Source organism: Rhodococcoides fascians A25f, from assembly GCF_000760935.2.
Classification (GTDB): domain Bacteria; phylum Actinomycetota; class Actinomycetes; order Mycobacteriales; family Mycobacteriaceae; genus Rhodococcoides.
This window is the reverse complement of the sequence record NZ_CP049744.1, coordinates 3,043,529-3,158,871: the sequence shown is the minus strand read 5'-3', so window position 1 is coordinate 3,158,871 and position 115,343 is coordinate 3,043,529. Positions and strand designations below refer to the sequence as shown.

Sequence of the window (115,343 nt, the reverse complement as noted above, 5' to 3'; positions counted from 1 at the left end):
CGCCGGCCGCACGGTCAAAGCCGTCATCTGCACGCACGGACACAACGACCACGTGACCGTCGCCCCCGAGCTGGCCGACTCCCTGGATGCGCCGATTCTGCTGCATCCCGCCGACGACATGCTGTGGGAGCAGACGCATCCGGGCGTCGGTCACTCGCTTCTCGAGGACGGCCAGCGCGTCACCGTTGCGGGAACCGACATCGTGGCGCTGCACACGCCCGGTCATTCACCCGGATCCACCTGTTTGTACCTGCCCGAAGCGGGGGAGTTGTTCAGCGGCGACACCTTGTTCTCCGGCGGCCCGGGAGCCACCGGACGGTCGTTCTCGGATTTCCCGACCATCATCGGGTCGATCCGCGACCGCTTGTTCGCGCTGCCCGCCGACACCCGAGTCAACACCGGACACGGTGACGGAACCCGCATCGGCGACGAGGCACCACACCTCGAGGAATGGATCGCCCGCGGCAGCTGAATTCCGACACCGCGGTAGGTCGCCTGCCGCATTCGAGGTGGTCGGAATGAGACAGTGGTGGGACGCCGGAGCGTGTGCTGCGGCGTCCCACCGACCCGAAGAGGACGTCTTGTGAGCCCCGCCGCACGCAGAACCCGCCTGTCCATCGCCGCGACCTCGGCAGCGATCGCAGCTCTTGCGCTGGCCGGTTGCAGCTCCACCGTCACGGGAACCCCCGAACCCAGCGCCGGCGGTACCACGTCGTCGCAGCCGGGAACGGATCTGAACACGCTGCTGATCGACCCGTCGAGTTTTCCGGCACCGTACGACGCCCTGGTGCTGCCTCAGCAGGCCATCTCGCAGGCGGCCCCCGACCTCAGCGGAATACCGGCCGGTGCCGAGGTCAGCCCGGCCGGGTGCAAGCCGGCCGATCAGGATTTCGGCCCCACCGGCACGGCCATGATCGTCGGCACCGACAACGACAGCCGGTCGACCATCTCCATCGAATTGACCGCAGTCGACGAGCCGCTCTCGACCCGAATGGAGCAGCTCGAACAGTGCGGCGAGGTGACGGCCACCAAATCGGGCGCAACCTCGACGGTGACGTCCACGTTGACCCCTGCACCTCCGATCGATGCGGACGACACCTTGGCCGTCCGGCAGACGGTGGCGTCGGGAGCCGGTGGCGACGCGGTCACTCAGTCGATGCTGACGCTGATGGCACAGATCGACAACGTGCGGGTGTCGGCCACCTTCATGTCGTTCGGTTCCGAGACGCCCGACGCGATGACGCTGGACGAGCTCTTCACCGCGGCGGTGCAGAAGGTCAAGCAGGGGTGACGCGCGCCTAGCAGGAGGGGCCGACAGAATCGGTCCACAACTGCGCGTGCGGCACGGTTCGTCCACAGAAGGCTCGTTCTCCACAGGGCAGTACGGAAGCCCAGCTCACGCTGCGTTCCCCGACGAGAGTGCCGCGAGAATTTCGGGTCATGTACACACCGACGAATTCTCACGACAACTTTCACTCTCGCCGCCGAGTGCGACTCGGCGATGCCAGCGATCTGATGGCAGCGGTACCGGCCATGCTCGGCTTCCATCCCCACCGTTCCATCGTGCTCATCGCGGTCAAGGACGGCGGCGCGACCGTCGGTCCTACGATGCGTCACGACCTGGTGCTGGCAGGTGAGCACATCGATCGACGCGCCGGCAGCGGCACCCGGGCGACACCGGAGATGCTCGACGTCATCGGCTACCTTGCCGGCTACTGCGCGTCGGAGAACGTCCCCGCCGTCATTGCGGTGTTCGTCGACGACCGCCTCGACCGGACCGTCAGAGGTGCCCACCTGCTCGACGTCGAGGCGGTGGTGGGGGAGCTGGTCACCACTCTTGCATCGTTCGGGATAGAGCTCAGTGCGGCCCTCGCGACGGCGGAGATCGCCGATTCCGCCGTGTGGTGGTCGGTGTCCGGGCCGCAGCGGCACGGCCGAATATCCGATCCGTCGACGTCGCCGCTGACCGTCGCCCGTGTGCTCGACGGCTACTCGGTGCGACGGTCGAGGCACGAGTTGGCCGAGACGATCGCGCCGGGCCCCGAGGGCACGGTACGGGCCGTGGCCGCCGAAATCGCGCGCCTCGGTCGCCGCGGACGTTCGTGCACCGACGAGTTGACGGCCGTCCTGTCGTACGTCGCGCGGGCCCCGTACGACACAGAACTGGACCCGGTCGACATTGCTCGGATCGCGGTCGCGATTCGCGCGGTTCAGGTTCGCGACGCGTTGCTCGCCTTGACGCTCGGCGACGATGCGGGGTTTGTCGAGGAATTCTGGGCGATGATCTCCCGTGTACTTCCACGGCGCGAGAGAGCCATCGCGGCAACGCTTCTGGCGTTCGGTGCGTACGTTCGCGGCGACGGACCGATGGCCCGAATCGCGATCGATGCGGCCCTGGAGGCGGACGAGAAATACAGCCTGGCGCGATTGCTGGACAGATCGCTCAGTGCCGGTGCCGGCCCGGAACTGGTTCGCGAAGTCGCCGAGAGTGGATTCGCGTGCGCGCGTGCATGCGGCGTTCGGCTACCCGGCGATCCGTTCGGTCGACGCTGACGGCGCTGTGAGCGCGTCAGTGTGCGGCGTGGGAACGATCGCCGAGTTGTTGCAGAAAGGCCCAGGCGTCGGCCACGATTTGATCGAGATCGGTCAGCTCCGGCGACCACTTCAGCTCCTCCATCGCTCGTGCACTGGAGGCGATGAGAACGGCAGGATCGCCCGCGCGTCGGGGAGCGTGTTCGACGGTGATGGGCAGGCCGGTGACCCTCTCGCAGGACGAGATGACCTCGTGTACGGAGAATCCGGTACCGCTACCGAGGTTGTAGATGGTGTGCTCACCCGGCTGCGCCGCGTCGACCGCAAGGATGTGCGCCTCGGCGAGGTCCGCGACGTGGATGTAGTCCCGGACTGCTGTGCCGTCGGGAGTGGGCCAGTCGGTGCCGAACACCGAGATCTTCTCGCGTTGCCCGAGCGCAACCTGCAGCACGAGCGGGATCAGATGGGTCTCGACAACGCGATTCTCGCCGAAGCCGTTGTAGGCACCGGCGACGTTGAAGTAACGGAGGCTGGTGGCGGCGAGACCGTACGCCGACGCATAGGACGTGATCGCGTGGTCGATCGCGAGTTTGGTGGCACCGTAGGGATTGGTCGGCCGGGTAGGGGCATCCTCGGTGATCGGCGTCTTCTCGGGTTCGCCGTAGGTGGCCGCGGTCGAGGAGAACACCAGTTTCGGAGTTCCGGAAGCCCGCATCGCGTCGAGCAGGGCCAGCGTGGTGACCACGTTGCCGCTCCAGTATTTGTCGGGTGCGACCACCGACTCGCCCACGAGCGACTGCGCGGCGAAGTGCAGTACGGCGTCGAACCCGCCGCCGTTCAGCACCTCCGCGGCGACGTCTTCGACGTCACCCTCTACGAACGTGGCACCACCGGGCACAGCGTCCCGGTTCCCGGTGGACAGGTTGTCCACGACGACGACGTCGTGGCCGCGCTCGAGGAGCACGGCTGCACAGACACTGCCGACGTATCCCGCACCACCGGTAACCAGAAGCTTCACTGTTGCTCTCCCTCACACGCTTGCGGCACCGCCGGCAGTGTGAGGTCAGACCCTCTTCACCTGGACGGCGTGTGCCATTTCATCGGATATGTCGACACCGCTGTGCCCTGGCACGGTGATCGTGACGGACCCGGGCTTGGCTTCGACTGTAACCCGAGCGTCGGGAACAACGCCCGCTTCACGAAGCTGCGCGATCACCTCGGGGTCGGACTGAACGTGCTCGGCCAGGCGGCGTACGACCACTGCGGTCGGCTGGCCGACCGGCACATCGGTGAGACGGATGAGAGCCTCGGGAGCAAGGGTCGACTGACCGAGACCGAGCTCGGCCAATCCCGGGATTGGGTTTCCGTACGGCGATGTGGTCGGGTTGTTCAGCACGGCGACCAGACGACGTTCGACTTCCTCGCTCATCACGTGCTCCCAACGGCACGCCTCGGCGTGTACGTCTTCCCAGCGCAGACCGATGATGTCCACCAGCAGTCGCTCCGCCAAGCGGTGCTTGCGCATGACGGCAACCGCCAGACTGCGACCCTTCTCGGTCAGCTCCAGGTGCCGGTCTCCCGCGACGGACAACAAGCCGTCGCGCTCCATCCGCGCGACAGTTTGGCTGACGGTGGGACCGCTTTGTTCGAGCCGCTCGGCGATTCGCGCGCGGAGCGGAATCACACCCTCTTCTTCCAAATCGTAGATCGTCCGGAGGTACATCTCCGTGGTGTCGACCAGATCCTTCACACTCAACCCCTTCGTCGGGCTCGATCCTACCGTCAGCGCCCCGAAATCGGCGCTGCACCCAACCGGCACGGGCGCGGCGCACCACAACGGCGCTCGTCGATTCCCGTGGCTTCTCACAGGGGGACATACGGCACAACACCGGAACCGTGCCACACCATTCCACCCGACAACGTAGTTTTGTCCGTATGTCTGACAAGGCGACACGCGCCGCCGAGTACATCCCGAACCGCCCCGAGGACATCGTCGTGTGGAGCGAGGACTACCTCGGCTACCGGTGGAGCGACGACCACCCGATGAACCCCACTCGACTCGATCTGACCATGGCACTGGCCACCGACATCGGAGTGCTCGCGGGAGTCGAACTCGTCGAGCCCGCTGCCGCCCCGGATTCCGAGCTGCTGCGATTTCACACCAGCGCCTACATCGAGGCGGTCAAACAGGCACCGTCGCAGGGTCCGGCTCTGCGTGACCCCGACGACGTCGTCCACGGGCTCGGTTCCGACGACAACCCGGTGTTTCCGCAGATGCACGAGGCGAGCGCCATGCTGGCCGGCGGTTCGTTGGCCGCAGCCCGAGAGATCGCGTCGGGTCGTGCCCGCCGCGCGGTGAGTATCGGTGGAGGCATGCACCATGCCATGGCCGACTGGGCCTCGGGCTTCTGCGTCTACAACGATGCCGCGATTGCCATCTCGTGGTTGCTGGACAACGGATTCGACAGAATCGCCTACATCGACGTCGACGCCCATCACGGTGACGGCGTCCAGGCAGCATTTCTCGGTGACCCCCGCGTACTCACCGTCTCCCTGCACCAACATCCAGCCACGTTGTGGCCGAACACCGGTTGGTCGACCGAGGTGGGAACCGAACGCGGCGAAGGAACCTCGATCAACGTCCCGTTGCTGCCGGGCACCGCGGATCGGTTGTGGTTGCGCGCGTTCCATGCGATCGTGCCCGGTGCCGTCGGGGCGTTCCGGCCCCAGATCATCGTCAGCCAATGCGGTGTGGACAGCCACCGTGAGGATCCCCTCGCGGATCTCGCCCTGACAGTCGACGGTCAGAATGCTGCGTTCCTGGCCATGCGCGATCTCGCCGACAAGCACTGCGAGGGCAGATGGTTGGCCGTCGGCGGCGGCGGATACGGCCTCGTGCGTGTGGTCCCGCGGGCGTGGACGTACCTCATCGCCGCCGCGCTCGGCCGCGAGATCGATCCGACATCAGCGCTGCCGGACACCTGGCGTGACCGAGTGCGGACGATGGCACCGAGTGTCGATCTCCCGCAGACCATGGGTGACGGGGGAGACGTGGACTATCCCGCCTGGGACGGGCCCGGTGGGTCTCTCGCCGGAACCGACGGCACCGACCGGGCGCTCGAACGCGTCGACTCGGCGATCACAGCCACCCGCCGGGCAGTGTTTCCGCTGCTCGGCCTCGATCCGGAGGACCCGCGTGACTGATCGGACCGGCACTTCGTCGTCGAACTCCTCGTCCGACGAACCTGCCGCTGAGCCCAGCGCACAGGACCTGGCACGAGAGCGCGCGGAAACGTCGTTCCCGCGCCACTGGGTTGCCGACGTACTGACCTCCGACGGTGGCGTCGTGCATCTTCGTCCCATCGTCCCGTCGGACTCCGAGCGCATCGTCGCCTTCCACGGGCGACTCTCCGAACGGACGAGGTACCTCCGATATTTCGGTCCGTACCCCACCATGCCCCAGCGGGACGTGCTCAACTTCACCACCGTCGATCACCACGACCGCGTTGCGTTCGTGGCCGTACTCGGCGACGACATCATCGCGGTCGGCCGATACGAACGGCTGCCCGAGGGCGACGGCAACTCGGCCGAAGTGGCCTTCGTCGTTGCCGACGCACACCAGGGCCGCGGACTCGGACCGATCCTGCTCGAGCATCTCGCCGGAGCCGCCGCCGAGAACGGCGTCAGCATGTTCGTCGCCGAGGTGCTCGCCGAGAACCGGAACATGGTCACGGTCTTCCGGGAAGCGGGCTACCAGGTCAGCAGGTCCTTCGAGGGTGGGGTACTGCGGCTGGAATTTGCCATCGATCCGAGCGAGGCACTGCTGTCGGTGCGCAATTCACGTGAGCGCGCCGCCGAGGCCCGCAGCGTACGCAACGTGCTCAGCCCCCGGTCGGTGGCCGTCATCGGAGCGTCGACGGACAGCTCGAAGGTGGGCAACGCGGTGCTCGCCAATCTGCTGGCGGGCAACTTCACCGGACCGGTCTATCCGGTCAATGCAGACCACCGGTCGGTCCGCGGCGTTCGTGCGTACGCCACGGTGCACGACATTCCCGACCCGGTCGACCTCGCGATCGCAGCGGTTCCGGCCGACGCCATCGACGCGGTACTCGACGACTGTCTGGACAAAGGTGTGAAAGCACTGCTGGTGGTGTCGGGTGGATTCGGCGAGACGGGGCCTGCGGGGCAGGAGAGCGAGCGCAGATTGGTACTCGCAGCGAGGGCGCACGGGATGCGATTGATCGGGCCCAATGCGCTGGGAGTGGCGAACACCGACCCCGAGTTCGGGTTGAACGCCACTCTCGCTCCGCATCTGCCGACGCCCGGCAACGTCGGTTTCTTCTGCCAGTCCGGCGCTCTCGGCATCGCGATCCTGGACGAGGCCGCCAACCGCAGGCTCGGACTCTCGACATTCGTCTCGGCAGGCAACCGAGCCGACGTGTCCGGCAACGATCTGCTGCAGTACTGGGACTCGGACCCGGCAACCGAGGTGATCCTGCTGTACCTCGAGAGCTTCGGTAACCCGAGAAAGTTCACCAGAATCGCCCGCCGGGTGGCGCGCAGCAAACCGATCATCGCCGTCAAGAGTGGACGCGGAGCCGTTCCGCCCGCACATGCGATCGGCGCCGATATCGACGATTCGATCGTGCGCGCTCTGTTCGCACAGGCAGGTGTCATCCAGGTCGACACCATCTCGGAATTGTTCGACTGCGCAGTCCTGTTCGGTAATCAGCCCTTGCCGGTCGGACCGAGGGTCGCAGTCGTCGGCAACTCGACGGCGCTCGGTGTGCTGGCGGTCGATGCTGCGCGGGCCAAGGGGTTGCATGCGAGCACCCCGATCGACGTCGGCCCGCAAGCCGGTCCCGAGAATTTCGCCGAGGCCGTCTCGGCGGCACTGGCTACGTCGGACATCGATGCCGTCATCGTCGTGTTCGTACCTCCGGTTGCCGTCGAGGTCGAACCGTTCGCGACAGCTCTGGGAAACGCCGTCCGTGGATCCGACAAGCCCGTGCTGTCGACGTTTCTCGCCACCGAGGGGATTCCCGACGTACTGGCCGTGCGGGGACCGAGCGGTCATCCGATTCGTGGTTCGGTTCCCTCGTATTCGAGCCCGGAACGGGCGGTTGCGGCTCTTGCCGCGGCCTGGCGCTACTCCGCGTGGCGTTCGCGACCGGTGTCGAACCTGGTTCGGCCCAAGAGCATCGATTCCGAGGGTGCCAAGAACCTGGTCGAGCGATGGCGTTCGGCCGGCAACCGGGGACGCTGGCTGTCGGATTTCGAGACCGCAGAACTGCTCGCCTGTTACGGGCTCGAGGTCGTGCCGTTCCGCGTCGTGACCGACGAGGACGAGGCCGTGGCGGCAGCCGACGAACTGGGCTACCCGGTGGCGGTCAAGGCGACGGGGGAGCGGTGGCGGCATCGACCCGATCTCGGGGGAGTTCGTCTGGACATGGCCGACGCGTCCGCAGTGCGGGTGGCGTACCGCAATCTGGCGGCCGATTCGGGGGAGCCACTGCTGCACGTGCAGCGGATGGCGGTCAAAGGAATCGGCTGTGTCGTACGGGTCCAGGACGACCCCTCGTTCGGCTCGCTCATCTCGTTCGGTCTGGCCGGAGTCATCTCGGACCTGTTGGGCGACCGGGCGTTTCGGGTACTTCCACTGACCGAGGACGAAGCTGCCCAATTGATCGACGCGCCGAAGGCGGCACCGCTACTGTCCGGTTACCGCAATGCGGTGCCTGTCGACAAGAAGGCCCTGATCGATCTGGTTCAGCGCATATCCGCACTCGCAGAGGACATCCCGGATATTCGGGAGATTTCGTGCGAGCCGGTGTTGGCCTCCGCAGACGGCGCGCAGATCACCGATGCGCGCGTGCGTATCGGGCCCGAACCGACCAAGGCAGATCTCGGCCCGCGTCGGCTGCGCTGAACGAGACGGGCTTCGAAAAGGCGGAAGCCGAGTCGACGTCCCCGGGGGGAGGGAATGTCGGCTCGGCTACCGCGTCAGGTGGCGCGAACGGGGATGGTCACCGCTGCTCCACCGGTCGGTGGCTGCGATCAGCTGGCGTAGGACCGCAACTTCTCGGCGCGGTCGCCCTGCCGGAGCTTGACCATCACCTCGCGCTCGATCTGACGAACACGCTCGCGGGAGAGACCGAACAGCTTGCCGATCTGATCGAGAGTGCGGGGCTGCCCGTCGTCCAGGCCGTAGCGGAGTCGAATGACCTGTTGCTCACGCTCGTCGAGTGTGCCGAGCACTACTCGAACGTCGCTGTGCAGCAAACCGGCGATGACGGCATTCTCGGCCGACGTCGCCTCCGAATCCTCGATGAAGTCTCCCAGGGGTGCTTCCTCGTCGCTGCCGACCGGCATGTCCAGGCTGACCGGGTCGCGGCTGTGATCGAGCAGATCGGCGATCTTCTCCACCGCGATGCCGGATTCGCTCGACAACTCCTCGTCGGTCGCCTCACGGCCGAGCTGCTGATGGAGCTCACGCTTGATTCTGGCCAGCTTGTTCACCTGTTCCACCAAGTGGACGGGCAGCCGGATCGTGCGGCTCTGATCTGCCATGCCGCGGGTGATGGCCTGCCGGATCCACCAGGTCGCGTACGTGGAGAACTTGAAGCCCTTGGCGTAGTCGAACTTCTCCATCGCGCGAATCAGACCCAGGTTGCCTTCCTGGATCAGGTCGAGCAGGGGCATGCCGCGACCGGTGTAGCGCTTGGCAAGAGAGACGACCAGGCGAAGATTCGCTTCGAGCAGGTGGCTCCGCGCGGCGCTACCGTCGCGAACGATGATGGCGAGGTTGCGCTTTTTGACCGCGCTCAGGCGCTTGGTGTTCTCGAGAACCTGCTTGGCATACAGACCAGCCTCGATCCTCTTTGCGAGATCGACTTCTTCGGCAGCCGTCAGCAGTGCCGTGCGGCCGATCCCGTTGAGGTATACGCGAACGAGGTCGGCTGCCGGGCTCTGGGCGTCCAGATCGGCATCGGTGGGCCGTGGACGAATCGTGGTGCTGGGGCTGGTCATGACTTGCCTCCTGGTCGGTGGTGTCTCACAAGGTTCAACGCTCGGGAGACTCCGATAAGTTCCCACGCCGATCCTTCTGATACCCGTGTGACCAGGGATTACGTCATGGTCGTCCTGAGAAGTTGCTGAGAACTGAGACCGGTGGGAACGCCACCTCGAGCGAGGCACTCCGCGGCGGTCTCATCGGGCCGGCCGAACCAGGCCGTGCCGGACGAGCCCCTGCATCATCGTCACGGCGTGCGCAGCCAGATCCTCGGGGTCTTCGTCGTGCGCGGCAGCGAGCAACTCGACCAGTTCACCGACCGGCAGACCATCGGGTCGGAGCCCGGCGAGCAATGCTGCACCGAGTTCGTCGACGTCGTGCTGCCATTGCGGGCCGTTGCCGCGATGAACTCGCACCGCCACCGGAGCCCAACCCTCGTCGCCGGGTAGATAGACGCGTTCGAGTGCAGTGTTCGGGTCCAGAGTGAGTACCGAATCGAGAATGTCGTGCTCGCGCAGCCACTCCAACCGCGCGAAGTACTCGATCGATTCGTTGCCGAGTGGGTCCGAGAAGCCATGCGTGAGTTCCTCGGCGAGAAGATCGGTCGGTGTATCGGTACGGCGGAGATAGACGAAGCCGAAACCGATTCCCTCCACGTCGGCGGCAGCGAAATGGTCGAGCCAGGACTGCGCAACCGCGGCCGCGTCGGGATCGCGGGGGTCGAGGCCACCGTCGCGCATCCAGGTACCGACGTAGAGGGCCGGATCGGCGACGTCGCGTTCGACCACCCAGGCGTCGACCCCGTGCGCAGGCAGCCACGACGCCACCCGCGTGCGCCAGTCCTCACCTCGGACATGGACCCAGGAGGCCAGGATGGCAGCCGTGCCGCCCGGGGCCAGGTGCTCCGGGGCCTGCCCGATCATCAGTGCGCTTGCGCCGTCGAGATCGAGGCCGGAATCACGATAGGAATGCTGCACTTCGGCGCGTCCGACGACGAACGGTGGGTTGGCCACGATGCGATCGAACCGCCGTCCTGCTACCGGCTCGAACCACGATCCGTGCAACAACTCGACGTCGAGGCCGTTGAGCGCCATCGTCGATGCCGCGAGATCCATGGATCTCGGGCTGATGTCGGTTGCGGTCACCTGCTCGGCGTAGCCACACGCATGGACGGCCTGGACGCCGCAGCCGGTGCCGACGTCCAGAACGGTCGAGACCGGGGACGTGGGCGTCCCCCGGAGAAGTGACAGCGATGCCTGGCCGACGCCCAACACGTGGTCGGCCGCGGTCTCGGCTACCCGCATGCTGCCGTCCGGATCCGAGACGATCCACCGAGTGCCGTGTCCGGCATCGAGCGGTCGAATGTCGAGCAACGTCCGCACTGTTGATCCGGTGCGGTGGAGAATGCCGGCCGCCACGGCGTCGGCGACGCTCAAGGGTGCGATGGCGTCGGCGACGTCGGACTCGGGGCAGTCGTCGACGAGAAGGAAGAGGCGCACCAGAACGCCCAACGGGCCGGAATCTCGGCTGGCGTTGCGGACCGGAACCGGCTCACTGCGTCCGAGTGCCGCGTGAGCGTCGTCGCCGAGCATCGTCAGAACGCCGTCCGCGTCGTACCCGGTTCGCTCGAAGGCCTCCCGGAGTTGCGAGCATGCGGCGATCAGCGGGGGCGTGGAAGTCGGTGCAGTCACAACGCAAGTGTCGCATCGGCACTCCGGGCAGGCGTCAGTCGTCGCCCGGTTCGATCACGCGGTGGTTGCTCGATTCCAACTGTGGCTTGTCCACGGTTCGATAGTCGTACCGGCTCATTTCGTCCTTCGTGCGCGGCGGTCGATCGTTGGCGATCAACACCGCCATCCACGGCAGCGGAATGGACACGCCGACGATCGCCATGGAGATCCACGGATTCATCCACATTCCGTAGGCGAGGGCAGCCAACACCAACGCCGGGATTCGAAAGGACATGATGAACATGTACTTGCGTACACGCTTCTTGTGCTGCTCTTCGACCGACTGCTGTGCCTCGGTGATCAGTACAGGCCCATCCGGCGAGTCGCTGTACGCGCTGCCGTCGAACCCTGGGGTTCTCGTCATACCTCCACTGTGGCACTACCGCTCACAGAATGCATACGACGAGCTGTGGAACCGGTTACCCCTCGCTGTGGATCCACGGATTAATCTGTGTTCATGAGCACTCAGACGAAGGACCGTCCCCACATTGCGCCGGACGAGACCACCGAGGACGACCGGCCGAAGTTCTTCCACTACGTGAAGAAGAACAAGATCGCCGAGAGCGCCGTGATGGGTACACACGTGGTCGCGCTGTGCGGTGAGGTGTTTCCTGTCACCAAGTCCGCGAAGCCCGGATCTCCCGTGTGCCCCGACTGCAAGAAGATCTACGAGGGCCTGAAGAAAGGCGAGTGACGACCTACTCGGCGGTGGGCTCGCGGCGATCCGGCCGGCCACGATCTCCGGCCAGCTTGATCGGTCCCGTGGCGAGCCGTCGAGCAACGGCCGTCATCGGTCCCGACGGCTTCTCGTCGGTCGCTGCCTGCGCCGCGATCCACTCGCGCATCTGGTCCATTCGAGTTGCCCGGGCCGGCCAGAACTCCTGAATCGTGGCGTTGAACTCGGCTCCGAGAACGACGGCGAAGCCGAGGAAGAACGTGAACAGCAGGAATGCGATCGGCGTGGCCAGCGCACCGTAGGTGTACCCCGTGCTCGTCACCCAGGTGAGGTATCGGCGGAGCACCGCGCTGGCGATCATGAAGAACACGCCTGCGAGCAGAGCCCCACCGAGCAGTCGGTGCCACGGCAGCGAGGTGTGCAGGGCGAGCTTGTACAGCGTGGTCAGGCCGATGATCAGCAGCAGACCGACGGCCGGGTAGTAGAAGAAGTCGATCAGTTCGCTGCCGAACGTGATCCACGAATCGGGCAGAATCTGCTGGACGTACACCGGTCCGAGCGCGACGAGTGGGAGCACGAAGACCGCGATCACGAGAAAGCCGACGTAGAGAAGCAAGGCGAAGAACCTTTGCCAGACGGGATTTCGCGCGTCGGCCTGTCCGTGCGCTTCGACGATGGAGTCCACGAATGTCGAGATCGCCGACGAGCCGGCCCACAACGAGAGCAGGAATCCCACCGAGACGATCTCGCCGCTTCCCTGCGCGAGGACGTCTCGGACGGTAGGAGCGATGATCTGATCGACAACGCTGCTGCTGAAGAGCGTGTTGCTGAAGGTGATGATCTTGGACTCGATGATGTCGACGGTGTTGGGGCCGAACCATCCGCCGACGAATCCCAGGCTGCCCAGCACACCGAGAAGGAGCGGCGGCAGCGAGAGGGTCTGCCAGAACGCTGCCGTGGCGGCCTTGCTGAAGATCGAGTCGTCCCACGCTTTGCTCAGGGTGCGCAGAGTCACTTTCCACACCGCACGTATCGGCTTTCTCGCCGACAACCGCTCCGGTGTCGGCGTTGTGCCTGTTGACTCACTCATGGTCTCTCCAGCATTCCTGACGAAAGGCGTCTTCGCCTAACGACCGACCCGCCGTGTCGCGTCCGGTTCACCCCAGCGATGCGGGATCGGTCGGTGTGGAGCGATAGGCTCCACGGCGGACACTGCAGGGCTACCGAGAGCGCGAGGAAGTACATCGATGCCAGGAACCGGCGGCCAGTGAGCGCTGACATGTTCGATCCCACACCACAATCCGAGCAGGCAGCTGCCCCCGTGAGCGGGGGAGCGCCGCTGCGCGCGTGGCAGAGGCGTGCGCTGACGAAGTACCTGGTGGCCTCACCGAAGGACTTCCTGGCCGTCGCGACACCGGGCGCGGGTAAGACGACGTTCGCTCTGCGCGTGGCTGCGGAGTTGCTGGCCCATCGCACGGTCGACCAGGTGACCGTCGTGGCACCCACCGAGCACCTCAAGCATCAGTGGGCGGAGTCGGCGGCGAGGGTGGGGATCGCTCTGGACTCACGCTTCTCGAACTCGACCGGTCAGACGTCGAGCGATTATCACGGCGTGGTCGTGACGTACGCACAGATCGCCTCGCATCCGTTCAAGCATCGGGTGCGCACCGAAGCGCGCAAGACCCTCGTGATCCTCGACGAGATTCACCACGGCGGCGATGCCAAGAGTTGGGGAGAAGGCATTCGCGAGGCCTTCGGCGACGCCACTCGACGCCTCGCACTGACCGGTACGCCGTTCCGTAGCGACGACAGTCCCATTCCGTTCGTCAACTACGAACCGGACCAGGACGGGTTGATGCGGTCCAAGGCGGACCACGCGTACGGGTATTCCGACGCGTTGGCCGACGGTGTCGTTCGACCGGTGGTGTTTCTGGCGTATTCCGGCGAGGCGCGTTGGCGCGACAGTGCGGGCGAGGAATACACCGCCCGACTGGGCGAGCCGCTCAGTGCCGAGCAGACCGCGCGGGCATGGCGGACGGCACTCGACCCGCAGGGCGACTGGATGCCCGCAGTGTTGTTGGCCGCCAACACACGGCTGGCTCAGCTGCGTGCGGGCGGAATGCCCGACGCGGGCGGGCTGGTGATCGCCACCGATCAGACGGTAGCGCGGGCATACGCCAAGCTCATCGAGGTGATCACGGGGGAGACGCCGGCCATCGTCCTCTCGGACGATCCCACGTCCTCGGCTCGGATCGCCGAGTTCGGCAAGAGCGACCAGCGGTGGATGGTTGCCGTTCGCATGGTGTCCGAGGGCGTCGACGTTCCGCGTCTGGCCGTCGGCGTGTACGCGACCAGTGCGTCGACTCCGCTGTACTTCGCGCAGGCGATCGGTCGATTCGTGCGTTCGCGGCGTAAGGGGGAGACGGCGAGTGTCTTCCTGCCGTCGGTACCGGTGCTGTTGGATCTGGCATCTCAGCTCGAGGCGCAGCGTGACCACATTCTCGGCAAGCCGCACCGCGAGAAGGACGGATTCGACGACGAGCTCCTTGCCGATGCGAACAAGCAGAAGGACGAACTCGGCGAGGAGGAGAAGGCGTACACCTCCCTGGGTGCGGACGCCGAACTCGACCAGGTCATCTACGACGGTTCCTCGTTCGGAACCGCGACGTTCTCGGGCAGCGACGAGGAAGCGGATTACCTCGGTCTGCCCGGTCTGCTCGACGCCACGCAGATGCGGGACCTGCTGCGTCAGCGTCAGCAGGAACAGATCGACAAGCCCGCGGCGGGCCCGGCCGTTCCGGCCCCGCCTGTCGTCAACGACAGGGCCGCCAGTGCGGGCCAGCTGGCCGGCCTGAGGCGTGAACTGAACAGTTTGGTTGCGGTGTACCACCATCGCACCGGAAAGCCGCACGGCGTGATTCACGGCGATCTGCGACGCATCTGCGGCGGCCCGCCTACGGCGATGGCGTCGGCCGATCAGTTGGGCGAGCGGATCGCTCAGTTGCGAAAGATGTAGAGCGCGCACGAAAAAGCGGACGGTCCGAAGACCGTCCGCTTTTCCGTGAGATTCGATCGTGGCGAACCTGTTTCCCCCGACGTCTCGGTGGATTACACCGTGGAGTCCGATTCGGTCATCACCGTTGCGTTCACTTCACGCAGACGGGCTTCGTGCTCGGCGGCGTGGTGACCGCAGAAGAGAAGTTCTCCACCGGTCGAGAGCACGACACGCGCGCGAGCCCCTGCACCGCACCGGTCGCACCGGTCCGCTGCTGTCAATTGTGGGCTGGTCAATGTTCCGGGCATGACTCCTCCGTACTGGCTTGCGGGTTGTCCCGTTCGCCTGGGGCCGGTCCGCCGCGTCGGTATGGCGCGGTTCGTTCACTCTGTCAGACGTATGGCGGTCATGCGTTGTTCCCGAGCGCGTTTCTTTGTGTTGTCACTAACACGAAACATGCCTCACGAGCTGGAACGCCGTGAAATCTGTTCGCTGAGAGCAGACACGGCTCGCAGCGAGCCGCGGCAGTAGGGTCTCCGTTGTGGCTTCGACTTCTCAATCGCTGTCCGGCGCATCGAAGCTGGGTATTCCGTCGCTGTTCGTGATCGGCGCGGTGTGCATGTACGTCGGTGCGGCGATCGGTGTGTTCTTGTTCGACACCGTCGATCCGGCCGCGGTGGCGTGGCTGCGTGGTTTCGGTGCGGCGCTGGTGTTGGTGATCTGGCGGCGGCCCTGGCGGCACCGCGCCGGTGCGGGCGGCACGTGGTCCGTGCGGCGACTGTGTACGGCAGCTGCATTCGGCGGTGCGACGATCGGCATGAACGCGATGTTCTACGAGGCCATCGCCCGGCTACCGCTGGGCGCGGCCGTAGCCATCGAGTTTCTCGGGCCCATCGCGGTTGCAGCAGCCGGGTCGAGGAAGCCGGCCGACGTGTGTGCGCTGCTCCTGGTCGTCGCCGGTGTCGGTGCCATCGCCTCCGCGCAGTTCGAGGGCGGCGAAGTGGGCCTCGTGGGAATCGCATTCGCGCTGGGCTCGGCGGCCTTGTGGGCCGCCTACATCGTCCTGGGTAAGTCCGTTGCCGATGCAGGTCAGGGTCTCGACGACATGGCGGCCGGGTTCGGCATCGCGTCGGTGATTCTGGCCGTGCCGTTGTTCGGGCCGTTTGCGCTCGCTCATGCCGATGCCCTGGGGGACTGGCGGATCTGGGTTCTGGGATTGGGCGTGGGTCTGCTGTCGAGTGTGGTTCCGTACGTTCTCGATCAGTACGTCCTGGTGCGAGTCGGAAGGGCCCGATTCGCTCTGCTGCTGGCGCTTCTCCCGGCTACGGCCACGGTGGTCGGCGCCGTGGTGCTGACTCAGATTCCCACCACCCTGGAGGCTGTCGGAATCGTGGCCGTCATTGCGGCGGTGGTCGTCGGTGGGCTCCCATCCGGCAGAGATCGCGGTCTTGTCGACGTTCCGCCGCCCTGACGGTGGCTCCACCCGGCAGAATGAAACGGTGACCAGTAAGCAGCACGACCTCGTCCACATCTGCACCGCGGGGGAGTGGTTGTCGATGCGGGGGCAGGCCGAATACGTACCGGACTCGTACGGCGAGGTGGGCTTCGTTCACCTGTCGACGCCGCAGCAAGTGCATCTACCTGCAAATCGGCTGTTCCCGGGGCGTGAGGATCTGGTTCTGCTCCGTCTGGATCCGGCTCGACTGAACGCACCCGTTCGATGGGAACCCGGCGTGCCGTCCGATCCGGAGTCGATGCGCTTTCCACATCTGTACGGACCGCTACCGATCGCGGCCGTCACGGCAGTGCTCGACTATCGACCCGGGCCGGACGGAACCTTCGCAGCACCGCCTCTGTGACGACACCACCTCTGTGACGACACCGCCGCTGGGCGACCACCGTGCCCTGACGACGACCACGACCGCCGATCGCGAGGATCGACGGTCGTCGTTCGGTGAATCGGGTCACTCAGTCCAGGTAGTCGCGCAAGACCTGTGAACGGGACGGGTGACGCAGCTTGGACATCGTCTTGGATTCGATCTGGCGGATTCGCTCACGGGTGACCCCGTACACCTGTCCGATCTCGTCGAGGGTACGCGGCTGGCCGTCGGTGAGGCCGAAGCGCAGGCGAACCACGCCTGCCTCGCGCTCGGACAGCGTCTCGAGTACCGACTGAAGCTGATCCTGCAGCAGTGTGAACGACACCGCGTCCACAGCGACGACGGCCTCGGAATCCTCGATGAAATCACCGAGCTGGCTGTCGCCCTCGTCACCGATGGTCTGGTCGAGGGAGATCGGCTCACGCGCGTACTGCTGGATCTCCAGCACCTTCTCGGGCGTGATGTCCATTTCCTTGGCGAGCTCTTCGGGAGTGGGCTCGCGGCCCAGGTCCTGAAGCAATTCGCGTTGGATGCGGCCGAGCTTGTTGATGACCTCGACCATGTGAACCGGGATACGGATCGTGCGGGCCTGATCGGCCATGGCCCGAGTGATGGCCTGTCGGATCCACCAGGTGGCGTACGTGGAGAACTTGTAGCCCTTGGTGTAGTCGAACTTCTCGACCGCGCGAATGAGACCGAGGTTGCCCTCCTGAATCAGGTCGAGGAAGGCCATGCCGCGACCGGTGTAGCGCTTGGCCAGCGAGACGACGAGTCGAAGGTTGGCTTCGAGCAGATGGTTCTTGGCGCGATTGCCGTCACGGCAGATCCACGTCATGTCTCGACGCTGCGCGACGGGGAGCTTCTCGCCCTTCTCCGCGGACTCGCGCATCTTCTCGACTGCGAACAGGCCTGCCTCGATGCGCTTGGCCAGTTCGACTTCTTCCTCCGCGTTGAGGAGGGCGACCTTGCCGATCTGCTTGAGGTATGCGCGGACGGAGTCTGCCGATGCGGTGAGCTCGGCATCCTTACGTGCCTGACGCAGCGCCTCGGATTCCTCCTCGTCCCACACGAAGTCGCCCGACGCCTTGTCCTCGGCGGTCGGCTCGCTGGTGGCGTCCTCTTCGGTGTCGTCACCGGCAGCGACGACCTCTACGACATCGTTGGCGGCAGCAGCCAGGTCGCCTTCGGAGATGTCGATGTCCTCGATTCCGGGTGCGCTCTCATCGGCGTCGTCCCCGGTCGCGGGAGTTGCTGTCTTCTTCGCTGCGGCTTTCTTCGCCGGTGCCTTCTTGGCTGCGGCGCGCTTTGCCGGAGCCTTCTTTGCCGGTGCCTTCGCAGCGGGTGCCTTGACAGCAGGTGCAGGTGCCGCAGACTCGGTCTCGGAATCTACGGTCTGACGGATATCGGTGGCTGCCACGTACGCCCTTTCGTGACGAAGTCGTGCGGCGTCACGCCAGAGTTGTTTCCGGCGGAGAGGTCTTCGGATTCTGGCCGGCTGCGTACCGGCACACACCATTGTAACGACCTCTCAGGAGTTTGTTACCGACCCTCGTCCTACGCGGGTGGCGACGACGCGTGTCAGTGGGCCGATCCAGCGGATGTGCCGGTTTCTGCGGACGGAACTGCGCTGTCCGCAGCGAGTGCGGCACCGACGATCCCGGCAGTGTTCAGCAGGGTTGCCGGCACCACGGGAGTGCGGTTCGTCAGGTGCGGAATCCACTTCTCGCTCTTACGACTGATCCCGCCACCGGCAATGAACAGATCCGGCCACAGCAGCGCCTCGAACGTCTGCAGAACCTTCGAGACCTCCTTGGCCCACTCCTTGTACGACAACCCCTGATTCTCCTTCACCGACGACGCTGCACGGTGCTCGGCTTCCTTGCCGCCGATCTCCATGTGGCCGAACTCGGTGTTGGGCAGCAGCACCCCGTTGTGCAGCACTGCCGAGCCGATCCCGGTGCCGAACGTCAGTAGCACGACGACACCGTCCTTGCCTTTGCCACCGCCGTACTTGTCCTCGGCGATTCCGGCCGCGTCGGCGTCGTTGAGGACGGTGATGTCCTCGGTTCCGATGGCCTTGGCGAACAGCGCTCGGGCGTCGGTGTCGATCCAGGACTTGTCGATGTTGGCGGCCGAACGAGCCACGCCGTTGGTCACCACGGCGGGAAGTGTGACGCCTACCGGACCGGTCCACTCGAAGTGCGCGACGATCTCCGCGACGGTTCGCGCGACGGCATCCGGGGTGGACGGCTGAGGAGTCTCGATCTTGTAGCGGTCGCCTACGAGGTCCCCGGTGCCGAGGTCGACGATTCCGCCCTTGATGCCGCTGCCGCCGACGTCGACGCCGAATCCGTGGCGCGCTGCCCCGCCGGGGGTGTTGTCCGAACCTGCCTGTGTCATGTGGATGCCGCTCCTGGCCTGATCGAATCCGTGTGGTGCCGTCGCTTCCGAACAATAGTGCCGATTCGCTGTTCGTGGAACGCCGAGTCGGCCCCGACTGTGTTGGGTGAGTCGCTGCGGTGGTGCTCGGCCGTCGGTGTGTGTTGCGATGTACGAGTGCCGAAATCAGACGGATCGCAGAACGACACCGCCAGTACGCAATTGCCCGGAACGCCGGTGCCGGCGGGAGGGTCGGACACCGAACCGAACACACGAGACGTGGACGTGCTGCGCGAGGTTGCCGAACGCGTCGCGACGCGTGCCGCCGAGCACGTGCGACTGCGGCGACCGCAGGTGTTCGGTGGCGGTTCGAGTGTCGATGACGACGCGGTGCAGTCCAAGAGCACGCCGACCGATCCGGTGACCGTCGTGGACACCGAAACCGAGCGCGTTCTGCGCGAGATGTTGGCGCAGCTGCGGCCGGCGGATTCCATTCTCGGGGAAGAGGAAGGGAGCGAGGACGAGTCGCTCGACGGTGTGCGGTGGGTACTTGACCCGATCGACGGGACCGTGAATTTCATGTACGGAATCCCGGCCTACGCGGTGTCGGTCGCCGTTCAGATCGACGGTGTCAGTGTGGCGGGGGCCGTGGTCGACGTTGCTCGCGATCTCGTCTACTCCGCTGCGAAGGGCCGCGGTGCCACCGTACGAGGGGCCGACGGCACCGAGGAGCAACTGCGGTGCTCGGACGTCACCGAATTGTCGATGACGTTGCTGGCCACCGGATTCGGCTACGGGTCGGGTCGTCGAGCGGTACAGGGCGCGATCATCTCCGAACTGCTGCCTCAGGTACGAGACATCCGCCGGATCGGATCGGCAGCGCTGGACCTGTGCATGGTCGCGTCCGGAGCGGTCGACGCCCACTTCGAGCACGGGCTCAGTCCGTGGGACTGGGCCGCGGGTGCGCTCATCGCGACCGAGGCCGGAGCGGTGGTGCGACTGCCGGCTGCGAACTCGACGAGTGCGCACGGCTCCGCCACCGTGGCTATGGCCCCCGGAATCTCGAACGCCTTCCTGGCCGCGTTGCGCAGCGCAGGCGCTCTCGATCCGATTCCTGGCTGACGAGTCGAATCGACGTCAGCAACGCGATTCGCGCGCTGCGGCGAGTAGATCGGCATCGAGCGGCTGCGGCGCGGCATCCGGCGCCGTACCGGCGAGTGTGCGGAGCACTTCTTCTGCGTCGTCGTTCGGCTGGATCGCGCTGAAGTAGGTACCGAGAGCGAGATCGACCGAGTCGTCGGTGCGGGAATCTTCGATGAGCTCGGCGCAGGGCGCGACGAGCCATACCGCGCTCGCCGCAGCGACCCCGGCTGCACCGAACCGAATCTGGCCCTGGCACTGCATGTTCTGATCGACGTAGACCGGATCGTTGCCGACCTGGACGTCCGGTGCGCTTGCGAAACCGTAATCGATGAGCTGAGCCGCCACCAGAGCCGCCTGGCCGCGCTCACCGTTGGCGTTGAAGACACGCACCTTCGATGCGGACAGTGCCGCAGGCTCGACATCGAGCAGCGTGTCGGGGTCGACCTCGTCACCCAGCGGTACGGGCTGCGTGCCGTCGGTGGCGGCCGTGGTGGTCGGCGTGTTGCATTCGGCGGTTGCGGAGGTGGCCTCGGATGTGGTGAACACCTTGACCCAGACGACCACGCCGAGCAGCGCCAGCACCGTGAACACGGCGAGGATGGGAAATGCCCGGCGGCGACGGAACGGACGACCTCGATCGTCGGCCGAACGGCCTTCGGTGATCAGAGAAACCACAGTTGATCTTCGCCTTTCCTTCGGCTGGCGCCGAGACCGGTCACAGGGTCGGTTCACACCGACGCGGTGCCTACTGTAGATGCCCGCGGTGCCCGGCGGCGGCACACTCGGGCCCGACCCTTCTCGGATGGGGGCGCACCTCCCGTTTCGGAGCCGAAAACCCGCGCCGTGACGCCTTCGGTGGATCGTGGAATGAAGACGGCCGCCTCGGTGTTGTTGCGGCGTGCATGCAGGTAATGGACTCACCGGCGATTCGGTTTCGAGTTTGTGACCGGGTTCGGCTATTGTCTGGCGGCCGCGGTGCTTCGAGAATCGGACGCCGGTGCACCATCGATCAGGTGAGCGAGGTCTCGATCGGGTTTCAACCGGCGAGTTTTGGGAACTACCCGGTGTAGTTTCGGGCACCGCGCGACGACGAACGATTCGAACAGGTACGAACAATCGGTGGGAGTGAGCAAGCGCCCTCTTCACAGCCGACGGCCACAAGCCGACCACAACGGCAGCTCCCACCACACACACGCACGAAGATGAGGGGTACGAGAACAATGGCAACCGACTACGACGCACCGAGAAGAACAGAATCCGACGACGTATCCGAGGATTCGCTCGAAGAACTGAAAGCTCGGCGCAACGAGGCCCAGTCCGCAGTGGTGGACGTGGACGAATCCGACACCGCGGAGTCGTTCGAGCTCCCGGGTGCAGACCTGTCCGGTGAGGAGCTCTCGGTTCGAGTGGTTCCCAAGCAGGCGGACGAGTTCACCTGCTCGAGCTGCTTCCTGGTTCATCACCGGAGCCGACTGGCCAGCGACGCCAACGGCGTACTTATGTGCCGCGACTGCGCGGCGTGATCTTCTCCGCACAGACCTGATCATCGGCTCGGGTCTGTGCGTCGGTTCCCCGACCGTCGGTCGGGTGCGAGGTCAGCGTGCCTCGACGCCGTGAGCGGACAGTACCGCCAGTAACGCGTCGGGACGTTTGGTGCTGATCAGCCAATACGGTGTCGGATCGTCCGGATCGTCGAGAACCACGATCACCATCTGCTTCACCCAGGTGCGGTGCTGTACGAAAGCCAGCGGATCGAGCTGTCTGCCCAGCGCCGCACTTTTTGCTGTTCCGGGGACGATTGCTGCCTTGGCTGCCACAGCGAGCGGCAGGTGTGCTTTCCCCACACGCAATTCGACGTCGGTCGAGCCGGTTTCGGCCACCACCTCGACGCGCAGCCTGCTGAAGGCGAACAGCGCCCAGGCGACGAGCGGCAGCAACACGACGTACGGCAACCATGCCCGGATGCCCGGTGCGCCCATGTGAATCTCCGCCGCCAGCAACACCGCCACGGCGGCTCCCGCTGCCCACCACCAGAGCGGCACCCAGAGTCGCTCGGAATAGAGCATCGAGTCGGTGGACCCGGTGCTGGGAGTGGAGTTGCCGGACTCCGAGTTCGCGGGTTCGGTCTGTCGATCTGCAGTCACGAGCACCAGGGTAGTCGCCACACCGAGGCTGGAGCAGGCCAGCGTAGTCTCGTTCGACGTGAGCGACGAAGCCCCCGAGACCGGCATGGATCCGTCTGCCGAGCGAACCCCGAACTCTGTGTGGCCTGCATCTCCGCTGACCGAGGTGCGAGTCCGCCGACTCGACCCCGAGCTACCGATCCCCACCCGCGCGCACGAGGGTGACGCAGGAGTAGATCTGCGGATCACTGCTCCGGTCACGATCGCCCCGGGTGAACGTGTGCTGGTGGGAACCGGTATCGCGGTCGCTCTTCCGCTGGGAACAGTCGGGCTGATTCATCCGCGCTCGGGCCTGGCGGCGAAATCGGGGCTGTCGGTCGTCAACACCCCGGGCACGATCGATGCCGGATACCGCGGAGAGATCAAGGTGTGTCTGATCAACCACGACCTGCACACCCCGATCGCGCTGGACCGGGGCGACCGTATCGCGCAGCTGGTCGTACAGCGGGTCGAGCTGGTGACGTTCGTCGAGGTCGACGAGCTGGACGACACCGTTCGAGGGGCCGGTGGTCACGGGTCGACCGGCGGCCATGCGAGTCTGAAGCAGTGAGTTCCGCCACGGCGTCGGTCGGTGGCAGGCAACGTGGAAGCAACCGAGAAGAAGAGAGCTGAACATGTTCGGACGGCGTAAGAAGAACGACGCCGGCAGTGCATCCGCACCCGATGCGGAGGCATTCGTCGATGGAGTCGAGGACGAGGAGCCCGCCGACACCGGCGCCGACGGACCCCACGATCTGGAGGACCTGGACGATGATCGCGAGACCGTAGCCAAGACGCGGCTCGACCTGGGCTCGGTGTTGATTCCACTTCCGGAAGGCGGCCAGCTGCAGGTCGAGATGTCCCAGGCAGGCAGCCCGCAGGCAGTGCACATCGTCACCCAGTTCGGGCGCATCACCATAGCGGCGTACGCGGCACCCAAATCGCCCGGTCAGTGGCGCGAGGTGGCGGTAGACCTGGCGACATCGCTTCGCAACGACAAGGCCGAGACCACTGTGGAGACGGGTCCGTGGGGGCGTGAGCTGCACGGCGTCACAGCCAACGCCGATCTCCGTTTCATCGGAGTCGACGGCTATCGGTGGATGGTCCGATGCGTGCTGGCCGGGCCGTCTGGTGCCGTGGGCGAGGGGCAGCCGCTCGTCCAACTCGCACATACGATTCTTCGGCAGACCGTGGTCGACCGGGGGACCGATCCGCATCCCGTTCGAACGCCGCTGCCGGTGGTGTTGCCGCAGGTGCTGGCCGAGCAACTTGCTGCTGCCTCGCAGCAGCAGGCGGCGGCGCAGCAATCGCCACCACCGCCGGCTCCGGAGACTGAACCTGTTGCGCCGCAACAGAATTCGGCACCGGAGCAGAATACGGTACCGCAGTCGACTGCGGCCGAGCGCGATCGAGCGCCGCGACGCGGGGCATCGGGATCGGCAATTCAGCAACTGGGCGGTTGAGGCGACCCCAGGTCGAGACCGTCGACAACCGCACGGCCAAGACATCCTGCGTCGTTGCCGATCATGTCGAGCGTCACCGTTCTGAGTACGCAGTTCGGTAGCGCGCGCGCCCAGTTCCGCGCCACCTCGATCGGATGCACCGCGTCGTTCACCGCGCCGACGACGACGGTCGGCAACTCGATCCGTGCGAGCTCGTCGAGCCCGAGGCTCCGGTGTCGCGCTGCCTCGTCCAAGGCATCGGGAAGAGCCGGCCACTGGGAGGCCCAGGATCGCCGCAAGGTGCGAGCGAGCCATTCGGGGCTCGACGACGACATGGCCGTGGTGACGGCATCGAGCCCCACCTCACGCAGCGATCGAGCGGTGAACTGGGCGCTGAGGGCCGCGGGAGTGCCCGCCGGGTCGCCGGTCCATGCCGGTAGAGCGAGCGCCAGCGCTGCAGTGCTCGACGCGTTGTCGGCAGCCCACCGTGCTGCGACCGCGGCACCGAGGGAGATTCCTGCCACGACGATTCGGCCGTGCCTGCGCGTTGCGGCGTTCAGCGCGCCGACGTAGCTCTCGACCACGCCGGTCGGATCGGGTTCGACGGCGATGGTGGTCAATCCCACACCGGCGAACGCTGCCGAGAATGCGTCTTCGGCAAACCGGGCGTCCGATCCCGTACCAGGTAGAACGACCGCGGCGAGGGTGTCGAATCGGCTGTGCACGACACGATTGTGCACGGCTTCGGTTCCGAGCGTGGCGATGGTTGGTCAGTGTGACACTTCGGGTCTACAGTGGCGAAGTACCCGCCCTGACGAGGCAAACCCCCACGTCGCCGCAGTTGCTTCCAGGAGTGGAGCTTGCGGAACGACCCTTACCGCTGGCTCGTGGAGCCTGCGGAACGACTCACACCGCTGGAGCGCACAATGGCACCCGCTGCCGCAGGATACTTTCGCCGGTTGACGCGAAAGTTGACCGAGGACATCGATCAGCTCGACGCCGAGGAGATGGCCGAATCTTCCGAAGCCTCCGGTGCCCGACGCGCATGCGATTGCTCGCGCGGCGAGGAAGTCACGATGTTGGGTCGATTGCGCAGCGTGGAAGCGTGTTCCAAGGCCGCCAACGCAAACATCGAGGCCGAGTTCTTCGACGGTACCGACACGGTGACGCTCGTGTGGATCGGTCGGCGGAAGATCGCCGGTATCGAGCCGGGCAAGACCGTCCTCGTTCGTGGGCGCGTCGGTGAACGCGACGGCCGCAAGATCGTCTACAACCCCTACTACGAACTGCGCGACGACAGCTGACCGTCGCAGGTATGGCACTCTCGTTGTCGTGACCAACAGCGACGATGCCGTGCCGCCTCCCACGACGCCGGAACCTGCGCCCGATGCGCCGACGCCGGACAGTGTAGAGAAGGTGGCCCCCACCGTTCTCGAACAGCTCGGTGGTCTGAGCGGGCTCGTCTATTCCACGTTGCCGGTCATCGTCTTCGTTCCGGCCAACAGCTTCTTCGGCCTGGCCGTCGCCCTGTGGTCAGCACTCGGCGTGGCCGCTGCAGTTCTGGTGTGGCGTCTGGTTCAGCGCAGTCCCATTCAGCCTGCAATTTCAGGATTTTTCGGTGTCGGCATCTGCGCGTTCATCGCGTACCGCACCGGGGATGCCAAGGGCTATTTCCTGTTCGGCATCTACACCTCGCTGGTCTACGGCGGAGCGTTCGTGTTGTCGGTACTCGCGCGCTGGCCGCTGGTCGGAGTCATCTGGGGTTACCTCAACGGCAAGGGAACGGCGTGGCGTCACAACCGAGCGGCCGTGCGCTTCTACGACGTGGCGACGATCGCGTGGGCGGCAGTGTTCGCCGCCCGGTACGTCGTCCAGTCGCAGCTCTACGACTCGGATCAGACCGGCTGGCTGGCCGTTGCACGGATCGGCATGGGCTGGCCGCTCACCGGAGTGGCGCTACTGGTCACGCTCTGGGCCGTCCGCCGGGCCGATCACACGCTGGAGGCTGCGTCGAGTGCGGATCGGACCGACGGAACACTGCCGTCAGATCAGGCCGACCGCAGCTCGTAGTTCGTTCTCTACTTCTTTCGCGGCGACGAACAGTAGTTCGTCGCCGCCCTCGAGTGGATCGTCGTGCTGTGGCACGATCACCCGGCCGCCGCGCAGAATCGTCACCAGGGCAGCGTCCCTGGGCAATTGAAGCTTTCGGACCGGCTTTCCCGCGAGTGGAGTGTTCTCGGGCAGCGTGATCTCGACGAGGTTGGCCTGGCCTTTGCGGAACGTCATCAGATGGACGAGGTCCCCGACCGAAACCGCCTCTTCGACCAACGACGCGAGCATGCGCGGCGTCGATACCGCGACGTCGACACCCCACGCGGAGTCGAACAGCCACTCGTTACGCGGATCGTTGACTCGGGCCACCACACGATCGACGCCGAATTCGGTCTTGGCCAGCAGACTTAGCACCAGGTTGGCCTTGTCGTCGCCGGTGGCGGCGATCACCACGTCGTAGTTTTCGAGATGAGCAGCTTCGAGCAAGCTGAGCTCGCACGCGTCGGCCAGCACCCATTCGGCTTCCGGCACCGCGGCCTGATCGACGTGGTCGAGCTTGCGTTCGAGGAGCATCACGTCGTGTTCGCTGCGGATCAGCTCACGTGCGATGGATCTGCCGACTGCGCCGGCACCGGCGATGGCGACTTTCATGGCTTCCCGTTCGGGTCGATGGGGGAGGTGGGGAACGTGCGGTCGTGCATCAGTCGTCCGACGGCGGGGGGTTGCCCGCCAGCGCGATTGCTTCGGCGACGGTGCCCGAGACGGCGGCGACGTACACCTCGTCGCCGGCCTGGATCACGGTGCGCTTGTCCGGTAGCAACCCGACGCCGAATCGGATGACGAAGGCCGCCCGCGAACGTGTCGCCTCTTCGAGGACCGAAAGCTTCTTGCCGATCCAGGCATCGTTGAAGTCGAGCAGGACGACGGCCACGCTGCCGGACGGATCGCGCCATTTGGTCGTCGGATCGTCACGTAGCAGGTTGTGCAGAAAGCGGTCGGTGGCCCAGGGGACCGTGGCCACGGTCGGTATACCGAGCCGTTCGTAGACGGCGGCGCGTTTGGCGTCGTAGATTCTCGCCACCACTTTGTCGACTCCGAAGGTCTCGCGTGCGACGCGGGCAGAGATGATGTTGGAGTTGTCGCCGGAGGAGACGGCGGCGAATGCCTCGGCCTTCTCGATTCCCGCAGTCACCAACACATCTCGGTCGAATCCCATGCCGACGACACGGTGTCCGCCGAAGTCGGGATCGAGGCGCAGAAAGGCTGCCTCGTCGCGATCGATGATCGCTACCTCGTGGCCGATGCGTTCGAGCGCACCGGCCAGCGATGCGCCGACGCGGCCACATCCCATCACAACTACGTACAACGCCCAGCTCCGTCCCGATCTCGATTGTCGACCACTGCCGACCGACACTGCCACTACGGGCAGGCGTGCACCAACGTATCGGGGATTCGTCTCCGGGATCGACCGAGGGTGGGCTCCGACGCAGTTTCAGGCGCGTGGTTGAGACGTCCGCAGGCGGACGGCCTACGCTTCTGTCCGTGTCCAAGGTCTCGACTGCCGCCAAGCGGCTAGTGCTCGGTAAGCCGTTCCGTAGCGACAAGCTCGGTCATACGTTGCTTCCCAAGCGAATCGCGTTGCCGGTGTTCGCCTCGGACGCCATGTCGTCGGTGGCCTATGCCCCCGAGGAGATCTTCCTGGTGCTGTCGGTGGCGGGTATCTCGGCGCTCACGTTCACTCCGTGGATCGGTCTCGCCGTGTGCGTGGTGATGGCCGTGGTGGTGGCCAGCTACCGGCAGAACGTGCACGCCTACCCGTCCGGCGGCGGTGACTACGAGGTGGCGACCACCAATCTCGGGCCGGCCGCAGGTCTGACGGTCGGCAGCGCGCTGCTGGTCGACTACGTCCTGACCGTGGCGGTGTCGATCTCGGCGGCCGCGTCCAACATCGGGTCTGCAGTGCCCTTCGTGGCCCAACACAAAGTGCTCTTCGCCGTGGTGGCCATCGTCTTCATCACCTCGATCAACCTGCGGGGCATCCGGGAGTCCGGGGCCGCGTTCGCGATCCCGACATATGCCTTCATGGGTGGCATGTTCCTGATGTTGGCGTACGGCCTGTTCCGGGTCTACGTGCTCGGCGACGACATTCATGCAGAGTCGGCAACCTTCGATCTGAAGGCAGAGGATTCGCACCTGTACGGAATTGCCTTCGCGTTCCTCATCGCACGCGCCTTCTCGTCCGGTTGTGCGGCGCTGACCGGGGTGGAGGCCATCAGCAACGGTGTGCCCGCATTCGAGAAGCCGAAGTCGCGTAACGCCGCGACCACACTGTTGCTGCTCGGTGCCATCGGCATCACGTTGCTGATGGGCATCATCGTTCTTGCACAGAAGATCGGCATCAAGTACGCCATGGATCCCGATATTCAGTTGATCGGCGCGCCGGAGGGGTACCAGCAGAAGACGTTGATCGCGCAGCTCGCGGAGGCGGTGTTCAGTGGGTTCCCCGTCGGCTTCTTCTTCATCACGACCGTCACGGCCCTCATCCTGGTACTCGCGGCAAACACTGCGTTCAACGGTTTCCCCGTTCTCGGTTCGGTTCTGGCCCAGGATCGGTATCTACCAAGGCAGCTGCACACTCGCGGTGACCGTCTTGCTTTCAGCAACGGCATCCTCTTTCTGTCCGGTGCTGCGATCGTCTTCGTCGTCGTGTTCGGTGCTGAGGTCACCAAGCTCATTCAGCTCTACATCGTCGGGGTGTTCGTCTCCTTCACGCTGAGCCAGACCGGCATGATCCGACACTGGACCCGGTTGCTCCGATCCGAGACCGACAGTGAGCAGCGCCGCAAGATGCTGCGTTCGCGAGTGGTCAACAGTGTCGGTCTTGCGATGACGGCCACGGTGCTCGTGATCGTGTTGATCACCAAGTTCGCCGCAGGCGCTTGGATCGCGATCGTCGCCATGGTGGCGATCTTCATCCTGATGCGGATGATCAGGAAGCACTACGACACCGTGGCGCGCGAGCTCGAGAACGAGGAATGGGACGGAGTGCTGCCCAGCCGAACACACTCCATCGTGTTGGTGTCGAAACTGCACATGCCGACGCTGCGCGCGTTGGCGTATGCGCGGGCCACCAGGCCCGACACCCTCGAAGCAGTGACCGTCAACGTCGACGAGGCCGACACCCGCGCGCTGGTGCGCGAGTGGGAAGCCAGCGACGTATCGGTACCGCTCAAGGTCGTTGAGTCGCCCTATCGAGAGGTGACCAAACCGGTTCTGGACTACGTCAAGCGTGTTCGACGCGACTCACCGCGTGACGTCGTCACCGTCTTCATCCCCGAATACGTCGTGGGTCACTGGTGGGAGCAGGTTCTGCACAACCAGAGCGCGTTGCGACTGAAGTCCCGACTGCTGTTTCAACCGGGAGTGATGGTCACCAGCGTGCCCTGGCAGTTGCGTTCGTCCGAGAAGGCCAAGCGCGAGGTGCTCGGCAACGCACCGGGTGCGTCGCGTCGCGGCTACGAGCCCCCGGCGGGCAAGTGACCGAGAGCTGGTTCGGCCTTCTGCTCGAGGTCGAACTCGGCGCGCCGGGACACGGTGGGTTCTGTGTGGCGCGCCACGAAGGACGAGTCGTGTTCGTGCGTCATGGGCTGCCCGGCGAGCGGGTGGTGGCCCGGGTGACCGAGGACCGAGGCGGATCGTTCTGCCGAGCCGATGCCGTGGAGATCCTGTCGGCGTCCGTGGACCGGGTGGACACGCGTTGTCCCATCGCCGGGCCGGGTGGCTCCGGATGCTGCGATTACTCCCACACGACCGCTGATGCAGGTCGTCGATTGAAGTCGTTCGTCGTCGCCGAGCAACTTCGACGCGTCGCTGGAGTCGAGCGTGAGGTGCGCGTCGAGGAATTACCGGGGACCGGCGACGGCACCGGGTGGCGAACCCGCGTTCGACTTGCCGTCGATTCCAGCGGGCGTCCCGGCTACCACCGCTATCGCAGTAGCTCGATCGTCAACGAATTACTTTGTCCGCAAATGGATTCCGTAGCGTTCGAGGGATTGTCGGACCAGCAGTGGCGGCCGGGTGCAGAACTGCAAGTGGTGCTCGACGGAGCCGGTACGCGGCACGTCGTGGAGATCGCTCCGGCTCAGCTGTCGACGACCGGGCGCAGATCTCCGGGGCGACGCGGGGCATCGGCGCGTCGGGCAGCGTCGTCTCGGGCGCGAGCGGAGAAGGCCGTGATCGGGTCGGGTCGAGTGACGGAATATGTCTCGGACAGGGCCTGGACCCTCGACGCCACCGGCTTCTGGCAAGCCCATCGAGGTGCTGCACAGGTCTACACCGATGTGGTGACGGAATGGGCGGACGCGTCCCCGGGTGACGGCGCGTGGGATCTGTACGGCGGTGTCGGGGTGTTCGCGGCATCTCTCGCCGCCGGGGTAGGGCCGGAAGGGCACGTGACCAGCGTCGAGTTCTCCCGCCGCGCGGCCGAGGACGGGCGTTCGGCGCTGGCCGACCTCACTCAGGTCTCGTTCGTGCCGGGACGAGTCGAGCGGTCGATGGATGCATTGGCCGAGCCGGTGGCGGTAGTTGTGCTCGATCCACCTCGCGCGGGAGCTGGACGCGACGTGATCGACGCCCTCGCCGCCCGAGGTCCTCGTTCGGTGGTGCACGTCGGCTGTGATCCCGCGTCGTTCGCGCGAGATGTGAGCCTCTACCGGGCCGCGGGTTACGAGCTCACCGACATGCGCGCCTTCGACGCGTTTCCTCTGACCAGTCACGTGGAGTGCATCGGACGCCTGATCAGAAAGTAGGGTTGGCTTACCAAAGCAAACGCGGGTGTCGTACCGTCTCCGTTGTGAGAATTCGCAGCTCGATCGTCGCAGGCCTCGTCCTGGTCTTGTCCGTGACGGCCGTCGTGTCGTGTAGCTCGGGCTCGAGCGAGGCACCCGAGCCGTCCGCCGAGTCGGGTGGGTCCGGGGCGGCGTTCCCCGCCACGGTCGAGACGAATTTCGGCGCGGTGACCATCGACAGTGCACCGCAGCGGGTCGTGGCGCTCGGGTGGGGCGACGCCGAAACTGCGTTGGCGCTCGGCGTCTCACCGGTCGGTGCGAGCGATTGGTTGGCGTTCGGCGGTGACGGCGTCGGCCCGTGGGCCACTGGTCTCTACGACGCACCGCCGCAGATCATCGGAACCCAGGAGCCGTCCTACGAACAGGTCGCGGCACTGGCACCGGATCTGATTCTGGATACGAAGAGCTCGGGTGACCCCGAACGATATGCGACGTTGTCGGCCATCGCGCCTACCGTCGGTGTGCCCGAAGGGTCGGACAACTATCTGACCTCGCTCGAACAGCAGATCACCATGGTGGCGGCCGCTCTCGGTCGGCGTGCGGAGGGCGAGGCTCTGCTGGTCGGGATCTCCGATCGTTTTCGAGCCGCTGCTGCTGCCCATCCCGAGTTCGCCGACAAGACAGTCGTCGTGGGTGCCTACAGCGGTACCGGGTTCGGGGCGTACATCTCGTCCAACAGTCGTCTCGAGTTCATGAAGAAGCTCGGGTTCGTGACCAGCCCGACGATCGATGCGCTGGTGCCGAAGGGGTTTTCGGTCCCGGTGTCGGGGGAGGAGCTCGACCTCCTCGATGCCGATCTGCTCGTGGTGTTTCCGATCGAGAAGTCGCCGTCGGAGGTGACCGACAATCCCTTGTTCCAACGGATTCCGGCGGTGGCGGATGGACGGTCCATCGTGTTCGACGACCCGGTTGTCGCGAAGTCCTACTCGACCAACTCGGCACTGTCGATCGGTTATGCACTCGACACCGTGGTACCCGAGGTGGCTCGCACCCTGCAGTGATCGGTCAGGCGCGACGAGCAACCTCGGCGAGTGGGGCGAAGGTCTCGGTGGGTACCGACACGATGCGTTGGGCTCCGCAGGGGCAGCCCTGGTATCCGACGAGCCCCTCGCTCGTGTGGTGGGTGGAATGAGTTGTCCAGGTGTGCTCGGTGTGCATGCACCCACTGTGATGTAATGGTCCTGTGCACATCAACCCTTACGGCGAATACGCGGTGAAACTCGGCATCGATCTGCTCAATACGCCGCCCACCTCGGCGACCGAACTGAGCGAGCGCTGCGTCGATGCGGGCCTGGTTCCCGATTGGACGGCCACCGATGCCGATCTGACCGACACACTCGACTTCCTGGGTCAGTGGGCACGTGTCGTGGACGCCGGCACCGAGAACGAGCGGGCACAGGCGCTCAACGTCCTGCTGGCTCGAGCGGCGGCGTACCCGAGGTTGACCGACCACGCTGGGGACGGGTGGCACATGCACTATCGCGATCCCGATATCGCCCTGGGTGGCGTCATCCGGGCTCTGGTGAGCGTCGGCACCGCGTTGCATCTGACGGGACGCGGCATGTCCCGCCTCGCGCGCTGCGCTGCGGCCGACTGCTCGCTCGCTTTTGCGGACACGTCGCGAACGGGCACACAGCGATACTGCGGCACGGTGTGTTCCAATCGCGACGCGGTGCGCCGACATCGAGCACGCGCAGCGTCCTGATGAGCAGAGATATCGAACTGCCGTGGTATCGAACTGCAGCGCTAGGACTTTCGGTTGTACAGCCGCATCGTGATCGGTCCGAACACCGCCAGTAGAACAGCACACAGCACCAGCGTCACTCCCAACTGGCCGGTGTCGACATCGCCCTGCATGAGGCCGCGCAGAGACGTTACCAAGAAGCTGACCGGGTTGACGTCGACGAAGGCACGCAGCCAACCGGGCATGGTGTTGGGATCGACGAAGATGTTGCTCGCGAATGTCAGCGGGAACAGGATGAACATCGACACACCCATCACTGCGGCCTCGGTACGCACGATCATGGCGATCATCGTCCAGATCCAGGACAGGCAGAACGAGAACACCAGCAGCAGAGCTATCGAAGCCACGACGCCGACGAGGCCACCCTGCGGTCTGAACCCGAGGACCAAGCCCAGAATCAGCACGATCACCGAGGCGAGCGTGTAGCGGACCACGTCTCCGAGCAGTGCGCCGACCAACGGCGACGGACGCCAGATGGGCAGTGAACGGAAACGATCGAATACGCCCTTCTCGATGTCCTTGTTCATCGTCACACCCGTGTACATCGTGATCATCACCACGGTCTGCACCAGAATGCCCGGAAGCAGAAACTGGATGTACGCGTCGGTCGACCCGGCCAACGCGCCGCCGAACAGGTACGTGAACAGCAGCGTGAACATGATCGGGAAGGCCGTCACGTCGAACAGTTGCTCGGGCACGTGCTTGATCTTGAGCAGCGCCCGCCACCCGAAACTCAACGACGTGGACAGCGACGAGGGCCGCGGGGGACGGGGTCCGGCAGCGCCCAGCACATCGATGATGGTCGAGGCCTGCGGCGTCGACTGTTGGGCTTCGGCAGTCATGACGCCACCTCTCGGTCGGATGCGGACAAGTCGGTCGTTCCTGCGGGCTCCACTCCCGTCCGATGGGTCGTTTCGGCAGGCTCCACTCCCGCCTCATGTCCTGTCAGCGCCAGGAACACCTCGTCCAAGCTCGGTTGGCCGAGCGTGAAGGACGCGATCGAGATTCCCGCTGTCTCGAGTGCGGGCAGCACGGGCGCGGCCTGTGCCGGGTTGTCGAGACGCGCCGTGACGGTCGACGGATCCGGATCCTCCGTGACGGTGCCGCCGAGCAGATCTTGCAGGATCCGCGCTGCCGCAGTTCGTCGCGCCGCGTCGAGAACCCGGAGGTGCAGCGAGTTCGATCCCACTGATGCTTTCAACTCGCCGGTCGTACCTTCCGCGATGACTTTGCCGTGGTCGATGACCGCGACACGCCCGGCCAATTGATCGGCCTCGTCGAGATACTGGGTTGTCAGAAGCACTGTCGTCCCGCCCGCCACCAAGGCACGGATGATCTCCCACACATGGTTTCGGCTGCGCGGATCGAGTCCGGTGGTGGGTTCGTCCAGAAAGATCAGCTCGGGAGTGACGATGATGCTGGCGGCGATGTCGATACGTCGGCGCATTCCGCCGGAGTAAGTCTTGACCTGCCTCGGCCCGGCGTCGGCGATGTCGAACGCGGCCAGCAACTGCTCGGACCGCGACCGGGCAGCGGGCCGTGAGTAGCCGAGCAATCGTGCAAGCAGAACCAGATTTTCCGTACCGGTCAGATCCTCGTCCAACGAGGCGAATTGGCCTGTCAGAGCGACCTTCTGCCGGACGGCCTCGGGTTCGCTCGCCACATCGTGGCCCAACACGCGTGCGCTACCCCCGTCGATCGGGAGCAGGGTGGCCAGCATTCGGATGGTCGTGGTCTTGCCTGCACCGTTGGGCCCGAGGACGCCGTAGACCCCACCGGACGGGATGGACAGATCGACGCCGTCGACAGCGACGTTCGCCCCGAATCGCTTGATCAGACCGCGTGTCTCGATGGCCGCCATGTCTCTCGATTCCTCCTGTGGGCCGATCGCCCGATTACCCACGATTGTCCGATTCTCCACCAAGGATGAATCGCGGTCCAGCTCGGTGCAAACGAATTTACGAACCCGAACCATCCTCCGGCCGGTTTGTTCCGAATATGTACCGCGGCGGGAAAACGCGGAGGTTTCGATATGAGAGCACTATGACCACTAGTGTCGTGTTCGATGAACTCGATCATGAACCCGTCTGTTGGGACGACCTTTCGATGAACGCGCCGTTGTCCGGATCGTCGGATGCCGGCCGTGACCGGGTGTCCGACGCTGCCGAGGGCTACACGGACGACAGCGCGGTCTGCGCGGTCCCCAGTCCACAGTTGAAGAATTTGCGAGCCGAAGAGACGGACCGTCTTCGGCGGCTCATGGCATCTGTTGCACAGGGCGATCGAACCGCATTCGCAGAGCTGTACGACGCCACGTCCGCTCGCGTCTACGGCATGGTGCTGCGGGTGCTTCGCGACCCGGGATACAGCGAGGAGACCGCGCAGGAGGTGTTCCTCCAGATCTGGCGCGCGGCACCGAATTACGACCCGAATCAGGGGAGTCCGCTCGCCTGGATCATGACGCTGGCTCACCGCCGGGCGGTCGATCGTGTTCGCAGCGAGCAGTCGGGTACCGACCGTGAGGCGGCGTACGGCGCAGTGAGCCACACGCCCGAGCACGACGAAGTACTCGAGACGGTGACTCAGAGGCTCGAATCGGAGGCCGTCGTGGCCTGTCTGGAAACCTTGACCGATACGCAGAGCGAGTCGGTACGAATGGCTTACTACAGCGGTTACACCTATCGCGAAGTTGCGGAGCGGCTCGGGGTCGCCGTTCCTACCATCAAATCGCGCATACGAGACGGATTGATCAAATTGAAGACATGCCTGGGGGTGATCCCGCAATGAGCGAATCGTCACGGCAACGCCTGCTCGACGACGCCGAGGTCTACGCCCTTCACGCGACGACCGAATCCGAGCGACGCGACATAGAGACCGAACGGTTACGCGTGGACGACACCGCGCGTGCTCAGTTCGACGTCCTCGTGACCGAGATCCACGAGACCCTGGCGTTGGCCGCAGCAGTCGACGCGACTACCGCCCCAGACCGACTGCGCCGGGCGGTGCTCGATCGGGTCGCCTCGAGCGACCAGGAGCCAACGGTTCGGAAGCTACCTCCGAATGTGACTCCGCTGCACCGGCATCGGCGCGAGCGCTCGAAGTCCTGGCGCTACTCGATAATGTCGGCCGCTGCCGCAGTGATCGTCGCCGTCGGCGGCGTGGTGGTCGTCACGCAGACGATGGGCAACGATCCCCAGCCGTCGCAGGCGGACCAGATCGTAGCGGCACCCGATGCACGTCAGGCGACGGCGGAGTTCCCCGGTGGCGGATCGGCAACCGTGGCGTATTCGCTCTCGCAGGACGCGGTCGTCGTCGATCTCGACGGGGTTCCGCAACCGCCGCCCGGCCGCGTCTATCAGATGTGGTTCGTCGACGGTTCGCCTCGATCGGCCGGCGTCGTGACCGAGGATCAGCTCACGTCGGAATCGGGCACGGTGGTCGACGGCCTCGGCACATCGACGAACTTCGCGTTCTCCCTCGAGCCCGCGGGTGGGTCGCCGCAGCCCACCGAGGTGCTCACGATGCTGACGTTGGGTGCCTGACCGATCCACGTTCGCCTCGGGCGGTTCGGCCGTCGGTGTCAGATACCGATGTCGAACCGCCCGAGCGTTCTGATCACCGCTGCCATTTGGCTGTAGGCGCCGGTCGCCAGATTCTCCAAGAGGGCAAGCTTGACCTCGGGTGCGTCCCGAGTCAGCGCCTCGAAGTGCGGTACCGACACCACCACGAGGTCGACCGGTGTGTCCGCCACCATGTCGAGCAGAAACGGCACTGCCATCAACAGCGGCATCTCGCCGAAGCTCATCCCGGGCGACAGCGTCGTGATCCGATGCGTACCGCCGTCGGCCGACACGGTCGTCGACGTCACCTCGCCGCGCAGCATGAGAAACAGGCCTGCGGCCGCGTCGCCGTGATGCACGATGATGTCTCCGCGCGCGTAATGTCGCTTCTCGAGATAGGGGCTCACCGCCTCGTACTGGGCGGCCGACAGTCCTGCGAGCAACGGGTGCTCGGCTGCTGTGATCTCGGTGGGCTGTCGCAGACCTGCACAATGTCGATCGAGCAGAAGGTTCTCGGCCCACTGGATGGCCGACCCCAGGCTCGAGTAGACACGACCCGCCGGATCGGCCGGGTCGAGACTCGAGGTGGTGTGTCCCATGATCGCCCGGGGGTCCACCAGGCACACCACACAGCCGTGTTCGGCCAGATCCCGGCGAAGATCCTCGAACATGCTGCGAGCGATGGCACTGACCTCGTCGACGCCGCGGACGTCGATGACGAGTGCGTCCAGCTCTCGATCCAGATTTCCGATCTCACGGACTGCGGTCTCGGCACCGGAGAACAGCAGGTCACCGTGCAATTCGTACACTCGGGCGCGATCTCCCACCGCGGCCAGGGTGGCCTGTTCGACGTCGGAGCGCCTTTTGCGCGACGGCGCCTCGGTGAGCACGTATCGACGCCGGATGGAGGACTTCGCCGCTCGTGTGACGTGTAGGAAGTGCAGTTCGAGCCGGCTCGACAGTTCTCGGCAGGCGGCGACCCCGCGCACGCTGTTTCCATGGGAATCGAGCCGCGGCGAGTAGACGGCGATCCCCATCTGGCCGGGCAGTACCGCGAGAATCCCGCCTCCGACTCCGCTCTTGGCCGGCATTCCCACCTGTGCCACCCAATCGCCTGCGCCGTCGTACATCCCGCACGTGGTCATCACCGACAACACTCGTTCGACCAGAGCAGGTGCCAGCGCGCGTTCTCTGGTGCGCGGATTGACACCGTTGTTGGCCATGGTTGCCGCCATCATCGCGAGGTCCGCCGCGGTGACATCTATCGAGCACTGACGAAAGTACAGATCGACGGCGGCGTCCGGGTCCTGTTCGATGATGTCGAACGAACGGAGCATGTATCCGATGGCGCGGTTCCGGTTACCGGTGCGCGCCTCCGAACGGTAGACGGCATCGTTGAAGGTCAGAGACCTCCCTGCATAGCGTGAGTAGGAGGCCCGTATTCGCTCGAATCGATCCTGCGGAGTACGGCCGGCGATGAGAGATGCCGACGTGATCGCACCGGCGTTGATCATCGGGTTGCGTGGCCGCTCGGTGACCGGGTCGAGGCTGATCTCGTTGAACGGCTCACCGGACGGCTCGATATCGATCTTGTTCGCGACGGCATCGAGTCCGCGATCGGCCAGAGCCAGCGCGTAGGTGAAGGGCTTGGAGATCGATTGGATCGTGAAGGGTAGTCGGGTGTCGCCGACCTCGTAGACGTAACCGTCGGTGGTGGTGAGTGCTATTCCGAAGCCGTCCGGTGTGACAGCGGCAAGCTCTGGAATGTAGTCGGCCACCTGCCCGGACGTGTCGTCTCGGCACAGTTCGTGAACGCGGCACAGGATGGCATCGACGACGTTGCTCATGGGCGTCACTGTATGTGTGGTGTCCGATTCGCCCACCGTCGAGGTTAGGGGCGGCTGATCCAGGGCACATCGATGGGCGACGGTAGTGTCACCGACACCACGCTGGGCGGAGCAGCGCGAGCACAGCGACTCCGTAGACTGAATTGTCCAGTGTTTTTCCGGCCGGAGGGAGCGATCTCGTTGGGTGTCCTAGCGCGAATTCAGACGCCCGAGGACTTGCGCGACCTCGGTAGCGCGGAGCTGGCCGAATTGGCTCGCGAGATCCGTGCGTTTCTCGTCGAGAAGGTATCGGCCACCGGGGGCCACCTCGGTCCCAACCTCGGCGTGGTGGAGCTGACACTGGCGATCCACCGCATCTTCGATTCACCACGTGATCCCGTCATCTTCGACACGGGCCACCAGGCTTACGTGCACAAGATGCTGACCGGTCGTACCGGCTTGTTCGACACGCTGCGCAAACAGGGCGGCCTCTCGGGCTATCCGTCCCGGGTCGAGAGCGAACACGATTGGGTTGAGTCCTCGCACGCGTCGGCCTCGCTGTCCTATGCCGACGGCTTGGCGAAGGCGTTCGCGCTCAAGGGCGAGACCGATCGGCACGTCGTAGCCGTCGTCGGCGATGGTGCGCTCACCGGCGGCATGTGCTGGGAAGCACTCAACAACATTGCGGCCGGCCGCGACCGATCCTTGATCATCGTGGTCAACGACAACGGACGCTCGTACGCCCCGACCATCGGCGGCCTGGCCGATCATCTGGCGGCGCTGCGGCTCCAGCCCGAGTACGAGAAGATTCTGGACAACGGGCGCCGCATCGTGCGCAAGATCCCTGTCGTCGGGCCCACCGCCTACCGGATGCTCCACGGCATGAAGGCCGGTGTGAAGGACGCCATCAGTCCGCAGGTGATGTTCACCGATCTCGGCATCAAATATCTGGGACCGGTGGACGGCCACGATCAGCATGCGATGGAATCCGCACTGCGCCGGGCCAAGGCTTACGGCGGACCGGTCATCGTGCACGCGGTGACGCGCAAGGGAATGGGCTACGTCCATGCCGAGAACGACGTAGCAGACCAGATGCATGCCACCGGTGTCATCGATCCGGCGACCGGACTCGCTCGGTCGAAGTCGGCACCGGACTGGACCTCGGTGTTCTCGGCGGCATTGATCGAGCAGGGCGAACAGAACGACGACGTCGTCGCGATCACCGCTGCGATGGCCGCGCCCACTGGTCTCGCTGCGTTCGGGGTTCGGTTTCCCGATCGGCTTTTCGACGTCGGTATCGCCGAGCAGCATGCAATGACGTCGGCGGCCGGTTTGGCTCTCGGGGGCATGCATCCGGTGGTCGCCATCTACTCGACCTTCCTCAACCGCGCGTTCGATCAGTTGCTGATGGACGTGGCGTTGCTCGGGCTGCCGGTCACGGTGGTTCTGGATCGCGCGGGCGTCACCGGCGCGGACGGTGCCAGCCACAACGGCATGTGGGACATGTCGCTGCTCGGCATCGTACCGGGGATGAAGGTGGCGGCACCTCGCGATGCCGACACTCTGCGAGAGGAGTTGGCCGAGGCAATTGCAACGTCCGACGGGCCTACTGCGCTGCGCTTCCCGAAGGGAGCGGTGACCGAGACCGTATCGGCCGTGCGTCGACTGGACGGAATCGTCGACGTGCTCGCCGAGCCGACCGATGCAACCGGCGATGTGCTGATCGTCGCGGTCGGTGTGTTCGGTTCACTTGCCCTCGACGCAGCGAAGAAACTTCGACACGACGGCATCTCGGTGGCCGTGGTGGATCCGCGATGGGTACTCCCGATTCCCGAGTCCTTGCTGAAGTTGGCCGAGGACTACCGCTTGGTGGTGACCATCGAGGACAGCGGTGTGCACGGCGGAATCGGCTCGACTCTGTCGGCCGCGTTGCGCGCGGCAGGCGTCGATACACCGTGTCGCGATCTCGGTGTGCCACAACGATTCCTGGATCACGCGTCGCGTGAGCAGCTGCACCACGAACTCGGCCTCACGTGCGAGGACGTCGTGCAGCGGGTCTCGGGCTGGGCCAAGAGCCTCTGATCGTCGGCGACGGGCTATGCGCCCGTCGCCCACTCGCTCACCCGAACTCGGTCGATCAGATGGGCCGTTGCGAACGGGTCATGTGCGAACATGCGTTCCACACTTTCCTTGTCCACACCTTCGACGATCATCGTTGCGCCGCTGTGATCGGCGAGCGGGCTCGACGACCTGAGGATCTTGCGACGCTCCAGTTCACGCAACCACGCGCGGTGATCGGTCCGGTGATCGTCACGGCCGGAAGATGTTTCGGGTGAGTACGCGTACTCGACGACGAACATCGGCATGTCAGATCACCATGTCCTCGAGCTCCATACCCTTGGTCTCCCTGATCTTGTACTTGACGAAGAAGAACGACAGGATTGCGAAGAACGCGAAGAACGAATAGATGAATCCCAGTCCGATGGTGTCGGACAGTGGCGGGAATGCAAGGGTGATGGCGAAATTCGCGACCCAGTTCGCCGCGGTACTGATGCCGAGTGCGACCGCACGCATTCGGTTGGGGAACATTTCTCCGAGCATCACCCACATGATCGGTCCCCAGGTAGCGGCAAAGAAGACGACGAACAGGTTGGCACCCACCAGCGCGACGGGACCCCAGGGCGACGGCAACTCCAGTTGGTCGCCGCTGCCCACTGCCTGAGTGAACGAGACGGCCGCGAGTACCAGGCCGACGAACATTCCGATCGAGCCGATCATGAGCAGATTTCGACGTCCGAATCGATCGACGAACAAGATGGCGACGAATGTCATCGAGACGTTGATGACGGAGGTGATGACCGACGTGACGAACGACTGGTTCTCGCTGAACCCGACGGACTTCCACAGTGTCGTCGAATAATAGAAGATGGCATTGATTCCGACGAACTGTTGCAGGATCGCCATCGTGATGCCGACCCAGACGATGGGTTGCAAACCGAATTTCGGGCCACGAATGTCGCCGAACGAGGACGTGGACTCTCGGCGCAAGGTTAGACGGATTTCCTTGACTCGCTCGTTCGGGTTCACTTCTCCGGAGATCTCACCGAGAATGCGAGCCGCCTCCTCGTCGAGGTGTTTGCCGACGAGGTATCTCGGTGACTCAGGAATCAGTGTGGCGAGAAAGCCGTAGACGAGAGCGGGTGCCACGCCGACGAGGAACATCCATCGCCAGGCTTCGAGACCGAACCACAGATCGTTCGACGGCCCGCCTGCCGCATTCTGCAGCACCGCGTCCGAGAGGAGCGCGGCGAAAATGCCGATCGTGATCGCCAGCTGTTGCAGCGATGCCAATCCACCGCGGTAGCGAGCCGGTGCGATTTCCGAGATGTAGGCGGGTGCGATCACCGACGCGATGCCGATGCCCAGTCCGCCGAGCACTCGCCACAGCATCAGATCCGGGACGCTGAAGGCGAACCCGGAGCCCACGGACGAGATGGTGAACAGTGCGGAACCGAGCAACATCACCTTCTTGCGGCCCCAGCTGTCGGCGAGCCGGCCGGCGAACCAGGCACCGACCGCACAGCCGAGAAGCGCGATCGCTACCGCGAAGCCGGTGACGAACGACGACAGTGCGAAGTTTTCCTGGATGGAATCGACCGCGCCGTTGACCACGGACGAGTCGAATCCGAACAGGAAGCCGCCGACGGCAGCGGCAATGGTGACTCCGATAACTTTGGCGGTGTACCGATCGGTTGATTGCGTCATCGCGTGACCCAGCTTTCGAGGTGAACCAGCGTCCATGGTGGTCGTTCGCCATCATCGTCCTCGGCACTGCGACATGGGTGTGAAATGGACTCGATTTTCGACACGTCGCCGTTTGCATTGTTCGGAAGGGTGAATTGTCCGAAATTGCACTGTCGAACTCGAAGTTGTGGACGGAAAATCGATGAAAGTCGTCCATAACTTCGAGTTCGACAAAGGCGACTCAGCCCGTCCGGGCGGCCAACCATTCATCGAAGGTCTGTCGACCGTGATCCGAATCGGTTGTGGTGACCAGCGTTCCGTCTCGCATTGCGCGACCGTACGCGCCGGGAATTGGAATCTCGAGCACCAGGCCTCGGGAACCGATGGCCCGTGCGTCGCGCCGCACCATCTCTGCCATACGTTCTTCACGTGGTCCACCGAGGTCTGCGACTCGGCCGGCCGGGGACTGCTCTGCCAGGTCGATCAATCGTTCGGCTACTTCTCGTGCGGCGATCGGTTGCGAGACCATCTTCGGGATGATGCTCACCGGACCGAACGACATCTGTGCGCGAATCTGGCCGGCGAATTCGTGGAACTGGGTGGCTCGAAGAATCGTCCACGGCACGGTTCCGGCGCGAACAATCCTTTCCTGGTCCACCTTTCCGGCGTAGTACGCGTGCGGGGCTCGGTCGATTCCCACGATGGACAGCGCAGGTGATGATCGACACCGGCCTCGGTCTCGGCCGTCAGTAGGTTGCTGGTGACGGCGGCGAAGAACGCCGTCGATTCTTTTGCCGAGATCGTCTGTGTCGACGCGACGTCGATCACCGCATCGATGCCGGACAATGCGTCGGACAGTCCTGACCCGCTCACGAGATCTATGCCCGCCGATCGCGACAGCACGACCACGTCGTGTCCGCGTTCACGAGCGGCCTCGACGACATGCACTCCGACGGTTCCTGTTCCACCCGCTACGGCTAGCTTCATCGCATATCCCCGATCGAAGTCCAGCTCTCCTGCGTTGTTCTCAACTGCTCGGCGAACAGTCGAGCGCGCCGCAGATCGACATCGTCCGGATGGCCCTTTCGAATTCCACCGAAGGGAGCGAAGGGAAAAAAGGTGTCTTTGGCTCGGCACGAGAAGCTATCCGAAATCTCGAAGCCCTTGCTGTTCAACGGGACTGTGAGAGAGCGGGAGAATCGATTCAGCGGAGAATCGGCAAATCCGCTGGTTGCGAATACGAATGCCCTATGGCAGTTCACGTTCGGCAAGCACGCCACGAACGAGAGGAGTTGGTGGTGATGTTTGCCCATGTAGATACCCGATCCGAATCCGACCAGGTCGTACTCCGTGATGAGAGCGGGGTCTATCAGATCCGGTGTCGTGACCTCCGCGTCGAGCGCAGTGGCGATGGTCTCGGCGATCTTCCGGGTGTTTCTGTGCGGACCCGATGCGCACACGATCAGGCTCTTGGGTTTCGGCTTCATGATCTACTGACGACACAGCGCACGGAAATGTCTGCGTGTTCAATCCCAGTGTCTGAGCTTGTCCGGATTGAGGACGATCCATACATTCGCCACGACGCCGCCCGCGATACGGAAACCGACAACGGCGAAAACGGTATCGTCGCGCCGAAAGACGATGCCGGACGCTCCGTTCACCGGTTCGATGGACCCGTCGAGTTCGGTGGACTTCGCGGTGATTCCGCGGATGAATCGCGCCACACGGTCGGAGCCGAGAACCTGATTGCGTGCGGCGCTGATCTTTCCGCCGCCGTCGCTGACCAGCGAAACCTCGGGGGCGAGAACGGCGGTGAGCGCTGCGATAGACCCGCTACCCGACGCTGCGGCGAACGCGCGAACGAGTCGGTCGTGCTCTACCGGGTCGCTCTCGCCGGCATGCCGCTTCCGAACGTGTTTACGCGCGGTGGATGCAAGTTGACGGCAGGCGGCAGGGGAACGGTCCAGGGTGAGTGCGATCTGGTCGAACGGCAACGCGAACACGTCGTGCAGCACGAACGCGACCCGTTCTGCCGGACCGAGAGCGTCCATCACTATCAGCAACGCCAGGCTCACCGAATCGTCCTGAGCGACTCGGTCGGCGGGGTCGGGAGTCGGCAGCGATGAGTCGCGGCCGGGAACGGGTTCCGGCAGCCATTGACCGACATAGTGCTCACGACGTGCTCGCGCAGATCCCAGCACATCGAGGCAGATGCGACTGACGACACGGGTCATCCACGCCAGGGGGACGTCGATCGCGGCGCGCTCGCGTTCGCTGAGCCGGTACCACCGAACGAATGCTTCCTGGACCGCGTCCTCGGCCTCGCTGTACGAGCCCAACATGCGATATCCGACCCGAATCAGGTGGTCTCGGTCGGCGGCTGCATCATGTTCTGTCTGCGTGGTCATCGAGTTCGAAACTAGACGAACTCGACTGCGTCGGTGGCCTGTCGAGTTCGAGGTCATGGACGAAAATCCGGAGAAATTCGTCCACAACCTCGAACTCGGCGGGCGGTTCTAGACGCTGGCTACACCCGGGGCGAGGAAGCGCTGACCGGTTGCGGCCTCGGATGCGCCGCTACGGTCCAGGTACGGGGTGATGCCGCCGTTCCAGAATCCGAAGCCGCCGCCCAGGAGCAGGCAGAGGTCGATGTCCTCGGCAGCCGCTACTACGCCCTCGTCGAGCATGATCCGGATCTCGTCGGCGAAGGCGTTGCGGGTGCGTTCGAGCACCTGCTCGGCAGTGGACGGCGAATCTCCCTGTGGCCACAGTGCAGCCACCTCGGGATCGACGACCTGGCCGTCGGGGCCGTAGGTCCACACGCCCGGCTTCTTCGCCTCGACGAGTGCACGGAATCCGGGGGAGTCCTTGAACCGCTCCGGGTATGCCTCGGCCAGCGTTTCGGCCGTGTGCAGTGCGACCGCAGGGCCGACGAGAGCCAGCAGGGTCAGCGGGCTCATCGGCATGCCGAGTTCGCCCACTGCGCCGTCGGCGACGTCGAACGGGGTGCCCTCGTCGATGGCACTGATGATCTCGTTGGACGCGCGGGTGACGAGACGGTTGAAGACGAATCCGGGGAGATCGGCCGACAACACGGCCGACTTCTTCAGTGTCTTGGCCGTCGCGAATGCCGTTGCGAGAGTGGCGTCGTCGGTCTTCTCGCCCTTGACGACCTCGAGCAGCGGAAGCACGGCCACGGGGTTGAAGAAGTGGAAGCCGACGACCCGCTCGGGGTGCTTCAGATCGGCCGCCATCTTGGTGATCGACAACGAGGAGGTGTTGGTCGCGAGAATCGTTTCGGCAGAGACGAATTCCTCGACCTCGGCGAACACCTTCTTCTTGACGTCGAGGTTCTCGAACACGGCCTCGATGACGAAGTCGGTGTTCGCGAACGCGGACTTGTCGATCGAGCCGGAAACCAACGCCTTCAATCGATTTGCGGCGTCGGGGGACAGGCGCTTCTTGCCGAGCAGCTTGTCGATCTCGCCGTGCACGTAGCCGACGCCCTTGTCGATGCGCTCCTGATCGATGTCGGTGAGGATCACCGGCACTTTGAGCTGCCGCACGAACAGCAGCGCGAGCTGGCTGGCCATCAAACCGGCACCGACGATGCCGACGCCGGAGATCTTGCGCGCCAACGACTTGTCGGGTGCACCGGCAGGCCGCTTTGCGCGCTTCTGCACCAGATCGAAGGCGTACAGCCCGGCGCGGAGCTCGTCCTTGACCAGCAACGTGGACAGGGCCTCGTCCTCGGCGGCGAAGGCCGTGTCGAGCGAGGCGGAGTCGGTGATGTCGGTGTTCTTGGCGAGCTCGAGCAGTTCGACAGCGGCGACGGGGCCGGGGGCGAAGTTGTTGGTCTTGCCTGCGACGATGCCCTTGGCGCGGGCGATGGCGTCGTCCCACGCCTGTCCGCGGTCGATCTCGGGCCGAGCCGGGGTGATCTCGCCCTTGATCACCTGAGCGGCCCACGCGAGGGACTGCTCGAGGAAATCGGCTCCGCCGAAGAGGGCGTCGGCGATGCCGAGGTCGAGTGCCTGCTGCGGCTTGAGGACGCGGTTCTGGTTCAGTGCGTTCTCGATGACGACGGTGACGGCGTTCGAGGCTCCGATGATGTTGGGCAGCAACTGGGTTCCGCCCCATCCCGGCACCAGGCCGAGGAAGGCCTCGGGCAAACCGAGTGCGGCCGCGTTCTCCGCGACGGTCCGGTAGTGCGAGTGCAGTCCCACTTCGAGGCCACCGCCGAGCGCGGCACCGTTGATGAAGGCGAACGTCGGAATCGTGGATTCGCGCAGGCGACGGAAGACCTTGTGCCCGAGCTGCCCGATCTGCAGCGCCTCGTCCTTGGTCTTGATGTTCGGCACACCGTTGAGGTCGGCACCGACGGCGAAGATGAACGGCTTGCCGGTGACGGCGATGGCCACCGGGTTGGCCGCGAAGGCCTCGTCCAGTGCGGCGTCGAACTTGGCCAGTCCGCCGGGACCGAAGGTCGACGGCTTGGTGTGATCGAAGCCGTTGTCGAGTGTCACGAGGGCGATGGAGCCGTCGAGCCCCGGTACGGAGACGATCTTGGTGAACGCGTTCGTGACGACCTCGTCTTCGAACGCGGTGGTGATGTCACTCATTTGGCTGCTCCCGAGTAGTCAGCGTGGTTGGGGTTCTCCCAGATGACGGTGCCGCCCATGCCGAGACCGATGCACATGGTCGTCAGGCCGTAGCGGACGTCGGGCTGCTGGGCGAACTGGCGGCTCAGTTGCGTCATCAGGCGAACGCCGGAGGAGGCGAGGGGGTGGCCGCACGCGATGGCTCCGCCCCACTGGTTGACGCGGGGATCGTCGTCGGCGATGCCGTAGTGCTCGAGGAAGGCGAGTACCTGGATGGCGAAGGCCTCGTTGATCTCGAAAAGGCCGATGTCTTCGATGCTCAATCCCGTTCGGCTGAGCAGTTTTTCGGTCGCGGGGACCGGTCCGATGCCCATGACGGCCGGGTCGACGCCTGCGAAGCTGAAGCCGACCATGCGCATGCCGATGTTCAGGCCGAGTTCGTGCGCGGTGTCCTCGCCGGCGAGGATCGCGGCGGTGGCACCGTCGTTGAGTCCCGCGGCGTTGCCTGCGGTGACGCGGCCGGCAGGGCGGAACGGCGTCTTGAGCTTGGCGAGGTCTTCGACGGTGGTGCCGGGACGAGGCGGCTCGTCCTCGGTGGCCAGGCCCCACCCTGCGGCGGACTTGGTGGCGACGGGAACGAGGGTGTCGGCGATGTAGCCGGCCTTCTTCGCTGCGTCGTACTTGTTCTGGCTCGAGACGGCGTAGGCGTCGGTGCGGTCCTTGGTGATGCTCGGGAACCGGTCGTGCAGGTTCTCGGCGGTGTTGCCCATCACCAGGGCGCTGGGATCGACCAGCTTGTCGGCGAGGAAGCGCGGGTTGGGGTCGACGCCCTCACCCATCGGGTGGCGGCCCATGTGCTCGACGCCACCGGCGATCACGACGTCGTACTGGCCGAAGCCGATGCCGGATCCGGTGGTGGTCACCGAGGTCATTGCGCCCGCGCACATGCGGTCGATGGCGAAGCCGGGGACGCTGCGGGGGAGTCCGGCGAGCAGGGCGGATGTGCGGCCGATGGTCAGCCCCTGGTCACCGGTCTGCGTGGTCGCGGCGATGGCGACCTCGTCGATACGTTCGGGCGGGAGGTTGGGGTTCTTGCGAAGAAGTTCGCGGATTGCCTTGACGACCAGGTCGTCTGCGCGAGTGTCGGCGTACATGCCCTTGGGGCCTGCTTTGCCGAACGGGGTACGGATGCCGTCGACGAAGACAACATTCCTCTGTGAGCTGGTGGACGCGGGTACAGACACGCTTTTCGATCCTCCCGACAGATGCGGACGACTCGCCCGGGTGCCCGGACGCGCCACCTACTGTAGCGGGTATTACCCGTCGGTAACTTGGGAAGGGTCGAGTGCCTTTGCCAGAACCGGTACCACCAGCGAGCGTTGCCAGGGCCGCGCCCCTCCCTCGGTCAGCCGACTGTCGATCAGCTCTCCAGGATCGAGGCCTTCGTCGTCGGGAGTGCGCCAATCCCACACCAATCGACGGAGCAGATCCGGCATCAGGAGGTTCTCGACCGGAACCGACACCGACTCGCTGAGCTCGGTCATCGCCGCTCGCACGTCGGCGAGCCTGGCCGCCGCGTCGGGATCGCGACGCGCCCATCGATTGACCGGGGGCGGGCCGTCGAAAGACGCTGCCATGGATGGCAACTCGGAGGTCGGCAGGGCCCGCGCACGCGTGAGCGCCGAGGCCCACAGGCGGGAAGATCGACGCTGGCGAGGACCGCCGAAGACCGGTAGTTGCTCGAGCTCGCGCGAGGTCTTCGGATCGGCCGTCGCCGCGGCGACGATCGCCGAGTCGGGCAGGACCCGGCTGGGCGCGACATCGCGTTTGGCCGCCAATTCGTCTCGGGTGGTCCATAGTTCGCGGACGGCCGCGAGCGTGCGGGGAGACTTGATCGCGTGAATCCCGGATGTCCGACGCCACCTGTCGGTCTTGGGTTTGGGTGGTCCGAGAGAGAGGATGTGGGCGAATTCCTGTGCCGCCCAGTCTGTTTTGCCTTGTCGTTCGAGCTCCGCGGCCATTTCGTCGCGAAGCTCGAGAAGGACTTCGACGTCGAGCGCGGCGTAGTTGAGCCAGGTGTCGGGCAGGGGACGAGTGGACCAGTCGGCAGCGCCGTGACCCTTCTGCAGCGCCAGTCCGAGGGTGCGTTCGACGATGGCACCGAGGCCGACGCGTTCGAATCCGGCGAGACGGCCGGCGAGCTCGGTGTCGTAGAGCGTGGCGGGGACCAGGCCGAGTTCGGCCAGCCCCGGGAGGTCTTGATCGGCGGAGTGCAGCACCCATTCGAGCGGGTTGATCACCTCGGCGAGAGGCGCGAGGTCGCCGGTGACCGGGATCGGATCGAGCAGAACGGTGCCCGCTCCGCGGCGACGAAACTGCAGCAGGTAGGCGCGCTGGGAGTACCGAAAGCCCGACGCGCGTTCGGCATCGACCGCGAGAGGCCCGTGACCTGCGGCGAGGAGCTTCGCGGCCGCGAGAACGGCGTCCGGTGTGTCCACGACATCGGGCACACCGTCAGCCGGCGCAAGCAACGGAACGGCGACCGGCTCGTTGACCTGCTCGTCCGACGTGGCGTCGTCCGACTTGGCGTCGGGGGAACTCTCGGCTGACATGGACAGTGACTCTAAGCCCTACGGTCGGTGGGTCCGGAGACTATGTCCGGCTGGAACTGCGTTGACCGAGGGTCGTGATGCCCGCGGGCGGCAGCCCTGCCGCGTACGCGAGAACCTCGCAGAAGGCCTCGACGTGGGTCGAGAGGTCCTCGGACGTCGCGGTCCAGGACGCGCGAAGTTCGAGCTGATGGGCCTTGGGGGGACCGGCGATGTCGCCGTAACGCACCGAGCTGGTCGAGGTGACGGTGCCGCCGAGTGCGTTGAGCGGCTCCGACCGTGACTCCAGTGCGTCGACCAGCCAACTCCACCCGACCTCGGGAAGCAGCGGATCGTCGGCCAGCGATTCGTCGACGTCCGCTTGAATGTAGGCAACCAGTCGAAGCGTGCCGTTCCAGGCTTCTGCACCGTCGGGGTCGTACAGCAGAATCAAGCGGCCGAACGCGTCGCCGTCGCTCTGTTCGTCGACCTGCTCGGAATCGGGGTGCTTGACCTCGGCCCCGATGGCGTAGCTGTACGGCGCGAGTCGTTGCGGCGGCCGGATCGGACCGATTTCGATCGCCGGGTGTACCTGAGCCCGATGCATCGCGTCGATGGCGGCGCGGAAAGGCGCAGGTTCGGCGGTGGATTCGGGTTCGGTCACGTGATCGGACGTTAGACGCGTCACGTTGTCCGGCGGCGGAGGCGCGCCGAGCCGTGATGGAACCGAAGTCGGTGTGTCGCCCTTGGTGGCAGAAGCTTTCCTGACGCGTGGCAGCATGGAACGCGATGAACGTCGAAGCACACACCACAGCCCCCGCCCGTCGAGAACTCCCGGACGCGCCGTTCTTGGCCGCGATCGCCGGTGAAACGCCCTCGCGTCGGCCGGTGTGGTTCATGCGTCAGGCCGGGAGGTCGCTCCCCGAATACCGAAAGATTCGCGCCGGTATCGGCATGCTGGATTCGTGCTTTCGGCCGGATCTGGTGGCCGAGATCACTCTGCAACCTGTCCGTCGACACGATGTCGACGCGGCAATCCTGTTCTCGGACATCGTGGTTCCGCTCAAGGCTGCCGGTATCGATCTCGACATCGTTGCCGGCACCGGTCCCGTCGTGGCTCAGCCGGTGCGTTCGGCGGCCGATGTCGCGGCGCTGCCCACGTTGACCGCCGATCAGGTCGAGCCGGTGGCCGATGCGGTGCGGATCCTCACCAGGGAGCTCGCGGGAACGCCGCTCATCGGGTTCGCAGGAGCGCCGTTCACCCTTGCGTCCTACCTGGTCGAGGGTGGCCCCAGCCGCAATCACGAGAAGACCAAGGCGCTGATGCGCTCGGACCCGACGACCTGGCATGCCCTGCTCGACGCGCTGGCGACCACGACGATCACATTCCTGCAGGCGCAGTTGGCCGCCGGAGTGGACGCGGTGCAGGTGTTCGACTCGTGGGCGGGTGCACTGTCGTTGGCCGACTACCGCGAGTACGTGCTGCCGCACTCGACGCGAGTGTTCGACGCCGTGTCCTCGGCCGGTGTTCCCAAGATTCACTTCGGGGTCGGCACCGGCGAGTTGCTCGGTGCGATGGGTGAGGCCGGTGCCGATGTGGTCGGCGTCGACTGGCGGATTCCGCTCGACGACGCCGTGCACCGAGTCGGCGGCGGCAAGGTGCTGCAGGGAAATCTCGATCCGGCGGTGCTGTTCGCCGGCTGGGATGCCGTCGAGACCGAAGTTCGACGTATTGCCGCCGAAGCCGACCGCGCGGTGGCGGCCGGTGCGCGGGGGCATGTGTTCAATCTCGGACACGGCGTGTTGCCCGACACCGATCCCGAGATTCTGACCCGGGTGGTCTCGTTGGTGCATTCGTTGTGACGCTGCGGCGCTACGCCGTGGTCGGCGGCGGGATCTCCGGCCTCGTCTCGGCGTATCGCCTCCGGCAGGCCTGTGGTCCCGATGCGGAGATCACTCTCGTCGAGGCATCCCCTCGCCTCGGTGGCACCCTGCGGACCACCGAGGTCGGTGCCGAGTCGCTCGATGTCGGCGCGGAAGCGTTCATCGGTCGTCGTCCGGAAGTACCGGCTCTGCTCGCCGAACTCGGCCTGTCGGATCAGCTGGTGCACCCGTCGTCGGCGCGTCCGCTGGTCTACTCGGGCGGCCGAACGCATGCGCTCCCGCTGGGCACCTTGATGGGTATCCCGTCCTCTGCCGATTCCGTGCGGGATCTGGTGGACCCGGAAGAACTGCACCTCATCGAGACCGAAACAACACGGCCCTTCACGTGGACCGCGGGCTCGGACGTCAGCGTGGCCGATCTCGTGGGCAGCCGGTTCGGCTCTCAGGTCGTGAGCCGTTCGGTTGATCCCTTGCTCGGCGGCGTGTACTCCGGCTCGGCGAGCTCGATCGGCGTCCGAGCGGCACTTCCGACGTTGGCAGCTGCATTGGACGGCGGGGCAGCGAGCCTGACCGAGGCAGTGCTGGCGGCACTGCCCACGCCGTCGCCGGGACCGGTGTTCGGCGGGCTGCGCGACGGCTATGCGGTGCTGCTCGATGCTCTGATCGCCGCGACCGGTGCCCGAACGATCGTCGGCGCAGGCATCGGCGAGGTACGCCGTGAGGCGAACGGCTGGTACGTCGATCGCGTGGGCGTCGTCGACGGACTGGTCTTGGCGGTACCTGCGCCCGTTCTCGGTCACCTGATCGCCGCGGTGGCACCCGAGGCCTCGCGGGCGGCATGCAGTATCGAGCTGGCGTCGTCGGTGGTCGTAGCGCTGGCCTTTCCGAAAGCGACCGAGCTGCCCCAGAACTCCGGCATTCTCGTGGCCACGGACGCAGGCCTCGATGTCAAAGCGTTCACGTTGTCGAGCCGGAAGTGGCCACACCTGGGGGAGCGTGACGCGGTACTGCTGCGGGCCTCCCTCGGCCGCTTCGGCGACTCCACGGCCTCGGACCGATCCGACGAGGAGTCGATCGAGACAGCGTCGAACGATCTGCGGACGGTCGCCGGCATCGATGAGCGACCGGTGGCCGCGACGGTGCAGCGCTGGCCGGGCGGCTTGCCGCAATACGCGCCCGGACACCTCGATCGCGTCGCCGCCGTCGAGTCCGGCGTCGCCGATCTACCCGGCCTCGAGGTCACCGGAGCCTGGCAGCGCGGCGTCGGTGTACCCGCATGTATTGCGTCCGCCACCACCGCTGCCGCCCGGCTGATCGAAGTGGCACGATAGGGCCATGGCACGCCTCGATTACTCAGCGCTCAATTCGACACTCCGCTATCTGATGTTCTCGGTCTACAAGGTCACGCCCGGTGTGCTGGGCGACGATCGGGCCGCAGCAGCCAAGGAGGCGAAAGTCTTCTTCGAAGGTCGTGAAGACAAGGGCGTCGCAGTGCGGGGTGTGTACGACATCGCCGGCATGCGCGCCGACGCCGATTTCATGGTCTGGACGCATGCCGAGCGCATCGAGGACCTGCAAGCCACCTACTCCGACTTCCGGCGCACCACCGCGCTCGGCAAGGCAAGCACTCCGGTCTGGAGCAACACCGCACTGCACCGCCCGGCGGAGTTCAACAAGAGTCACGTCCCGGCCTTCATCGCGGGTGAGGATCCGGGTGCGTACATCTGCGTCTACCCGTTCGTCCGGTCGATCGACTGGTATCTGCTGCCCGACGACGAGCGCCGCACGATGCTCGCCGACCACGGCAAGGCCGCGCGTGACTACAAGGACGTGCGCGCGAACACCGTGCCGTCGTTCGCACTGGGCGACTACGAGTGGATTCTGGCCTTCGAGGCACCCGAGTTGGACCGTATCGTCGATCTGATGCGAGATCTGCGTGCCACCGAGGCGCGACGGCACGTGCGTGAGGAGACTCCGTTCTTCACCGGCCCGCGGGTCGAGGTGGACGCACTCGTCGAATCACTGCCGTGACCACGACGGGCACATCGACGATCGAGGCCGTTCTGTTCGACTTCTCGGGCACGCTGTTCAGGCTCGAGGAGGATCCCACCTGGTTCGACGGCATCCATGACGCAGACGGAACCCCGGTCGACGGTGCCGGAGCCGCGGAACTGATGCGGCGTATGACCGCGCCGGTAGGCGAGACGGTCGAGTTCGACGATGCAACGCGTCATGCCTGGCGAAACCGAGACCTCGATCCGGCACTGCACCGGCAGGCCTATCTGCACGTGCTCGCGCAGTCCGGTGTCACCGATCCCGCGCACGCAGAATCGGTCTACGGGCGGGTGATCGATGCCGATTCGTGGACCCCGTACCCGGACACCGAGTCGGTCCTGAAAAAGCTTGCTGCCGAGTCGATTCGGGTCGGTGTGCTGAGCAACATCGCCTTCGACATCCGTCCTGCGTTCGTCGATCGAGGTCTCGATCGGTACGTCGACGAGTTCGTGCTCTCGTTCGAGGTAGGTCACGTCAAACCGCAGCCCGAGATCTTCCGGCACGCAGTCGCGAGCTTGGGTGTCGACCCTTCGGTGACGTTGATGGTGGGCGACAGCGCCGAGGCCGACGGTGCGGCGAGAGAGATCGGGTGCAGCTTCGCGCTCGTCGATCCCGTACCGACGGTCGAGCGTCCGGATGCACTGCTGGCAGCGTTGAGCGCGTTCGGAATTCGATGACCGGGGTAGTTCGATGACCGGGGTAGTTCGATGACCGGAGTGGCCGGCGTCCAGCACATGGGCCACTGGGGCATGTTTCGTGCCGAGTCGGACGGACGCGATGTCACCGCTGTTCATCCCGAGATCTCGGACAGCAATCCTTCCCCGGTGTTGGGCAACCTCGTCGGGTCGGTGACACATCGATCGCGCGTTACCTCACCCGCGGTACGCAGAGGCTGGCTCGAGCGCGGCCCGGGGCCGACCGACGACCGTGGCAGCGACGAGTTCGTCGAGGTGTCGTGGGACGAGTTGACCGACCTGCTGTCCAACGAATTGCGCAGAGTTGTCGGCACATACGGCAACAGCGCCATCTACGGCGGCTCGTACGGGTGGGCGAGTGCCGGACGCTTCCATCACGCGCAGAGTCAGGTGCATCGATTCCTCAACTGCATCGGCGGTTACACCCGATCGGTGCACAGCTACTCACTGGGTGCAACCGGTGTCATCATGCCGCACGTACTCGGTGCGCACTGGAAGATGTTCTCGCGCTCCACGTCCTGGAACGTGATCGCCGCACACACCGAACTGCTCGTGGCCTTCGGCGGCGTTCCGGTGAAGAACACCGGTATCAATCACGGCGGTACGTCGGACCATCCGACGGTCGATTCGCTCGACGCGTTGCGTGCTCGCGGCGGACAGATCGTCTCGGTCAGTCCGCTGCGCAACGACATGAACGGCGACGCTCGATGGATCGCGCCGCGACCCGGAACCGACGTGGCGATGATGTTGGCTCTCGCATTCGTGCTCGCCGACGAAAAGTTGCACGACACAGCCTTTCTCGACACGTACTGCGAGGGCTATCCGGAGTTCGAGCGGTACCTGCTCGGCGTTTCGGACGGCACACCCAAGACCCCGCAGTGGGCGTCGACGATCTGCGGCATCGAGGCCGCGGACATCGCGGAGCTCGCGCGGGAGATGGCGTCGAAACGCACGATGGTCACCGTCACGTGGTCACTGCAACGGACGCAGCACGGCGAGCAGGCCCCGTGGATGGGCATCACGCTGGCATCGATGTTGGGTCAGATCGGCGTGCCCGGCGGGGGATTCGGACACGGCTACGGCTCGATGAACGAGCCCGGTCTGGCCCCGGTGCCGTATCCGTTACCGACCCTGCCGCAGGGAATCAATCCGGTGCCCGATCTGATTCCGGTGGCTGCGGTCTCGGACATGTTGCTCGATCCCGGTGGCGAATTCGATTACGACGGTCAGCGATTGACGTACCCGGACATCAAGGTCGTCTACTGGGCCGGCGGCAATCCGTTCCACCACCACCAGGATCTCGGACGGCTTCGTCGCGCCCTCGGTAGACCCGACACCGTCGTGGTGCACGATCCCTACTGGACACCGATGGCCAAGCACGCCGACATCGTCGTCCCGTCGACGACGTCACTGGAACGGTCGGACCTGAGCTGTACGCGCAACGATCCGTTGCTCGTCGCGATGGAGCCGGCCGCGGCCCGCTACGCGGATTCGCGCGACGACTACGACACCTTCGCCGAGCTGGCGACCAAACTCGGTGTGGGCGAGCAGTTCACCGAGGGACGTAGCTCGCAGCAATGGCTGGAGCATCTGTACGGGCAATGGCGCGGATATCTACGCGCCGGGGGCGTCGATACTCCGGAGTTCGAGGCCTTCCGGCGCGAGGGGTCGTTTCGGATGCAGACCGAGGACGATCTGACGTTCCTCCACGACTTTCGAACCGACCCGGTCGGGAACGCCCTGCGCACCCCGAGCGGCAAGATCGAGATCTTCTCGGCAACGGTTGCGAGCTTCGACTACGACGACTGCCGAGGGCATCCGATGTGGTTCGAGCCGCAGGAGTGGCTCGGCGGGCCACGCGCCCAGCAGTTCCCGTTGCACCTGATCGCCAATCAGCCACGCACCAGGCTGCACAGTCAGCTCGATCACGGTGCGGTGAGCCGACACTCGAAGATTCAGGGCCGAGAGCCGATACGAATGCACCCGTCCGCGGCCGCGGCCAGGGGAGTGTCGGACGCCGATGTCGTGCGGGTGTTCAACGACCGTGGCTCGTGCCTGGCCGGTGTCGTTGTCGACGACGCGATGCTGGAAACGGTGGTCCAGCTGTCCACGGGTGCCTGGTACGACCCGCTCGATTCGGCTGATCCCGGCTCGATGTGCAAGCACGGCAGCGTGAACGTACTCACCGCGGACGACGGGGCGTCCTCGCTGTCGCGTGGATGCACTGGACAGCATGTGCTGGTGGAGATCGAACGCTACGACGAAGCGCTGCCGCCGATCACAGCGTTCGATCCACCTGTTCGATCAGAGGTCAGAACACGACCCGAGAGATGATCTCGGCGACCAGCGCCGGCTTGTCCTCGCCCTCGATCTGCAACGTTCCCGCTGTCACCATCTGTAGTGCTCCGCCGGATACCTCTTCGACGGAGACGAGGGTGGTCTGCAGGCGCACGTGGGCGCCGACCTTCACCGGGTTGATGAAGCGAACCTTGTTGGAGCCGTAGTTGATTCCGAGCTTGGTGTTCTCGATGGTGTAGATCTGCCAGTTGAGCATCGATACCAGGGACAGGCTCAGGAATCCGTGTGCGATCGGCGCGCCGAACGGGCTTTCCTTCTTCGCCCGCTCGACATCCACGTGAATCCACTGGTGATCGCCGGTGGCGTCGGCGAAGGTGTTGACCCGTTCCTGGGTGATCTGCAGCCAGTCACTGGTGCCGAGGTCTTCGCCGACGGCCGCTTTGATCTGCTCTGGTGAGGTGAAAGTGCGCATGTTCACAGTATGGATGAAGCAGCGCCGATCAGGATGCAGGCTTGAGCGTCAACGAAATCGAGTTGATGCAGTACCGCTGGTCGGTCGGCGTGGGGTAGCCCTCGCCCTCGAACACGTGGCCGAGGTGACTGTGGCAGTTGCGGCAGACGACCTCGACTCGGCGCATTCCCAGCGTGGTGTCCTCTTTCAGGAGCACGGCGTCGCTGTCGGCCGGGTCGAAGAACGACGGCCAGCCGCAGTGGGATTCGAACTTCTCGGTGCTGCGGAACAATTCGGCTCCGCAGGCCCGGCATTCGTAGATGCCTTCGGTGGTGGTATCGGTGTACTCGCCGACGCCCGGGCGTTCGGTGCCTGCTTGGCGGAGCACCGCGTACTCCTCGGGGGTCAGCTTCTCGCGCCACTGTGCGTCGGTGAGCTGGACGGCGGGAGCGGAGTTGTTGTCGGTTGCTGAACTCATGCTCTCACGCTAATACGATTTGTCGGGCTATGCCGTTTTCGCTGGTGGCGCGCTCGGCAGCAGGTAGTTCGGTTCGATTCCGTCGTCCAGTCGTCCTTCGCTTCGGGCGGCGAAATAGCGTCCGACGAGAACACCGAAGATGACGACGATCAGCAGCGCCCACCCGAACGTGGTTCGGAGGTAATCGAGGGCACGGCCCGTTTCGATCCAGCGCCCGGACAGCCATCGGTCGTAGTTCATGAACCCGTAGATCGCGAGCCAGGCGGGCCAGTTGCGGAGTAGCGAGTTCTTCAGCACCACAGTCATGAGCAGCGGGAACAGCATCATCGAGTAGTACATCTGTCCCAGTGAGCCCAGCAACCAGTGCGCGGTGAGGATCAATCCCGAGGTGGTCGCAAAGAAGAACAGACGGTCCTCGCGGCAGTATCGGTACAGCAGCCACAGCGACACCAGAACCATGATTCCCAGCACCGCGCGGATGCCGAGGGTGAGCAGTTCGGGAACACCGTAGTAGCGACCGTTGCCGACAACAGCACTGTTGAAGTAGTCGCGGGTCTGCAACAGGTACGGGAGCGTCCGGTCGATGAAGTTCATCGGGTCGACCGACAGCGGCCAGGCGATGGCCATCATGACAACTGGGATTGCGATCGAGGTGATGAAGACCTTCCACTGACGCGTCATCAGCGGAAGCAGCAGTAGCGGCGCGAGCATCGGCTTGATCGCCAGAGTCAGACCCATGGCAACGCCGGCCGACAGGTCTTTGCGCTGGAGTAGAAACCCGAGGAACGCTACTTCGCCGAGGAGGACGAAGCCGTTGAAGTTGGTGAACACCAACGTGTTCGTCACCGTCTCGCTGACGAATGCGGCGAGGAGCAGCGCGGGAGCGGCAACCGAATCGAGCCGGAATCCGAAGATGCGCAGCAGGATGTACAGCGCCACGAGAATTGCGATGGTGCTGGCGATGATGAACAGCCAGCGAGATCGCTCGGGGTCGATGATGGCTATGGGGGAGAGCAGCATCGTCGCACTCGGTTGGTACAGGTAGTGCGGATCGACGGAGTCGAAATTCGCCGTGTACACCGGCTGTCGATTCAGGAACGCCAGAGCTGCGCTGTACACGGGATTGAAGTCGTTGGTGATATCACCGTTGACCGCCTTGATGACCACCCGCTGGATCACGGTCATGATGGCGATGGGCCACAGGGCGTACTTGATTACCTCGGCGGTCGTCCGCCCTGAACGCGGCTCCAGAAAGCTAAGTGACACCCGCGAACGGTACCCGAGCCGGTGCCGCACCAGAGAAAGGACACCCCGCAAGTTCAGCGGGCCGACCGACGGAACCTACCGGCAGGTATCGATCGCCGAAGTCCGGTCGAGGAATCAGGCGGGACAGACGGTGCCGTCGGTGGGAAGCGAAGTATTGGCCGCGTAATTCACCGCAGCGCTCTGCAGACACTGTGATCCGCCGAGGCTCGGGTGTCCGCTGCCCTGCCACGCCGCCGACGCCACTGCTGCACCGGTTGCCCCGACCAGCCCGGTGACCGAGGACAGGCCTCCGTTGCCGACGATCGGGTCGCCCGCGTTCGACAGGACCAGTACCGGAACGTCCAACGAGGTGGGCAGGGGGATCGACGGTGCTGTCGGCCAGGAGGAGCACAGCAACGCTGTCAGGGCGGCGTCGGTGCCGTAGACCGGGTAGCGGTCGGTCCATTGCGACGACAGGTCACGCACGCCCTGCGGAGACGGCCACTGCTGGCCGTCCGTGCACCGGGAAACGAACTGCCCGTCGGTGCCGTAGGCATTTCGACCTCGTTCGGCGAGAGCGAGCAGAGCTGCGGTGTCGGAGCCGGCCGCTGCGGACAAGGTCGTGGACAGGGTGGTGGCCCGGGACGACGCGTCCCCTGCAGTCGATGCGAGCGCGAAGGTGATGCCGTCGAGAATTTCGTGAGTGGACAGCGGTGCGAACTCGCCACCGGCGGCGCGTCGGAGCAGCTGCTCCACAGCAGCCGTCGGATCGGCCCCGAGTGAGCAGTTCAGCGCGACGCATCGTTGTGCGAACGCCGCGAAGGCGGCTTCCTTGCCCTGGGTGCGTTGCTCGGCCAGCGTGATCTGATCGGTGTTGACCCCGGGCGGCGAATCGAGAATCAGACGCGAGATGTTGTCCGGGAACTTCGCCGCGTAGGCCAACGCGGTGAGCGCACCGTTCCCCGATCCGATCACTCCGATCTGGTTCATGCCCCAGAGCTGCCGCAGACGGTCGAGATCGTCTGCGGCGTAGGTGGTTCCGAAGGCGAGTTCCTGTGGCTGGAGTGTGTCGGTGCACTCGATGGTGGCGTCTCGGCCTGCGTCGACTGCGCGGTCGGCGGTATCGGCGTCGGATCTGGTGAACTGTCCCAGCGCATCGACTGCAGTCTTGGTAGGGGCGTCGATGCAGTCCACAGCGGTGGAGCGGCCGATCCCGCGTCGATCCACGGCGACGATGGGGTGAGCTTCCAGCAGTGTCGAGAGCGGACCGGCTGCCATTGTCGCCAGTGTGGCGATCGAGGATCGATCGGAGCCAGAGGTGAACACCAGCGGCCCCGCGTCGGCCGGCGTTCCATCGAGCCGGGCGCGCAGTGCGCCGACGGCGAACGTGCCGAACATCTGCCCGCTGGCATCGACATCGGCCTCGTACTCCGCGCACTCGAGTGTCAGTCCGGGCGTGGTGGAGGTGAGCCCGAACGTCCCGAGAGTGGCGGCGGTGCAGTCGGCCCAGTCGAGGTCGGTCGTCGGCACGGCGAGAGCAGCCGGTTCCGGCGGAGCCTCTGCGGACGGCTCGCCGGGCTGACCGGGGGATCGTTGCTCCACCGCTACATCGGGCCGGATCGACGGCCCGGCGCCGCAGGCCGCGCACATCGTGGCCAGGACGAGGACGGCGGCGAGCAACGTACGTTTCTGCGTCACCGTGCGAGGCTATCGACTTTTCGTTCGATGCCGGACCGCGCGGTGCTCATGGACGACGTACCCAGCGGGTGAGCAGCGTCCCGTCCGCGTCGGCGAGAACGTGCGCTCGCTGCATCGGTGTGTCGGAGGCACCGGCGGAGTGGGCGATGCGACCCGCCTCTCCGGCGACGAGCATCGGAGAGATCGTCAGGCACAGATCGTCCGCCGCCCCGTCCGAGGCGAGTTGCCCGAACAGTCCTGGCCCGCCCTCGCACAGGATGCGGCGAAATCCGTGGTTGCTCAGCGTCTCGACGATGTCTTCGGTCGACACCGATTCACCGGACACCTCGATCACTGTTGCGCCCGCGGAACGCAGCGCGGCCACCTTCGCAGTATCTGCCGCCGCCGAGGTCAGCACTACCGGCTGCACTTCGGTGTCGGTGAGGAGTCGAGAACCGGCATCGATCGAACCGGAGGCGGTGACCACGACGATCGTCGGAACCGGCGCCAATCCGCCCGCCACCCGCCGTGCCTTTGCTTCGGCGGACAGTGAGACACCGCCGTAGTTCTCGGTGCGAGCGGTTCCGGCCCCGACGAGAACGGCGTCGCACAGCTCTCGCAGAATGCCGAACAATCGGGAGTCTGCGGGGGTTCCCAGTCCCGCCGACTTACCGTTCGCGGTGACAGATCCGTCGATGCTGGCGACGAAGTTGGTGCGGATCCACGGTCGGCCCAGGTCTGCCGGGTAGGCGTACAGGTCGCGGACGGCATCGTCGTCGAGTACGGACCCGACGGCGGACACGGACTCTGCGGTCTGCTCGGATGTGAAGTAGGTCCCAATATCGAGAAGCTGCATGAGAGAGATCAGACCACGTCGTTACGCTCGACAAATGCCCGCACGCCTTGTCGACCGAAATCCCGTGGTCCCCTCCGATCAGCTGATCGCGCAGATGGTCCCGCCGGCAATGTTCGACGACGTCAGCTTTTCCTCGTACATTCCCGACCCCAAAGAGCCGACCCAGGCTGCTGCGGTCGCGAAGGCCGAGGAATTCGCGAACAAGGTGCAAAAGATCCGTGGCAAGGGCAAGCGCGGACTTTTCGGCAAGAAGACCCCCGCCACCGGTGCTGGCCTGTACCTCGACGGCGGCTTCGGCGTCGGCAAGACCCACCTGCTGGCGTCGATCTACCACAGCGTTCCCGAGCCCAAGGCGTTCGGCACGTTCGTCGAGCTGACCCACGTGGTCGGCGCACTCGGCTTCAACAAGGCGCTCGAAGAACTCTCGGGCCACAGCGTGCTGTGCATCGATGAATTCGAGCTCGACGATCCAGGCGACACGATGCTGGTCTCGCGGCTGCTGTCCGAGCTGTCTCAGCGTGGAGTGTCCATCGTCGCGACGTCCAACACTCTGCCCGGCCAGCTCGGCGAGGGCCGCTTCGCTGCCGAGGACTTCATGCGGGAGATCAAGAAGCTCGGTTCGATCTTCGAGTCCATCCGCGTCGACGGCCCCGACTACCGGCACCGCGACCTTCCTCCCGCCCCCGAGCCGACGTCCGAATCCGAGCTGGTCGAGCGCGCCGAGACCGTCGACGGCGCAACCCTGGACGATTTCGACGAGCTGCTGGCACATCTGAGCACGTTGCACCCCTCGCGCTACGGCAAATTGCTCGACGGGGTTCCTGCGGTGTTCCTGAAGAACGTGCATCCGGCATCGGATCAGGCCATCGCCCTGCGCCTGGTGGTACTCGCCGACCGCCTGTACGACGCGGGGATCCCCGTCACGGCCTCGGGCGGCAAGCTCGACGAGATCTTCACCGAGGAGATGTTGGCCGGCGGCTACCGCAAGAAGTACCTGCGCGCGACCTCTCGCCTGCTCGCGTTGTCCCGCTTCGCCGCAGTCGGCTGAATCGGCGTCACAGCCGTACCTGCATGACGTAGTCGTCGTGTGTCTGCACGCCGACAACGAATGTCTTGGTGCCGACGATCTCGAATCCGTGCTTCGCGTAGAACTTCTGGGCACGCACGTTGAGTTGATTGACGCCCAGCCATGCTCCTGCGCATCCGGATTCGCGCGCATGGGTCAGAGCGAACGAGATCAGCCGCGCCGCCACTCCGCCGCCGTGCTCGGCCGGCCGTACGTACAGCTTGCTGATTTCCAGTGTCGGATGGTGCGAGAGTGCTGCTCGGATGTCCGGGTCCGCGGGAGCGCCCGCCACGAGCATCGCGTACCCGATCACCTCGCCGGTGGGTGTTTCGTCGAGCAGAACGATTCGGTTCGGGTCGGCAACGTAACCCTCGAAATTGCTGACCGACAACACGTTCGAGACGAAATGCTCGATGTCCTCGGTGCGAGTCCCCGGTGGGCAGGCAAGTGGAAAGGTCTGCGCGGCCAATTCCGCGACGCTGGCTACGTCGGCAACCGTCGCCACACGCACACTCACAGCAGATCCACTGCGTTCTTCGCCTCCCGCAACGACAATCCGGTTCGATCGCGCAGCAGCTTGATGGCCGAGATCGCCTTGCCCTCCGACTTCAGCGACTGCAACCGCGGGATGAGGTCGTCCCAGGGTGTCGGACCGGACTGAGCCGCGTCGACGATGGTGGACGAGGACGGAAAGGGTTCGCCGCGTTGAACGCTTTCGATCGCGTTCTTCGCTTCGATGAGACCGGCACCTGTCCGTTCCCGAAAGATCTTGATGGCCTGGATCTTCTTGTTCGCCGCCAACAACTGGTGAATGTCTGCACGGGCGGTGTCGTCGAGGCCGATCAGCCCGATGCTGCGCGATGTCTCCTGGGTCGAGCCGGGCTTCTTTCGGGCCAACAACCATGCTGCAAGCACCGCGGCATCGACGAGGACCAGAGCAACGATGAACCATCCCCAGGTCGGCATGCCCTAGTAGACCACTTCAGCGAGACGGGTCGAAGAGCGGGACGACTACCGAAGAATCGGAGAACAACGAGACGCCTCCGGCAAGGGTTTTCGTCGCCGCGTCGTACTTGATGGGAGCGAGGTCGTGGCCCGCGCCCTCGATGTCTACCAGCAGTGTGGGAGCCGGGACGAGAGCGAGCGCAGCGCTCAGTTCGGCCGTGGTGCCGAAGGGGTCCTTCGTGCCGTGCACCACCACTGTCGGTGTTCGCAGGTCAGGAAGGTGCTGTGTACGAGCCTTTTCCGGCTTGCTCGGTGGGTGCAGGGGATAGGAGGTCAGAACGAGTCCGTCGACCAGATCCGGGTGTTCGGCCGCGATCATCGATCCCTGTCTGCCACCGTAGGAATGCCCACCGAAGGCGATGAAGCCCGAGGTCTCGGCGCGGAGGCGGTCGATCGCCGCGGCGATGCCCAGCCGATCCTCGGCCGACCGAGACGGGTGCGGCGGTCCCTTGGGTTTGCGAACTCGAAACGGGAGGTCGAACCGCAGCACCGTGAATCCGGCTGCCGACCACACCGCGGCAATACGCTGCAGCAGAAGCGACTCGCAGTTGCCGCCCGCGCCGTGGGTGAGAGCGAGTCCGCCACGTGACGGTATGGCCGGTGTGTGCAGATAGGCGACGCCCCCGCCGAGTTCGATATCGGCGGGGGCGTCGGGACCATCGAGTTCAGGCATCGTTCGAGGACGTTACCTTTTCGTCGGTGTCGGCGTGATCGGTGTCCGTGCTGTCGGTTTCGGAGTTGTCGGAAGCTTCCCGATCGTCGGCGTCGACGAGCTCACCGTTGTCGTCGACCATGTCGGCGAATGCGGTCCCGGCGACGGTGCCGTTCGTTCCCGGTAGCGCCACGGTGGGCCGGGCACCGGGTCGATAGCGATCGTCGAGCCCTTCGACGGATTTCTTCGCATCCTCGAGGGTTGCGTCGTCGACTGTGGGTTCGCTCTGAGCATCGTCCGACACGTGAGTGTCCTTCCATCGAAGTGTGTGCGTCATCTCCACTGTGCACTTCTATGGCGTGAATCACCACAATTGATTCGTGAAGCACAAAAAAGACCCCCTCGAAAGGGGGCCTTATCTGTCTGACTCTGGTGCGCGATACTGGGATTGAACCAGTGACCTCTTCCGTGTCAGGGAAGCGCTCTCCCGCTGAGCTAATCGCGCATGTCCTCGCATCGATTCTGCAATCGATGCACTAGCGAGGTGGAGACGGGAATCGAACCCGTGTGCACGGCTTTGCAGGCCGTTGCCTCACCACTCGGCCACTCCACCATGGGTCGAGACCCTCGAGCGGATGACGGGATTCGAACCCGCGACCCTCACCTTGGCAAGGTGATGCGCTACCACTGCGCCACATCCGCATACCCCGGAGGCCTTCACTGCTGAGCAGTTGTTGTCTCCGTGGTGCGGGGAAAACATTAACCCAACGGGAGTGAAACTCACAAATCTCGTGGTCAGCCACGGAATTCGGTAGATCGGCGCGTGTGAAAGGTGTGAAAGCAGAGGCGAGAGCGGCCATGTGGAGGCAGTACGTCGACGTGTTCGGCGATCGGGCAGGCGATTCGGTTCGCCGCGGCACCTCGTGTTAATGTTTTGCCTCGTTCGGTCCCGTGGCTCAGTGGGAGAGCGTCCGCTTCACACGCGGAAGGTCGCTGGTTCGATCCCAGCCGGGACCACAGAAAAGAAGGCCCACACCGTCCGTCGGTGTGGGCCTTCTTGCGTTCCAGGCCGGTAACCTGAGCCGGTGAGCACCGAACAATCGAAGCCCGACGCCGTCGACGACCGGAATCCGGTGGACAAGGCGAAGGTGAAACACCGGCGCTTTCGGGCGCGCATCGCAGAGAACAAGTCTCTCGATCTCGGCTACCGAATCACGGTCGGTGTCGTCGGAACCCTCGTGCTCGTCCTGGGCGTGCTTGCCATTCCCTATCCCGGGCCGGGCTGGCTGATCGTGTTCGCGGGACTGGGCATCCTGGCGTCGGAATTCGCGTGGGCCAAGAGTGCACTGCGATTCGTCCGTAAGAGATACGACGCTTTCATGGCCTGGTTCTCGAGGCAGTCGATGTTCGTCAAGGGTCTTGGCGTGCTGTTCACCACGGTCGTGGTGCTCGCAACTCTGTGGCTGCTCGGGACATTTGCGCTGGTGGGCGGCTGGTTCGGCCTCGACTGGACGTGGCTCGAAAGTCCGATCTGACCAACGCGCCGCGCTGAGGGCCGACGAGGGGCTCGATGCCGATAGGCTGTCGGAGGCCTTCCTGGCCCGAAGAACCGATCGAGGAGTACATCGCCGTGAGCATGCCCGTTGTCGCCAGCGTTCCACCCGCCCGCATCATGGTGCCGGCAGGAACGACGGCAGGTACGGCGCTCCGCGACACCGGCCTGCCGAACAAGGGACCTGACGCCATCGTCGTCGTGCGCGATCCCGACGGCAAGCTCCGTGACCTGTCGTGGGCACCGGAGGGCGACGTCGAGGTCGAGCCTGTTCCGGCGAACACCGAGGACGGACGAAGCGTCATCAGGCACTCGGCTGCGCACGTGCTGGCGCAGGCTGTTCAGGAGCTCTTTCCCGACGCCAAACTGGGCATCGGGCCGTTCATCAAGGACGGCTTTTACTACGACTTCGACGTGCAGCAGCCGTTCACTCCCGAGGATCTGATCGCACTCGAGAAGAAGATGAAGCAGATCGTCAAAGCCGGACAGCGTTTCTCGCGTCGGGTGTACGAATCGGTGGAGCAGGCCCGCGAGGAGCTGGCGAACGAGCCGTACAAGCTCGAGCTGATCGACGACAAGTCCGGAATCGACGATCCCGAGGTCATGGAGGTCGGTGGGGGAGAGCTGACCGCCTACGACAACCTCAATCCACGCACCGGCGAGCGGATCTGGGGCGATCTGTGCCGCGGCCCCCACATCCCCACCACGAAGTACGTTCCGGCGTTCAAGCTGACCCGCAGCTCGGCAGCCTACTGGCGCGGCAACCAGGACAACGCGGATCTGCAGCGCATCTACGGAACCGCATGGGAGTCGACCGAAGCACTCGACGCTCATCTCGAACTGTTGGCCGAGGCCGAGCGCCGCGATCACCGCAAGCTCGGGTCCGAGCTGGACCTGTTCAGCTTTCCCGACGAGCTCGGCTCCGGACTTCCGGTGTTCCATCCGAAGGGCGGTGTGATCCGCAACGAGCTCGAGAACTACTCCCGCCAGCGGCACATCGAAGAGGGCTACGAGTTCGTCAACACCCCGCACATCACGAAGGGCCATCTCTACGAGGTGTCGGGCCACCTCGACTGGTACCGAGACGGCATGTTTCCGGCGATGCATCTCGACGCCGAACTCGACGAGAACGGTAACGTACGCAAGCCAGGCCAGGACTACTACCTCAAGCCGATGAATTGCCCGATGCACAATCTCATTTTCCGCTCCCGTGGTCGCTCGTACCGTGAATTGCCGTTGCGCCTCTTCGAGTTCGGTTCGGTCTACCGGTACGAGAAGTCCGGCGTCATCCATGGCCTGACTCGCGTGCGCGGCATGACCCAGGACGACGCGCACATCTTCTGCACCCGCGAGCAGATGCGCGGCGAACTCACCAGCACGCTGGAATTCGTCCTCGGTCTGCTCAAGGACTACGGCCTCGACGATTTCTACCTGGAGCTCTCCACTCGTAATCCAGAGAAGTCGGTTGGCAGCGACGAGGTCTGGGAAGAGGCGACCAACACGCTCGCGGAGGTCGCGGCGGCGTCGGGTCTGGATCTGGTGCCCGATCCGGGCGGCGCGGCGTTCTACGGACCGAAGATCTCGGTGCAGGCCAAGGATGCTCTGGGGCGCACCTGGCAGATGTCGACCATCCAGCTCGACTTCAACCTGCCCGAGCGGTTCGAGCTCGAATACACCGCCTCGGGCGGAGTCAAGGAACGCCCGGTGATGATCCACCGCGCGCTGTTCGGTTCGATCGAGCGATTCTTCGGCGTACTGACCGAGCACTACGCCGGCGCATTCCCGGCGTGGCTGGCACCGGTTCAGGTTGTCGGTATCCCCGTTGCCGAGGTTCACCAGGACCACCTCTTCTCGGTGGTGAAGGAGCTCAAGAAGCTCGGGGTGCGCGCCGAGGTGGATGCCAGTGACGATCGGATGCAGAAGAAGATCTTCAACCAGACAGCACAGAAGATCCCCTTCATGCTTCTCGCCGGCGAACGCGACGTCGAGGCCGGTGCCGTCAGCTTCCGATTCCGTGACGGCACTCAGGTCAACGGTGTTCCGGTTGCGTCGGCAGTAGCAACGATCACCGACTGGATCTCCCAGCGCAACAACGCATCACCGACCGCCGAACTCGTGCAGACCAGTACCGCAGGAGTGAGTTGACATGCGCGATCAGGACGAGTCGATCGTCGCCACCGGTGCCGGTGAGCCCGATCGGTTGCAGCGACTGTGGACCCCACATCGGATGTCCTACATAGCCGAGGCCCCGCATGCCTCGGCCAAATCGAGTGAGCCGTTCTCCGACATCCCGAAGATGAGCGACGAGGACGGGCTGGTGGTCGCGCGCGGCGAATCGGTCTACGCGGTACTCAACCTGTACCCGTACAACCCCGGGCACACGATGATCGTTCCGTACCGCCGGGTCGCGGCACTCGAAGATCTCACGCCCGCCGAGAGCGCCGAGTTGATGGCGTTCACCCAACAGATGATTCGCGTCATCAAGACGGTGTCGCGCCCGCACGGCTTCAACGTGGGCCTCAATCTCGGTGCAGCAGCAGGCGGATCGTTGGCCGAGCACCTGCACCAGCACATCGTCCCGCGGTGGGGCGGCGATGCGAACTTCATCACGGTGATCGGCGGCGCCAAGGTGATGCCGCAGTTGCTCCGCGACACTCGGGCCCTGCTCGCGTCGGCCTGGAACGAATGAACAACAGGCGAGAGGAGCACGCGCCGTGCTGAGCATTTTCGGCCGTGCGCCGGTGTCGAAGGTGACCGCCCCGCTCGGGCGCGCACTCAACAGCACCGGACTGACCCCCGACTCGGTGACGATCATCGGCACCGTCGTCACTGTGACGGCGGCGGTGACGATGTACCCGGCCGGCTACCTGTGGTGGGGCTCGATCGTCATCACTCTGTTCGTACTCTTCGACATGCTCGACGGTGCCATGGCACGGGCGAGAGGCGGCGGAACCAAGTACGGGGCAGTCCTGGATGCGACGTGCGATCGAGTTGCGGACGGCGCGATATTCGGTGGCCTTGCCTGGTGGGCGGTGTATTCCGAGCAGGACAAGCCGCTGCTGGTGGCCACCCTGATCTGCCTGGTCACCTCGCAGGTGATCTCGTACGCCAAGGCGCGTGCCGAGGCCAGCGGACTCTCGGCCGACGGTGGTTGGATCGAACGCCCCGATCGCCTCGTCATCGTTCTCGTCGGAGCCGGATTCACCGGCGTCGGTAGGCACTTCGACATTCCGTGGCTGGACAGTCTGATCTACCCGGCAATGTGGATCCTCGCTGCCCTGAGCATCGTGACGGTGTTCCAACGCGTGCTGGCCGTCCGCGGGTCCGAAGGGGCTCGCGACATCATCGTGCCCCCGACTGCTCAGGCCGCCGACGATGGCGATGTGGCCGCGTCGTGAACGTCTCCGAACGAGCCAGCGACCTCGGCTACGCAGCCGGGTGGCGACTGGTCCGATCGCTACCGGAGGGTGTGGCGAGAGGTCTCTTCGATCGCGGTGCCGACATTGCGTCCACCCGAAACGGTGGCCCGGACCAATTGCGCCGCAATCTCGCTCGCGTCCTCGGAACCACCCCCGGCGAGGTGCCCGACGATCTGATTCGCGACAGCGTCCGGTCGTACGCCCGCTACTGGCGCGAGGCGTTCCGGTTGCCGTCGATGGACCTGGCCGCCCAGGCCGCCGTCATCGATCGGTGTGTGAACGGACAGGAGCATCTCGAGGCTGCCCTCGCGTCGGGCAAGGGTGCAGTGCTGGCGCTGCCGCACAGTGGCAACTGGGACATGGCCGGAATGTGGCTGGTGCGCAAGCACGGTGGTCTGTCGACAGTGGCCGAACGTCTGAAACCCGAATCGCTGTACCAGCGATTCGTTGCTTATCGGGAGAGCCTCGGCTTCGAGATCTTCCCGCTCAGCGGCGGTGAGCAGCCGCCTCTGCAGGCACTGAGCGAGCGGTTGCGCGAGAACAAGGTGGTCTGCCTGCTCGGTGAACGTGATCTCGCCAAGCACGGAGTGCCGGTGACCTTCTTCGGTGAACCGACCCGGATGCCCGCGGGGGCCGCGAAGCTGGCGATCGACACCGGGGCGACGCTGCTGCCGGTGCACGGCTACTTCGACGGTGACGGGTGGGGTTTCGACATCTTTCCGGCGGTGGATGTCTCGCACGGAATCGCTGTCGCCACACAGACATTGGCAGATCACTTCGCTGCCGGCATTCGGGCGCACCCGGCCGATTGGCACATGCTCCAACCTCTGTGGATGAGCGACTGGTCGGCCGAACGACGCGCCCGAATCGAGGGCGCGTGAAGATCGGTATGGTCTGCCCGTACTCGTTCGACGTACCCGGCGGGGTGCAGGCGCACGTCCAGCAGTTGGCGGAGGTGTTCATCGAGCGCGGGCATCGGGTGAGCGTGCTGGCACCGGCGTCCGACGACGTCGAGCTACCGGAGTTCGTGGTGTCGGCGGGGGAGGCGCTCGCCATTCCCTACAACGGGTCGGTCGCGCGTCTTCGGTTCGGACCGGTGACGTATTCCCGAATCCGAAAGTGGATCTCGGACAACGATTTCGACGTATTGCACATCCACGAACCGAACGCTCCGAGTCTGTCGATGCTGGCCCTCAAGGCTGCGGACGGTCCGATCGTGGCGACATTCCACACCTCCACCACGAAGTCCTTGGTGCTCAGCACGTTCCAGGGCGTCCTGCGTCCGTACCACGAGAAGATCAGCGGCCGGATCGCCGTGTCGGAGCTCGCTCGGCGCTGGCAGGTCGAGGCACTCGGATCCGATGCCGTCGAGATCCCCAACGGCGTCGACGTGCCTGCATTCGCCGATGCTGCTGTGCTGGAAGGCTATCCCCGAGCCGGCCGCACGGTGCTCTTCCTCGGCCGATTCGACGAACCGCGCAAGGGAATGGCCGTTCTGCTCGGTGCCCTGCCCGCACTGGTCGAATCACATCCCGACATCGAGATCCTCGTCGTCGGCCGCGGCGACGAGGACAAACTGCGCAAGGACGCAGGCGCACTGTCGTCACACCTGACCTTCCTGGGACAGGTGGACGACGCGACGAAGGCCTCCGCGATGCGCAGTGCCGATGTCTACTGCGCCCCGAATCTCGGCGGGGAAAGCTTCGGCATCGTGCTCGTCGAGGCCATGGCGGCCGGAACGCCGGTCGTGGCAAGCGAACTCGATGCCTTCCGCAGGGTGCTCAAGGACGGCACCTGCGGACTGTTGGTTCCGATCGACGATTCCGATGCCCTCGCCGTAGCCGTCACCTCGATCCTGTCCGACGACACCGTCCGAGACCGACTGGTCGATGCCGCGTCGGTGGCTGTGTCCGCCTACGACTGGCCCGTCGTCGCCGAGCAGATCCTGCGGGTCTACGAGACCGTCACCCTCGGCGGACAGAAAGTACGAGCGTCGACCTGATGACCCTCTCTGCCGTCACAATTCTGGTGCTCGGGCTGATTGCAGTCCTGATTCTCGTCGTCGGTCTGTGGGCCTACGGGACGGCGAATCGACTCGATCGCTTGCACGTGCGCACCGACCTCGCGTGGCAGTCCCTCGACGCTGCACTCGCCCGCCGCGCCGTCGTCGCGCGTGCAGTGTCTGCGGCCACCCGCGACTCGGTGCCGTCGAGCAGAGAACTTGCCGCGCTGGCGGACCGAGCCGAGCGAGCCGACCGGTCGCAGCGAGAAGAAGCCGAGAACGCGGTATCGATGGCGCTCGCGGTCGTAGAACCGAATGAGCTTCCCCCGCAACTGGTTGCAGAATTGGCCGACGCCGAAGCTCGTGTACTGATTGCGCGGCGGTTCCACAACGATGCCGTGCGCGACACTCTGGCGTTGCGCATCCGTCGACCGGTCCGGTGGTTGCATCTCGGTGGAACGGCCGCACTGCCGTCGTACTTCGAGATCGCCGAGCGCTCGGCCGCCGCGACGTTCGGCAGCGAGAATCGGGCCACTCCGCGAACCTCCGCGCGAGTGGTGTTGCTCGACGAGCGTGGCCGCGTACTGCTGTTGCGGGGCCACGATCCGACAGTGCCCGATACCTTCTTCTGGTTCACGATCGGTGGGGCAGTGGAGAAGGGGGAATCGCTACGCGACGCAGCGGTGCGAGAAGTGCACGAAGAAACGGGTTTGCGCGTCGCCGCAGCCGATCTGCGCGGTCCGTTGTGGCGGCGAGTTGCCACGTTCCCGTTCAACGGAACCCTGATCAGGTCCGAGGAACTGTTCTTCGCGCACCGAACACAGGAGTTCGAGCCGGAGAGCGCCGGGTTCACCGACTTCGAGCGACGGACCGTGACCGGGCATCAGTGGTGCACCGAGTCCGACATCCGGGCGCTCAGCGCCCTCGGCGAGAACGTCTATCCTCAGGACCTGGCGGAACTGCTCGACGAGGTGAACGTGGCTCTCGCTCGACGCGGCGACCCGGACGTGCGCGCGATTCGGTAGGCATCTGGACCCTTTCGAGCAGTCCAGCAATCTTCAAGTGGTTATGGGAATCGCACGGGCGAAGGCCTATCGTTCTGGGCGCGACATCGCGCCGCGCGCGATCGCACCTATCAGCCCGCAGCGCCGCAACAGCGTCGAAGAACACAGGAGTTTCGCTTGAGTACCCCACACGCCTCGAACACGCCCGCCGCATCGGTCGACGGAGGATCCGGCGAGAACGGAGTCGGCACCGCGCGCGTCAAGCGGGGTATGGCCGAGATGCTCAAGGGCGGCGTCATCATGGACGTGGTCACCGCCGATCAGGCCAAGATCGCCGAGGATGCCGGTGCCGTCGCCGTGATGGCTCTCGAGCGCGTTCCCGCCGACATCCGCGCCCAGGGTGGGGTGTCGCGTATGAGCGACCCCGACATGATCGACAGCATAATTTCTTCGGTGAGTATCCCGGTGATGGCCAAGGCACGCATCGGACACTTCGTCGAGGCGCAGATCCTGCAGAGCCTGGGCGTCGACTACATCGACGAGTCCGAGGTGCTCACCCCGGCCGACTACGCCAATCACATCGACAAGTGGAACTTCACCGTTCCTTTCGTCTGCGGTGCCACCAACCTGGGTGAGGCCCTGCGCCGAATCACCGAGGGTGCGGCCATGATTCGCTCCAAGGGTGAGGCCGGCACCGGTGACGTCTCGAATGCGACGACGCACATGCGCAAGATCCGCGACGAGATTCGCCGACTCACCTCGCTGCCCGAGGACGAGCTGTACGTGGCGGCGAAGGAACTGCAGGCACCGTACGACCTCGTCGTCGAGATCGCCAGGGCGGGCAAGCTGCCCGTCACGCTGTTCACGGCCGGCGGTATCGCTACCCCTGCCGATGCGGCGATGATGATGCAACTCGGCGCCGAAGGAGTGTTCGTCGGGTCGGGAATCTTCAAGTCCGGCAACCCGAAGGAGCGCGCCGAGGCAATCGTCAAGGCCACCACGTTCTTCGACGACCCCGACGTTCTCGCGAAGGTCTCGCGTGGCCTCGGTGAGGCGATGGTCGGCATCAATGTCGACGACCTCCCCGTCGGACACCGGCTCGCCGAGCGCGGTTGGTGACTCGCCTCTAGGGTCGGTGTTCCAAGGCCGGGCGGTCCGGGTGGTCCCATCGGACCAGAAAATCCGGCCGGCCGGCGGAACGGTCCGACCAATTCAGGCTGTCGTAATACGTCGCCAAGGGCTCGCAGGTCCATTCTTCGGCCGGATCGGTTTTGCGCCGCAGTGCAGTCTCGGACAAACGAAGGTGCACCGACAGATCGACGTCGAGGCCCCGCCCGAGCAGCATGGGACCGGCAATCAGCACGATCTCGTTGGGCGCGGCCGGGACGCTGCGGGCACGAGCCGATCGATCGGTTGCCTCATCCCACAGACGAGGCAGAAAGTGACCTCGGCCACCGGGTCGTAGCGGTGCGATGACCTCCCGAGATACGGCGTCGTAGTCGAACCACAGTGTGCGATAGCTCAATTCGTCGTGGCGTGAGTATTCGAATCGGATCGACGCTGGTCGGATGTAGTCGTGCAGATCGATCACGGTGGCCGAACGCCCGCCGGAGCGGGCGTGTTCTGCTGTGCGCGAGGCGAACTCGACCGGCTGCGCAGCATCGGCACCGTCGATCACGACTATGGTTCGGGTGCCGGACGGACAGGATTCGACGATCGATGCCACGAGGAGATCGGGAAAGATCGGCACAGGTTGACCCACACCGACCATCTTGCCTGGTCGATCCATTGTTAGCCTGATCCACTGGAGAAAGGTGGGCACCAGCCATGGCCAGTATCGAGGACATTCTCGAATTGGAACGGATCGAGAACGACATCTATCGGGGACGGACTTTCCCGAGTCGTCTACCCCGGACGTTCGGCGGCCAGGTTGCGGGCCAGGCGCTCGTCGCGGCGGTGCGCACAGTGGCCCCCGAGTTTCGTGTGCACTCGTTGCACGGCTATTTCCTGCGTCCGGGCAACCCCAACGAACCGGCCGTGTTCATGGTCGATCGAATCCGCGACGGACGGTCGTTCTGCACTCGCCGCGTCACCGGAATTCAGCACGGCAAAGCAATATTCACGATGTCCGCATCGTTCCACGGCGACGACGACGGTATTTCTCATCAGGACCTCATGCCCGAGGTCGTCGGCCCGGAGACTCTGCCCGATCCGACCACCCTCGCCGAGTACGACAACTCGTACTACAAGGAGTGGTCGGAATGGGACATCCGTCTCATTCCCGATGGTCAGACCGTCAAGCATCCGAGTTTCGCTGCGCAGCAACGCGTCTGGTTCCGCTATCGCGACACGTTGCCCGACGATCAGGTCTTCCACGTCTGCGCACTGGCGTACATGAGCGACATGACGCTGCTGGGTTCGGCCAAGGTGCCGCACCCGGACGCCGTCACTCAGACCGCCTCGCTCGACCACGCCCTGTGGTTCCTCCGACCGTTCCGTGCGGACGAGTGGTTGCTCTACGACCAGACGTCACCGTCGGCCGATTTCGGGCGAGCGCTGACTCAGGGCCGAATCTTCGACACTTCCGGCCGCCTGGTTGCCGCAGTCGTCCAGGAGGGCCTGATGCGCTACGAGCGGGACACCTCGAAACCGCACGTCGATCCCTTCGGTTTGAAGTGACCGCTCCGACCATCGGAGTGCTGGCCCTGCAAGGCGATGTTCGCGAACATCTGGCAGCACTCGAGTCGAGTGGTGCGCACGGCATCACGGTGCGGCGTCCGGCCGAACTCGCACAGATCGACGGGCTGATCATCCCCGGCGGGGAATCGACGACCATGAGCAACCTGCTCGGCGTGTTCGATCTTCTCGACCCGTTGCGTGCCCGATTGGCCGAGGGTATGCCCGCCTACGGATCCTGCGCGGGCATGATCCTGCTGGCGTCCGAGATTCTCGATACCAGACCCGACGCGCGGTATCTGGACTCCCTCGATATCACCGTGCGGCGCAATGCTTTCGGCCGTCAGGTCGACTCCTTCGAGACCGATCTCGACGTCATCGACATCGACGGCGGCCCCGTACGAGCGGTGTTCATCAGGGCACCCTGGGTCGAGCGTGTCGGCGAAGAAGTCGAGGTCCTGGCCACCGTGCCCCATGGACCGGCTGCGGGGCGTGTGGTGGCCGTGAGGCAGAACTCGGTGCTGGCGACGAGCTTTCATCCCGAGGTCACCGGGGACGATCGTGTGCACCGACTCTTCGTCGACATGGTGCGCCGCAGTTAGAAACGGTGCGCCGCCGTTTCGAACCCGCCGGAGCAGGTCGGTCCCGAGCGCGGTACCGGGCGAGTAAAGTCGACAACACTGATTTCGAGCAGGAAGGGGCTCTATCGCATGAGCGGCCACTCAAAATGGGCCACCACCAAGCACAAGAAGGCGGTGATCGACGCCCGACGCGGCAAGTCTTTCGCCAAACTCATCAAGAACATCGAGGTGGCGGCCCGCACGGGTGGCGGTGACCCCACGGGCAACCCGACTCTCTTCGATGCCATCCAGAAGGCGAAGAAGACCTCGGTTCCGATCGACAACATCGAGCGGGCCCGTAAGCGCGGAGCAGGCGAAGAGACCGGTGGAGCCGACTGGCAGACCATCATGTACGAGGGCTACGGCCCCAACGGCGTGGCGATTCTGATCGAGTGCCTCACCGACAACCGCAACCGCGCCGCAGGCGAGGTACGCGTGGCGATGACGCGCAACGGCGGAAACATGGCAGACCCGGGATCGGTCTCGTACCTGTTCTCGCGCAAGGGCGTGGTGACGCTCGAGAAGAACGGTCAGAGTGAGGACGACGTCCTGATGGCCGTTCTCGAAGCCGGTGCCGAGGAAGTCAACGACAACGGCGACACGTTCGAGATCGTCAGCGAGCCGACGGACCTGATCGCAGTACGGACCGCTTTGCAGGAGGCCGGATTCGACTACGACTCGGCAGAGGCGAGTTTCCAGGCCTCGGTCAACGTTCCGGTGGACGCGGACGGCGCGCGCAAGGTGTTCAAGCTCATCGACGCGCTGGAAGACAGCGACGACGTGCAGAACGTCTGGTCCAACGTGGATCTGTCCGACGAGGTCATGGCCGAGCTCGACGAAGAGGACTGACCGCCTCGATTTCGATCGAGCCAACAGGCCGGGTGTCGTATCCCTGATCCGTCGGTGCGCTCCGCTACGCTATCGAACAACAGTTCGTAAGCGGAAGGTGTGGTGGCGTGCGGGTGATGGGTGTCGACCCCGGTCTCACCAGGTGTGGGCTCAGTTTGATCGAGGGTGGTGTGGGTCGATCGGTGGTTGCTCTCGACGTGGATGTGGTGCGCACGCCCGCGGATATGGATCTGGCGCAGCGGTTGTTGCGCATCTCCGAGGCAGCAGAATATTGGCTCGATACCCACAAACCCTCGGTGGTGGCCATCGAGCGGGTGTTCGCGCAGCACAACGTCCGCACCGCCATGGGAACCGCGCAAGCCGGCGGAGTGATCGCGCTGGCGGCGGCCCGGCGGGGGATCGATGTCTGCTTCCATACCCCCAGTGAAGTCAAGGCTGCGGTCACCGGCAACGGTTCGGCCGACAAGGCCCAGGTCACTGCGATGGTCATGCGCATTCTCGGTCTGCAAACCGCCCCGACTCCGGCGGATGCCGCCGACGCCCTTGCGCTCGGCATCTGTCATTGCTGGAGAGCTCCGATGATCGCCCGGATGGCGAAAGCAGAAGCCATGGCGGCAGAACAGAAGCGCAAGTACGACGCGCGCCTGGCCGAGGAGCGTAAAGCTCGCGCCGTCGTTGCCCGCAGAATCGAAAAGATGGCCAAGAAAGAGGCGGGCGCACGATGATCGCATCGATCAGAGGCTCGGTGATCGACATCGCGCTCGATCACGCCGTGCTCGAGGCTGCCGGCGTCGGATACCGCATCAGCGCCACTCCGGCGACGCTGGCCACGCTGCACCGGGGGAGCGAATCGACGCTCCTGACAACCATGATCGTGCGCGAGGACTCGCAGACGCTGTACGGGTTTCCGGACAAGGAGTCACGCGAGCTGTTCGAGTTGCTCCTCACCGTGTCGGGCGTCGGACCGCGAATCGCGATGGCCACGCTCGCCGTGCACGAACCGGATGCGCTGCGAACGGCGTTGGCGGACAGTGACATCGGAGCACTGACGAGGGTTCCCGGAATCGGCAAACGTGGCGCGGAGAGAATGGTCGTCGAATTGCGCGACAAGGTGGACGCAGTGGTCGGCCGCGCTGGTAATTCGGTTCTGCCAGGATCCGGTGCCGGAAATTCGGTGCGCGATCAGATAGTCGAGGCGCTGATCGGGCTCGGATTCCCGGCGAAGCAGGCGGAGGAGTCCACCGACGCGGTACTTGCCCAGCAGCCGGAGGCCACGACGTCGATTGCACTGAGGTCGGCCCTGGCGTACCTCGGAAAGTCCAGGTAGGTCGGCGTGGACGAGGACGACCAGTTCGCCGAATCACAGGTGGGCGCGGACGCCATGTCCGACGACCTGGATGTCGAGACGAGCCTGCGTCCGAAGAACCTCACCGATTTCATCGGTCAGCCCCGGGTACGTGAGCAGCTCCAGCTCGTACTGTCCGGTGCCAAGATGCGCGGCGGCACTCCCGATCACATCCTGATGTCCGGGCCGCCGGGGCTCGGCAAGACCAGTATGGCGATGATCATCGCCGCCGAGTTGGGAACCTCGCTGCGGCTCACGTCCGGGCCGGCGCTCGAGCGCGCCGGGGACCTGGCAGCGATGCTCAGCAACCTGGTCGAGGGAGACGTGCTGTTCATCGACGAGATCCATCGCATCGCCCGTCCGGCCGAGGAGATGCTGTATCTGGCGATGGAGGACTTCCGCGTCGACGTCATCGTCGGTAAGGGGCCGGGTGCGACGTCGATACCGCTCGAGGTGGCTCCGTTCACGCTCGTCGGAGCGACCACCAGGTCGGGTGCTCTCACCGGGCCGCTGCGTGACCGATTCGGCTTCGTGGCGCACATGGATTTCTACGAGCCGAGCGAGCTCGAGCGCATCCTCATGCGGTCGGCCGGAATACTCGGGGTGCCGATCGACCGAGACGGCTGCGCCGAGATCGCCGGCCGTTCGCGTGGCACTCCACGTATCGCGAACCGATTGCTCCGGCGAGTGCGCGACTACGCGGATGTGCGGGGCGACGGCACCGTCACCCGGGACACGGCCAAAGCGGCTCTGGTGGTGTACGACGTCGACAAGCTCGGCCTCGACCGACTCGACCGTGCCGTCCTCAGCGCACTCATCCGCAGCTTCGGCGGGGGACCGGTCGGCGTATCGACGCTGGCCGTAGCCGTCGGTGAGGAACCCTCGACGGTCGAGGAAGTGTGTGAACCCTTCCTGGTGCGCGCAGGCATGATCGCCCGAACACCGCGAGGCCGCGTTGCCACTGCCACCGCGTGGCAACATCTCGGTCTGACCCCGCCACCGGACCTCGCGGTAGGGGGAATTTCGGTCCGATCCTCGGAGGCTGCGCAGGGATTATTCGACTGAATCGGGCAGAACACGAGACGAACGGACCGGATCGGTTCCCGGTGATGGCACACTGGGTAGCTGCGAGGCCCACACCCACGGCGTTCTCGCACGAGACAATGACGATTTTCGACCCGAACTTCGAGGACTGACCTTCCGATGGATTTGCTGTTTCCGCTGCTGATCGTGGCCCTTCTGGTACCGCTGTTTCTCAATGCGCGTCGACAGAAGAAGGTGCTGGCCAAAACCACGGAGATGCAGGACTCGCTCAAGGTGGGCGACGAGGTCGTCACCACAACAGGCCTGTACGCCCGCGTGGTTCTGGTCGAGGACGACACGATCGACCTCGAGATCGCGGACGGCGTCATCACCACCTGGTCTCGCGCCGTAGTACGCGAGGTGTTGCCCGATGGCTCCGAATTCGACGACACCGAGTTCGAGACCGCCACCGACGCCGACATCGCGTCCCTCGACTCGAGCACCAGCGCAGGGCCGTCGTTGCACAAGACGGACGTCAGCGGGCCCGACGAGACCGTGGAACAGACGGCGAAGCGGCTCGAAAAAGAGTGAGCAGCCGTTGATCCGAACCGCTGTCGGAGACTTCGATCCGGCAGCGGTTTCGTCTGCGGTGACCGATGTGGTGCACAATCGCAGCGCTCACCGCTGACATATCGGGCCGACAGTCCCCGCAGGAACCGACACTTTCCATCGCCTTAGAGGAGAAACACTCACCGTGGCACCTACCAGCGGACCGGTGCGTCCCGCCCGCTATCTCGCCGTTTTTGCGGTGCTGATAGCAGCGGTGTATGCCCTGGTCTTCTTCACCGGAGACAAAGACCCCTCGCCGAAGCTGGGAATCGACCTGCAGGGCGGCACGCGCGTGACACTCACCGCGCGAACCCCCGACGGCAATGCGCCGACGCAGGACAGCCTGAAGCAGGCGCAGCAGATCATCGAGACTCGCGTCAACGGTCTCGGTGTCACGGGCTCCGAGGTGGTCGTCGACGGTGACAACCTCGTCATCACGGTGCCCGGTGACGACAGTTCTCAAGCGCGCACTCTGGGCCAGACTGCACGACTGTTCATCCGACCCGTGGTGGGATCGGTTGCCCCGTCGGCGGGCCAGGGTGCAGGGTCGCAGCAAACGCCGGCCGATCCCGCCGCGCCGGTCGATCCGGCCGCTCCTACAGATCCCGCCGCTCCTGCTGCAGATCCCGCCGCTCCTGCTGCAGATCCCGCCGCTCCTGCTGCAGATCCCGCCGCACCGGCCGCTCCTCAGAGTCGCGTCTTCCCGGCGCAGGATCCGTCTGCGGTGGATCCGACGCCTGCGACCGACGCGCCCGCGACCGACGCGCCTGCGACCGATGCACCCGCGACCGACGATCCCGCCGCGGATGCGTCGCTGTCGGACGCCGATCGTGCTGCTCAGGAGATCGCCGACGCCAAGACGCTGCGGCAGAGCGAGGATCAGCAGATTCAGCAATTGGCGATGCAGTCCCTCGACTGCAACGCGGCCGACCCACTCGCAGGCAACGACGATCCGGCTCTTCCGCTCGTCGCGTGCTCGACCGACGGGACTGCCGTCTACCTGCTCGGCCCGACGATCATCGACGGGCAGCAGATCGCCGACGCGACCTCCGGATTCGACAGCCAGCAGGCCCAGTTTCAGGTGAGCCTGACGTTCGACTCGGACGGTTCCAACACGTGGGCTCAGTTCACCGCCGCCAACCTGCAGAAGCAGGCCGCATTCGTGCTGGACTCGAAGGTGATCAGTGCGCCGGTCATCCAGGGTGCCACCCCCGCGGGCAGCGCCACCTCGATCACCGGAAACTTCAACGCCCAGAGTGCTTCAGAGCTGGCCAACACCCTCAAGTACGGCTCTCTACCGCTGTCCTTCGTATCCTCCGAGGCCGAAACTGTCTCGGCCACACTGGGATTGGCTTCGCTGGAAGCCGGCCTCATCGCTGGAGCCATCGGACTGGCGCTCGTATTGGTCTACTGCCTGCTCTATTACCGCGCCCTGGGTCTGCTCACGGCGCTGTCGTTGGCGCTGGCGGGTCTCGTCGTCTACGGAATCATCGTTCTGTTGGGCAGGTGGATCAGCTTCACCCTGGACCTTGCAGGAATTGCCGGACTCATCATCGGCATCGGTATGACCGCGGACTCCTTCGTAGTGTTCTTCGAGCGCATCAAGGACGAAATTCGTGAGGGTCGCAGCTTCCGGTCTGCAGTACCACGCGGTTGGGCACGCGCACGCAAAACCATCCTGTCCGGCAACGCGGTCAGCTTCATCGCGGCCGCGGTGCTGTACGTACTCGCTGTGGGGCAGGTCCGCGGCTTCGCCTTCACCCTCGGTCTGACGACGATCCTCGACATCATCGTCGTGGTGCTGGTGACCTGGCCACTGGTGTACCTGGCGTCGAAGTCGAAATTCTGGTCCAAGCCGTCCGTCAACGGTCTCGGTGCCGTCCAGCAGATCGCACTCGAACGAAAGCGTGCAGCCAACAAGGCGCTCGCCGTCAAGACCGGCACCACGCCGTCGAAGGAGGCATGACATGTCGGATACGACCACGTCGACCCCATCGCCCCTCGACGACTCGAGTGTCGACCAGTCCACCCAGCCCAAGCACAGCTGGCTGTCCAGGCTCTACACCGGAACCGGTGCCTTCGACATCGTCGGTCGTCGCCGCTTCTACTACATCCTCACCGGTGTCATCGTGTTGGTGTGCCTGCTGAGCTTCCTCGTGCGCGGATTCACGCTCGGCATCGATTTCGAGGGCGGGACTCGTATTGCCCTGCCGGCCGCCGACAACATCTCCACCGAGCAGGTCGAAACCGTGTACAACGACTCGCTGGGTATGCCCCCGGTGTCGGTGCAGACGGTCGGCTCGGGCGCGGCAGCAACGGTGCAGATTCGCTCCGAGGCTCTCGACCCCGGTGAAGTGGACAGCTTGCGTCAGGCGTTGTTCCAGGCCTTCGAGCCGCAGGACAACAGCGGCACCGCTACTCCCAATGCGATCAGCGTGTCCGACGTCAGTGAGACCTGGGGTGGCCAGATCACCCAGAAGGCGTTGATCGCACTCGCGGTGTTCCTGGTCATCGTCAGCATCTACATCGCTGTCCGATACGAACGGGATATGGCGTTCGCCGCTCTGGCTGCTCTGGGATTCGACCTCGTCGTCACGGCAGGCGTGTATTCGATCGTCGGGTTCGAGGTGACTCCTGCGACGGTCATCGGACTGCTGACGATCCTCGGTTTCTCGCTGTACGACTCGGTGGTGGTGTTCGACAAGGTCGAGGAAAACACTCGCGGGATCTTGAACCTGCACCGCAAGACGTACGCAGAGCAGGCCAACCTCGCCGTCAACCAGACCCTGATGCGCTCGATCAACACGACCGTCATCGGTGTTCTGCCGGTGATCGCGCTCATGATCGTCGCGGTCTGGCTGCTCGGAGTCGGCACACTCAAGGACCTGGCGCTGGTGCAGCTCGTCGGCATGATCGTCGGTGCCTACTCGTCCATCTTCTTCGCTACTCCGCTGCTGGTGACGCTCAAGGAGAAGTGGGGCCCGGTGGCTGCGCACACACGCAAGGTCCACTCCAAGCGGGCCGATGCGGCTGCCCGCGCGGCCGGTCTCGCTCCCGAACCGGTGGCCGTCGGAGTGTCCACCACCAAGGCGTCCACTCCGCAGCCGGGTAACCGGCCCACCGGAAAGCGAAACAAGAAGCGACGGTAGATATCCACCCTCGACTGGGACGGAGAGTGCACGTGAAACGCAGGTGGAGCGCGGCACTGGTGGCGGCGGGTGTCGCTGCGGTGTCCATCACCGCGTGTTCGTCGCCCGAGGACAAGGTTCCCTCGATCGGCTACTCGTTCGACAACGTCGTCGACACGTACAACGCGAGAACGGTCGACGGCGCGGCGTCGGGAGCTCGGCAGGCGTTCACCCGGGTGCAGGTGGGCTTCAGCTACCTCGGGCCCGAGGGGGATGCGTTGTCGGACAACGACATCGGGACCACGGAAGTGATTCCCGGTGACACGTTGACCGTGCAGTACTCCATTGCCCCAGCGGCGAAGTACTCCGACGGTGCACCGATGGCCTGCGATGACCTCGTGTTGGCCTGGGCTGCGAACAGCGGCCGATTCGCCGCCGACGGTCCCATGTTCGACGCGGCGTCGTCGGCCGGGTACTCGGACATCGAACGCATCGACTGCGTCCCCGGGGCCAAGGAGGCCACGGTCGTGTTCGCTCCAGGGCGCAGTTACCAGAACTGGCGCGCCCTGTTCGGTGCCACCGATCTGTTGCCTGCGCACGTTGCGGCCCGGGCGGCAGGAGTGCCGAACGTCGTCGATCCCATCCTGGCCGACGACAACGATGTCGTGGGCCGCATCGCCGAATTCTGGAACACCGGGTGGACACTGACGCCCGGCGCGATCGACACTTCGTTGCTGCCCTCGGCCGGGCCGTACCGCGTCGAGTCGTACACCTCCGACGGAGGTCTTGTTCTCGTCGCGAACGAGGCCTGGTGGGGAATTCCGCCCGAAACCGAGCAGGTCGTCGTCTGGCCCAAGGGCACCGACGTGGCTGCCAAGGTGGCGGACGGCTCGCTCGACGTGCTCGACCACGGTGCGGGTGCCATCGATCTCGGCACGACCGAGGGTTTCGTGACCAGCGAGGAACCGTCACGAGGCCTCGAACAACTGACCTTCGCCACACAGGGGGTGCTGGCCGACGCGAGCGCGCGACGAGCGGTGGCCGCGTGCATCCCGAGATCGGATCTCTTCGACACGCTCGGGCATCCGGGCTCCGACGCCCCAGCGGCCGGGCTCGGCTCGGGAATCGTCGACGCTCGGCTGGTGCAACTGGACACCCTCGAGTATCCGGCGGTCGCAACCGTCGTCGGCGATCGGTATCGGCGCTCGGACCTGGATCAGGCGGGCAAGGAACTTGCTGCGGCAGGCGAGAGTGCCCTCACCGTTCGCGTCGGGTACCGGGGACCGGATGCTCGTCGCGCACAGGAGGTCGGCCGCATGGCTGCCGACTGCGCTGCAGCCGGCATCACCGTCGTCGATGCGAGCTCGCCGGAGTTCACGCCGTCCGCCCTGCGCGGCGGTGCCGTCGACGCGGTGCTGGGCAGCAGTGGTTCTCTGCCCGGGCCATCGGGGTCGGCAGGCGGAGCTGTCGCACGGTATTCGCTGAGGACGGGAATCGGACTGAACGTCGGCGGCTACAGCAACGGCAGGATCGATTCCATCGTCGATCAGCTGGCGGTGACCGATGACCCCGAACGAGTGCTGGCTCTCGCCACGGAGGGCGAGAACATCCTGTGGAACGACATGCCGTCGCTTCCCCTGTACAACGAGCCGCGCACCACCGTCGTCAGCGACGGAATGCAGGACGTGGTGCCCAACCCGACGGCCGCTGGTGCCGGATGGAACATGGATCGGTGGGTTCTTCTTCGATGAACGACGCAGGTGATCGGGCCGACGCAGTCGCTGCCGTGGCTCGGCTGACGCGGTGGGTCGACGACTTCCCCGTTCCCGGAGTGCGTTTCGGCGATCTGACTCCGGTGTTCGCAGACGGCAGCGCCTTACGCAGTGTCGTGTCGGAGTTGGCGCAGGGCCACCACGATGTCGATCTGGTTGCGGGAATCGACGCGCGTGGCTTTCTGCTGGGTGCCGGTGTGGCCTTGGAGCTGGGCTGCGGTGTGCTGGCGGTGCGCAAGGCGGGCAAGCTGCCGCCTCCGGTGCATTCGCGGGCCTACGACCTCGAATACGGGACCGCCGAGTTGCAGATCCCGACGGCGATCGAACTGGCTGGACGGCGGGTGTTGGTGATCGACGACGTGCTGGCGACGGGCGGTACCGTCGAGGCGACCGCACGGCTGTTGGCAGATCAGGGTGCGGTGATAGTCGGTGCCGCCGTCGTTCTCGAGATCGCGGCACTGGGAGGGCGTGAGAGGTGCAGTGACTACCCGCTCGCCTGCCTGGTTCGAGTATGAGGACTAAAGTCTCTACATAATGCGTTCTCCGGATGCGTCCGGCGACAGCGTGGAGCGCGTGGCAGGAGGTGATGAGAGTGACCCGTTACATCGATCAGCCCTTGCCGGATGGGCCTGCCGTCCCCGAGAGGCCTGACGTTCCCGATCGGGCCGGAGTCGACGTCGTGACCGAGGGCGAGACCGGTTCCGGTGACACCGGTCCCGCAGTCGAGTCCCCAGTGTCCCGTGATTCTGCTTCCCCCGATTCTGTGCCGAACGACGCGCAGGCTCCGTCCGGAACGCGCAATTCGGCACCGGTACCGACGTCGGCGTCACGGCGGGTGCGGGCCCGTCTGGCGCGCCGCATCACCGCCGGACGCAGCGCCGCCGTCAAGCCGGTGCTCGAACCTCTCGTCAGCCTGCACCGCGAGCTCTACCCCAAGGCCGATCTCGCGTTGTTGCAGCGGGCCTACGACGTCGCGGACGAGTTGCATGCATCGCAGATGCGTAAGTCCGGCGATCCGTACATCACCCATCCGCTCGCAGTCGCGAACATCCTCGCCGAGCTGGGAATGGACACCACGACGCTGGTCGCGGCGTTGCTGCACGACACGGTCGAGGACACCGGGTATTCGCTCGCCAAGTTGACCGAGGAATTCGGCGAGGAGGTTTCCCATCTGGTCGACGGGGTGACCAAACTCGACAAGGTGGTTCTCGGAACCGCTGCCGAAGGCGAGACCATTCGCAAGATGATCATTGCGATGGCGCGAGATCCGCGGGTGCTCGTCATCAAGGTGGCAGACCGACTGCACAATATGCGCACCATGCGGTTCCTGCCGCCGGAGAAGCAGGCCCGCAAGGCGAAGGAAACGCTGGAAGTCATTGCGCCGCTTGCGCATCGGCTGGGAATGGCCACGGTCAAGTGGGAGCTCGAAGACCTGGCGTTCGCTATCCTGCACCCCAAGAAGTACGACGAGATCGTTCGTCTCGTCGCCGATCGGGCACCGTCACGCGACACCTACCTCGAGAAGGTGCGGGCCGAGATCAACGCGACATTGGCCGCGTCGAGAATCAGCGCCGTGGTCGAGGGACGGCCGAAGCATTACTGGTCGATCTACCAGAAGATGATCGTCAAGGGCCGCGACTTCGACGACATCCACGACCTCGTGGGTGTACGGATCCTGTGCGACGAGATCCGTGACTGCTACGCCGCTGTGGGTGTCGTGCACTCGCTGTGGCAGCCGATGGCGGGCCGCTTCAAGGACTACATCGCTCAGCCGCGCTACGGCGTCTATCAGTCCTTGCACACCACGGTGATCGGACCCGAGGGCAAACCGCTCGAGGTGCAGATCCGCACGCGCGACATGCACCGGACGGCAGAGTTCGGCATTGCTGCGCACTGGCGATACAAGGAGACCAAGGGCAAGCACTCTCAGGACAACGCCGAAGTCGACGACATGGCGTGGATGCGCCAACTGCTCGACTGGCAACGTGAAGCAGCCGATCCAGGAGAGTTCCTCGAGTCACTGCGGTACGACCTCGCGGTCAAGGAGATCTTCGTCTTCACGCCCAAGGGCGACGTCGTCACCTTGCCTGCCGGTTCGTGTCCGGTCGATTTTGCCTACGCGGTCCACACCGAGGTCGGCCATCGCTGCATCGGCGCACGCGTCAATGGCCGACTGGTCGCACTCGAACGAACCCTGGACAACGGCGAAGTGGTCGAGGTGTTCACCTCCAAGGCCGCTACTGCCGGACCGAGCCGGGACTGGCAGGGATTCGTGGCATCGCCGCGAGCGAAGACCAAGATTCGTCAGTGGTTCGCCAAGGAGCGCCGCGAGGAAGCACTCGAGGCCGGCAAGGACGCCATCGCGAAGGAGGTGCGCCGAGGCGGACTACCGTTGCAGCGGTTGATGAATGCCGAATCGATGTCGGCCATCGCGCACGAATTGCGGTACGTCGATGTCTCGGCGCTCTACACCGCGGTCGGCGAGAATCACGTGTCCGCTCGCCACGTGGTGCAGCGTTTGGTCGCTCATCTCGGGGGTGTGGGCGATGTCGAGGAAGAGCTCGCCGAGCGTTCGACTCCGTCGACAATTCCTACCCGTCCTCGCCAGGTCGGCGATGCCGGGGTGTTGGTCACCGGTGCGGACGGCGTCGTCGCGAAACTCGCGAAGTGCTGTACTCCCGTGCCAGGAGACGAGATCCTCGGATTCGTCACCCGCGGCGGTTCGGTCAGCGTGCATCGCACCGACTGCACCAACGCTCGCTCACTGGAGGAGCAGTCCGAGCGGTTCATCGAGGTTCAGTGGGCACCGTCGGCGTCCTCGGTGTTCCTGGTGGCCATTCAGATCGAGGCACTCGACCGCCACCGACTGCTCTCCGATGTGACCAAGGCGCTGGCCGACGAGAAGGTCAACATCCTCTCGGCATCCGTCGCCACGTCGGGAGACAGGGTTGCGATCAGCAAATTCACGTTCGAGATGGGTGATCCCAAGCATCTCGGTCACGTGCTGAACGTGGTCCGCAATGTCGAGGGCGTCTACGACGTCTACCGGTTGACGTCGGCCGCCTGAGCGGTCCCGACAACGACGAGAGGGTGAGCAGAGATTCTCTGCTCACCCTCTCGTACTTCGAATCTGTCTACGCCGTTGCCGATTCCAGGATCACCGGGTTCGCAGGCGCGCCGTCCTCGGAGCCTCCGGTCACCCCTCCCGCCGCGATGGCGTCGAGGGTGGCCAGTCCGCTCTCGGAGATGGTGCCGAACACCGTGTACTGCGGCGGGAGCACCGAATCTGCGTACACCAGGAAGAACTGGCTGCCGTTGGTGTCGGGACCGGCATTGGCCATCGCGAGCGTCCCGCGGGGGTAGACCACCGGATTTTCGGCCTGCGCGGGATCGCCGGTGTATGCCGTCGTGGGGTACTCGTTGGCGAAGCTGTATCCGGGTCCGCCCCGACCGGATCCGGAAGGATCGCCGCACTGGAGCACCTCGAGGCCCGGTGACGTCGTCAACCGGTGGCAGGGAGAGCCGTCGAAGTATCCCTGCTGGACGAGGCTGACGACGCTGTTGACCGTGCACGGTGCCTGCGTCCGGTCCAGCGTGATGTCGATCGGTCCCTGGCTGGTGGCCAGTGCGACGTCGACGGTTCCGTACACGTCGACATTGTCGACGGGAGGTGGATCGACCTCCTTCGCGGCCGGCGTCTCCGCCGGATAGGCGCAGGACACAGTGTCGGTCGTCGGCTGTGGCACGGCCGGCAGCGCACCGAACCGAGACAGGTCCAACGCCGGCCGCTGTGTTGTCGTTGCCGCCGGAGCGGACGACGTCGTCGACGAGGTTGCTGCAGCAGGCTGGGCAGCGGGTTCGGCCGAACTGGAGCAGCCGGCCAGCACCAGAGCGGTAGCCGACAGCCCGGTCACTAGGACAGAGGTGCGGTTCACAGGTCGCTCAGCATGTTCGTGATGTCGACTGGCTCGGCGGGTGCTCCGTCGGATGCGCCGCCCTGCACTCCCTTGGCCGCGATGGCGTCGAGGGTGGCGAGGCCGGTCTCGTCGATCGTGCCGAACGCGGTGTAGGCAGGCGGCAGTTCCGAATCTCCGTAGACCAGGAAGAACTGGCTGCCGTTGGTTCCCGGACCTGCATTGGCCATCGCCAACGTGCCGCGCGGGTACGCGATCGGTGTCTGCGCAGCGGGGTCGCCCTCGGCGAACGTGTCGGTGGGGAATTCGTCGGCGAACTGGTAGCCCGGTCCACCGCTTCCGGTGCCCGTGGGATCGCCGCATTGCAGCACCTGAAGACCGGCACCGGTGGTGAGTCGATGACAGGTGGTGCCGTCGAAGTAGCCCTGGTTGGCGAGCGAGACGAAACTGTTCACCGTGCACGGCGACTCGGGGTTGTTCAGAGTCAAACCGATATTGCCCTGGTTCGTGGTCATGCTGTAGCTCAGCGGCTCGTCGCTGGTGGGGACGTTGTCGGTGCGCGGGGGAGTGTTCTCCTTGGCCGCAGGCTGTGCCGCAGCGGGATAGGAGCAGTTCACCGTCTCGGGCAGGGGCTCGGAACGTCCCGCCGCGATGAGGGAGTCGGCGGGTGCGGACGTCGTCGATTCCTGGGCGGTACTCGCATCGTCGTCACCGCGGGTCACCACGTACACGACCGAGACGACGGCCACGACTGCGACGACACCGAGAATGGAACCTGCAATCGTCAATTGCTTACGACGCCGTGCGCGCTCCGCACGGCGTACGAGTTGGCGTTCGAGCTTTCGTTTGGCAGCCTCGCGCCGTTGCTCGTTGCTGGGCAATTCGTGTTCCTCCCGCTTGTCCGAAAATCGACCTCGCCCGCTCGCTGCACGGACCGATCGTGTGGTAACAGGCCGAAATCGGCCAACGCGAGTGTGCCATCAATGCCTGAGAGCATGCTGGGGGGACCCGATCCGAACGGCCCCACTAAGCTTGTTCGGTACTTCGGCCTCAGCCTTTAGGAGCGATTGGTTTGCTCGTCACCGGATTCCCCGCAGGCATGTTTCAGACGAATTGTTACATCCTGGCCCAGGACGACGCGTCCGAGTGCGTCGTCGTCGATCCCGGCCAGGACGCCGCCGATCCGCTGATCGATTTTCTGACGCGATCCTCGCTCACTCCCACCGCAGTGCTGCTCACGCACGGCCACCTCGACCACACGTGGTCGGTCGAGCCGATCTGCGAAAAGTACGGCATTGCTGCGTACATCGCACCCGAAGATCGATACATGCTCTCGGACCCGATCAAGGGAACGGGTCCAGCGCTGGCTGCCGTGCTGGGTGACATCGAGTTCCGCGAACCGGCCGAGGTGATCGAACTCGCCGACGGCGAGCAGCTGGATCTCGCCGGAATCGAGTTCTCGGTGGTGCACACGCCCGGACACACCCAGGGTTCGGTGGTGTTTCTCGCTCGGGCCGACGGGCCGGACGGTGCGGTCCCGTTGGCGCTGACCGGAGACACCCTCTTCGCGGGGTCGATCGGTAGGACGGATCTACCCGGCGGCGATCACGACCAACTACTGCGGTCCATCGCGACCCGATTGCTGCCGCTCGGTGACGACACCGTGGTACTGCCGGGGCACGGCGGCCAGAGTTCGATCGGTCAGGAACGTGCGTCCAATCCGTTCCTCGTTGGACTCGGCGACCCCGAGCAAGGGAAGCTGTGAGCGTGAGCAAGCCGACCACCTTTTCTGCGCCCAAGGGCATTCCCGACTACTTTCCCCCCAACTCGGCCGAGTTCGTCGCCGTGCGAGAGGGGCTGCTCGACGCCGCGCGCAACGCCGGCTACGGACATATCGAACTGCCGATCTTCGAGGACACCGGGCTGTTCGCCCGTGGGGTCGGGGAGTCGACCGATGTGGTGAGCAAGGAGATGTACACGTTCGCCGATCGCGGAGATCGGTCGGTGACGCTGCGCCCCGAGGGCACCGCGGGGGTCATGCGTGCGGTGATCGAGCACGGATTGGATCGGGGCGCGCTTCCGGTGAAGTTGGCCTACGCCGGGCCGTTCTTCCGTTACGAGCGCCCGCAGGCCGGGCGGTACCGGCAGTTGCAACAGGTGGGTGTCGAAGCGATCGGCATCGACGACCCGGCGTTGGACGCCGAGGTCATCGCCGTGGCCGACGCCGGTTTTCGCGCTCTCGGGCTCACCGGTTTCCGCCTGGAGATCACCTCGCTCGGTGACGACACCTGCCGCCCTCAGTATCGAGAGTTGTTGCAGCAGTTTCTCTTTGCGCTTCCTTTGGACGAGGACACGCGTCGGCGCGCCGAGATCAACCCGCTGCGGGTGCTCGACGACAAGCGGCCGGAGGTGCGCGAGATGACCGCGGACGCGCCGTTGATGCTCGATCACCTCTCCGATTCGGCCAAAGAACACTTCGACGAGGTCCTGGCGTATCTGGACGTGATGAACGTTCCTTATCTGGTGAACCCGCGAATGGTGCGCGGGCTGGACTACTACACCAAGACCACGTTCGAGTTCGTGCACGACGGGCTGGGGGCGCAATCGGGCATCGGCGGCGGCGGCCGCTACGACGGGCTGATGGAACAGCTGGGCGGGCAAGCGCTGTCGGGTATCGGATTCGGACTCGGCGTCGACCGCACCGTCCTCGCCCTGGCTGCCGAGGGAAAGACTGCGGGGTCCACGTCGCGGTGTCAGGTGTTCGGCATCCCGATGGGTGCCGCAGCCAAACTGGCGATCGTCGATATCGCCGCTCAGCTACGCGAACGGGGTATCGCAGTGGACATAACGTACGGAAATCGCGGCATCAAAGGAGCGATGAAAGCAGCCGATCGATCGGGTGCCCGATACGCGCTGGTGCTGGGCGATCAAGAACTGTCGGCGGAATCGGTTGTGGTGAAAGACCTCTCGAACGGGGAGCAGGACACTGTCGCGTTGGCCGACGTGGTCGACGCCCTCGGGGTCCGCCTTGGCCGATGACCCTCGGCCCGCTGCCGGGCCGGTAGCCTTGGACCTGGTCTCGGTGGAGTTCCTGGCCCCGCGCCTGCGGAAAATCATTGTCGGGTCGGCCGCGATCGGGATCGTTCTCGCCGTCGTCCTGGCGCTGTTCGTGCCGGTGTGGGTTGGTGTTCTCGTCGGGGTGATCATCGGTGGCCCCGCAGTACTGTCGGGCTGGCTGGGCCTGCGTCGGCGGGTGTGGCTCGATGGTCCGCAACTCTGCGCGCGAGGGTTGCGCACTCGCCGGTTGAGGATGCCGGAGGTGGTGACGGCCGAGCTGACGATTCGCACGGCCGGGATCGATCAGATCTCGTTGCGGCTCTATGACGGTCGCACTCGCGTGGTCCTACCACTGGCGCTGTACACCAACGGTGGGGGTCGTGAACTGCCGATCCTCGCCCTACGCACCCTCGCCGATTCGCTGTGGACCACTGAGCTCGTCCCGGCGGCGGCCATCGCGTCGGTCCTGGTGGACCAGCTACGGGCCGAGGCACGTGACGCCGGACTCGACGAACGGCCCCTCTACCGAGCGATCGAACTGGTTCGCAGCAAGGGCCGCACTCCGCATGCGACGCTGACCGACCGCGAGGTCGCCCAGCTGCTCCGATGAGCGAGCAGGTATCAGGTCACCAGGAACGCGTCGAGGACCACGGCCTCGGCCGATCGTGAGCCGGAGGTAACGACCAGCGCACGGTTGAGATAGGTGAACTTCGGAACAGCCGTCGATACTCGCAACGTGCCACGGAAGTAATAGGTAGCGGGGTCGACTTCCCGGTCGGGATCGTCGAGCGCGTCGATGACCTCGGCCGGGCCGAACTGAACCCCGCGATAGTCGAGCGAGAGGTAACCACCGGTTGCCAATTCGAGGACGAGATCACTGCTGAACTCGGTGCATCCGTCGGGTCGGGTGACGCTGACGACGGTGGATCGAGCAGCCAGAGTGCCCTCGATGTCCGGGCCCGGGGCGGCCCCGCCGAGGACGGTGGTGACGACTCGGTCGCCTTCGGGTACCGAACCGATCTCGATGGCCGGTCCCAACGTGAGTCCCAGGCGCAGAATGGGTTCGAGGGTCGGTGTGTTCGGGGCGGTCACGTGCGGTGCACTCCTAGGATCGACTTGACGCCCTACGCTATCGCTTGCCGGCTGCCGGATCCGAGCGGGGATGCGAGGAACGATACCGACCTTGACACCGCATAGAACAAATGTTCGACTGTGTGCATGCGATGGGCCGGTCAGACTCTCGATGCCGCGGACGACGGCGCGCTACCGGGACTCGAACGGTCCGGGCTCGTCCGCAGCGTGCAGACCCCGGAGTTCGAGGGAACAACCTTCCACGAGGTGCTGTGCAAGAGTGCCCTGAACGAGGTTCCGGGTGAATCGCAGGTGCCCTTCTCGTGGACCGTGAATCCTATGCGGGGATGTTCGCATGCGTGCCGGTACTGCTTCGCCAGACCGACACACGAATACCTGGACCTCGACTCCGGCAACGACTTCGACTCGCAGATCGTCGTCAAGACGAATGTCGCGGCAGTCCTCCGCAAAGAGCTCGCACGTCGATCCTGGAAAAGGGAGCCGGTAGCGCTCGGGACGAACACCGATCCCTATCAGCGCGCCGAGGGCCGATACCGGTTGATGCCCGGCATCATTCGGGCGTTGACGGAGTCCGGTACGCCTTTCTCGATCCTGACCAAGGGCACACTGCTGCGTCGCGACCTGCCCTTGTTGACGTTGGCTGCTCAGCAGGTAGATGTGCACGTGAGCATCAGCCTCGCCATCCACGACCCCGATCTGCAGAAGCAGCTCGAGCCCGGGACCCCAAGTCCACGTGCACGATTGGACCTCATTCGTGCCGTCCGTGACGCAGGCCTGGATTGTGGAGTGTTGGTCGCACCGGTGATTCCCTTCCTCACGGACGGTGCCAAGCATCTCGACGGTCTGATCAGCGCACTGGCCGACGCGGGAGCTACGAGTGTGACGGCGTTGCCGATGCATCTACGGTCCAGCACCAAGGACTGGTACATGAGCTGGCTGGTGAAGGAGCACCCGGCGTTGGTCCGGCGATACCGTCAGCTCTACGGTCACGGGGCGTACGTGACGCCCGAGTACAAGCAGTGGCTCCGAGGGCGTATCGACCCGTTGCTCGAGACGTACGGGTTCGCCGTAGAACAGACCCGGTCTTTGCCTGCCAACGAGCCCGCCGAATCCCGAGAACTGGCGACCTCGGGACCGGCCCTCACGCTGTTCTGAGTGGTGCGATCACGGGTTGTTCAGATCGCGCGCCGAGAACGTGTCGCAGGCCGAGACCTGTCCGGTCTCGTACCCGGCGGTGAACCATGCCTGTCGCTGGGCAGAAGACCCGTGCGTCCAGCCCTCGGGGTTGACGCGGCCGGTGGATGCCTCCTGAATCCGGTCGTCGCCCACCGATGACGCGGCCGAGAGCGCGTCGTCGATGTCGGTGGAGGTCAGCGGCTCGAGGAACGGAACCCCGGTTTTCGGATCGACCGTCTCGGCTGCGTAGTGCGCCCAGATGCCCGCGTAGCAATCTGCCTGCAACTCCACCTTGACGCCACCGGACTCGGGTCCCTGCGGATCGGCTTGCGCGCGCCCGATGTCACCCAGCTGATTCTGGATGTGGTGGCCGATCTCGTGCGCCACCACGTACTCCTGCGCCAAGGGGCCGCCGCTGGAGCCGAACTGGTCGACGAGTACCTGGAAGAAGCTGGTGTCGAAATATGCGGTGGAATCGGCCGGGCAGTAGAACGGCCCGACGGCGCTGGTGGCGTTGCCGCAGCCAGTGTTCGTTGCACCCGAGAACAGGTTGACAGCCGGCTGGACGTACGCGACGCCGGTCTGCGATTGCAGCTGCGATTCCCACACGGTGTCCAGGCTCGATGCCGTGAACCCGATACGGCAATCGACGCTGCTGTTCGCGTCCGCGACATCGCATTCGAGTGTTCCGGAAGCCCCGGAGTCGTTCTGTCCGGCGGAACTGTCGCCACCGCTGATCTGGTTCAGGATTGCTCCCGGGTCGCCGCCGAACAGCAGGGCAAGGACGATGATGACCAAGCCACCCGCTCCGCCGCCGATCGCCAACTTGCCGCGTCCGCCGCCTCCGCTACCGCCGACGGAGACTCGGCCCGGTTCCATTTGCGAACCTTCTCTGAACGTCATGACCGAGTTCCCCTCCGCCGAGCCAGCATCTGAAGATGCGAACCGATACCGCCACTGTCGGCCTTAGCTTCGCATGCCGGGACGGCATCTCGTTTCCTTCTACGGTGATGTGCTCCGTAGGATCGGTGAGCGAAGAACACGATCAGCGGATTTTTCTCGAAAGGACACCCGTGCTGCGCACCCACCTCGCCGGCTCATTACGCCCCGAGCACGTCGACCGAACCGTGACGCTGACGGGATGGGTGGCCCGTCGACGCGATCACGGCGGCGTCATCTTCATCGATCTGCGTGACGCCTCCGGTGTGTCTCAGGTCGTCTTCCGCGAGGGAGCAGCGCTCGAGCAGGCACACCGACTGCGTGCCGAGTACGTGGTGAAGGTGACCGGCAAGGTCGAGGGTCGTCCCGAGGGCAACGCAAACTACGAGATCCCCACCGGTGCCATCGAGGTCGAGGCCTCCGAGATCGAGGTCTTGTCCGAGGCCGCACCGCTGCCGTTCCAGCTGGACGATCAGCCGGGCGAGGAAGCGCGTCTGAAGTACCGCTATCTCGACCTGCGCCGTGAGGGCCCCGGCCGTGCCATTCGGCTGCGTTCGCACGTCAACGCTGCCGCCCGGTCGGTGCTTGCACATCACGAGTTCGTCGAGGTCGAGACCCCGACGCTGACGCGTTCCACTCCCGAAGGCGCACGAGACTTCCTCGTTCCCGCACGTCTGCAGCCGGGCAGTTTTTACGCTCTGCCACAGAGCCCGCAGCTGTTCAAGCAGCTGCTGATGGTCGGTGGTATCGAGCGGTACTACCAGATTGCCCGGTGCTACCGAGACGAGGACTTCCGCGCTGATCGCCAGCCGGAGTTCACGCAGCTCGACGTCGAGATGAGCTTCGTCACCCAGGACGACGTCATCCTGTTGGCCGAGGAGATTCTGGCGTCGCTGTGGAAGCTCGTCGGGCATCACTTCGCCGCGCCGATTCCGCGGATCACGTACGCCGAGGCCATGCGGCGCTACGGTTCCGACAAGCCGGACCTGCGATTCGACATCGAGCTTGTCGAGTGCACGGACTTCTTCTCCGAGACCACCTTCCGGGTGTTCCAGGCTCCCTACGTCGGCGCGGTCGTCATGCCCGGTGGCGCGTCGCAGCCTCGCAAGCAACTGGACCGCTGGCAGGAATTCGCCAAGCAACGTGGGCACAAGGGCCTCGCGTACGTTCTCGTCGGCGAGGATGGCACCCTCGGCGGCCCGGTCGCGAAGAATCTGACCGACGCCGAACGCGACGGCCTGGCCGCGCACGTCGGTGCGAACAACGGCGACGCGATCTTCTTCTCCGCAGGACCCGTCAAGGCCTCGCGCGGACTGCTCGGTGCCGTCCGCGGCGAGATCGCCCGCAAGCTCGACCTGATCGACCCGAAGGCCTGGGCATTCGTCTGGGTCGTCGACGCTCCGCTGTTCGAGCCGACGTCCGACGCCACCGCCAGCGGTGACGTAGCTGTCGGATCCGGCGCGTGGACGGCTGTGCACCACGCGTTCACCTCGCCGAAGCCGGAGTCGATGGAGACGTTCGACACCGACCCCGGGTCTGCTCTGGCCTACGCCTACGACATCGTCTGCAACGGCAACGAGATCGGTGGCGGCAGTATTCGTATCCACCGCAAGGACATTCAGGAACGAGTGTTCGCGATCATGGGTATCGGCAAGGAGGAGGCGCAGGAAAAGTTCGGCTTCCTGCTCGACGCCTTCAGCTACGGCGCTCCGCCCCATGGCGGAATCGCGTTCGGCTGGGACCGGATCACCGCGCTGCTCGCCGGGGTCGATTCCATCCGTGAGGTCATCGCATTCCCCAAGTCCGGTGGCGGCATCGATCCGCTGACCGACGCGCCTGCACCGATCACGCCGCAGCAGCGTAAGGAATCGGGCGTCGACTTCAAGCCGGAAAAGAAGGAAGAGTCTCCAGCTTCGGCCGAGACCGTGGTCGACGCGTAACAGTCGACTTCCGAACACGAATGTCCCCGTAACTCCGAGCGTTACGGGGACATTCGCGTATATCGAGCTGTGGCGTCAGCGAGCGGGGGACAACGGCCCACCGGTGAGCACGCGGTAGGCGTAGTTCAGCGCAATCACCGAAACTGGGACGGTGACCAGCAGCCCTAGTCCGCACGGTATGGCTCCGACGATATTGATCGCAGCCAGAGCGAGGATCAGCAGTATGACGGGGCCGAAGTTCTTGACCACCAGATCGACGCTCGTCTTGATGGCGTCGAACGCGGCCAGGTTCCGGTCCAGCGCGAACGTCAGAGTGAAGGCTGTCAGTACGCCGAACACGATCTGCAGGAGCGTTCCCAGGAAAGGGATGAATCCGAGCACCACGGTGACCACGGTCCAGATCGCGGCCAGGACGGCGAGCTGAGGCACATTCGTCAGTTGGAAGAATCGGCCGAACGTCGGCTTCTGCGGGCCGACGGTCTCGTCCAGCGCTCCGCGTACGAAAGCCGCGTTGACGAAGTACCCCACGAAGGTAGCGACGGCGGTCAGGAGTATCGACAGTACGGAGAACGTGCCGACGTCCAGGGTCTCACCTCGATTGCCGGCGTCCATTGCAGCAGCGAAGGTCGACGCGAACAAAACCAAGAAGGCGACCACGCCCACCGCCAGCACGATGGCGGTCAGTCCGAGCCACGGACCGACATTGGCCTTGAATTTGTCGAAGCCGTAGCTCAGCGCCGCACCGACATCGAGGCGTCCGGGATTGGGGGCCATCGGTGCTTGCCCGTAGCCCTGGTTTCCGTAATTCCCGTAGTTCCCGGGAGGCGGTGGGTAGGCACCGGGAGGCGGTGGGTAACCGCCGGGTGCGCCGCCCTGTGGTGGGTAGTTCCCGGGCGGTGGGGGATATCCACCGGGTGCGCCGCCCTGGGGTGGGTAGTTCCCGGGCGGTGGGGGATATCCGCCGGGCGGGGGGTAGCCGCCGGGCGGGGGGTAGCCGCCGGGAGGGGGATAGCCGCCGGGTGGGGGATAGCCGCCGCCTGGCGTCTGAGGTTTGTTCAGGTCCGGCTGGTCCGGATTGGGGTCGCCACCGTATTGCGGTCCATTGGGCGGGTTTTCACTCACGTTTCACCCTTCAGTGTCTTGCGAAGTACGTCGACGATTCGTCCGTATTTTCAGGCTGAGCGAACCGTAGACAGTTCTGTGTGTCAAGGCGTCGACATTTGGACGGTGCGGGGGTCCGAAATGTTCCAGCCCGCGCGCACCGATCGCGAATTCTTGCCGAGCGCACCGGGCTCGGCCCTACTAGGGTTGTGTGTTCCACCCATACCGGGACTATCACGAGGGGCTCGCCGTGGGCATCAAGGTTGCACTCGAACACCGCACCAGCTACCAGTTCGACCGCACTGTAAAGATCTTTCCGCATGAAATTCGGTTGCGCCCCGCGCCACATTCGCGCACACCGATCGAGGCGTATTCGCTGAAAATCGAACCAGCGGAACACTTCGTCAACTGGCAGCAGGACGTCTTCGGCAACTTTCTTGCTCGGGTGGTGTTTCCCGAGCGCACCGACCATCTGTCGATCACGGTCGGACTCGTCGCAGACATGGCGTCGATCAACCCGCTGGACTTCTTCGTCGAAGAATGGGCGGAGCACTTCGGATTCACGTACGAAGAGCACGACCTTCCTGATCTGGAGCCGTACCTGCGTCCGGTGGATGAAGGCAAGGCAGGCTCGGGTCCCGGTCCGGTGGTCTCGGCCTGGGTGGAGAAACTGCAGGCAGCCGTAGTCGAACGCGGAGAGTCGTTGCGCACCATCGACTTTCTCGTCATGGCAAACCAAGCAGTCATGGGTGACGTCGGTTACTCCGTGCGGATGGAGCCCGGGGTGCAGACGCCCGATCTGACGCTGACGTCCGCTGTGGGGTCTTGCCGTGACTCGGCATGGTTGCTGGTTTCGGTGCTGCGCCAAATGGGTCTTGCCGCGCGTTTCGTCTCCGGCTATCTCGTTCAGTTGTCCTCGGACGTCAAGTCGTTGGACGGTCCGTCCGGTCCTGTCGAGGACTTCACCGATCTGCACGCATGGACCGAGGTGTATCTGCCCGGGGCGGGCTGGGTCGGGATGGATCCGACATCGGGTCTGTTCGCAGGCGAGGGGCACATCCCACTCTCGGCGACGCCGCACCCGTCCACGGCGGCCGCGATCTCCGGTGCGACGAGCAAGTGCAAGGCCGAACTCGATTTTTCGAACACCGTCGTCCGCGTGCACGAGGACCCGCGAACGACGTTGCCGTACACGGCCGATCAGTGGGAATCGATCAAGGTCACGGCGGAGAAGATCGACAAGCGGATGCACGACCAGGACATCCGGTTGACGGTCGGTGGTGAGCCGACGTTCGTCGCCATCGAGAATCAGGAAGCCCCGGAGTGGAACACCACAGCCGACGGCCCACACAAGCGAAAGCTGGCCAGTGTGCTGGCCGAACGCCTTCGGACCATCTACGCACCGGACGGGCTGGTACAGCGCAGTCAGGGCAAGTGGTACCCCGGCGAGCCGCTGCCGCGGTGGCAGGTGGGACTGTTCTGGCGCACCGACGGTCAAGCACTGTGGCACGATTCCGATCTGATCGCAGATCCCTGGTTGGCCGAGGACCTTCGCCCGGAGCCGGTGGACAACTCGGCGTCGCAGGAGTTGATCGACGAGTTGGTCAAGGCGCTCGGACTGCCTGCCTCACAAGCGCGTCCCGCCTACGAGGACCCGCTGGTGAAACTGTTGGACCTGGTTCGTCAGCCCTACGGTGACCCGCCGGCCGACGACGACGATCTCGAACCGGGAGCCGATTCCGCGAACGCCAGAAAACAACTGCTCGAGCGGCTCGATGCAAGCACGGACGAGCCTGCGGCGTTCGTGTTGCCGATATCTCGCACCGAGGACGGCTCCGGCTGGGAGAGCTCGGACTGGAAGTTGCGCCGAGGCCGAATCGTGTTGCTGGAGGGCGACTCTCCTGCCGGTCTACGGTTGCCGCTCCGCGCGATCTCCTGGGACGGTGGTCTGGTCGAGAACCCGTCCGATCCCACCGCGCCCACTCCCGATCTACCCATTCGGCAATTGACGCAGCAACCGCCGCGTGCGGTGAATCCGGCCGAGTCGCGGTACGCGCAGTTGGTGAACGAGACGTCCGGGGTAGGCGGCACCGCCGTGACCGCTCTGGTCGCCGAGGTCCGAGACGGCGTTCTGCACGTGTTCATGCCGCCGATGGATCGTTTGGACGATTTTGTCGACCTCGTCTCGCGCGTCGAGCACGCGGCCTCGACCATCGACACGCCTGTCGTCATCGAGGGTTACGGTCCGCCGTCGGATCCGCGCATCCAAACCCTGACCGTCACACCGGATCCCGGTGTGATCGAGGTCAACGTTCAACCGACGTCCTCGTGGGCCGAACAGAACGAGCTCATGGAACGCCTCTACCTCGAGGCACGTAAGTCCCGGTTGAGCACCGAAGGATTCGACAACGACGGCACCACTCGCGGAACCGGGGGTGGCAACCACATCACCCTGGGCGGGGTCACACCCGTGGACTCGCCGGTACTCCGTCGACCGGACTTGCTGGTGTCGCTGCTGACGCATTGGCAGCGTCACCCGTCGCTGTCGTACCTGTTCTCGGGACGATTCATCGGAACCACGTCGCAGGCTCCTCGTGCCGACGAGGGTCGCGAGGAATCGCTCTACGAACTCGAGGTGGCGTTCAGCGAGATCAGGCGACTGACCGATGGAGATCGATCTGCGTCGCCCTGGGTGGTGGATCGGGCGTTGCGTCACCTGCTCACCGACATCACCGGGAACACGCACCGTGCCGAGTTCTGCATAGACAAGCTCTACAGTCCCGACTCCACTCGGGGCCGACTGGGATTGCTCGAGCTGCGCGGGTTCGAGATGCCGCCCCATCATCAGATGGCAATGGTGCAGTCACTGCTCGTGCGTTCGATGGTCTCGCGCTTCTGGGACACCCCGCTCCAGGCACCTCTGATTCGGCACGGCGCGAACCTGCACGGGCGGTACATGCTGCCGCACTTCGTCATCAACGACATCGGCCGCGTGGTGGAGGACCTTCGCGAGCACGGCATCGAGTTCGACACCAGCTGGCTGGACCCGTTCACCGAGTTCCGCTTCCCGCGGATCGGAACCACCGTGGTCGGCGACGCCGAGATCGAACTACGTGGCGCGATCGAGCCGTGGAACACCCTCGGTGAGGAATCGACGTCCTCGGGAACTGCGCGCTACGTGGATTCCTCGGTGGAGCGCATTCAGGTCCAGGTCGCCGGAGCCGATGCGGGTCGATACCTGTTGACGTGCAACGGCGTGCCGGTGCCGCTGTTGCGCACCGATCGACAGGACGTTCAGGTCGCTGGGGTGCGGTACCGCGCATGGCAGCCGCCGAGCGCTCTGCACCCGACGATCGAGGTACAGAGTCCGCTGCGTTTCGATCTCGTGGAGATGCAGACCGGGCGCGCGGTGGGCGGATGCTCGTACCATGTCGTTCACCCGGGCGGTAGGTCGTACGACGGCCCACCCGTCAACTCCGTCGAGGCCGAAGCACGCCGTAACGGCCGCTTCGAGGAGGGTGGGTTCACCTCGGGCAAGGTGGACGTAGCAAGATTGCTCGAGATGCACGCTCGACAGGCGATCGATGTGAGTGCTCCCGGCATGTTGGACCTGCGCCGAACAGGAGTTCACACGCCCTGACGCGTACCTGCACAACAGAACGAGTCGACCGGTAGCGATCTCGGTCCGACGCGCTTCGGGTGAATTCGGTCACGAATTCACCCGGCGTCGGAGGGTGATCGACCGACGGAAGGAACAGCGGCTCGATGGTGCCCGTAGATACCGCCCTGAGTGGAGCCGGCCGGAATGAACCTGTGACGGGTGGAGCCGGCCGGAACGAACCTGTGACGGGTGGAGCCGGCCGGAGCGAAGAAGTCTCCGGTGGAGCCGGGTCGGCCTGGCTTGCTTATCGGGGTCGGCGTGAGGCCGTGATCGGTCGGGCAGATCGTTTCGACGAGATGCTCGATCCCGACGACAACATCCGTCCGCATTGGGCGGGGTTGATCGACGGAATGCGCGAGGCCGGTTCGGGGGCCATGCAGACGTTGCAGTCACGGGTCAGCCGGCTCGTCGACGACCACGGCATCACGTACAACCCCATTCCGTCCGGCGGTTCCGAGGCTGTGCCCAGTGCCGTGCGGTGGGGCTTGGACAGCGTTCCGCTGGTGGTCGCGGCCGACGAGTGGGACCGTCTGGAAGCCGGTTTGGTTCAGCGCTCGATGTTGCTCGATGCGGTACTCGCCGATATCTACGGTGCCCAGGAGACCGTTCGGCGCGGGCTGATCCCGCCGGAGCTGATCTTCGGCAACCCGGGCTATCTGCGGACGGCGCATGCGATCACCATCCCGGGTCCGCATCAGTTGTTCATGCATGCCGCCGACGTCGCCCGCAGCTCGGACGGTCGATTCCAGGTCGTGGCCGACCGAACTCAGGCACCGTCGGGCGTGGGGTATGCGCTCGCGGATCGGCGCGTGATGTCGCGAGCGATGCCCGAGCTGTTCCAGGAGAGCAACCCGAGGCCGCTGTCGACGTTCGCGCGTGCGGTGCGGTTGGCACTGCGCGACGCTGCGCCCGCATCCGCCGAGGATCCGGTGGTGGTTGTACTGAGCCCCGGTTCGCATTCCGAGACTGCGTTCGATCAGGCGTATCTCGCAACGGTTCTCGGCTTCCCGCTGGTGGAGAACGCCGATCTCGTCGTTCGGGACGGCTGCCTCTGGATGCGGTCGCTCGGCAAGCTCCGCCGCGTCGATGTGGTGCTTCGTAGAGTGGACGCCGAGTTCGCCGACCCACTGGACTTGCGCCCGGACTCGCATCTGGGTGTGGTGGGCCTGGTCGAGGTGCTGCGGCGGGGTGCTGTCAGTGTGGTCAACACCCTCGGCAGTGGGGTACTCGAGAACCCGGCACTGGTTCCGCTGCTGCCGGCACTCAGCAGGGCGCTACTGGACGAGGATTTGGTACTCGGTTCGGTTGCCACCTATTGGGGCGGTGACCCGAATCAGCTCTCGCACATCGGTAATCGACTGCGTTCGCTGGTGCTGCGGTCGACCACGTCGCGTCGCACGGTGGTGGGACACGATCTCACTGATGCCGGAGCTCGCGACTTGTGGGATCGGATCGTTGCCGAGCCCTGGAAGTGGACCGGTCAGGAAGTACCGGAATTCTCGGTGGCTCCGGTCGGTTCGTCGATCGGCGGGGGAGCGGGAGAGCACTTGGCGGTGGCTCCCGCGCAAGTGGGGATGAGGCTGTTCACGGTCGCGCAGCGCGGTGGGTACACCCCGATGCGCGGTGGGCTGGGGCAGGTGGTGATCACGGCTCCGGTCACCGATCCGCTCATCACGGTGGCCTCGAAGGATGTCTGGGTGAAGTCGCTGGAACGGGTCACGCCGGCCGATTCTGCGCCGCACACCCCGCCTGCGACGGTGGAAGAGCTGCCGCAGTACGCCGCGTCCAACGTCGACGTGGTCAGCTCACCACGTGTGCTGGGCGATCTGTTCTGGTTCGGTCGCTACACCGAGCGTGCCGAGGACATGACTCGCCTGCTGATCGCGGCGCGCGAACGTAATCAGGACTATCGGTCGATGCCGTGGTTGGAGGGCAGCGAGAGCTTGCCGATCCTGCTCGAAGCGGTCACCAAGGTCTCGCGCACCGGACCGGGTTTCCTCGACGAGAAGACCCGCGCCGACGCGATCGTCGAAATGCGTTCACTGATGCTGTCGGCGGCACGCCTCGGATCGCTGGCGCAATCGGTGGACCGAATGCAGCAGGCGGCGCGCGCGGTGCGCGATCAGCTCTCGAACGACACGTGGGCGGTGCTCAACCGCATCGACACCGCGCTCGAAGAATTGGCGGAATCCCCGGTCAACAACGGTGCCCAACTGGCCGCGTCGCAGTCGAGCGTGCTGCGGGGTCTGCTCGCGGTGTCCGGGTTGGCGTCGGAGTCGATGGTTCGAGATGCCGGCTGGTACCTGATGGACGCGGGCAAACGGATCGAACGTGGCCTGCAACTGACGGCTCTGCTGTCGGCAACCCTCAGCCATGCCCTCACACCGTCCACGGAACAGGCCGTCATCGATTCGGTGTTGTCGGCGGCCGAGTCCTCGGTGATCTATCGCCGACGCAACAGCGGCCGAGCACGTCCGGCGGCTGTTGCGCAGCTGCTGCTGTTCGACGAGGGAAATCCGCGAGCGTTGGTGTATCAGCTCGATCGTCTGCGCGACGACCTCGGATCGCTGCCCGACGCCTCGGGTACCTCACGGCCCGAGCAACTCGTCGAGCAGATGCGGGTGCGGTTGCGCCGAGTGGACCCGGGCGATCTGGAATCGGTCGACGCCAACGGTCGCCGGGTCGACCTGATCGAATTGGTGGACGGCATCCACGATTCCCTCGAAGAGTTGTCTCGCGTGGTCCTCGCGACGCACATGTCGTTGCCGGGTGGCACGCAGCCGCTGTGGGGTAGCTCGAACATTCGAACTGCGAACGGGGTGCAGTGATGAGCCGTCGGTACCGAATCAAGCACATCACGACCTATACCTACTCCGATCGCGTCTCCTCGTCGTACGGGCGAGGATTTCTCGCGCCGCGAGACATGGATGGGCAACACTGCACGGAGAAATCGGTCACCGTGGAACCTGCGCCGACCGATCAGTCCTTCGGGGTCGACGTCTACGGCAACGAGGACGTGTACTTCCACGTGACGCACGATCACGAGAAGCTGGTGGTGACGGCGGACTCGCTGGTGGAGGTCTATCCGCGGCCGGTGGACGAGACCACGTCGTGGCCGGCAACCGCGCCGTGGGAGTCCGCTCGGATGGCGCTGTTCGACCCGACCGTGCCGGCGGATTCGGCCCGGGCATCCGCGGTGGAGTTCGCTCTGGATCTTCCCACTCCGGAGATCACCGACGAGGTGCGCGCGTATGCCGCGCCCAGCTTCCGGCCCGGTCGACCGCTGGCGGACGTCATCGTCGATCTGACGCATCGCATTTTCACGGACTTTCGGTATCTGTCCGGTTCCACGACGGTCTCGACCACCGTGGTCGATGTGCTCTCCGCGCGTTCGGGTGTGTGCCAGGATTTCGCTCGACTGGCCATTGCCTGCCTGCGGTCGCACGGTCTCGCCGCGCGGTACGTATCGGGATATCTGGCGACCGAACCCCCGCCCGGGAAGGAGCGGATGATCGGCGTCGATGCGACCCATGCGTGGGCTGCGGTGTGGATGCCGAACGATCGGTGGCTCGCGTTCGATCCGACCAACGATCAGTTGGTCGACGAGCGGTACGCGACGGTGGCCTGGGGGCGTGACTACGCCGATGTGCCACCGCTGCGCGGGGTCATCTACACCGAGGCGGAGGAGAGCACCATCTCCGTGTCGGTGGACGTTGCACCTCAGTAGCGAACCCTGCATAATTCGATGGTTCGGGGGTAACCGACCATCTGGTCGAATCTGGGGATGTGACGTGCGAAAAGCCGCAAAACGGACAATCGTGTCCCATTCGTAGTCGTCGACACAGCACAGAAAATCGCAGCGAACGGGTAGCTTGGACATCGATGACCGCAACACTGGCAGACCCTGTATCAGAGGTAGTAGCAGCAGCGCAGCGCCTCCTCGCCAAGCGAACCGGAGCTCCGGTGACGCTGATCGACCCGGTGAATCTCGGCGGTAGCGGCCAGGCGATCGTATTGCGAGTCAAAGTCTCCGAGAACCCCTTTCAGCTGCCCCGCACCCTGGTGCTCAAGCAGGTGCGCGACGTGACCGGCGAGTCCGAACTGCATACCGAATTGGCCGACATCGCAGGGTCGAGTGCCTTCCTGCGGGAGGCAGCCTCGTACCAGTTCGCCAACGCACTGGCCACCGACAGCAGGCCGGGGCCGGAACTGCACGCCTACGATCTCGACGCGCGATTGCTCGTACTCAGCGACCTCGGTGACGCCAGCCCCATCACAACCCTCTTGCGAAACTCGGACGAGGCGGCAGTGACCAACTCGCTGATGGCCATGGCCCAGGCTCTCGGTCGAATGCATGCCGCAACCGTCGGCCGTGAGGACGATTTCGCAGCGCTCCTCCGACGCGTCGGGCAGCCCGACACCACGGACGGAATCTCCGCGCAGATTCCCGATGCACTTGCCGAGGTTCCCGAATTGTTGGCCGGCTTGCCGGGGGTGGGTCCCACCCCGGATGCACTTCTCGATCGCGTATCTCGTAGCGGAAGGTTGTTCGCGCACGGCGCCTTCCGCGCATTCAGCCCGTCCGATCTGTGTCCCGACAACATCATCGTCAACGACGAAGGTGTCCGTTTTCTCGATTACGAGTGGGGCGGATTCCGCGACGCCACACTCGACATCACCTATGCCCTGGCCTCGTTCCCGGGGTGCCTGTGCAGCTTCGAGCTCACGCACGAACGTGAGCAGGCGATGATCGATGCATGGCGTTCGGAGGTCGTCGGGATCTGGCCTGCACTGGCCGACGACACCGCCCTGGCGAGCAAGATCCTCGACGCGCGGCTGATCTGGGTATGGCTGACCACGTACTGGTTCCTGCCCGACGACCACACGCGCATCGCCGCGGCGCGGGCGCACCACCTGTCGGTTCCACGGTCGCAGGCGCTCGTTTCTCGGTGGGCGGTACTGGCCGACAGTGCCGAGCGCGCCGGTGAGACCGGCATCGCCGAGTACGCAGCATCGGTCGCGACCGCCTTGCGGGCGAAGTGGGAGCGGTAGCCACGACGTCGTTCGCATTCTCGACAGCGCGATCGGTAGCGTTCGACCGGTGAGTGGCGGCTTCGGAAGTGATATGTCGGGCAGTGATGTTTCGAGCAGCGACGACCCCGGCGATGGTCTCTTCGAAACCCCAGCACCCCCGGAGACGACGATCGCCGAGTCGCGCCCGACCTCGACCTACGTCCGGCCCGACGCGCCGCTGGCGGTGAGAATGCGTCCGACGACCCTCGACGAGGTGGTCGGACAATCTCATCTGCTGGCTCCCGGGGCGCCGCTGCGTCGGCTCGTCGAGGGATCCGGTGCGTCCTCGGTGATGCTCTACGGTCCGCCGGGAACCGGAAAGACGACGCTCGCGTCGTTGATCTCCGGGGCCACCGGACGCAAGTTCGAGGCGTTGTCGGCCCTGTCGGCAGGCGTGAAGGAAGTGCGTAACGTCATCGAACTCGCGCGACGCCGGTTGCTGTCGGGTGAACAGACGGTGCTGTTCATCGACGAGGTGCACCGCTTCTCGAAGACGCAGCAGGACGCGTTGCTCGCAGCCGTAGAGAATCGAATCGTGTTGCTGGTGGCGGCGACCACCGAGAACCCGTCGTTCTCGGTGGTGTCGCCTCTGCTGTCGCGGTCGCTGGTGTTGCAGTTGCAGCCGCTGGGGACCGAGGACATCGAGTTGCTGTTGACCCGCGCCGCCAACGACCCGCGTGGGCTGGACGGGGCGGTGACCATCGCCGAGGACGCGATGGACCACCTCGTGCGGCTCGCGGCCGGGGACGCCCGCCGAGCGTTGACGGCCCTCGAGGCGGCGGCGGGTGCCGCAACCGGCGGAACGCTGGACCTCGCGACGGTCGAGGCCAGTGTCGACAAGGCCGCCGTGCGCTACGACCGCGACGGCGACCAGCACTACGACGTCATCAGTGCGTTCATCAAGTCGATCAGAGGGTCCGACGTCGATGCCGCGCTGCACTATCTGGCGCGCATGATCACTGCAGGCGAGGACGCGCGGTTCATCGCTAGACGGTTGGTGGTGCACGCCAGCGAGGACATCGGGATGGCCGATCCGACTGCATTGCAGACGGCGACGGCCGCGGCGAACGCCGTGCAGATGATCGGCATGCCCGAGGCGCGGTTGGCGCTTGCGCAGGCCACGATCCACTTGGCCACCGCGCCGAAATCGGGTGCGGTGATCGCAGCTCTCGGTGCGGCCATGGCCGATGTAGCGGCCGGAAAGTCGGGATCGGTACCGCCACATCTCCGCGACGGTCACTACAAGGGAGCCCAGGGGTTGGGGAATGCCGTCGGGTATCGGTATCCGCACAGCAGTCCCGGCGGGGTCCTCGGTCAGCAATATCCTCCGGACGAGTTGGTCGGTGTGAACTACTACGAGCCCACCGAGCACGGTGCCGAGCGCGAAATTGCGACCAGGGTGGGCAAACTCCGTCGGATCATCCGGGGCCGATAGGCCCTCGAGTCGGCACGGGGTCCGACGACGCTAACCTGTATCCGTGCAGACCCATGAGATCCGCAGGCGTTTCCTCGACCATTTCGTGAAGGCGGGGCACACCGAAGTACCCAGTGCATCGTTGATTCTCGACGACCCGAACCTGCTGTTCGTCAATGCCGGCATGGTTCCCTTCGTGCCGTTCTTCCTCGGTCAGCAGACGCCCCCGTACAAGACGGCGACGAGCGTCCAGAAATGCGTCCGCACCCTCGACATCGAGAACGTGGGCATCACTACCCGCCACAACACGTTCTTTCAGATGGCCGGCAACTTCTCGTTCGGCGACTACTTCAAGCGCGACGCGATTCGGCACGCCTGGTCGTTGTTGACCGACAGCGTGGAGGACGGCGGATACGGGTTCGACCCCGAGCGGATCTGGGCCACTGCATATCTCGACGACGACGAGGCGATCGAACTCTGGAAGGAAATCGCCGGGCTGCCCGACGAGCGAATTCAACGCCGCGGAATGGCCGACAACTACTGGTCCATGGGCATTCCGGGACCCTGCGGCCCGTGCTCCGAGATCTACTACGACCGCGGACCCGAGTTCGGTGCCGAGGGCGGCCCTGAGGCCGACGAGGATCGGTACATCGAGATCTGGAACCTCGTGTTCATGCAGAACGAGCGCGGGAAGGGGATCAGCAAGGACGACTTCGAGATCCTCGGTCCGCTGCCGAAGCAGAACATCGACACCGGCATGGGCGTCGAGCGCGTTGCGTTTCTGCTGCAGGGAGTGGACAACGTCTACGAGACCGACCTCGTTCGACCGGTGATCGCCAAGGCCGAGGAACTCTCGGGACGCGCATACGGTGCGAATCACGACGACGACGTGCGCTTCCGCGTCATCGCCGATCACGCACGCACCGCTGCGCTGCTCATCTCCGACGGCGTCAACCCCGGCAACGACGGTCGCGGCTACGTGCTGCGCCGGTTGCTACGCCGCATCGTGCGCTCGGCGCGTCTGCTCGGTGCGCCCGACGAGACGATGGCGCAGTTCGTCACTGTGGTGCGCGACACGATGGCGGAGTCCTACCCGAACCTGGTCACCGACTTCGACCGCATTCTGACCGTCGCAGTGGGGGAGGAGACGGCATTCCTCAAGACGCTCACCTCGGGTTCGCGATTGTTCGAGGGCGCGGCAGAGGCGGTCAAGGCGTCGGGCGCGAAGAAGATCGGCGGTGCCGAAGCGTTCGCCCTGCACGACACCTACGGCTTCCCGATCGATCTGACGCTCGAAATGGCCGCCGAGGCGGGTCTTTCGGTCGACGAGGACGGTTTCCGCTCGTTGATGGCCGAGCAGCGCAACCGAGCCAAGGACGACGCCCGTGCGCGCAAACATGCGCACGCCGATCTCACGGTCTATCGGGATTTTGTCGACGGTTCACCGACGGAATTCACCGGATTCGACGAACTCGGTTCCGAGGCAACGGTATTGGCCTTGATCTCGAACGGAGTTCGCGTTCCGACCGCACTTGCGGGCGAGAGCATCGAGATCATCCTCGACCGCAGCCCGCTCTACGCCGAATCCGGTGGACAGATCGCCGATATCGGCACCATCACCGCGCCTGGCCTCGAGGTCAAGGTCAACGACGTACAGAAAATCGCGAAGAAGGTCTGGACGCACAAGTCGGTGGTCGAGTCGGGTCAGATCACCGAGGGCGACACCGTCCACGTCGACGTCGACCACGCCTGGCGCAAAGGCGCGACTCAGGGCCATTCGGGTACCCATATGGTGCATGCGGCACTGCGACAGGTTCTCGGGCCGAACGCAACGCAGGCGGGATCGCTCAACAAGCCCGGCTACCTCCGGTTCGACTTCTCGTGGCAGGGCGCGCTCTCGGAGGCGCAGCGCGACGACATCGAGAACGTCGCCAACGATGCGGTGGGCTCCGATTTCGCGGTCAACACCCTGGTCACCGACCTCGACAGTGCCAAGAAGATGGGCGCGATGGCCCTGTTCGGCGAGAACTACGGCGACGAAGTGCGCGTCGTCGAGATCGGCGGACCGTTCTCGATGGAACTGTGCGGTGGTACGCACGTACAGCACTCGTCGCAGATCGGCCCGGTCACCATCCTGGGTGAATCGTCGGTCGGGTCCGGCGTGCGCCGCGTGGAGGCATTCGTCGGTCTCGATTCGTACCGCTATCTCGCCAAGGAACGCGCGTTGCTCGCAGGCATCGCGTCGTCGCTGAAGGTGCCTTCCGAGGAAGTGCCCGCGCGCATCGAGACTCTGGTCGAGCGTCTTCGCGTCGCCGAGAAGGAGCTCGACGCGGTCAAGGCGGCGGCGGTACTGGCCTCGGCGGGCGAGTTCGTCGGAAAGGCCGAGCGGTTCGGCGATGTTCGCGCGGTGGTCGCGCAGGCACCCGACGGTGTCGGCGGCAACGACCTGCGCACCCTGGTGACCGATATTCGTGGACGCCTCGGTGCGGATCCGGCCGTCGTGGTGCTGTTCGGCACGGTCGGCGGCAAGGTCCCGTTCGTGGTGTCGACCAACAAGGCTGCCCAGGATGCGGGTGTCGCCGCCGGTGACCTGGTGGCGGCCTTCGGTCCGAGCATCGGTGGCCGAGGTGGCGGTAAGCCCGAACTGGCGCAGGGGTCGGGGTCGGACGTCGCCGGAATCGCCGCCGGTATTGACGCTGCCCGGGCCCGACTGTCCGAACTCACGTCTCGCTGACGAGTATGGCCAACCTGGGGCGTGGCCCCGATCGGCCCGGGGTCGACGATCCGGGCCGGGGCCGGCGAATCGGTATCGACGTCGGCAGCGTTCGTATCGGAATCGCGTCCAGCGATCCCGACGGTGTGCTCGCGACGCCGGTCGAGACGGTGCCGCGCTCGAAGATCAAGGGTCCCGATGCCCCGGACGTGGTACGCGTCGCGGAGATCGTGGCCGAGTACGAGGCCGTCGAGATCGTGATCGGCCTACCCCGCACACTTCGCGGTGAGCGCGGCAGTGCCGTCGATGCCGCCGAGAGATTCGGGCGTTCCCTGCACAGACGGTTGGGCGACGTGCCGATTCGAATGGCCGACGAGCGACTGACTACCGTGAGTGCGTCGCGTGCACTACGGGACAGCGGTGTGCGGGCCAAGAATCAACGATCGGTGATCGATCAGGCTGCGGCGGTGGCGATATTGCAGGGCTGGCTCGACGAGCGCCGTGCCGTGTCGACTCGCGGTGCTGCCGATCGCGCGGTCTCGGATGACGCGGTCTCGGATCACGCAGGGACGAATTCAGGATCGACGGAGGTCGACGAGTGAACAACCATGGGTCCTTCGATCGGGACCGGCGACATGCGCGCTCCGACGAGGCGCACACCGATCCGATCGGGTATCGCGTGGACGAGGGCAGCGACTTCGATCGCCGTATGAACGTCCGTCCGCGGCCGCCGCAACGGCACGAACCGCACCCCACGCCTGCGCCTGGCGCCGAACGCGACCGTACTGCGCGCTCGGATTCCGAGCGCGGCGCGGAGCCGCGGGAGGTGGGCCGCAGCCGTGCCGCGAGCCGCAGGGACCGTGCCGCGTCCACTCGCAAGCGTCGCGGCCGGATCGTGGCATTGGCGCTCGGGTTGGTGCTGATCGTCGCAGTTGCAGGCGGAGGGTATTTCGCAGTGAGCAAATTCGGGAATCGCACGACCCCGAACGCAGACTTCGCGGCCGGGTCCTCCGGTGACGGCGTCGTGATTCAGGTTCATCCCAACGACACCGCCCAACAAATCGGTACCGAGGCAGCGGACAAGGGTGTCGTCGCCAGCTCGGGGGCATTCCTCGAAGCTGCGATAGCGAACAACGCCATCACCTCGGTTCAGCCGGGCTTCTATCTGCTCACCAGTAACGTGCCCGCCTCGCGAGCGGTGAGCGAACTGGTGGACCCCGCCTCCCGGGTGGGAAACATGGTCATCTCGGAGGGACGTCAGCTGCACGACGCACGCGACGTGAACACCGGTGCCGTCAAGAAGGGCATCTACACGCTGATCTCCGAGGCGAGCTGCGTGGATCGAACGGGGAGCGGCACTCCCGCATGCGTGAGCTACGACGACCTCAATGCGGCCGGAGCCGTGGACGACCCGGCGGCCCTCGGCGTTCCCGCCTGGGCTACCGATCGCGTCGAGGGAGTTCCGGACCGAGATCGTCAGCTCGAAGGCCTGATCGCAGCGGGAACCTGGGATTTCGATCCCAGTGCCGCACCCGCCGACATCTTGAAGCAGCTGGTGTCCGAGAGTGCCACTCGCTACGAGGACACCGGGATTCTCACCGCGGGCACCAACTCCGGGCTCACTCCGTACGACACTCTGGTTGCTGCATCTCTCGTCGAGCGGGAGTCCCTGCCGCAGGATTTCAGCAAGGTGGCCCGGGTGATTCTCAACCGGCTCGCGGTGCCGCAGAAACTCGAGTTCGACTCGACGGTCAACTACTCGCTCGACACGACCGAGGTGGCCACCACCGACGCCGACCGGGCGCGCGTGACCCCGTGGAACACCTACGCCAGCGAAGGGTTGCCGGCAACGCCTATCTCCTCACCGAGCATCGGTGCGGTGCAAGCCGTCGAGGCACCCGCCGACGGTGATTGGTTGTACTTCGTGACCATCAATCAGGCGGGTGAAACGCTGTTCACCCGAAGCTACGAGGAACACCTCGCGAACATCGCGAAGGTCGAACCGGGCTTCCTCGACAGCGGGCGCTGACGTGCGGGCCGCAGTCCTCGGAAGCCCCGTCGAACACTCGAAATCGCCGCTACTGCACCGCGCTGCATACCGCGCCCTCGGTCTCGACGGCTGGACGTACGACCGAATCGAGTGCACCGGTGAGCAGCTGCCGGGCATGCTCGACGGTTTCGGTCCCGAATGGGTCGGGGTGTCCGTCACGATGCCAGGCAAGGTCGCTGCCTTGAACTACGCCGGCGAACGCACCGAACGGGCGGTGTTGGCCGGCTCGGCGAACACACTGGTGCGCACGGCGTCGGGCTGGCGGGCCGACTGCACCGATGTGGACGGAATCGTGGGTGCCCTACGCGGTGCGGGGGTCGTCGACCTGTCGGGTAGTTCCGTGACGGTGGTCGGAGCCGGGGGAACGTCACGGCCGGCGATCGTCGCATTGGCCGGGTTGGGGGCTGCCGCCGTCACCGTCGTCGCGCGCTCGGCCGACCGGGCGTCGGACACACTCCGGTGCGCCGTCTCCGCAGGACTGCGCGCGGAGTTCGCAGACATGACCGATTCCCGTCTCGCTGCCATCGCGAGTGCATCGGCCGTACTGGTCAGCACAGTGCCTGCGACCGGAGCCGCACACATCGCTACTGCACTCGCTCACGCGCCGTTGGTGCTCGACGCCATCTACGATCCCTGGCCGACGCCGCTGGCAGCCGCGGTGGAGCAGGTCGGTGGAACTGTTGTCGGCGGCCTGGCGATGCTGCTCGAGCAGGCGTACGGGCAAGTCGAGCAGTTCACCGGCGAGCCGGCACCCCGGGCGGTCATGCGTGCTGCATTGGCCACTGCCGAGTGAGTACGACTTCCCGGTAGTCCACAGCCGGCGGGTTGTCCACAGGGCAATCTGCGATCAGGTGTTTTCCCGTGGCCGGCCGTGGGAGGGATGCGACCCTTCGGGCCATGTTCAGTCTGTGTGCAGCGTCGGTGATCGGTGCCGTTGCCGGGGTAGCGATGCGATTCGGTCTGGTCCGGTGGGATCCACGGCTTCTGCCGTTGTCGTCCGCGGTGGGTACCGGATGGGTCTGGTGGCGGTTCGGCGAGACCACCTACTGGGTTCCTTTGTGCGTGCTGACATGGTGGTTCGTCGCGCTCAGTGCCGTCGACCTACGGCGTCGCCGGTTGCCGAACGAATTGACGATCCCGGGTGCGATCGTGGTCACGACGATGCTCGTGTCGGTGGGGTCGGCGAGGGCATTGCTCGGCGGAGTCCTACTGTTCGCGATCTACCTCGTCGTGCACCTTCTCGCGCCGTCTGCGTTCGGTGCCGGGGACGTGAAGCTGGCGTGGTCGGTGGGCTCGATCGCAGCTCTCGGCGGTGGGGAAGGATGGGTGATCGCGGCGCTGTCGGCACCACTGGCAACTGCCGTGGTGGGATCGATCGTCGCTGCCGTCGGGCACAGTCGGGCACGTATCCCGCACGGCCCGTCCATGTGCGCGGCGACCCTGCTGGCATCCGCAGCTTGCCTGACGTGAAAAGATGCTCGAGTGCTGCGCTGGATAACTGCCGGAGAATCCCACGGACCCGCTCTCGTCGCCATTCTCGAAGGAATGGTCGCGGGAGTCGAGGTGACCTCGGACGATATTGCCTCCCAACTCGCCCGCCGTCGTCTCGGCTACGGCCGCGGGGCCCGAATGAAGTTCGAGGCGGACAAAGTCACGCTCACCGGCGGTGTGCGGCACGGCCGCACCATGGGCGGGCCAGTCGCGATCGAGGTCGGCAACACCGAATGGCCCAAGTGGGAGCAGGTGATGTCGGCCGATCCGGTCGACGAAGCCGTGCTTGCCGATCTCGCGCGGAACTCCCCGCTGACTCGCCCGCGCCCCGGGCACGCAGATTTCTCCGGAATGCTCAAGTACGGCTTCGACGATGCGCGCCCGGTTCTCGAACGCGCGAGCGCACGCGAGACCGCGGCCAGGGTTGCGATCGGCACGGTGGCGCGCCTCTTCCTGAAGCAGGCGTTCGGCGTCGACGTGGTGTCCCATGTGATCTCCATCGGAGCATCCGATCCGTACGTGGGTCCGCCGCCTGCAGGTGACGACCTCGACGCGATCGACGCCTCCCCGGTGCGTGCTTTCGACAAGGCCGCCGAGGAGTCGATGATCGCCGAGATCGAAGCGGCGAAGAAGGATGGCGACACCCTCGGCGGCGTCGTCGAGGTCGTCGTGCACGGACTGCCCGTCGGCCTCGGGTCGTTCGTCTCCGGAGAGCGCAAGCTCGACGCCAGGCTGGCCGCCGCGCTGATGGGAATCCAGGCCATCAAGGGTGTCGAGATCGGCGACGGTTTCGAGACCGCTCGCCGCCGCGGCAGTGTCGCCCACGACGAGATCAAGCCCGGCCCCGACGGGGTGCTGCGCTCGACCAACCGCGCAGGCGGCATCGAGGGCGGGATGACCAACGGCGAGCCACTGCGAGTGCGGGCCGCGATGAAACCCATCTCCACCGTGCCGCGCGCGCTGGCAACAGTCGACATGACCACCGGAGACGAAGCGGTCGCCATTCATCAGCGCTCGGACGTCTGCGCCGTTCCGGCCGCCGGTGTCGTCGCCGAGACGATGGTTGCGTTGGTGGTCGCGCAGGCAGCGTTGGAGAAGTTCGGTGGGGATTCGCTGGCGGAGACGACGAGCAACGTCGACCACTACGTGAAGGGCACCGCCGCCCGACCTCCACGATGAGCCCGTACGCGGTCCTCGTCGGACCGCCGGGAGCAGGCAAGTCGACCATCGGCAGACGGCTTGCGCAAGCGTTGAATCTGGAGCTGTTCGACACCGACGTAGCCATCGAACGAGAGACCGGTCGCACGATCGCCGATATCTTCTCCCACGACGGCGAGCCGGCATTTCGGCAGATCGAGGAGCGGATAGTGGCGGGCGCGCTGGCCTCGCACGACGGCATCGTCTCTCTCGGCGGTGGTGCAGTGCTGTCCGCTGCCACGCGCGCTCTGCTGTCGAAACACACGGTTGTATACCTGGAAATCAGTGTGGCAGAAGGGCTTCGGCGGACGGGGGCCAATTCGGTGAGGCCACTCCTTGCCGGTCCCGATCCCCGTGCGAAGTATCAGGAACTGATGCGGTATCGGCGGCCCCTCTACCGTTCGGTGGCCACGGTGCGGGTGCGAACCGACAGTCGCAGCCCGGCCCGAGTGGTGGGCCAGCTGGTCTCGAAACTGACTGCGATCGCACCCGTGCCTGCGCGCAACATGAACGACGAAACCCCCAGTAGATGAAGGTGATTCGATGACAGAGCCAGTGCGCGTCCAGGTCGAGACTGCCAGCCCGTACCCGGTGATCATCGGTCGAGGTCTGTTGACGGACCTGGTCGAGGAGCTCGCCGGAACCGCCACCGTGGCGATCTTTCACCAACCACCGCTGGCCGAAACGGCCGAGGCCGTGCGTGCGGCATTGGCGGAGAAGGGAATCGACGCACACCGCATCGAGATTCCGGATGCCGAGGACGGTAAGGACCTCGCTGTGGCGGGATTCTGCTGGGAGGTGTTGGGCCGTATCGGCCTCACCCGCAGCGATGCCATCGTCAGCCTGGGCGGCGGAGCCGCGACGGACCTGGCCGGATTCGTGGCAGCAACGTGGATGCGCGGGGTCCGTATCGTGCACGTACCGACGACGCTGCTCGCCATGGTCGACGCGGCCGTCGGCGGCAAGACGGGCATCAACACCGACGCCGGTAAGAACCTCGTCGGGTCCTTCCACGAACCTGCTGCCGTGCTGATCGACCTCGCCACGCTCGAGACCGTGCCCAAGAACGAGATCGTCTCGGGCATGGCCGAGGTGATCAAGACCGGTTTCATCGCCGATCCGAAGATTCTGGACATCATCGAAGCCGATCCGGCGGCGGCGCTCGATCCGACCGGTGACGTTCTACCGGAGTTGATCAAGCGATCGGTCGAGGTCAAGGCGAAGGTCGTGGCGGCGGATCTGCGCGAGTCG

The 115,343-nt window shown here is 65.1% G+C and carries 108 protein-coding genes, 4 tRNA genes and 1 pseudogene (2 of these 113 running past the window's edge); 67 read left to right on the top strand and 46 right to left on the bottom strand.

Annotated elements, in window-relative coordinates:
• The 3 genes from BH93_RS14840 to BH93_RS14830 all read left to right on the top strand — a co-directional run.
• Positions 1-472: the 3' portion of an MBL fold metallo-hydrolase gene (locus tag BH93_RS14840; protein WP_037173917.1), read on the top strand. It extends 161 nt beyond the left edge of the window; only the last 472 of its 633 coding nucleotides appear in the window; its start codon lies off the left edge, out of view; it ends in the stop codon at positions 470-472.
• A 111-nt stretch (positions 473-583) separates the two neighbouring features.
• Positions 584-1,291, top strand: a complete 708-nt coding sequence (locus tag BH93_RS14835) for a DUF5642 family protein (RefSeq protein ID WP_080739042.1) — start codon at positions 584-586, stop codon at positions 1,289-1,291.
• A gap of 149 nt (positions 1,292-1,440) precedes the next feature.
• A complete protein-coding gene (locus BH93_RS14830; protein ID WP_052070389.1) occupies positions 1,441-2,553 on the top strand; it encodes a DUF4192 domain-containing protein in 1,113 nt (370 codons plus the stop codon).
• Between the two features lie 16 nt (positions 2,554-2,569).
• Here BH93_RS14830 and galE read toward each other — a convergent pair whose 3' ends face one another.
• Both galE and BH93_RS14820 read right to left on the bottom strand, forming a co-directional pair.
• On the bottom strand, positions 2,570-3,550 hold the full coding sequence (gene galE / locus BH93_RS14825; protein ID WP_037173916.1) for a UDP-glucose 4-epimerase GalE: 981 nt from the start codon (positions 3,548-3,550) through the stop codon (positions 2,570-2,572).
• A gap of 45 nt (positions 3,551-3,595) precedes the next feature.
• Positions 3,596-4,282 carry a metal-dependent transcriptional regulator gene (locus BH93_RS14820; protein ID WP_032377729.1) on the bottom strand — a complete coding sequence of 229 codons (687 nt, stop codon included), beginning with the start codon at positions 4,280-4,282 and terminating at the stop codon, positions 3,596-3,598.
• 185 nt (positions 4,283-4,467) lie between these two features.
• Between BH93_RS14820 and BH93_RS14815 the strand changes: the two genes are divergently transcribed.
• Both BH93_RS14815 and BH93_RS14810 read left to right on the top strand, forming a co-directional pair.
• Entirely contained in the window at positions 4,468-5,736 is a 1,269-nt protein-coding gene (locus BH93_RS14815; RefSeq protein ID WP_052058623.1) for an acetoin utilization protein AcuC, read from the top strand.
• Between the two features lie 67 nt (positions 5,737-5,803).
• The gene (locus BH93_RS14810) at positions 5,804-8,461 is read left to right on the top strand and encodes a bifunctional acetate--CoA ligase family protein/GNAT family N-acetyltransferase (protein ID WP_037174352.1); all 2,658 of its coding nucleotides are present in this window, start codon (positions 5,804-5,806) and stop codon (positions 8,459-8,461) included.
• 128 nt (positions 8,462-8,589) lie between these two features.
• On the opposite strand, the gene BH93_RS14805 is transcribed toward BH93_RS14810, so the two are convergent.
• From BH93_RS14805 to BH93_RS14795, 3 genes are all read right to left on the bottom strand, one after another.
• Positions 8,590-9,561: a sigma-70 family RNA polymerase sigma factor gene (locus tag BH93_RS14805; RefSeq protein ID WP_032377730.1), complete on the bottom strand. Its 972-nt coding sequence runs from the start codon at positions 9,559-9,561 to the stop codon at positions 8,590-8,592.
• Positions 9,562-9,741: 180 nt separating this feature from the next.
• Complete coding sequence (locus BH93_RS14800) at positions 9,742-11,235, bottom strand: DUF7782 domain-containing protein (protein ID WP_037173915.1); 1,494 nt, start codon at positions 11,233-11,235, stop codon at positions 9,742-9,744.
• 34 nt (positions 11,236-11,269) lie between these two features.
• Positions 11,270-11,638, bottom strand: a complete 369-nt coding sequence (locus BH93_RS14795) for a DUF3099 domain-containing protein (RefSeq protein ID WP_032377732.1) — start codon at positions 11,636-11,638, stop codon at positions 11,270-11,272.
• A 93-nt stretch (positions 11,639-11,731) separates the two neighbouring features.
• On the opposite strand from BH93_RS14795, the gene BH93_RS14790 reads away from it, so the two are divergent.
• Entirely contained in the window at positions 11,732-11,968 is a 237-nt protein-coding gene (locus BH93_RS14790; protein ID WP_037174349.1) for a DUF3039 domain-containing protein, read from the top strand.
• Positions 11,969-11,972: 4 nt separating this feature from the next.
• Here the strand turns inward: BH93_RS14790 and BH93_RS14785 are convergent, their stop codons facing one another.
• Positions 11,973-13,040 (bottom strand): YihY/virulence factor BrkB family protein, encoded by a 1,068-nt coding sequence (locus BH93_RS14785; RefSeq protein WP_052065093.1) that lies wholly within the window; start codon positions 13,038-13,040, stop codon positions 11,973-11,975.
• 189 nt (positions 13,041-13,229) lie between these two features.
• On the opposite strand from BH93_RS14785, the gene BH93_RS14780 reads away from it, so the two are divergent.
• Positions 13,230-14,966 (top strand): DEAD/DEAH box helicase, encoded by a 1,737-nt coding sequence (locus BH93_RS14780; RefSeq protein WP_032403290.1) that lies wholly within the window; start codon positions 13,230-13,232, stop codon positions 14,964-14,966.
• Positions 14,967-15,058: 92 nt separating this feature from the next.
• Here BH93_RS14780 and BH93_RS14775 read toward each other — a convergent pair whose 3' ends face one another.
• Positions 15,059-15,253 carry a DUF7455 domain-containing protein gene (locus tag BH93_RS14775; RefSeq protein ID WP_032377734.1) on the bottom strand — a complete coding sequence of 65 codons (195 nt, stop codon included), beginning with the start codon at positions 15,251-15,253 and terminating at the stop codon, positions 15,059-15,061.
• Between the two features lie 233 nt (positions 15,254-15,486).
• Between BH93_RS14775 and BH93_RS14770 the strand changes: the two genes are divergently transcribed.
• On the top strand, positions 15,487-16,416 hold the full coding sequence (locus BH93_RS14770) for an EamA family transporter (RefSeq protein ID WP_052065092.1): 930 nt from the start codon (positions 15,487-15,489) through the stop codon (positions 16,414-16,416).
• 85 nt (positions 16,417-16,501) lie between these two features.
• Positions 16,502-16,804: a DUF952 domain-containing protein gene (locus BH93_RS14765; RefSeq protein WP_052065151.1), complete on the top strand. Its 303-nt coding sequence runs from the start codon at positions 16,502-16,504 to the stop codon at positions 16,802-16,804.
• Between the two features lie 109 nt (positions 16,805-16,913).
• On the opposite strand, the gene BH93_RS14760 is transcribed toward BH93_RS14765, so the two are convergent.
• Positions 16,914-18,242, bottom strand: a complete 1,329-nt coding sequence (locus tag BH93_RS14760; protein WP_037173914.1) for an RNA polymerase sigma factor — start codon at positions 18,240-18,242, stop codon at positions 16,914-16,916.
• Between the two features lie 161 nt (positions 18,243-18,403).
• On the bottom strand, positions 18,404-19,225 hold the full coding sequence (gene ppgK / locus BH93_RS14755; protein WP_037173912.1) for a polyphosphate--glucose phosphotransferase: 822 nt from the start codon (positions 19,223-19,225) through the stop codon (positions 18,404-18,406).
• Between the two features lie 258 nt (positions 19,226-19,483).
• On the opposite strand from ppgK, the gene BH93_RS14750 reads away from it, so the two are divergent.
• Positions 19,484-20,326, top strand: coding sequence for an inositol monophosphatase family protein (locus BH93_RS14750; protein WP_080730581.1), 843 nt, complete (start codon positions 19,484-19,486; stop codon positions 20,324-20,326).
• A 15-nt stretch (positions 20,327-20,341) separates the two neighbouring features.
• Here the strand turns inward: BH93_RS14750 and cei are convergent, their stop codons facing one another.
• Positions 20,342-21,022, bottom strand: coding sequence for an envelope integrity protein Cei (gene cei / locus BH93_RS14745; RefSeq protein ID WP_032377737.1), 681 nt, complete (start codon positions 21,020-21,022; stop codon positions 20,342-20,344).
• A 545-nt stretch (positions 21,023-21,567) separates the two neighbouring features.
• On the opposite strand from cei, the gene BH93_RS14740 reads away from it, so the two are divergent.
• A complete protein-coding gene (locus BH93_RS14740; protein ID WP_027496891.1) occupies positions 21,568-21,870 on the top strand; it encodes a DUF4193 domain-containing protein in 303 nt (100 codons plus the stop codon).
• A 72-nt stretch (positions 21,871-21,942) separates the two neighbouring features.
• On the opposite strand, the gene BH93_RS14735 is transcribed toward BH93_RS14740, so the two are convergent.
• On the bottom strand, positions 21,943-22,413 hold the full coding sequence (locus BH93_RS14735) for a DUF3093 domain-containing protein (RefSeq protein WP_032378437.1): 471 nt from the start codon (positions 22,411-22,413) through the stop codon (positions 21,943-21,945).
• A gap of 136 nt (positions 22,414-22,549) precedes the next feature.
• Here BH93_RS14735 and dut point away from each other — a divergent pair, with 136 nt between their 5' ends.
• Positions 22,550-23,080 (top strand): dUTP diphosphatase, encoded by a 531-nt coding sequence (gene dut / locus BH93_RS14730; protein ID WP_371829152.1) that lies wholly within the window; start codon positions 22,550-22,552, stop codon positions 23,078-23,080.
• Between the two features lie 64 nt (positions 23,081-23,144).
• Positions 23,145-23,972: a DUF3710 domain-containing protein gene (locus BH93_RS14725; RefSeq protein WP_037173904.1), complete on the top strand. Its 828-nt coding sequence runs from the start codon at positions 23,145-23,147 to the stop codon at positions 23,970-23,972.
• Here the strand turns inward: BH93_RS14725 and BH93_RS14720 are convergent.
• The gene (locus BH93_RS14720) at positions 23,954-24,676 is read right to left on the bottom strand and encodes an alpha/beta fold hydrolase (RefSeq protein ID WP_037174339.1); all 723 of its coding nucleotides are present in this window, start codon (positions 24,674-24,676) and stop codon (positions 23,954-23,956) included. The genes BH93_RS14725 and BH93_RS14720 overlap by 19 nt on opposite strands.
• A gap of 201 nt (positions 24,677-24,877) precedes the next feature.
• On the opposite strand from BH93_RS14720, the gene BH93_RS14715 reads away from it, so the two are divergent.
• Complete coding sequence (locus BH93_RS14715) at positions 24,878-25,255, top strand: OB-fold nucleic acid binding domain-containing protein (RefSeq protein WP_032378440.1); 378 nt, start codon at positions 24,878-24,880, stop codon at positions 25,253-25,255.
• A gap of 112 nt (positions 25,256-25,367) precedes the next feature.
• Positions 25,368-26,021, top strand: a complete 654-nt coding sequence (locus BH93_RS14710) for a DUF3159 domain-containing protein (protein ID WP_052065149.1) — start codon at positions 25,368-25,370, stop codon at positions 26,019-26,021.
• Here BH93_RS14710 and BH93_RS14705 read toward each other — a convergent pair.
• Together BH93_RS14705 and BH93_RS14700 are read right to left on the bottom strand one after the other, a co-directional pair.
• Positions 25,995-26,654 carry a potassium channel family protein gene (locus BH93_RS14705; protein ID WP_032377739.1) on the bottom strand — a complete coding sequence of 220 codons (660 nt, stop codon included), beginning with the start codon at positions 26,652-26,654 and terminating at the stop codon, positions 25,995-25,997. The two genes, BH93_RS14710 and BH93_RS14705, sit on opposite strands and share 27 nt — an antisense overlap.
• Positions 26,655-26,703: 49 nt before the next feature.
• Positions 26,704-27,369 (bottom strand): potassium channel family protein, encoded by a 666-nt coding sequence (locus BH93_RS14700; protein ID WP_032377740.1) that lies wholly within the window; start codon positions 27,367-27,369, stop codon positions 26,704-26,706.
• 176 nt (positions 27,370-27,545) lie between these two features.
• On the opposite strand from BH93_RS14700, the gene BH93_RS14695 reads away from it, so the two are divergent.
• From BH93_RS14695 to BH93_RS14685, 3 genes are read left to right on the top strand one after another with little or no spacing between them, the layout of a single operon-like run.
• Complete coding sequence (locus BH93_RS14695; RefSeq protein WP_037174333.1) at positions 27,546-29,543, top strand: APC family permease; 1,998 nt, start codon at positions 27,546-27,548, stop codon at positions 29,541-29,543.
• On the top strand, positions 29,540-30,811 hold the full coding sequence (locus BH93_RS14690) for a class I SAM-dependent RNA methyltransferase (protein WP_037173902.1): 1,272 nt from the start codon (positions 29,540-29,542) through the stop codon (positions 30,809-30,811). Before BH93_RS14695 ends, BH93_RS14690 begins: the two co-directional genes overlap by 4 nt.
• A 44-nt stretch (positions 30,812-30,855) precedes the next feature.
• Entirely contained in the window at positions 30,856-31,851 is a 996-nt protein-coding gene (locus BH93_RS14685; RefSeq protein WP_037173900.1) for an iron-siderophore ABC transporter substrate-binding protein, read from the top strand.
• Positions 31,852-31,855: 4 nt separating this feature from the next.
• Here BH93_RS14685 and BH93_RS14680 read toward each other — a convergent pair whose 3' ends face one another.
• Positions 31,856-32,008: a hypothetical protein gene (locus BH93_RS14680; RefSeq protein ID WP_165430216.1), complete on the bottom strand. Its 153-nt coding sequence runs from the start codon at positions 32,006-32,008 to the stop codon at positions 31,856-31,858.
• 25 nt (positions 32,009-32,033) lie between these two features.
• On the opposite strand from BH93_RS14680, the gene BH93_RS14675 reads away from it, so the two are divergent.
• Positions 32,034-32,555 carry a CGNR zinc finger domain-containing protein gene (locus BH93_RS14675; RefSeq protein ID WP_037173897.1) on the top strand — a complete coding sequence of 174 codons (522 nt, stop codon included), beginning with the start codon at positions 32,034-32,036 and terminating at the stop codon, positions 32,553-32,555.
• Positions 32,556-32,596: 41 nt separating this feature from the next.
• Here the strand turns inward: BH93_RS14675 and BH93_RS14670 are convergent, their stop codons facing one another.
• Both BH93_RS14670 and BH93_RS14665 read right to left on the bottom strand, forming a co-directional pair.
• The gene (locus BH93_RS14670; RefSeq protein WP_037173896.1) at positions 32,597-33,436 is read right to left on the bottom strand and encodes an ABC transporter permease; all 840 of its coding nucleotides are present in this window, start codon (positions 33,434-33,436) and stop codon (positions 32,597-32,599) included.
• A complete protein-coding gene (locus BH93_RS14665) occupies positions 33,433-34,455 on the bottom strand; it encodes an ATP-binding cassette domain-containing protein (RefSeq protein WP_080739060.1) in 1,023 nt (340 codons plus the stop codon). The genes BH93_RS14670 and BH93_RS14665 overlap by 4 nt, the downstream gene beginning before the upstream one ends.
• A 245-nt stretch (positions 34,456-34,700) precedes the next feature.
• Here BH93_RS14665 and BH93_RS14660 point away from each other — a divergent pair, with 245 nt between their 5' ends.
• Together BH93_RS14660 and BH93_RS14655 are read left to right on the top strand one after the other, a co-directional pair.
• On the top strand, positions 34,701-35,381 hold the full coding sequence (locus BH93_RS14660) for a sigma-70 family RNA polymerase sigma factor (RefSeq protein WP_371829173.1): 681 nt from the start codon (positions 34,701-34,703) through the stop codon (positions 35,379-35,381).
• Positions 35,378-36,136 (top strand): anti-sigma factor, encoded by a 759-nt coding sequence (locus tag BH93_RS14655; RefSeq protein WP_037173895.1) that lies wholly within the window; start codon positions 35,378-35,380, stop codon positions 36,134-36,136. Before BH93_RS14660 ends, BH93_RS14655 begins: the two co-directional genes overlap by 4 nt.
• 38 nt (positions 36,137-36,174) lie before the next feature.
• On the opposite strand, the gene glsA is transcribed toward BH93_RS14655, so the two are convergent.
• On the bottom strand, positions 36,175-38,001 hold the full coding sequence (gene glsA / locus BH93_RS14650; protein WP_037174329.1) for a glutaminase A: 1,827 nt from the start codon (positions 37,999-38,001) through the stop codon (positions 36,175-36,177).
• Between the two features lie 180 nt (positions 38,002-38,181).
• Here glsA and dxs point away from each other — a divergent pair, with 180 nt between their 5' ends.
• The gene (gene dxs / locus BH93_RS14645) at positions 38,182-40,062 is read left to right on the top strand and encodes a 1-deoxy-D-xylulose-5-phosphate synthase (protein ID WP_032378444.1); all 1,881 of its coding nucleotides are present in this window, start codon (positions 38,182-38,184) and stop codon (positions 40,060-40,062) included.
• A 14-nt stretch (positions 40,063-40,076) separates the two neighbouring features.
• Here the strand turns inward: dxs and BH93_RS14640 are convergent, their stop codons facing one another.
• The 10 genes and pseudogenes from BH93_RS14640 to BH93_RS14600 all read right to left on the bottom strand — a co-directional run bounded on the left by BH93_RS14640 (position 40,077) and on the right by BH93_RS14600 (position 49,577).
• Positions 40,077-40,346 carry a YciI family protein gene (locus BH93_RS14640; protein WP_032377748.1) on the bottom strand — a complete coding sequence of 90 codons (270 nt, stop codon included), beginning with the start codon at positions 40,344-40,346 and terminating at the stop codon, positions 40,077-40,079.
• Between the two features lies 1 nt (position 40,347).
• Entirely contained in the window at positions 40,348-41,745 is a 1,398-nt protein-coding gene (locus BH93_RS14635) for a sugar porter family MFS transporter (protein WP_032377749.1), read from the bottom strand.
• A 220-nt stretch (positions 41,746-41,965) separates the two neighbouring features.
• The gene (locus BH93_RS27975; RefSeq protein WP_242459267.1) at positions 41,966-42,424 is read right to left on the bottom strand and encodes an SDR family oxidoreductase; all 459 of its coding nucleotides are present in this window, start codon (positions 42,422-42,424) and stop codon (positions 41,966-41,968) included.
• Between the two features lie 65 nt (positions 42,425-42,489).
• Positions 42,490-42,711, bottom strand: a pseudogene (locus tag BH93_RS27970) (NAD-dependent epimerase/dehydratase family protein); the annotation flags it as partial.
• Positions 42,708-43,211 (bottom strand): flavodoxin family protein, encoded by a 504-nt coding sequence (locus BH93_RS14625; RefSeq protein ID WP_037173894.1) that lies wholly within the window; start codon positions 43,209-43,211, stop codon positions 42,708-42,710. The gene BH93_RS14625 and the pseudogene BH93_RS27970, both read right to left, overlap by 4 nt.
• A gap of 39 nt (positions 43,212-43,250) precedes the next feature.
• Positions 43,251-44,132, bottom strand: coding sequence for an RNA polymerase sigma factor SigJ (gene sigJ, locus BH93_RS14620; protein WP_037173892.1), 882 nt, complete (start codon positions 44,130-44,132; stop codon positions 43,251-43,253).
• A gap of 108 nt (positions 44,133-44,240) precedes the next feature.
• The gene (locus tag BH93_RS14615; RefSeq protein WP_037173891.1) at positions 44,241-46,346 is read right to left on the bottom strand and encodes a 3-hydroxyacyl-CoA dehydrogenase NAD-binding domain-containing protein; all 2,106 of its coding nucleotides are present in this window, start codon (positions 46,344-46,346) and stop codon (positions 44,241-44,243) included.
• Complete coding sequence (locus BH93_RS14610) at positions 46,343-47,569, bottom strand: thiolase family protein (RefSeq protein ID WP_037173890.1); 1,227 nt, start codon at positions 47,567-47,569, stop codon at positions 46,343-46,345. Before BH93_RS14610 ends, BH93_RS14615 begins: the two co-directional genes overlap by 4 nt.
• A 72-nt stretch (positions 47,570-47,641) precedes the next feature.
• A complete protein-coding gene (locus BH93_RS14605) occupies positions 47,642-48,937 on the bottom strand; it encodes an HRDC domain-containing protein (protein ID WP_037173889.1) in 1,296 nt (431 codons plus the stop codon).
• Between the two features lie 40 nt (positions 48,938-48,977).
• Positions 48,978-49,577 carry a DUF3000 domain-containing protein gene (locus BH93_RS14600; protein ID WP_032377756.1) on the bottom strand — a complete coding sequence of 200 codons (600 nt, stop codon included), beginning with the start codon at positions 49,575-49,577 and terminating at the stop codon, positions 48,978-48,980.
• Between the two features lie 125 nt (positions 49,578-49,702).
• Here BH93_RS14600 and hemE point away from each other — a divergent pair, with 125 nt between their 5' ends.
• Genes hemE through BH93_RS14575 form a run of 5 tightly spaced genes read left to right on the top strand, consistent with a single transcriptional unit; the run spans position 49,703 to position 55,881 of the window.
• Positions 49,703-50,776, top strand: a complete 1,074-nt coding sequence (gene hemE, locus BH93_RS14595) for a uroporphyrinogen decarboxylase (RefSeq protein WP_037174327.1) — start codon at positions 49,703-49,705, stop codon at positions 50,774-50,776.
• Complete coding sequence (locus tag BH93_RS14590; protein ID WP_037173888.1) at positions 50,773-52,128, top strand: protoporphyrinogen oxidase; 1,356 nt, start codon at positions 50,773-50,775, stop codon at positions 52,126-52,128. Before hemE ends, BH93_RS14590 begins: the two co-directional genes overlap by 4 nt.
• Positions 52,129-52,132: 4 nt before the next feature.
• Positions 52,133-52,828: a hydrogen peroxide-dependent heme synthase gene (hemQ, locus tag BH93_RS14585; protein WP_032377758.1), complete on the top strand. Its 696-nt coding sequence runs from the start codon at positions 52,133-52,135 to the stop codon at positions 52,826-52,828.
• Positions 52,825-53,529, top strand: a complete 705-nt coding sequence (locus tag BH93_RS14580; protein ID WP_037173887.1) for an HAD family hydrolase — start codon at positions 52,825-52,827, stop codon at positions 53,527-53,529. Before hemQ ends, BH93_RS14580 begins: the two co-directional genes overlap by 4 nt.
• 30 nt (positions 53,530-53,559) lie before the next feature.
• Positions 53,560-55,881: a molybdopterin-dependent oxidoreductase gene (locus BH93_RS14575; protein ID WP_165712715.1), complete on the top strand. Its 2,322-nt coding sequence runs from the start codon at positions 53,560-53,562 to the stop codon at positions 55,879-55,881.
• On the opposite strand, the gene BH93_RS14570 is transcribed toward BH93_RS14575, so the two are convergent.
• The 5 genes from BH93_RS14570 to BH93_RS14550 form a co-directional block, all read right to left on the bottom strand.
• On the bottom strand, positions 55,859-56,317 hold the full coding sequence (locus BH93_RS14570; RefSeq protein WP_045195371.1) for a MaoC family dehydratase: 459 nt from the start codon (positions 56,315-56,317) through the stop codon (positions 55,859-55,861). The two genes, BH93_RS14575 and BH93_RS14570, sit on opposite strands and share 23 nt — an antisense overlap.
• 28 nt (positions 56,318-56,345) lie before the next feature.
• On the bottom strand, positions 56,346-56,774 hold the full coding sequence (gene msrB, locus BH93_RS14565; RefSeq protein ID WP_037173886.1) for a peptide-methionine (R)-S-oxide reductase MsrB: 429 nt from the start codon (positions 56,772-56,774) through the stop codon (positions 56,346-56,348).
• A 27-nt stretch (positions 56,775-56,801) separates the two neighbouring features.
• Positions 56,802-58,040, bottom strand: coding sequence for a glycosyltransferase family 87 protein (locus BH93_RS14560; RefSeq protein ID WP_032378449.1), 1,239 nt, complete (start codon positions 58,038-58,040; stop codon positions 56,802-56,804).
• Between the two features lie 114 nt (positions 58,041-58,154).
• The gene (locus tag BH93_RS14555; RefSeq protein ID WP_037173885.1) at positions 58,155-59,717 is read right to left on the bottom strand and encodes an alpha/beta fold hydrolase; all 1,563 of its coding nucleotides are present in this window, start codon (positions 59,715-59,717) and stop codon (positions 58,155-58,157) included.
• Positions 59,718-59,763: 46 nt separating this feature from the next.
• A complete protein-coding gene (locus BH93_RS14550; RefSeq protein ID WP_037173884.1) occupies positions 59,764-60,552 on the bottom strand; it encodes a pyrimidine reductase family protein in 789 nt (262 codons plus the stop codon).
• 34 nt (positions 60,553-60,586) lie between these two features.
• On the opposite strand from BH93_RS14550, the gene zapE reads away from it, so the two are divergent.
• A complete protein-coding gene (zapE, locus tag BH93_RS14545) occupies positions 60,587-61,600 on the top strand; it encodes a cell division protein ZapE (RefSeq protein ID WP_037173883.1) in 1,014 nt (337 codons plus the stop codon).
• 7 nt (positions 61,601-61,607) lie between these two features.
• Here zapE and BH93_RS14540 read toward each other — a convergent pair whose 3' ends face one another.
• The 7 genes from BH93_RS14540 to BH93_RS14510 form a co-directional block, all read right to left on the bottom strand.
• The gene (locus BH93_RS14540) at positions 61,608-62,135 is read right to left on the bottom strand and encodes a GNAT family N-acetyltransferase (RefSeq protein WP_037173882.1); all 528 of its coding nucleotides are present in this window, start codon (positions 62,133-62,135) and stop codon (positions 61,608-61,610) included.
• Positions 62,132-62,584 (bottom strand): ribosomal protein L7/L12, encoded by a 453-nt coding sequence (locus BH93_RS14535; protein WP_037173881.1) that lies wholly within the window; start codon positions 62,582-62,584, stop codon positions 62,132-62,134. The genes BH93_RS14540 and BH93_RS14535 overlap by 4 nt, the downstream gene beginning before the upstream one ends.
• 16 nt (positions 62,585-62,600) lie before the next feature.
• Entirely contained in the window at positions 62,601-63,296 is a 696-nt protein-coding gene (locus BH93_RS14530; RefSeq protein WP_037173880.1) for an alpha/beta hydrolase family protein, read from the bottom strand.
• Positions 63,289-63,579, bottom strand: a complete 291-nt coding sequence (locus BH93_RS14525) for a hypothetical protein (RefSeq protein WP_242458984.1) — start codon at positions 63,577-63,579, stop codon at positions 63,289-63,291. Before BH93_RS14525 ends, BH93_RS14530 begins: the two co-directional genes overlap by 8 nt.
• A 126-nt stretch (positions 63,580-63,705) precedes the next feature.
• Positions 63,706-63,780: transfer RNA gene (locus BH93_RS14520), tRNA-Val, on the bottom strand.
• 37 nt (positions 63,781-63,817) lie between these two features.
• A tRNA-Cys gene (locus BH93_RS14515) sits at positions 63,818-63,888 on the bottom strand.
• A 17-nt stretch (positions 63,889-63,905) separates the two neighbouring features.
• A tRNA-Gly gene (locus tag BH93_RS14510) sits at positions 63,906-63,977 on the bottom strand.
• Positions 63,978-64,220: 243 nt separating this feature from the next.
• Here BH93_RS14510 and BH93_RS14505 point away from each other — a divergent pair.
• The 9 genes from BH93_RS14505 (at position 64,221) to pdxS (ending at position 72,371) form a co-directional block, all read left to right on the top strand.
• Positions 64,221-64,292: transfer RNA gene (locus BH93_RS14505), tRNA-Val, on the top strand.
• Between the two features lie 116 nt (positions 64,293-64,408).
• On the top strand, positions 64,409-64,810 hold the full coding sequence (locus BH93_RS14500; RefSeq protein ID WP_371832104.1) for a TIGR02611 family protein: 402 nt from the start codon (positions 64,409-64,411) through the stop codon (positions 64,808-64,810).
• Positions 64,811-64,911: 101 nt separating this feature from the next.
• Positions 64,912-66,972, top strand: coding sequence for a threonine--tRNA ligase (gene thrS / locus BH93_RS14495; RefSeq protein WP_037173876.1), 2,061 nt, complete (start codon positions 64,912-64,914; stop codon positions 66,970-66,972).
• A 1-nt stretch (position 66,973) separates the two neighbouring features.
• The gene (locus BH93_RS14490; protein ID WP_037173874.1) at positions 66,974-67,516 is read left to right on the top strand and encodes an HIT family protein; all 543 of its coding nucleotides are present in this window, start codon (positions 66,974-66,976) and stop codon (positions 67,514-67,516) included.
• 25 nt (positions 67,517-67,541) lie between these two features.
• A complete protein-coding gene (gene pgsA / locus BH93_RS14485; protein WP_032377766.1) occupies positions 67,542-68,225 on the top strand; it encodes a phosphatidylinositol phosphate synthase in 684 nt (227 codons plus the stop codon).
• Entirely contained in the window at positions 68,222-69,127 is a 906-nt protein-coding gene (locus BH93_RS14480; RefSeq protein WP_037173871.1) for a phosphatidylinositol mannoside acyltransferase, read from the top strand. Before pgsA ends, BH93_RS14480 begins: the two co-directional genes overlap by 4 nt.
• Entirely contained in the window at positions 69,124-70,248 is a 1,125-nt protein-coding gene (locus tag BH93_RS14475; RefSeq protein ID WP_037173869.1) for a glycosyltransferase family 4 protein, read from the top strand. The genes BH93_RS14480 and BH93_RS14475 overlap by 4 nt, the downstream gene beginning before the upstream one ends.
• Positions 70,248-71,273, top strand: a complete 1,026-nt coding sequence (locus BH93_RS14470; protein ID WP_037173868.1) for an NUDIX hydrolase — start codon at positions 70,248-70,250, stop codon at positions 71,271-71,273. The genes BH93_RS14475 and BH93_RS14470 overlap by 1 nt, the downstream gene beginning before the upstream one ends.
• Before the next feature lie 249 nt (positions 71,274-71,522).
• Positions 71,523-72,371, top strand: a complete 849-nt coding sequence (pdxS, locus tag BH93_RS14465; protein WP_052058638.1) for a pyridoxal 5'-phosphate synthase lyase subunit PdxS — start codon at positions 71,523-71,525, stop codon at positions 72,369-72,371.
• Between the two features lie 7 nt (positions 72,372-72,378).
• Here pdxS and BH93_RS14460 read toward each other — a convergent pair whose 3' ends face one another.
• Positions 72,379-73,041 (bottom strand): hypothetical protein, encoded by a 663-nt coding sequence (locus tag BH93_RS14460; protein WP_242458983.1) that lies wholly within the window; start codon positions 73,039-73,041, stop codon positions 72,379-72,381.
• Positions 73,042-73,079: 38 nt separating this feature from the next.
• On the opposite strand from BH93_RS14460, the gene BH93_RS14455 reads away from it, so the two are divergent.
• The 12 genes from BH93_RS14455 to BH93_RS14400 all read left to right on the top strand — a co-directional run bounded on the left by BH93_RS14455 (position 73,080) and on the right by BH93_RS14400 (position 86,341).
• Complete coding sequence (locus tag BH93_RS14455) at positions 73,080-73,931, top strand: acyl-CoA thioesterase (protein ID WP_037173866.1); 852 nt, start codon at positions 73,080-73,082, stop codon at positions 73,929-73,931.
• Positions 73,928-74,530, top strand: a complete 603-nt coding sequence (gene pdxT, locus BH93_RS14450; RefSeq protein WP_037173864.1) for a pyridoxal 5'-phosphate synthase glutaminase subunit PdxT — start codon at positions 73,928-73,930, stop codon at positions 74,528-74,530. The genes BH93_RS14455 and pdxT overlap by 4 nt, the downstream gene beginning before the upstream one ends.
• A 108-nt stretch (positions 74,531-74,638) precedes the next feature.
• On the top strand, positions 74,639-75,397 hold the full coding sequence (locus tag BH93_RS14445) for a YebC/PmpR family DNA-binding transcriptional regulator (protein ID WP_032377773.1): 759 nt from the start codon (positions 74,639-74,641) through the stop codon (positions 75,395-75,397).
• A gap of 107 nt (positions 75,398-75,504) precedes the next feature.
• Positions 75,505-76,122, top strand: a complete 618-nt coding sequence (gene ruvC, locus BH93_RS14440) for a crossover junction endodeoxyribonuclease RuvC (RefSeq protein ID WP_032377774.1) — start codon at positions 75,505-75,507, stop codon at positions 76,120-76,122.
• A complete protein-coding gene (gene ruvA, locus BH93_RS14435) occupies positions 76,119-76,724 on the top strand; it encodes a Holliday junction branch migration protein RuvA (RefSeq protein WP_032377775.1) in 606 nt (201 codons plus the stop codon). Before ruvC ends, ruvA begins: the two co-directional genes overlap by 4 nt.
• 54 nt (positions 76,725-76,778) lie before the next feature.
• A complete protein-coding gene (gene ruvB, locus BH93_RS14430) occupies positions 76,779-77,807 on the top strand; it encodes a Holliday junction branch migration DNA helicase RuvB (protein WP_052065147.1) in 1,029 nt (342 codons plus the stop codon).
• A 138-nt stretch (positions 77,808-77,945) separates the two neighbouring features.
• Positions 77,946-78,356 carry a preprotein translocase subunit YajC gene (yajC, locus tag BH93_RS14425; protein ID WP_037173862.1) on the top strand — a complete coding sequence of 137 codons (411 nt, stop codon included), beginning with the start codon at positions 77,946-77,948 and terminating at the stop codon, positions 78,354-78,356.
• 163 nt (positions 78,357-78,519) lie between these two features.
• Positions 78,520-80,340 carry a protein translocase subunit SecD gene (gene secD / locus BH93_RS14420; RefSeq protein ID WP_052065090.1) on the top strand — a complete coding sequence of 607 codons (1,821 nt, stop codon included), beginning with the start codon at positions 78,520-78,522 and terminating at the stop codon, positions 80,338-80,340.
• 1 nt (position 80,341) lies between these two features.
• The gene (gene secF / locus BH93_RS14415; protein WP_037173860.1) at positions 80,342-81,523 is read left to right on the top strand and encodes a protein translocase subunit SecF; all 1,182 of its coding nucleotides are present in this window, start codon (positions 80,342-80,344) and stop codon (positions 81,521-81,523) included.
• A 26-nt stretch (positions 81,524-81,549) separates the two neighbouring features.
• Positions 81,550-83,253, top strand: a complete 1,704-nt coding sequence (locus BH93_RS14410) for an ABC transporter substrate-binding protein (RefSeq protein ID WP_037173859.1) — start codon at positions 81,550-81,552, stop codon at positions 83,251-83,253.
• On the top strand, positions 83,250-83,789 hold the full coding sequence (locus tag BH93_RS14405) for an adenine phosphoribosyltransferase (protein WP_037173857.1): 540 nt from the start codon (positions 83,250-83,252) through the stop codon (positions 83,787-83,789). Before BH93_RS14410 ends, BH93_RS14405 begins: the two co-directional genes overlap by 4 nt.
• Positions 83,790-84,037: 248 nt before the next feature.
• Positions 84,038-86,341, top strand: coding sequence for a RelA/SpoT family protein (locus BH93_RS14400; protein ID WP_052065146.1), 2,304 nt, complete (start codon positions 84,038-84,040; stop codon positions 86,339-86,341).
• A gap of 67 nt (positions 86,342-86,408) precedes the next feature.
• Here the strand turns inward: BH93_RS14400 and BH93_RS14395 are convergent, their stop codons facing one another.
• Both BH93_RS14395 and BH93_RS14390 read right to left on the bottom strand, forming a co-directional pair.
• Complete coding sequence (locus tag BH93_RS14395; protein WP_052065089.1) at positions 86,409-87,209, bottom strand: peptidylprolyl isomerase; 801 nt, start codon at positions 87,207-87,209, stop codon at positions 86,409-86,411.
• A complete protein-coding gene (locus BH93_RS14390) occupies positions 87,206-88,069 on the bottom strand; it encodes a peptidylprolyl isomerase (RefSeq protein WP_032377781.1) in 864 nt (287 codons plus the stop codon). The genes BH93_RS14395 and BH93_RS14390 overlap by 4 nt, the downstream gene beginning before the upstream one ends.
• A gap of 191 nt (positions 88,070-88,260) precedes the next feature.
• Here BH93_RS14390 and BH93_RS14385 point away from each other — a divergent pair, with 191 nt between their 5' ends.
• Genes BH93_RS14385 through BH93_RS14375 form a run of 3 tightly spaced genes read left to right on the top strand, consistent with a single transcriptional unit; the run spans position 88,261 to position 90,855 of the window.
• Positions 88,261-88,953 (top strand): MBL fold metallo-hydrolase, encoded by a 693-nt coding sequence (locus tag BH93_RS14385; protein WP_032403334.1) that lies wholly within the window; start codon positions 88,261-88,263, stop codon positions 88,951-88,953.
• 2 nt (positions 88,954-88,955) lie between these two features.
• On the top strand, positions 88,956-90,227 hold the full coding sequence (gene hisS / locus BH93_RS14380; RefSeq protein WP_037174319.1) for a histidine--tRNA ligase: 1,272 nt from the start codon (positions 88,956-88,958) through the stop codon (positions 90,225-90,227).
• Positions 90,217-90,855 carry a hypothetical protein gene (locus BH93_RS14375; RefSeq protein WP_037173856.1) on the top strand — a complete coding sequence of 213 codons (639 nt, stop codon included), beginning with the start codon at positions 90,217-90,219 and terminating at the stop codon, positions 90,853-90,855. The genes hisS and BH93_RS14375 overlap by 11 nt, the downstream gene beginning before the upstream one ends.
• A gap of 11 nt (positions 90,856-90,866) precedes the next feature.
• Here BH93_RS14375 and BH93_RS14370 read toward each other — a convergent pair whose 3' ends face one another.
• A complete protein-coding gene (locus BH93_RS14370; protein WP_032377784.1) occupies positions 90,867-91,337 on the bottom strand; it encodes a DUF3237 domain-containing protein in 471 nt (156 codons plus the stop codon).
• A gap of 126 nt (positions 91,338-91,463) precedes the next feature.
• Here BH93_RS14370 and BH93_RS14365 point away from each other — a divergent pair, with 126 nt between their 5' ends.
• On the top strand, positions 91,464-92,492 hold the full coding sequence (locus tag BH93_RS14365) for an Rv2578c family radical SAM protein (RefSeq protein WP_037173855.1): 1,029 nt from the start codon (positions 91,464-91,466) through the stop codon (positions 92,490-92,492).
• Positions 92,493-92,501: 9 nt separating this feature from the next.
• On the opposite strand, the gene ypfJ is transcribed toward BH93_RS14365, so the two are convergent.
• The gene (gene ypfJ, locus BH93_RS14360) at positions 92,502-93,416 is read right to left on the bottom strand and encodes a KPN_02809 family neutral zinc metallopeptidase (protein ID WP_037173854.1); all 915 of its coding nucleotides are present in this window, start codon (positions 93,414-93,416) and stop codon (positions 92,502-92,504) included.
• 170 nt (positions 93,417-93,586) lie between these two features.
• Between ypfJ and aspS the strand changes: the two genes are divergently transcribed.
• A complete protein-coding gene (gene aspS / locus BH93_RS14355) occupies positions 93,587-95,392 on the top strand; it encodes an aspartate--tRNA ligase (protein ID WP_037173853.1) in 1,806 nt (601 codons plus the stop codon).
• A 75-nt stretch (positions 95,393-95,467) separates the two neighbouring features.
• Here the strand turns inward: aspS and BH93_RS14350 are convergent, their stop codons facing one another.
• A complete protein-coding gene (locus tag BH93_RS14350; RefSeq protein ID WP_080739040.1) occupies positions 95,468-96,514 on the bottom strand; it encodes a hypothetical protein in 1,047 nt (348 codons plus the stop codon).
• Positions 96,515-96,743: 229 nt separating this feature from the next.
• On the opposite strand from BH93_RS14350, the gene BH93_RS14345 reads away from it, so the two are divergent.
• The 13 genes from BH93_RS14345 to aroB form a co-directional block, all read left to right on the top strand.
• Entirely contained in the window at positions 96,744-100,133 is a 3,390-nt protein-coding gene (locus BH93_RS14345; RefSeq protein WP_037174316.1) for a transglutaminase family protein, read from the top strand.
• Between the two features lie 317 nt (positions 100,134-100,450).
• Positions 100,451-102,982, top strand: a complete 2,532-nt coding sequence (locus BH93_RS14340) for a circularly permuted type 2 ATP-grasp protein (RefSeq protein WP_371832103.1) — start codon at positions 100,451-100,453, stop codon at positions 102,980-102,982.
• The gene (locus tag BH93_RS14335) at positions 102,982-103,881 is read left to right on the top strand and encodes a transglutaminase family protein (protein WP_037173849.1); all 900 of its coding nucleotides are present in this window, start codon (positions 102,982-102,984) and stop codon (positions 103,879-103,881) included. The genes BH93_RS14340 and BH93_RS14335 overlap by 1 nt, the downstream gene beginning before the upstream one ends.
• Positions 103,882-104,036: 155 nt before the next feature.
• Positions 104,037-105,206, top strand: a complete 1,170-nt coding sequence (locus tag BH93_RS14330; RefSeq protein WP_037173848.1) for a kinase — start codon at positions 104,037-104,039, stop codon at positions 105,204-105,206.
• A 73-nt stretch (positions 105,207-105,279) separates the two neighbouring features.
• Positions 105,280-106,662 (top strand): replication-associated recombination protein A, encoded by a 1,383-nt coding sequence (locus tag BH93_RS14325; RefSeq protein WP_037173847.1) that lies wholly within the window; start codon positions 105,280-105,282, stop codon positions 106,660-106,662.
• 43 nt (positions 106,663-106,705) lie between these two features.
• Positions 106,706-109,375, top strand: a complete 2,670-nt coding sequence (gene alaS, locus BH93_RS14320) for an alanine--tRNA ligase (protein ID WP_037173845.1) — start codon at positions 106,706-106,708, stop codon at positions 109,373-109,375.
• 5 nt (positions 109,376-109,380) lie between these two features.
• The gene (ruvX, locus tag BH93_RS14315; protein WP_032403347.1) at positions 109,381-109,956 is read left to right on the top strand and encodes a Holliday junction resolvase RuvX; all 576 of its coding nucleotides are present in this window, start codon (positions 109,381-109,383) and stop codon (positions 109,954-109,956) included.
• On the top strand, positions 109,953-111,383 hold the full coding sequence (locus BH93_RS14310) for an endolytic transglycosylase MltG (RefSeq protein WP_037173843.1): 1,431 nt from the start codon (positions 109,953-109,955) through the stop codon (positions 111,381-111,383). Before ruvX ends, BH93_RS14310 begins: the two co-directional genes overlap by 4 nt.
• 1 nt (position 111,384) lies before the next feature.
• The gene (locus tag BH93_RS14305) at positions 111,385-112,197 is read left to right on the top strand and encodes a shikimate dehydrogenase (RefSeq protein WP_037173841.1); all 813 of its coding nucleotides are present in this window, start codon (positions 111,385-111,387) and stop codon (positions 112,195-112,197) included.
• A 104-nt stretch (positions 112,198-112,301) separates the two neighbouring features.
• Positions 112,302-112,874 (top strand): prepilin peptidase, encoded by a 573-nt coding sequence (locus tag BH93_RS14300; protein ID WP_080739038.1) that lies wholly within the window; start codon positions 112,302-112,304, stop codon positions 112,872-112,874.
• Between the two features lie 12 nt (positions 112,875-112,886).
• Positions 112,887-114,074, top strand: coding sequence for a chorismate synthase (aroC, locus tag BH93_RS14295; RefSeq protein WP_037173840.1), 1,188 nt, complete (start codon positions 112,887-112,889; stop codon positions 114,072-114,074).
• Positions 114,071-114,625: a shikimate kinase gene (locus tag BH93_RS14290; protein WP_037173834.1), complete on the top strand. Its 555-nt coding sequence runs from the start codon at positions 114,071-114,073 to the stop codon at positions 114,623-114,625. The genes aroC and BH93_RS14290 overlap by 4 nt, the downstream gene beginning before the upstream one ends.
• Positions 114,626-114,635: 10 nt before the next feature.
• Positions 114,636-115,343, top strand: the 5' portion of a protein-coding gene (gene aroB / locus BH93_RS14285) for a 3-dehydroquinate synthase (RefSeq protein WP_037173833.1). The gene runs 405 nt beyond the window's last position; the window shows 708 of its 1,113 coding nt (coding positions 1-708); its start codon is at positions 114,636-114,638; its stop codon lies beyond the right edge, outside the window.

Excerpts from the sequence above, each read along its gene's own strand:
- BH93_RS14830 (WP_052070389.1), top strand. The coding sequence starts at position 1,441 with ATGTACACACCGACGAATTCTCACGACAACTTTCACTCTCGCCGCCGA.
- BH93_RS14815 (WP_052058623.1), top strand. The coding sequence starts at position 4,468 with ATGTCTGACAAGGCGACACGCGCCGCCGAGTACATCCCGAACCGCCCC.
- BH93_RS14805 (WP_032377730.1), bottom strand. The coding sequence starts at position 9,561 with ATGACCAGCCCCAGCACCACGATTCGTCCACGGCCCACCGATGCCGAT.
- BH93_RS14795 (WP_032377732.1), bottom strand. The coding sequence starts at position 11,638 with ATGACGAGAACCCCAGGGTTCGACGGCAGCGCGTACAGCGACTCGCCG.
- BH93_RS14790 (WP_037174349.1), top strand. The coding sequence starts at position 11,732 with ATGAGCACTCAGACGAAGGACCGTCCCCACATTGCGCCGGACGAGACC.
- BH93_RS14785 (WP_052065093.1), bottom strand. The coding sequence starts at position 13,040 with ATGAGTGAGTCAACAGGCACAACGCCGACACCGGAGCGGTTGTCGGCG.
- BH93_RS14780 (WP_032403290.1), top strand. The coding sequence starts at position 13,230 with ATGTTCGATCCCACACCACAATCCGAGCAGGCAGCTGCCCCCGTGAGC.
- BH93_RS14775 (WP_032377734.1), bottom strand. The coding sequence starts at position 15,253 with ATGCCCGGAACATTGACCAGCCCACAATTGACAGCAGCGGACCGGTGC.
- BH93_RS14765 (WP_052065151.1), top strand. The coding sequence starts at position 16,502 with ATGCGGGGGCAGGCCGAATACGTACCGGACTCGTACGGCGAGGTGGGC.
- ppgK (WP_037173912.1), bottom strand. The coding sequence starts at position 19,225 with ATGACACAGGCAGGTTCGGACAACACCCCCGGCGGGGCAGCGCGCCAC.
- BH93_RS14740 (WP_027496891.1), top strand. The coding sequence starts at position 21,568 with ATGGCAACCGACTACGACGCACCGAGAAGAACAGAATCCGACGACGTA.
- BH93_RS14735 (WP_032378437.1), bottom strand. The coding sequence starts at position 22,413 with ATGCTCTATTCCGAGCGACTCTGGGTGCCGCTCTGGTGGTGGGCAGCG.
- BH93_RS14725 (WP_037173904.1), top strand. The coding sequence starts at position 23,145 with ATGTTCGGACGGCGTAAGAAGAACGACGCCGGCAGTGCATCCGCACCC.
- BH93_RS14715 (WP_032378440.1), top strand. The coding sequence starts at position 24,878 with ATGGCACCCGCTGCCGCAGGATACTTTCGCCGGTTGACGCGAAAGTTG.
- BH93_RS14705 (WP_032377739.1), bottom strand. The coding sequence starts at position 26,654 with ATGAAAGTCGCCATCGCCGGTGCCGGCGCAGTCGGCAGATCCATCGCA.
- BH93_RS14680 (WP_165430216.1), bottom strand. The coding sequence starts at position 32,008 with ATGCACACCGAGCACACCTGGACAACTCATTCCACCCACCACACGAGC.
- BH93_RS14670 (WP_037173896.1), bottom strand. The coding sequence starts at position 33,436 with ATGACTGCCGAAGCCCAACAGTCGACGCCGCAGGCCTCGACCATCATC.
- BH93_RS14665 (WP_080739060.1), bottom strand. The coding sequence starts at position 34,455 with ATGGCGGCCATCGAGACACGCGGTCTGATCAAGCGATTCGGGGCGAAC.
- BH93_RS14660 (WP_371829173.1), top strand. The coding sequence starts at position 34,701 with ATGAACGCGCCGTTGTCCGGATCGTCGGATGCCGGCCGTGACCGGGTG.
- BH93_RS14655 (WP_037173895.1), top strand. The coding sequence starts at position 35,378 with ATGAGCGAATCGTCACGGCAACGCCTGCTCGACGACGCCGAGGTCTAC.
- glsA (WP_037174329.1), bottom strand. The coding sequence starts at position 38,001 with ATGAGCAACGTCGTCGATGCCATCCTGTGCCGCGTTCACGAACTGTGC.
- BH93_RS14640 (WP_032377748.1), bottom strand. The coding sequence starts at position 40,346 with ATGCCGATGTTCGTCGTCGAGTACGCGTACTCACCCGAAACATCTTCC.
- BH93_RS14635 (WP_032377749.1), bottom strand. The coding sequence starts at position 41,745 with ATGACGCAATCAACCGATCGGTACACCGCCAAAGTTATCGGAGTCACC.
- BH93_RS14625 (WP_037173894.1), bottom strand. The coding sequence starts at position 43,211 with ATGAAGCCGAAACCCAAGAGCCTGATCGTGTGCGCATCGGGTCCGCAC.
- sigJ (WP_037173892.1), bottom strand. The coding sequence starts at position 44,132 with ATGACCACGCAGACAGAACATGATGCAGCCGCCGACCGAGACCACCTG.
- BH93_RS14615 (WP_037173891.1), bottom strand. The coding sequence starts at position 46,346 with ATGAGTGACATCACCACCGCGTTCGAAGACGAGGTCGTCACGAACGCG.
- BH93_RS14605 (WP_037173889.1), bottom strand. The coding sequence starts at position 48,937 with ATGTCAGCCGAGAGTTCCCCCGACGCCAAGTCGGACGACGCCACGTCG.
- hemE (WP_037174327.1), top strand. The coding sequence starts at position 49,703 with ATGAACGTCGAAGCACACACCACAGCCCCCGCCCGTCGAGAACTCCCG.
- hemQ (WP_032377758.1), top strand. The coding sequence starts at position 52,133 with ATGGCACGCCTCGATTACTCAGCGCTCAATTCGACACTCCGCTATCTG.
- BH93_RS14575 (WP_165712715.1), top strand. The coding sequence starts at position 53,560 with ATGACCGGAGTGGCCGGCGTCCAGCACATGGGCCACTGGGGCATGTTT.
- BH93_RS14570 (WP_045195371.1), bottom strand. The coding sequence starts at position 56,317 with ATGCGCACTTTCACCTCACCAGAGCAGATCAAAGCGGCCGTCGGCGAA.
- msrB (WP_037173886.1), bottom strand. The coding sequence starts at position 56,774 with ATGAGTTCAGCAACCGACAACAACTCCGCTCCCGCCGTCCAGCTCACC.
- BH93_RS14550 (WP_037173884.1), bottom strand. The coding sequence starts at position 60,552 with ATGCAGCTTCTCGATATTGGGACCTACTTCACATCCGAGCAGACCGCA.
- zapE (WP_037173883.1), top strand. The coding sequence starts at position 60,587 with ATGCCCGCACGCCTTGTCGACCGAAATCCCGTGGTCCCCTCCGATCAG.
- BH93_RS14535 (WP_037173881.1), bottom strand. The coding sequence starts at position 62,584 with ATGCCGACCTGGGGATGGTTCATCGTTGCTCTGGTCCTCGTCGATGCC.
- BH93_RS14530 (WP_037173880.1), bottom strand. The coding sequence starts at position 63,296 with ATGCCTGAACTCGATGGTCCCGACGCCCCCGCCGATATCGAACTCGGC.
- thrS (WP_037173876.1), top strand. The coding sequence starts at position 64,912 with ATGCCCGTTGTCGCCAGCGTTCCACCCGCCCGCATCATGGTGCCGGCA.
- BH93_RS14490 (WP_037173874.1), top strand. The coding sequence starts at position 66,974 with ATGCGCGATCAGGACGAGTCGATCGTCGCCACCGGTGCCGGTGAGCCC.
- BH93_RS14470 (WP_037173868.1), top strand. The coding sequence starts at position 70,248 with ATGACCCTCTCTGCCGTCACAATTCTGGTGCTCGGGCTGATTGCAGTC.
- pdxS (WP_052058638.1), top strand. The coding sequence starts at position 71,523 with ATGGCCGAGATGCTCAAGGGCGGCGTCATCATGGACGTGGTCACCGCC.
- BH93_RS14460 (WP_242458983.1), bottom strand. The coding sequence starts at position 73,041 with ATGGATCGACCAGGCAAGATGGTCGGTGTGGGTCAACCTGTGCCGATC.
- BH93_RS14455 (WP_037173866.1), top strand. The coding sequence starts at position 73,080 with ATGGCCAGTATCGAGGACATTCTCGAATTGGAACGGATCGAGAACGAC.
- BH93_RS14445 (WP_032377773.1), top strand. The coding sequence starts at position 74,639 with ATGAGCGGCCACTCAAAATGGGCCACCACCAAGCACAAGAAGGCGGTG.
- ruvA (WP_032377775.1), top strand. The coding sequence starts at position 76,119 with ATGATCGCATCGATCAGAGGCTCGGTGATCGACATCGCGCTCGATCAC.
- ruvB (WP_052065147.1), top strand. The coding sequence starts at position 76,779 with ATGTCCGACGACCTGGATGTCGAGACGAGCCTGCGTCCGAAGAACCTC.
- yajC (WP_037173862.1), top strand. The coding sequence starts at position 77,946 with ATGGATTTGCTGTTTCCGCTGCTGATCGTGGCCCTTCTGGTACCGCTG.
- secF (WP_037173860.1), top strand. The coding sequence starts at position 80,342 with ATGTCGGATACGACCACGTCGACCCCATCGCCCCTCGACGACTCGAGT.
- BH93_RS14405 (WP_037173857.1), top strand. The coding sequence starts at position 83,250 with ATGAACGACGCAGGTGATCGGGCCGACGCAGTCGCTGCCGTGGCTCGG.
- BH93_RS14365 (WP_037173855.1), top strand. The coding sequence starts at position 91,464 with ATGCGATGGGCCGGTCAGACTCTCGATGCCGCGGACGACGGCGCGCTA.
- ypfJ (WP_037173854.1), bottom strand. The coding sequence starts at position 93,416 with ATGACGTTCAGAGAAGGTTCGCAAATGGAACCGGGCCGAGTCTCCGTC.
- BH93_RS14340 (WP_371832103.1), top strand. The coding sequence starts at position 100,451 with ATGCTCGATCCCGACGACAACATCCGTCCGCATTGGGCGGGGTTGATC.
- BH93_RS14335 (WP_037173849.1), top strand. The coding sequence starts at position 102,982 with ATGAGCCGTCGGTACCGAATCAAGCACATCACGACCTATACCTACTCC.
- BH93_RS14330 (WP_037173848.1), top strand. The coding sequence starts at position 104,037 with ATGACCGCAACACTGGCAGACCCTGTATCAGAGGTAGTAGCAGCAGCG.
- BH93_RS14325 (WP_037173847.1), top strand. The coding sequence starts at position 105,280 with ATGTCGGGCAGTGATGTTTCGAGCAGCGACGACCCCGGCGATGGTCTC.
- ruvX (WP_032403347.1), top strand. The coding sequence starts at position 109,381 with ATGGCCAACCTGGGGCGTGGCCCCGATCGGCCCGGGGTCGACGATCCG.
- BH93_RS14300 (WP_080739038.1), top strand. The coding sequence starts at position 112,302 with ATGTTCAGTCTGTGTGCAGCGTCGGTGATCGGTGCCGTTGCCGGGGTA.
- BH93_RS14290 (WP_037173834.1), top strand. The coding sequence starts at position 114,071 with ATGAGCCCGTACGCGGTCCTCGTCGGACCGCCGGGAGCAGGCAAGTCG.